The following is a 112067-nucleotide window of genomic DNA, read 5'->3' as shown; positions in this document are numbered from 1 at the left end:
ACTGACCGGGATCTCGGTGAGCGCGACGTCGCTGACGCGCTCCAGGTGGAAGGTGCGCATGCCCTGACGCATGTGGCACCACCCCTGCAGGTACCACTGACCGTCGGCGATGTGCACCTTGGCTGGGTCCACGGTGCGCGTGGTGGGCGCGGCATCCGGGGCCTGGTAGGTGAACGACACCGCGACACCCCGGCGCAGCGCCTCGGCGACCGTGACCCGCACGTCGTCGACGGGTCCGGGGGCGACGATCACGTCGGCGGGGGCGCTGGCTGCCCCGCGGGCGAGCTTGACGATGAGGTTCTGCACCGTGCCACTGTCACCCACTCCGGGAAGGGTCGCCGCCAGCTGCAGTCCCGCCAGCAGTGCCGCAGCCTCGCGCGCGGTCAGCCGCGGGGCGCGCTCGAGTCCGACGGAGTTGGTGATGACGATGAGGTCGCGCTCGTCCAGCAGATCCCAGTCGATGTCGAACAGATCGTTGGGCAGCTGCCAGAAGCCACCCTCGCCGGGTCGACCGATGACCGTCAGCTTCTGCACCATCTCACGCATCTGGTCGGGCGTGACCTCGAACTCGTCCGCGGCCTCCGCCACCGACACCTCGCCCTTGCCGATCAGGTACGGCACGAGCTGCAGCAGCAGGGCGGCCCGCTCGGTGGCATGCATGGGCCGCGCGCTCATGTGGCATCCTCCGCGCCGTCGGAGTGCAGGGCCAGGGTCGCCTGCAGTCTGCGGATCACTTCTTCGCGCAGCGCCGCCGGCTCCACGACCCGCACCTCCGGTCCGTACGAGGCCAGCTCGTCGGCGAGCACGTGCACGTCGACATACGGCACCAGCATGCCCTGTTCCGCATGCTGTGCGCGGCGGCGCAGCCGCAGTGATGCCTCGGTTCCGGGGTGCACCTCGAGCAGCGCCCGCTGACGGGCGGCGACGTCGTGAAGTCCCTGCACCGCCCGCTCCCCCGCACCGTCGCGCAGCGACGGGTCGAAACCCTCGCGGGTGATCGCGACATCGCCGACGATGCGTGAGAGCAGGAACGTGCGCTCGGCCTGCTGGTCGAGGTCGAAGCCGAAGACGTGCCAGCGCGCTTCGTAGTCGACCAGCGCCAGTGGGCGGATGCGGCGTGAGCGGGGACGCTCCTCCCCCGGCTTCAGATAGGGGAACGACACCACCCTGGCCTGCTCCATCGCCTTCTGCAGCGGCGCGAACGCGGGCGTCCGCACGCTCAGCCGGGGCGAGAAGCCGATGATGGGCTCATCGACCTCGTTGCCGAGCGCACGGATCTTGCGCAGCCCGCTGCGCGCCTCGGCCGACAGGGAGCTCTCGCTCCAGACGCCGCCGGCGACCGCGAGCACCGCCAACTCGGCGGGCGTGAAGGAGATGTCTTCGGGAAGTGCGTACTCGTCGTTCGGCACGCGGTAGCGGGCTTCACGCAGGTCGTCGGGATCGGCGTAGTCGCCGATCGTCTCGATCGGCACGCCGAGACCGCGAAGGCTCTCCTTGTCGCGCTCGAACATCTTCTCGAGGGCGTCCTTCGACGCACCCGACTGCGCCTGCTCCCGGTAACCCGCCACCGAGGAGAGGATCGTGTCCTTGGTCAGCCCCTGGTCGGTCGCCATGAGCGCGACGAGCAGGTTCACCAGACGCTCCTCCGGTGCGCTGCGGCTCGTCGCTGCGGCCACCTCCGGCTACTCCGCCGCCTCGTCGAGACCGAGAATGTCGATCACGAACACGAGCGTGGCCCCGGGCGGGACCGGCCCCTGCCCCGCGTCGCCGTATGCCAGGTCCGGCGGGATGACGGCGAGGATCTGCGAACCGACGGTCTGACCCTCCAGCGCCTCGGCGAAGCCGGGCACCACCTGATCGAGCGACAGCACTGCCGACGCCCCGGCCTCCCACGTGGAGTCGAAGACCTCTCCGTCGTCCCAGGTGACGCCGGTGTACTTGACCCGGACGGGGACGTCACCGGTGACGACCTCACCGTCGCCCTTCTTGAGCACCTCGACGGCGAGTTCGTCGGGCGCCTCGGCGTCGGGAACGATGATGCCGGGTGTGCCGTCGGGCGCCAGCACGACCGTGGGCATGCCCCGGCGCGCGTTGTACTGATCCTCGCCGTCCGCCCGGTCGGGGTAGACCTGCTGCAGATCGATGACGAAGATCGCAGTGTCATCCTCGGCCAAGCCCAGGCTCGCCGCAGCTTCAGGCAGCATGTCCTCCGGCGCGACCGCCCCGATGATGAGCGAGCCCTCCGTGGCGCAGTCCAGCATCTCGGCGATGCCTTCGTAGGCCTCGGCCCACTGCGACACCGGCACCACCTGGGTTCCCGACTGCAGCAGCGTGTCGCCCGTGCTGCCGTTGACGACGGTGACGTCGAACGCGACTTCCTGTGCGTCCGAGGTCACAACGGGGCCGTCGCCGACGGTGATGTCGCGGTACACGGTCTCGTCGACGTGGACGGGAGCCGCCACTCCGATGGTGTCGCCCGAGATCGTGATCAGGTCGAGCACCTGCGCGTCACCCCCGTCGCGCGTGCACGACGCAGCAGGGTCGGCGGATGAGCATCCGACCAGAGCGAGGGCGGAGAGGCCCATGACGGCGGTGATGGCGGGAATCCTGCGCACCGGTACAGCCTAATCGGTGGCGGGGTCGGGGTCCGCCGACCCCGCAGCGATCCGCGCGCCGTCCGCGGCACGCTGGGCCTCGCGCACACGCTTGCGCAGGTTCTTGTCGGTGATCTGGCGGTCGCCCACGGCGCCCGGGGTCCACAGCTCCACGTCCTCGTCGGCATAGCTGGGCTTCTTCAGCGCCCGCTTGCGCACATCGGGGGGCACAGCTCCCGGGGCGAGACGTCGAGCGGTGAGGAGGAACCCGGTGTGGGCGACCATGCGATGGTCGGGCCGCACGGCGAGTCCTTCGACGTGCCAGCCGCGCACCATCGTCTCGCTGGCCTCGGGATCGGTGTAGAGGCCGGTGCCGCGGATGTACTCGGCCACCCGGCTCAGCTGCGTCGCGGTGGCGACGTAGCAGAGCACCACGCCTCCGGGCGTGAGTGCCTCAGCCACGGCGTCGATGCACTCCCACGGCGCGAGCATGTCGAGCACGACGCGGTCGACGGACGCCGGTTCCATGGCGCCAGGCAGGGACTCGACGAGGTCGCCGACGACCACGTCCCAGTTCTGCGGCGTTCCGCCGAGGAACGTCTCGACATTGGCGCGGGCCACCTCGGCGAACTCCTCGCGGCGCTCGAACGACACCAGGCGCCCGGCAGGACCGATGGCCCGCAGCAGCCACAGCGACAGCGCGCCGGACCCCACACCCGCTTCGACCACCGTGGCGCCGGGGAAGATGTCGGCCTGCGCCAGGATCTGCGCGGCATCCTTCGGGTAGACGATGGCCGCTCCGCGGGGCATCGACATGACGAAGTCGCGCAGCAGCGGGCGGAGGGCCAGGTATTCGTGGCCGCCGCTGTTGGTGACGACCGATCCGTCGGGCAGGCCCACGAGCGCTTCGTGGCGCAGGACGCCGTGGTGGGTGTGCAGCTCGCCGCGCTCGCGCAGCGTGATGGTGTGCAGCCGCCCCTTCGGGCCGGTCAGCTGCACGCGGTCGCCGTAGCGGAAGGGACCGCTCGGTCGGGTGAGGTCCGCGGTCATCGGGACTCCTTTGCGCGGTGGTCGGCATGGAACTCGGCGACGTCGGCGGCGGTACGCCCCTCGAGCGTCGGCCACAGTGCGTGCGCGCCGGCGCCCGTCAGCGACACCATCAGCGGCACACCGATCGTCGCCGCGCCGGCGGCGACTGCCGAGCGCAGTCCGTTGGGCGAGTCCTCGATCGCGACCACCTCGGCGGGGGTCACTCCGAGCGCCTCGCAGGCCTGCAGGTAGGGATCGGGGAAGGGCTTGGGCCGAATCGCGTCGTCACCGGCGATGATGACGTCGAACGCCTCGAACGGGATCTGCGAGACCACCGTCTCGGCCATGCGCCGCAACGACATCGTGACCAGGCCCGTCTTCACACCCGCGTCGCGCAGGCTCGCCAGCAGCTCCTGCGCGCCGGGACGGAAGGGATTGCCGAGTTCCCGCAGCTGCCGCATCACCTCGTCGGTGAGGTGATCGACGATGGCATCCTCGTGCATGCGCACCCCCGCTTCCTGCAGGATGCGGGCGGAGTCGTGCAGCCCCAGGCCCACGAGCCCGAGTGCCTGCTCGTGCGACCAGGTGCCGCCGTGGCTCTCGATCAGCGGCGTCTCGGCCGCCATCCAATAGGGCTCGGTGTCGACGAGGGTGCCGTCCATGTCCCACAGGACAGCGCGCAGCGGGGCGGGGGAAAAGAGGGCTGTCACCTCCCCATGCTACCGACGGGCGTGGCGCCGCCCGCCCGCGTGGGCGGCGCCCGGCCTATCCTTGGTGAGACGAAGGGAGACACGTGGAGGGTCTGGGACGCCGCGTGCTCGTGGCCGCGTTCGACGGCTGGAACGATGCCGGCGAGGCCGCATCGGGAGCTGTCACGCTGTTGCGCGAGGAGGGTTCGTACGAACCCGTCTTCTCCGTCGACCCCGAGCTGTACTTCGATTACCAGTACACCCGGCCGCAGATCGCGCTCGACGCCGACGGCCGCCGCGTGCTCACCTGGCCGCAGGCCACGCTCTGGCGCCCGACCCGTCGCGCCCGCGGCACGCAGCTGTGGCTGCTGACCGGCGTCGAGCCGGCGCGGGCCTGGCAGGGGTTCGCCGCGGAGTTGATCGATGTCGCGCTCCGCGAAGACATCACCGGAATGGTCTCTCTCGGCTCGATGATGTCGGATGTGCCGCACACACGGCCGATCTCGGTCGTCGCCGGCAGCCACAACGAGGAGCTGCGCACCAGGCTCGACCTCGAGCGCTCGACGTACGAAGGCCCGGTCGGCATCCTCACCGTGCTCGACGAGGCGGCCGACGCCGCCGGCATCCCCTCGGCGTCGCTCTGGGCCAGCGTGCCGCACTACGTCGGCGGTCACACACCGTCGCCCAAGGCCACTCTGGCCCTGCTGGACAAGCTCGAGGACCTCACTGGCGCGCGGGTGCCGCGCGGCACCCTCGCGACCGAGGCGGCCGCGTGGGAGGCATCGATCGACGCCGCCGCAGCGGACGACGAGGAGATGACCGAGTACATCCACCAGCTCGAGCGCACCCGCGACACGTGGGACTCCCCCGAGGCGTCGGGCGACGCCATCGCGCAGGAGTTCGAGAAGTACCTGCGTCGGCGCGGCGACGGCCTGGGCCCCACCAAGCCCGGCCGCGACGACCCGCCGCGGCACTGACCCGCGTCCGCCTACGCGGCGACGACCGACCGGGGTCAGGGCTGGATGACGCCCATCGACAGCAGCACGATCAGCACCGTGCCCAGCGCCACGCGGTAGATCACGAACGGCAGGAAGCTGCGCTTGGAGATCCACTTCATGAAGAAGGCGATGACCGCCAGCGCGATCACGAACGCCACGACGGTGGCCACGAGGGTCTCCGGCAGCGTGAACGGCCCCTGCTCGTCCCAGCTCTTGAACAGCTGGTAGAAGCCGCTGCCGAAGACGGCGGGGATCGCCAGCAGGAACGCGTAGCGCGCGGCATCCGCCCGCTTGTAGCCGAGGAAGAGTCCCATGGTGATCGTGCCGCCCGAGCGCGAGACGCCGGGGACGAGCGCGAGCGCCTGCGCGAACCCGAAGGCCACGCCGTGTGGCACGGTGAGGTCGTTCAGCTCACGGCGCTTCGCGCCCACCGCGTCGGCGATGCCGAGCAGCAGACCGAAGGCGATCAGCATGATCGCGACGACCCACATCGAGCGGAACACCGTCTCGATCTGATCCTGGAACAGCAGCCCCAGCACGACGATCGGCATGCTGCCGATGATGATCAGCCAGCCCATGCGCGCGTCGGGGTCGGTGCGCGGCGCCTTGCCCGCGAGCGAGCGGCACCACTGCGTGATGATGCGGACGATGTCCTTCCAGAAGAACACCACCACCGCCGCCTCCGTGCCGATCTGCGTGATCGCGGTGAAGGCCGCGCCGGGGTCCTCGGCGCTGGGGAGGAACTCCCCCAGAATGCGCAGGTGCGCGCTGGAGGAGACGGGGAGGAATTCGGTGAGCCCCTGGACCAGGCCCAGGAGGATCGCTTCGAAGAAGCTCATGCGCGCCTTTCGGTGAACTGCTGTCAGTACGTGCGGAGCAGGTCGGTGAGAACCGCCTGTCCGAAGACGAGGGCATCCAGGGGGACGCGCTCGTCGACCCCGTGGAACATGCCGGTGAAATCGAGATCCGCGGGCAGCCGCAGCGGCGCGAAGCCGTAGCCGGCGATGCCGAGGTGCGCGAGCGCCTTGTTGTCAGTACCCCCGCCCATGAGGTACGGGATGACAGGGACGCCCGGGTCGTGCCGGCCGAGGGCCGCGACCATCTCGCGCACGAGGGCGCCCGCGAAGGGCACCTCGAGACCGATGTCGCGGTGGACGATCTCGATCTCGATGTCGGGCCCGACGATGGCGGCGATGTCCGCGAGGGCGGCATCCTCTCCCCCGGGCACCGTGCGCACGTCGATGAGCGCCTCGGCCGTGTCGGGGATGACGTTGTGCTTGTAGCCGGCGGTGAGGCCGGTGGGGTTCGTCGTGGTGCGGAACGTGGAGCGCAGGAACGCGGCGGCGGGGCCGAACTGCTCGGCGACGGCATCGGGATGCCGTGGGTCGCCGGACACGAGGGCGGCGAGGCCCTCGACGAGCTGCCGGGACGTGTCGGTCATCGCCAGCGGCCACTCGGTGCGACCGAGCGCGGCGACGGCCTCGGCGAGGCGCGTGACGGCGTTGTCGGGGTGGAACCGGCTGCCGTGGCCGGCGAGGCCGCGCGCGCGCAGGCGGATCCAGACGAGGCTCTTCTCCCCCGTCTGCAGCAGGTACGCCCGGCGGTCACCGGAGGCGATGGAGTAGCCGCCCACCTCGCTGATCGCCTCGGTCGCGCCGGCGAACCACTCCGGACGGTCGCGGACGACAAGGGCGGACCCCTCGACACCGCCGTTCTCCTCGTCGGCGAAGAAGGTCACGATCACGTCGCGGGCCGGCTGCTCGCCGGCGCGCAGCAGGTCTGCGACGGAGGTGAGGATCATGGCATCCATGTCCTTCATGTCCACCGCTCCGCGGCCCCACAGCATGCCGTCGCGGATCTCGCCGGCGAAGGGATCGACGCTCCAGTCGGCGGCCACGGCGGGGACGACGTCGAGGTGGCCGTGCAGCACCAGGGCGGGCTTGTCGCGGTCGCGCCCCGGGACGCGGGCGACCAGGTTCGTGCGGCGCGGGATCGGCTCGTAGTACTCGGGAGTGAGGCCGAGTGACTCGAGGTACGCGCCGGTGTATTCGGCGGCCTCGCGCTCGCCGCGGGCGTTGCCGCCGCCGAAGTTCGACGTGTCGAACCGGATGAGATCGCGGGCGACGCGCACGACCTCGGGAAGGTCGGCTTCGGTCTCGGGCATGCGCTCTACGCTACCGCTGTCGGCGAGGGCGCCCGGCGTGGCGCCGGTTCGAACATGCTCCGCGATCATGCTAGGCTCGACCCTCGGTTGCGAAAGCAATTTCACCCAATGCGCGGGTGGCGGAATAGGTAGACGCGCTAGCTTGAGGTGCTAGTGCCCTTTAACGGGCGTGGGGGTTCAAGTCCCCCCTCGCGCACAGATGAGAAGGCCCCCGAAAGGGGGCCTTCTTCTGTTTCTGGGCGCGCCGGATACCTCGCTGCCGCGCTCGCCTGTCGCGTTTCGTCGCTTCGGGCGCCCGGAAGCGACGATATGCGACAGGCGAAGCGCGCTGTCAGGCGACCGAGACGCCGAACACCAGCCCCAGCAGGTACGTGATCGCTGCGGCACCCATGCCGATCGCGAGCTGACGCAGTGCGCGGCGCAGCGGCGGGCCTCCGGAGAGCACCCCCACCATCGCACCGGTCGCCAGCAGCGCGATGCCGACGAGCACCAGAGCGAGCACCACGGCGACGACCCCTTCGAGGCCGAAGATCCAGGGCAGCACCGGGATGACCGCACCGGAGGCGAAGAACAGGAAGCTCGACGTCGCCGCGCCCCATGCTCCGCCCACGACGTCGTGCTCCTCGGCGTCGTCGACCGGGCGCCGGTAGGGCTGCGACCGGTCCGCCGCCTGCGCGGTCTCCACGAGGCGCCGGGCACGGGCCAGCGCTTCGTCGGCATCCAGTCCGCGGGCACGGTACACCAGCGCCACCTCGTTGGCGTCGAGGTCGAGATCGGGCAACGCCGCGTCGGCGAAGTCACTATGGCCGGTCGAGGCGAGCATCTCCCGCTGCGACCGCACCGAGACGAACTCGCCCGCGGCCATCGACAGCGCCCCGGCGAGCAGACCGGCCAGGCCGCTCAGCAGCACGAAAGGAGCTCCCACCCCCGCGGCGCCGATGCCCATCACGAGCGCGAGGTTCGACACCAGGCCGTCGTTCGCGCCGAACACCGCCGCACGGAACGTGCCCGACAGACGCCGCCTGCCGCGGGCGGCGAGGTTGCGCACCACCTCGTGGTGCACTTTCTCGTCGGCGACCATGGCCGCCGTGGCATACGGCTCGCTCTCGTACGGCGACCGCGCCTCGGCGTTCTGGGCAAGGGCCAGCACGAAGACCATGCCGAACCGGCGCGCCATCCAGCCCAGCATGCGGGTGTCCAGGCTCGGGCTGGGCAGGCGCTTGGGCTCCCCGTCGAGCAGGCCCAGCCAGTGCGACTCGTGTCGCCCCTCGGCATCGGCCAGCGCGAGCAGGATCTCGCGCTCTTCGCCCGTCCGCCGCTCGGCGAGCGTGCGGTACAGACGTGCCTCAGCGCGCTCGTCGACGAGGTACTGCGCCCACCGCCGGCGGTCCCGCGCGGTCGGTGCGGGGGGCGCGGGCGCGTTCATGAGACCTCCGGTCGGGAGCAGGAAGGGGGATGCCTTCTACGGTAATCAGCGCCGCGTGACCGTTACGGCCGAAAACCGTGATTGTCAGCATTTCGGGGTTCCGAAGCGCCAGCGGTGAGGGCTAGGAGTGCACGCGGCGACGGAGCAGGTCGATGCGGGCCTGCAGCTGCGCGACCGTGGCGTGCGAGACCGCCGGCCCGCCGCACAGGCGTCGCAGTTCGGCGTGCACCGCGCCGTGCGGCTCGCCGCTCTGCCGCGCGTACACGCCGACGAGGCTGTTGAGCAGCTGCCGCTGCTCCTTGAGCGTGCGGTGCAGCGCCGGCGGCAGCGTCGTGGCCGGCGGGGCTCCGGTGGCATCCGCCTGCTGCGCCTCGCTGGTCTCGCGCGCCTTGCGGTGCCGGCCCTGCCGCGCTTGCCGCTGCATGAGCAGCTCGTGCACATGCTCGGGCTCGAGCAGCCCCGGCAAGCCCAGGAACTCCTCCTCCTCGGGGGTTCCCGGCACGGCGAGCTGGCCGAACTCCTTGCCGTCGAAGAGCACGCGGTCGAAGTGGGCGACCGAGCCGAGCGCCTGGTAGCTGAACTCCTCGGTGAGCGAGTCGGATGCCTTGTCCTCGCGCTCCGCCTCGGCCAGCAGGGTGTCCTCGAGGCCGTCGTCATCGCCCGACTCGCGGTCCAGCGCGTGGTCGCGCTCGCGCTCCATCTCATTGGCGAGGGCCAGCAGCTGCGGCACGTGCGGCAGGAAGACGCTCGCCGACTCGCCCCGACGGCGAGCGCGCACGAAGCGGCCGATCGCCTGGGCGAAGAAGAGCGGGGTCGACGCGCTCGTGGCATAGACGCCGACCGACAGCCGGGGCACGTCGACGCCTTCCGACACCATGCGCACCGCGACCATCCAGCGCGACGTGCCCTTCGCGAACTCCTCGATGCGACCGGATGCCGCAGGGTCGTCCGAGAGCACGACGGTCGTGGGCTCCCCCGTGATGTCACGGAGGATCGCCGCGTACGCACGGGCGGCGGTCTGGTCGGTCGCGATGACGAGGCCACCGGCGTCGGGGACTTCCTGCCGCACCTCGGTGAGACGCCGGTCGGCGCTGCGCAGCACCGCGGGGATCCAGTCGCCCTGCGGGTCCAGCGCGGTGCGCCAGGCCTGCGAGTTGATGTCCTTCGTGTTGTCCTGACCGAGGTGCGCCTCGTACTCGTCGCCGGCCTTGGTTCGCCAGCGCATCTGCCCGGCGTAGACGAGGAAGAGCACCGGACGCACGACCCCATCGGCGAGGGCTCGCCCGTAGCCGTAGTTGTAGTCCGTGCGGGAGAGCCTGATGCCCTTCTCGTTCGGGTGGTACTCCACGAACGGGATCGGCGCGGTGTCACTGCGGAACGGGGTCCCCGACAGCAGCAGCCGACGGGTCGCCCGCTGGTAGGCCTCGCGCAGCGCGTCGCCCCAGCTGAGGGCATCACCGCCGTGGTGCACCTCGTCGAGGATCACCAGGGTGCGGGCATCCTCGGTGAGGCGCTGGTGGACGGATGCCTTGACCGCCACCTGCGCGTACGTCACGGCGACACCGTGGTAGTGCCGGGCGGGCGAGACGTGGCGGTTGCTGAAGTTCGGGTCGAGCCGGATGGACACGCGCGCCGCGGCATCCGCCCACTGCGTCTTCAGATGCTCGGTCGGGGCCACCACGACGATGCGGTCGATGATACGCCGGCGGAGGAGCTCGGTGGCCAGGCGCAGGGCGAAGGTCGTCTTGCCGGCGCCCGGCGTGGCGGCCGCGAGAAAGTCGCGGGGCCCTTTGCCGACCCCGTCGGGGCCGTCCATCGCGAAGTACTGGTCGAGCGCTTCGGCCTGCCAGGCACGCAGTCGCTGGGCCGTTCCCCAGGGGGCGCGCTGCGGGAACGACGGCGAGAGGTGCTCGGCAGCGAAGCTCCCGAAATGCTCCTGCTGCTGTTCATCCACAACGGTCCAGCCTAAACGAGGCAGCGCAAGCTAGCCTCGAAGCTGGTTCAGCCGAGGAGGCCCCATGCCCGACACCGACACCGACCCCGACTCCCCCTCCGACTCCGTGACCGACGCCCCAGATCGTCTCGCCGAGTACACCCCGAACCCGACAGAGCATCCCTGGCGACGCATGGTCGCGATCGGAGACTCGTTCACGGAGGGCATCGGCGACCCCGACCCCTCCTCCCCCGGCGGACACCGCGGCTGGGCGGACCGCGTCGCCGCCGTGCTCGGCGCCCAGGTCGACGACTTCGCCTACGCCAACCTCGCCGTGCGCGGCAAGCTGATCGGCCAGATCGTCGACACCCAGATCGAGCCGGCCCTCGCTCTGAAGCCCGACCTCATCACGTTCTCGGCCGGCGGCAACGACGTCATCCGCCCCGGCGGCGATCCCGACGCCGTCGCCGCGCAGTTCGAGGATGCCGTCGTGCGGCTGACCCCCAGCGGGGCAACGCTGCTGATCTTCACCGCCATCGACACGAACTTCACCCCGGTGTTCCGCGGCATCCGCGGGCGCGTCGCGATCTACAACGAGAACATCCGGGCCATCGCCGAGCGCTACGACTGCGTTGTGGCCGACCAGTGGGCGCTCAAAGAAGTGCAGGACATGCGGTTCTTCGACGACGACCGCCTGCACTACAACACCCTCGGCCACCACGAGGTGGCCCGCATGGTGCTGCGCGCGCTGAACGTGCCGAACGACCTGCAGCCGATGCAGCCCGAGCCGGTGCCGCCTCGCACATGGCGGGCCGCGCGGGCGAACGATCTCGTCTGGGCACGGGAGCACCTCGTGCCGTGGGTGCTGCGCCGGGTGCGCAACCAGTCCTCCGGCGACCACATCACGGCAAAGCGCCCCGAGGCGCTGCCGGTGCGGGCGGTCCCGCGCCTGGGAGACCTCGCCGGCGAGTAGGCGGTGGCTGGGGGCGCGGGGCGGGCCGGGCGCCCCGGACGCCGCAACTCCTCAAGAATCGCGACGTCGCGGCTCGCGGACCGGGTTCCGACCCGGAACGAGCCCGGTCTTGAGGAGTCAGGCACACGGCAGCGCCGCAACCGCCAGCGCAAGCGCCGCGACCCGCGTCAGCGCAGGGCCCAGAGGGCGACGGCGCTCGCCGCTGCGACGTTGAGCGAGTCGACTTCCCCGGCCATCGGGATCGTGACGACGGTGTCGGCGGCTTCGAGCGCGCGGCGGGACAGCCCGTCGCCCTCGGCACCGAGCATGAGGGCGACGCGCTCCGGCCGGGCGGCGGCGAAGTCGTCCAGCGTCACCGCGTCGTCGGCGAGCGCGAGCGCCGCCAGGTGGAAACCGTTGTCGTGAAGGATGCCGCCAGCCTCGGGCCACTTCGGCAGCCGCGTCCACGGCACCTGGAAGACCGTGCCCATACTCACCCGCACGCTGCGGCGGTAGAGCGGGTCGGCGCACCGGGGAGACACGAGCACGGCGTCGGCGCCGAGCGCGGCGGCGTTTCGGAAGGCGGCGCCCACGTTGGTGTGGTCGACGATGTCCTCGAGCACGACCACGAGACGCGCGCCGGCGATGACGTCCGCCACCGGCGGGGCGACGGGGCGGTGCATCGCGGCGAGCGCGCCGCGATGCACCTGGTAGCCGGTGAGCTGCTCGGCGACCTCTGTCGGCACGACGTACACGGGCGCGTCGCCGGCGAGGTCCCGGACGTCGTCGACCCACTTCTCCTGCACCAGGATCGACCGCGGCCGATGCCCCGCCGCGATGGCCCGGCCGATGACCTTCGCGGACTCCGCGATGTACAGGCCTCCGGCGGGCTCCAGCACGCGTCGCAGCGCCACGTCGGTGAGGTCCCGGTAGTCGGCCAGACGGGGATCGGCGGGGTCTGCGACGTGCTCGATGGGCATTGGTCCACTCTCCCACGCGGCGCGATGGCGGACCTGTACGCGACCCATGCCCGGCTGAGCGTAACCTCCCGGCAAACTGGCACGCCTAGAATCGGCCGGGTGACCCCGGTGCTCCAGCTCGACGCGCCGACCGAGCGACTGGTCGGCCAGGCCGCCGACGTGCTGCGCGGCCGCCAGATCGCGGTGCTCACCGGCGCCGGGGTGTCCACCGACTCGGGGATCCCCGACTACCGCGGCGAGGGCGCGCCGGTGCGCACCCCCATGACCGCGCAGCAGTTCCTCGCCAGCGAAGCCGCCCGCCGCCGGTACTGGGTGGGCAGCCACCTGGGATGGCGCGTTTTCGCCGCTGCCTCCCCCAACGCCGGCCACGCGGCCCTCGCGAGCCTCGAGAGCGCCGGCATCGCCACCGGCGTCATCACCCAGAACGTCGACGGTCTTCACGTGCGCGCCGGCAGCCGCCGCGTCGTGGAGCTGCACGGCACCATGCGCCGGGTCTTCTGCACCCACTGCGGCCAGGTCTTCGACCGACGCGACCTCGCGGTGCGGATCGAAGCCGACAACCCCTGGATCGACGTTCCCGCCGACGTGCTGCTCGGCCCCGACGGCGACGTGCTGCCCGAGACCGCCGACGGATTTCGCGTTCCCGACTGCAGCGTCTGCGGCGGCATGCTGAAGCCCGACGTCGTCTTCTTCGGCGAATTCGTGCCCGTCGAGCGGTTCGCCGAGGCCGAGCAGCTCGTGCACACGAGTCAGGCACTGCTCGTGGCCGGCTCGTCGCTCGTCGTCAACTCCGGGGTACGCCTGGTCGAGCGCGCGCGCCGGCGCCGGCTGCCGGTCGTCATCGTGAACCGGGGCGAGACGCGCGCGGATTCCAAGGCGACGGTGAAAATCGACGGCGGCACCAGCCCTGTGCTCGCAGCCCTCACCGACCTGCTCGCCGAGTCGCGCTGAGGGTCGTCGCGGCACCGCGCCGACGATCGCCGGATCCCCGAATCCCCGAATCGCACCAGCCGTCTCCGAGCCCTCTCCCGGATGCCGCGGTTAGGCTCGTCGGGTGACTCTGCTGACCCTCGTGCGCCACGGTGAGACCGACTGGAACCGCGCGCGCCGCATCCAGGGTTCCACCGACATCCCGCTCAACGACACCGGACGAGAGCAGGCCCGCGATGCCGCCCAGCGGCTGCAGGAGCGCCTGACCACCGGCTCACCCGTCATCGTCGTCAGCAGCGACCTTTCACGCGCGCGCGAGACCGCCGAGATCATCGCCGACACCCTCGGAGTCGATCCGCCCCGCACGTACCCGCAGCTGCGCGAGCGCGCCTATGGCGAGGCGGAGGGCGTGGATGCCGCGGAGTTCCTGGAACGCTGGGGCGACTGGCACAGCGCCGAGGTGCCCGGCGCCGAGCCCTGGCCGGCCCTGCGCGCCCGAGCCCTGGCGGCCCTGCAGCAGATCGCGCGGGACGTGCGGCACACGACGGCGCCGGCGTCGGCATCCGTCATCGCCGTCGCCCACGGTGCGCTGATCCGCGAGATCATCCGCCACGCCACCGGGGGCGAGCTGCCCCCCGTCGGCTTCCGGCTGCCGAACGGGTCGAGCTATGACCTGCTGCTCGAGCGCGACCGGCTTCGGCTGCTTTCGGGCGTCGGCCCCGTCGTGGCCGGCTAGCGTCCGGTGCGGTGCAGCAGTGTGCGCGCGTGGCGCAGCACCGGCTCGTCGACCATCCGCCCGCGGTAGGTGAAGACCCCGCCCTCGTCCTCGGCGGCGCGCAGCACATCCCGAGCCCACGCGCTGTCCTCCGCGGTGGGACGGTAGGCGGCGCGGATCACCGGCACCTGGCTGGGGTGGATGCAGGCGGTGGCGGCGAAGCCGCTCGCGGCGGCATCCTCCGCCTCGCGGGCGAGCCCTTTCGTGTCGGCGATGTCCACGTGCACGGCGTCGATCGCGGCCTTGCCGCGTGCGCCCGCCGACAGCAGCACGTGTGCCCGCGCGTGGCGGGCGACGTCACGGTATCGGCCGTTCGGCTTGCGGCTCGACGTGCCACCCAGCGAGGCGACGAGGTCTTCGGCGCCCCACATCAGCGCCGACACGTTGTCCAGCGCGGCGATGCGCTCGGCGGCGGTGACGCCCCGCGCCGTCTCGCACAGCGCGACGACGGTGTAGCGCGGGTCGATCCGGCCGATCCGCTTGGGTGACTCGGCCTTCGCGACCATGATCGTGCGTACGTCGGTCTGCGACAGCGTCGCCAGGTCCGCCTCGAAATCGGGCGTGCCGACCGGGTTCACCCGCACGATGACCCGCGCCGGGTCGAGGTCGGCGTCGATGAGTGCGCCGCGCGCGGCCGCCTTGTCCACCGGGGCCACGGCGTCCTCGAGGTCGATGATGGCGCCGTCGGCCCGCGCGAGCGCCGACGCGAACCGCTCGGGACGATCGGCGGGGCAGAAGAGCAGGGCGGGGCCCGCCGAGAAACCGGTCACGTCGTTTCCTCCTCGTGGTCACGGCTCCACATCAGGGCCGTGCGGGTCGCCGTCGCGACCACCTCGCCGTCTTGGTTGCGCCCGGTGTGGCGCATGGTGACGATGCCCTGCCCGGGACGCGAGGCCGACGGCCGGGCGCCGATGATCTCGGTGTCGGTGTAGAGCGTGTCGCCGGGGAAGAGCGGGGCGGGAAACGCGATGTCGGTGAGTCCGAGCTGAGCGACGAGGGTCCCCTGCGTGAGCTGGGCCACCGACGAGCCGATCATCGTCGCCAGCGTCCACATCGAGTTGATGAGGGGACGGCCGAACGGCTGCGTGGCAGCGTACGCCTCGTCGACGTGCAGCGCCTGCGCGTTCATCGTGAGGCCCGAGAACAGCACGTTGTCGGCCTGCGTGACCGTGCGCCCGGGGCGATGGCGGTAGCGCGCGCCGACCGTGAACTCCTCGAACCACAGTCCCCGCTGCACGATGTCGGGCGCGCCGGCGGGGCTGTCGGTCATGCCGTTCACGCTACCCCGAGCGCGCGGGCGATGACGAGCAGCTGCACCTCGGTGGTCCCCTCCCCGATCTCGAGGATCTTGCTGTCGCGGTAGTGGCGGGCCACGGGGTACTCGTTCATGAACCCGTTGCCGCCGAAGATCTGCGTGGCGTCGCGGGCGTTGTCCATCGCCGCCTCGCCCGAGACGAGCTTCGCGATGGCGGCCTCGGTCTTGAACGGCCGCCCCGCATCGCGCAGGTGCGCGGCTCGAACCCACGCCAGCCGCGCCGTGTGCACGCGGGCCTGCATGCGCGCGAGGGTGAACTGGATGCCCTGACGGGTCGACAGCGCCGCCCCGAACACCTGTCGCGTCGCGGCGTAGTCCAGCGCCGCCTCCAGGCATCCCTCCGCCGCTCCGGTCGCAAGAGCTGCGATCGCGATGCGCCCCTCATCGAGGATGTGGAGGAAGTTCGCGAATCCCCGCCCCTCCTCGCCCAGCAGATTCTCCTCGGGCACGCGGCACTCGGCGAAGGTCAGCGGATGCGTGTCGGACGCGCGCCAGCCGGCCTTGTCGTAGGCCGGCCCGACGGTGAACCCTGGCGTGCCGCTGGGCACCATGATCGTGGAGATCTCGGGGCGATCGCCGCGGCGTCCGGTGACGGCGGTGACGGTGACGAACCGGGTGATGGACGTGCCCGAGTTGGTGATGAACTGCTTGCTGCCGTCGATCACCCACTCACCGCCGTCGCGCCGGGCGGTGGTGCGGGTGGCGCCGGCATCCGACCCCGCCTCGGGCTCGGTGAGCCCGAAACCCGCCAACGCGCGGCCTGCCAAGAGGTCGGGCAGCAGCTCGGCTCGCTGCGCGTCGGTGCCGAAGCGGAACACCGGCATGGCGCCGAGGCTCACTCCCGCCTCGAGGGTGATCGCGAGCGACTGGTCCACGCGCGCGAGCGCCTCGATCGCCAGCCCGAGGGCGAGGTAGGTGCCGCCCTGGCCGCCCACCTCCTCGGGAAAGGGCAGCCCGAACAGGCCCATGTCGCCCATCTGGGCGACGACGTCCATGGGGAGGGTGTGCGTGCGGTCGGCCTCATACGCCACCGGGGCGACGACCTCGTCGGCGAAGGCGCGCACCATGCGTGCCAGCTCGATCTCGTCATCCTCCAGCGCGTACGAGCTCAGGTCGACGGGTCCGGTCATGGGGTCTCCTCCTGGGGGTCGTCGTGGTCCTCGGGGTCCTGATGCACCTCGGCGAGCACCTCGTCGCGGCGCACCTGCGCGCCGACGCCGACGAGCATCCGCAGAGCGCCGTCGTGGGGCGCCGTCACGGTGTGCTCCATCTTCATGGCCTCGATGGTGGCCAAGCGGGATCCGGATGCCACCCGGTCGCCGTCCTGAGCGTGCACGGCCACGACGGTCCCCGGCAGGGGCGCCCGCACGTGCGGCGCGGCCGCCGCGTCGACGCGGGTGCGGGCCGTGCGACTGCGCTCGGAGGCGTCGCGACGGGTCACGGACCGCAGCCGATGGGTCGCCCCGGCCAGGTGCACCCACACGTCGCCATCGCCGTCTCGCGCGACCGTCGCGCCGAGGGGAGCGTCGGCGTCGGACGCGTCGGGCACGGATGCCGCGACCACCGAACCGGACTCGGTCTCGAAGCGCGCGTGGCGGGGCGCCCGGCCGCCGCCGAGCCGCCAGCCGTCGGTGCGCCCCCATGGTGACTGCGGTGACTGCGGTGACTGCGGTGCGGCACCGCCCCCACTCGCGGCGGCCGCGGCGAGCGCGTCTGCCGACGGTTCGGGCGCCGACAGCGGAGGCAAGGCGTCGATGATGTGGGTGTCCAGGCGCCCGTCCTGCACGGCGGGTTCGGCGAGCAGGGCACGCAGGAAGGCGATGTTCGTGTCCACCCCCAGCACGACCGTGTCGGCGAGCGCCGCGTCCAAGAGCGCAAGCGCCTCTGGCCGATCGGCACCGTGGGCGATCACCTTGGCGATCATGGGGTCGTAGTGGCTCGTCACGACGCTGCCGGTCTCCACGGCGCCGTCAACACGCACGCCCTGCGGCACCCGCCAGGCGATCACCTCGCCGGTGGCGGGGAGGAATCCGCGGGCAGGGCTCTCGGCGTACACGCGTGCCTCGATCGCATGGCCCTCGATCCGCACATCCCGCTGCGCGAACCCCAGCGGCAGGCCCGCCGCCGCCCGCAGCTGCTCGGCCACCAGGTCTACGCCGGTGACGAGCTCCGTCACGGGGTGTTCCACTTGCAGCCGCGTGTTCATCTCGATGAAGAAGAACTCGTCCGGACGGTCGGCGGCCATGAGGAACTCCACCGTTCCCGCCCCGAGGTAGCCGACGCTCGCCGCCGCCCGGCAAGCCGCGTCGCCGAGCCGTCGACGGGTCGTTTCGTCGACCGCGGGCGAGGGAGCCTCTTCGATCACCTTCTGGTGGCGCCGCTGCAGCGAGCACTCGCGCTCGCCGAGGTGCACGACGGTGCCGTGCGCGTCGGCGAGCACCTGCACCTCGATGTGGCGAGGGCGCTCGACGAGCCGCTCGAGCAGCAGCGTGTCGTCGCCGAACGCGCTCGCCGCGACCCGACGCGCGGCGGCGAGCGCATCGGGAAGGTCCGCAGGCTCCCGCACGATCTGCATGCCCTTGCCCCCGCCGCCGGCGGAGGGCTTGACCAGCAGCGGGAATCCGTGGGTGTCGGCGGCCGCGAGGATGGCGGCATCCGTCATGCCTGCGGCACTGAACCCGGGCACGACCGGCACGCCGTGGGCGGCGACGTGCTCCTTGGAGCGGATCTTGTCGCCCATGACGTCGAGCGCGTGCGGTGCGGGCCCGACGAACACGATGCCGGCGGCCGCGCACGCGCGCGCGAACGCGGCGTTCTCGGAGAGGAACCCGTACCCCGGGTGCACCGCCTGCGCGCCGCTGTGGCGAGCGGCGGTGATCACGGCGTCGATGTCGAGGTAGGACTGCGAGGCCGGTGCGGGCCCGAGCCGCACGGCGACGTCGGCTTCGCGCACGTGCGGCGCTTCGGCATCGGCGTCGCTGTAGACGGCGACAGAGCGGATGCCGAGGCGTCGGAGCGTCCGGATGACGCGCCGGGCGATCTCGCCGCGGTTGGCGACGAGCACGGTGTCGAAGAGGGGCGCGGTCATGTCACATCCGGAAGAGGCCGAAGCCGGGGGCGGGGAGGGGTGCCCGGGAGACGACGTCCAGGGCGAGGCCGAGCACATCGCGGGTGTCGACCGGGTCGATCACCCCGTCGTCCCAGAGGCGCGCCGTGGCGTAGTAGGGGTCGCCCTGCGTCTCGAACTGGGCGCGCACGGGGGCTTCGAAGGCGGAGCGCTCTTCGGCCGACCAGTCCTCGCCGCGGGCCGCGAGCTGGTCGCCCTTCACCGTCGACAGCACCGACGCCGCCTGAGCACCGCCCATGACCGAGATGCGGCTGCCCGGCCAGCTCCACAGGAACCGGGGCGAATATGCCCGGCCGCACATCGAGTAGTTGCCGGCGCCGAACGATCCGCCGACCACGACGGTGAGCTTGGGCACCCGCGTCGTGGCGACGGCGGTGACCATCTTGGCACCGTCCTTGGCGATTCCGGCGGCCTCGGCGTCACGGCCGACCATGAACCCGGAGATGTTCTGCAGGAACAGCAGCGGGATGCCACGCTGATCGCACAGTTCCATGAAGTGAGCGCCCTTGAGGGCCGATTCGCCGAAGAGCACCCCGTTGTTGGCGAGGATGCCGACCGGATGACCGTGGATGCGGGCGAACGCGGTGACCAGCGTCGTGCCGTACTCCCGCTTGAACTCGTGCACGCTGCCGGCGTCGACGAGGCGGTCGATGACCGCGTGGGGGTCGTACGGCACGTTCACGTCCACGGGTACGAGGTCGTACAGCTCGTCGGCGGGGGCCGCGGCATCGGCCGGCTCGTGCACCTGCCACGCCGGCGGCGCGGGCTGCGGCAGTGTCAGCACGATGTCGCGCATGATCTCGAGTGCGTGCTCGTCGTCGTCGGCGAGGTGGTCGACGACCCCGGAGCGCCGGGCGTGCAGCTCGCCGCCGCCGAGCTCCTCGGCGGTGACGACCTCGCCGATCGCGGCTTTGACCAGCGGCGGACCGCCGAGGAAGATCGTGCCCTGCCCTCGCACGATCACCGTCTCGTCGCTCATCGCCGGCACATAGGCGCCGCCTGCCGTGCAGGAGCCCATCACTGCGGCCAGCTGCGGAATGCCCGCGGCCGAGAGCCGGGCCTGGTTGAAGAAGATCCGCCCGAAGTGGTCGCGGTCGGGGAAGACCTCGTCCTGCAGGGGAAGGAACGCTCCCCCGGAGTCGACGAGGTAGATGCAGGGCAACCGGTTCTCGAAGGCCACCTCCTGGGCGCGCAGGTGCTTCTTGACGGTGAGGGGAAAGTAGGTGCCGCCCTTGACCGTGGCGTCGTTGCACACCACCATGACGTGGCGCCCGTGCACGAGCCCGATACCCGCGATCACCCCGGCCGCCGGCGCCTGCCCGTCGTAGAGCCCTTCGGCGGCCAACGGCGCGAGCTCGAGGAAGGGACTGCCCTCGTCGAGCAGACGGTCGATGCGCTCTCGCGGGAGCATCTTGCCGCGGGCGAGGTGGCGCTCGCGGGCCGCTTCTCCTCCGCCTTCGGCCACCTTCGCCAGGCGCGCGCGCAGCGCGGCGGCGAGGTCGCGCTGCGTGTGCTCGACGGTCGAAACCGGGGCGGCTGCGCTCATGCTGTCTCCGTCGACGTCACGATCGCGTCACACAGATTGTCTACGGGCGACGCGCGTGGTTAGTTGTCACTAACCGGGGTTTCAGGTTAGCGAGGATTAACTGAGATGACAACGGGACTGACCGACCGAGAACGAGCCAAAGCCGACCGCCAGGCGGCACTGCTGCGAGAAGCCGCGCGCCTGTTCGCCGAGCGGGGCTTCGCGGGGGTGAGCCTGGAAGACCTCGGCACCGCCGTGGGCATCACCGGCCCCGCGGTGTACCGCCACTTCCCCAACAAGCAGGCCCTGCTCGGGGCGATCCTCGTGGGCGTCAGCCGCACCCTGCTCGACGGCGGCGGGGCGGTGGTGGCCGCCGGGCGCCCGTCTGACGACACGCTCGATGCGCTCATCGCGTTCCACGTCGACTTCGCCCTCACCTCGGCGGACGTCATCCGCGTGCAGGACCGCGAGCTTGCGAGCCTCTCCGACGCCGACCGGCGCACAGTGCGGCGGCTGCAGCGCGAGTACGTGGAGCTGTGGGTCATCGTGCTCGACGGCGTGCGCCACGCCGTCCCGGCGGCGGCCCTGCGCGTGCGCGCGCACGCGTGCTTCGGTCTCATCAACTCGACCCCGTACAGCCTGCATGCGGCTCGCGAGGGCATCGGCGATGCTCAACTCCGCAGCATCCTGACGACGATGGCGCGCGCGAGCCTCATGGCCTGACCGAGCATCGGCCGGTCTGCCGTCCGGTCACCGCAGCAGCATCGCCCGCCCCGGCTGCCGCAGCACCGCGCCGACGTCGGCGAGGAACCGCGCTCCCTGCTCGCCGTCGACGAGCCGGTGGTCGAACGACAGACTGAGGGTCAGCACCTCCCGCAGCGCCACCTGGCCGTCATGCTCCCACGGCATCCGTCGCACGCTGCCGAGCGCGAGAATTCCCGCCTCCCCCGGGTTCAGGATCGGCGTGCCGGCGTCGACGCCGAACACCCCCACGTTCGTGATCGAGAACGTCCCGCCCGACAGCGCCGACGGCTCGGTGCGACCGGCGCGCGCCGTCTCGGCGAGCCTCGCGATGGCGTCCGCGAGGTCGACGAGCGTGAGAGCGTCGGCATCCTTCACATTCGGAACGACCAGCCCTCGCTCGGTGGCCGCGGCGATGCCCAGATGCACACGTCGGAACTGCACGATCTCGTCGCCGTCCCACCGCGCGTTGAGCATGGGGTGGTGCGCGAGCGCCAGGCACGCGGCCTTGGCCGCCACAGCGAGAATGCCGATGCGGTGCCCCGCCAAGCGCCGGTCGTCCCGCAGCTCGTCGAGCAGCCGCATCGTCTCGGTGACGTCGACGCTCAGGAACACCGTCGCGTGCGGCGCTGTGAAGGCGCTTCGCACCATCGCCTGGGCGGTGAAGCGGCGGACGCCCCGCACGAGGATGCGGGTGATGTCGTCGTCGGGTGCGACGGCAGGCGCGGGCTGCGCCGCGGGCGCGGGCGCCGCGGCGAGGCGCTCGGCGTACTGCTCCACGTCGGCGCGGGTGATGAGGCCCTCGCTCCCCGTGGGTGTCACCAGCAGCAGGTCCACCCCGAGGTCCTTGGCGAGCTTGCGCACCGGCGGGGTCGACCGGGGGCGCTCGCCGAGCGATGGCTCCGGCTCGAGCGCCCGAACCTCGTCGTGCGGGGCGTCTGCGACGGCCTCCGTCTCGAGTGTCGCGCGTCCGCCGCCGGCACGTCTGCGGCGCTGGGGACGACCCGCGGATGCCGGGGCGGCGCCGTAGCCGACCAAGTGCGGCTGCGGCGCGTCGTCGGCCGGCGTGCCCGCGGGCGCGTCGAGCTCGAACGAGACGATGACGCTTCCCACTGCGATCACGTCGCCGGCCGCAGCATGCAGGGTGGTCACGCGGCCGGCGTGCGGCGACGGCAGCTCGACGACCGCCTTGGCCGTCTCGACCTCCGCCAGCACCTGGTTGAGCGCGACCTCGTCGCCCTCCGCCACGAGCCATTGCACGAGCTCCGCCTCGGGAAGACCCTCACCCAAGTCGGGAAGCCGGAACCCCGAGATCACTGCGCCGCCTCCGAGAGGCTGTGGGGTCGCTCTAGCACGCGGTCCACCGCGTCGAGGATGCGGTCGAGGTCGGGCAGGTGGTGCCGCTCCAGCTTCGCGGGCGGATACGGGATGTCGTGGCCGGTGACCCGCAGCGGCGGCGCCTCGAGGTGGTGGAAGCAGCGCTCGGTGATGCCTGCGGCGACCTCCGCCCCGACGCCCGCCTCTCCGGGGGCCTCGTGGGTGATCACGACCCGACCGGTGCGGCGGACGGATGCCGCGACCGTGTCATAGTCCACCGGCGACAGCGACCGCAGGTCGATGACTTCCAGCGACACCCCGTCGTCGGCGGCCGCCTCGGCCGCTTCCAGGGCCGTGGTCACCTGCGCGCCGTAGGTCACGACGGTCGCATCGCTGCCGGCGCGCACGACGCGCGCGAGCCCCATCGGCGGGGCATCGGCGAGCGCGGCATCGAGGTCGACCTCGCCCTTGACGTGGTAGAGCCGCTTGGGCTCGAAAAACACCACCGGGTCGTCGCACGCGATCGCCTGGCGCAGCATGAAGTAGGCGTCCGACGGGTTCGACACCGCGACGACCCGCAGGCCCGACGTGTGCACGAAGTACGCCTCCGGCGACTCGGAGTGGTGCTCGGCCGCTCCGACGCCGCCCGCCCAGGGAATGCGCACCGTCAGCGGCATCCGCACCGCGCCCCGCGTGCGGTAGTGCAGCTTCGCCACCTGGCAGACGATCTGGTCGAACGCGGGGTAGACGAAGCCGTCGAACTGGATCTCGACGACGGGTCGGAACCCGCGGTACGCCAGCCCCACGGCGGTTCCCACGATGCCGGATTCGGCCAGCGGGGTGTCGATCACCCGGCTCGCCCCGTGTGCCCCGAGCAGGCCGTCGGTGATGCGGAACACGCCACCCAGGGTGCCGACGTCCTCCCCCATGATGAGCACCGACGGGTCGTCCGCCAGCGCGCGTCCCAGCGCGGCGTTGAGCGCCTTGGCCATGGTGAGCGCGGTCATGACACCCCCTCCTCGAAGCCGTCGAGGTAGGCGGAATGGGCCTTGCGCTGAGCCTCGAGCCCGGCATGCGGCTCCGCATAGACCTCGTCGAAGACCGTCAGCGGGTCGCGCGTGCGGTACGACAGGCACGCGGCGCGCACCTCGGCGGCCAGGGTGTCGGCATCGGCCGCGATGTCTGCCTCACGCTGATCGTTCAGCGCCCCGCTCGCGCGCAGCAGCGCGTGCACCCGGGCGATCGGGTCGCGCCCGCGCCACCGCGAGAGCTCGGCGGGATCGCGGTAGCGCGTCGGGTCGTCCGCGGTGGTGTGGGGACCCATGCGGTAGGTGACCGCCTCGATGTAGGCCGGTCCCGACCCGCTGCGCGCGCGCTCCAGCGCCCAGCGCATCGCGCCGTAGCAGGCGAGCACGTCGTTGCCGTCCACACGCAGACTCGGGATGCCGAAGGCGGGCGCCCGCGCGGCCAGCGGCGTACGGGACTGCACGCGGACGGGCTCCGAGATCGCCCACTGGTTGTTGGAGCAGACGAAGACCACCGGGGCTCCGAAGGATGCGGCGAACACCATGGCCTCGTGCACGTCGCCCTGACTGGAGGCGCCGTCGCCGAAGTAGGTGACGGCCACGTCGTCGCTGGGGGCCTCTCCGAGCGCCTCCGCGCGCTGGATGCCCATCGCGTACCCCACGGCGTGCAGGGTCTGCGCCCCGATGATGATCTGCGGGCCGGCCGTGCGTCGGATGAAGGGGTCGCCCATCGACTGCTCCTCGCCGCGCCAGACCTGGATCAGCTCGGTCGGCGTCGCGCCGCGCACCAGCTGCACGCCCGACTCGCGGTAGCTCGGAAAGACGAAGTCGGCCGCCCGCAGGGCGCGCGCCGTGCCGACCTGCACAGCCTCCTGCCCTTCGCACGGCGCCCAGAGGCCCAGTTGGCCCTGCCGCTGCAGGGCGACGCCCTCCCCGTCCAGGCGCCGGGTGCGCACCATGTCGCGATAGAGGTCGACGAGCAGGTCGTCTGAGATGCCGTCCACCCACGGCTCCAGAGTCGGATCGACGATCCGCTCTCCGTCGGGGGTGATCACCTGCGCCACCGGCCCCATGTCGGTGTCGGGATCGGTCGTCGTGCTCGGGAGATACGTCATCGTCGCCTCCGTCCCGGCGCCCCTTGTGGGGGCTCCGTCGGTCCGCGTCGGCCTCGTCGCCGACTGCCGCGAGCGTACGTCGACACAGCACCTAGCTCAAGCACGCGCCGAGATATTGAGCATCTTGCGCGTGTCCGCCCGCGCGTCGCGTGCTAGCGTTTCGCACTATGACCACCCTGGACCACGTCGACCTGGCCCTGTTGGACGCCCTGGCGGACGACCCGCGCGAAACGGTCGTGGCGCTGTCCGAGCGACTGGGACTCTCGCGCAACACGGTGCAGGCGCGCATGGGAAAGCTCGACCGCGCCGGCGTCTTCCTGTCGTACGAGCGCGCGATGGCGCCCGCTGCCCTCGGTTACCCCCTCGAGGCGATGCTCAGCGTCGTGGTCCGGCAGGCCGATCTGCCGCGGATCACCGCCGAGATCGCCGAGATCCCCGAGGTCATCCAGGCGCACGGCATCAGCGGCGCGGTCGACCTGGTCGTGCGGGTGGCCGCCCGTGACACTCAGCACCTGTTCGACATCGACGCGCGCATCCTCGCGATCGAGGGCGTCGAGCGCTCGGAGACGTCGCTGGTGATGGAAGAGGTGATCGGCTACCGCGTCCGGCCGCTGATGGGGTTGGCCCGCGGCGCGGCCTGACGCCTCGTCAGCGCCTGCCCGGCGCTGCCGCCACCGTCACGCGGGGCGTGGCATCCATCCGCACCAGAACGACGCCGACGAGGATGAGCGCCCCACCGGCGAACTGCACGGGCGCCGGCGCCTCACCCAGGAAGATCCACGCCATCATCAGGGTGAACAGCACCTCCGACAGTCCGACGAAGGATGCTACGCGCGCGCCGATGCGCGGCACCGCCACCACGCCGAGCGCGTAGCCGAGACTCGTGCCGATCGCGCCCACCCACGCCAGCGGCATCCACCACGGCACCTCGACGCCGGCCAGCACCACGCTCACCTCAGGAGCGGCGAACGGCAGGATGCCGGTCAGGAGCAGCACGCCGATCAGCCCCGTTCCGATCAGCAGCCCGCCGGATGCCAGCGCCAGCGGCGGCAGTCGATCGCCGCTGCGCTCGGCGATCGCGAAGTAGACGGCGGTGCATGTGGCCGCACCCAGCGCGAACAGCGTGCCGAGCAGATCGAAGCGCGCACCGGTGAGGTCCACGACCAGCACGAGGCCGGCCATCGCGACGAGAGAGCCCGCGAGGACGAGCCTCGACGGTGCGCGGCGCGTGCGCGCCCACACCCAGAGCACGAGCAGCACCGGCGCGAAGTACTGGATGAGCAGGGCCACGGCCACCGGCATCCGCTGCATCGCCGCGAAGTAGAACAATTGACAGCCGGCCACGGCGGTCAGTCCGAAGGCGACGATGATGCCGCCGTGTCTGCGCAGGAACCCGCGCTCGCGGCGCAGCGCCCGCACGAGCGCCGGCGAGAGGACTAGGCCGGCGAGCCCCATCCGCACCAGCAACACAGCCCCGAGCGACCAGCCCGCTTCCAGCAGCGGCTTCAGGAACGGGCCGGAGAAGGAGAACGCCAGGGCCGAGGCCACCGCGATGACGAGTCCCGAGGTCGCCACGCGCGGAGGTCTGGCGACGGCGGAGGACGGCCGTAAGGTACGTGTGCTCATGCTCCGCCTGTCAGGAGTGTGATGTGATTCACTGGTGACGGTACGCTCACCGACGTCAGGGGTCAATGTGCTCTTCGCTCGTGACACGACGCAAGCTCTCGCGGCGGCCGTCGACCTCGTCAACACGCTGCCCGCGACGGCCACCGACGGCGTCGACCGCCTGGTGGACAGAGCGGATCTGCAGCGGTTCCTGGAGGTGCACCGCTACACCGGATCCTTCACGGGCGACCAGCGCGAACTCGAGGCCGTGCGCACCCTCCGCCCCCGCCTGCACGAACTCTGGCTGACCGACCGTTCCGGCGCCGTGCCGCTGGTCAACGGCATGCTGCGCGACGGTCACGCCCTGCCGCAGCTGGTGATCCACGAGGGCTACGACTGGCACATCCACGCCACCCGCGACGACGTCACGTTCGCCACGCGCATCCTGGTGGAGACGGCGATGGCGTTCGTCGACGTCATCCGCCTCGATGCCTACGAGCGAGTGCGCATCTGCTCCGCCGACGACTGCCTGTCGGTGTACATCGACTATTCCAAGAACGGCTCGAAGCGGTACTGCGACACCGGCAACTGCGGCAACAGGATGAACGTCAACGCGTACCGTCGGCGGAAGGCTGCAGAAACCGCCTGATCGCCTTCGCTGCCGGCCGCGGCGTCTCGTAGTGGATGAGGTGTCCCACGCCGTCGATCTCGACCAGCTGCGCGTCGGGGAACAGCGTCGCCAGGTGCCGCTCCGCCTCGATGGGCGTGATGTCGTCCTGCACCGCGGCCACCAGCAGGGTCGGCTGGTGGATCGCCGGAGCGTAGGCGCGGATGTCGTTGGACACCGAGGCGAGGAACGCGTCGTGCAGCACGTCGCGGTCGGCGAACCGCGAGAAGTACGTGTCGTGCTGGTCGTGCACGAAGCGTCGCAGGGCTCGGTCCCGGGTCTTGGTCATCGACATGCTCATGACCCGCACGATCAGGCCGCTGCGCAGCACGGCATCGCCGAGGCGGCGAGGCAGCCGCGCACCGGCCCAGTAGTAGAAGACCGCCAGCCGGGTGAGGATGCCACGGGGGCCTTCCAGCGCCGGCGCGCCGATCGGGTTCACGAGGATCACCCGCGGGGTGTCCAGTCCGCCGGCGACGGCCGCCGCGACCACGATGGAGCCGAAAGAGTGCCCGAGGATCACCGCTCCGGGTGCGGTCGCGGCGACGAAGTCTGCGAGCCACTCGGCGTAGGCGGCGAGGTCGTGGCGACGGCCGGGAAGGGGGGCGGTCTCGCCGAATCCGGGGAGGTCGGGCATGAGCACGCGGATGCCGTCGAGGTGCGCGACCACCGGCTCCAGGCCGTGGTGCTCGCCGCGGAAGCCGTGCACTGCCACGATGGTGTGCTCCGCCGCGGCGGGACCGTACTCCCAGTAGGCGGTCGTGCCACCCTGCACCGCCACCTCGTGTCGGCGCACCGGAATGCGCGCCAGCGAGTCGGCATAGGGGTGCGGGGCCGTCATCTTTCAAGTCTAAGAGGCGGCGCCGGTGTGCCTGCCCGCCGATGTCGGCGCCCGGCTTTAGCGTTGTCGACATGACGATGTGGCAGCCCGAGCCGCTTCTCGGCTTTCCCGAGCCTGCGCGCATTCCGGCGTGGACGCGACTCGTCGGCGTCTTCGACCTCGAGACGACCGGCGTCGACGTCGAGAGCGACCGCATCGTCACCGCCCACGTCGGCGTGATCGACGGCTCCGGCTCGGTCGTGCACGCCCGGGACTGGCTCGCCGACCCCGGCATCGACATCCCCGAGGGTGCGACGGCGGTGCACGGCATCACGACGGCGCGCGCCCGCGCCGAGGGGCGGGCCGCAGCCGAAGTCGTCGCCGACGTCGTGCAGATGCTGCGGGGGCTCTTCGCCTCCGGCATCCCGGTGGTCGCCTACAACGCCTGCTACGACTTCTCGCTGCTCAAGCACGAAGCCGCGCGACACGGCGTTCGCCCGCTTCGATCCCCCGGGCCCATCATCGATCCCCTCGTCCTCGACAAGGCGCACGACCGGTACCGCCGCGGCAAGCGCACGCTCGAGGCCGTCGCGGCGCACTACGCCGTTCCGCTGGAAGGCGCCCACGACGCGTGCGCCGACGCGGTCGCCGCCGGACGGGTCGCGCAGGCTCTCGCCGAGCGGTTCGGGCCGCAGCTGCCCCCCACGGCGCAGGAGCTGCACACGCAGCAGATCGCCTGGGCGCGGGCGCAGGCCGCAAGCCTCACGGAGTACTTCATCAAGGTCGGCCGGCTCGACCCCGACGACAGCCTCGACGGCAGCTGGCCGGTGCGCTGACTCCGCCGTGCAACGAAGAAGGCCCCGCCGAAGCGGGGCCTTCTTTCGCGGCGACTTACTTGGTGCCGAAGTTCTTGAAGCGCTGGTTGAACTTCTCGACGCGACCGGCCGAGTCCATGATGCGCTGCTTGCCCGTGTAGAACGGGTGCGAAGCCGACGAGATCTCGACATCGATGACGGGGTACTCGGTGCCCTCGAACTCAACGGTCTTGTCGCTGGTGACGGTCGAGCGCGTGAGGAACAGTTCTCCCGAACCCAGGTCGCGGAACACGATGGGGCGGTAGTCGGGGTGGATGTCAGTCTTCATGAGGTGTCCTTGAGGTGGTGCTCTGGATTTTGCCAGAACGGTCAAAGTCTGCGGTGCGAATGCACCAAGGAACGATTCTATCAGCCCTGCGGCACACCGCGTACCGCCGCCGGACGTGCGGTCAGGCGGAGGCCACCACGGCGCGGGCCGAGTAGCGCCCCGCTTCTTCGTGCAGTGCGATCTGCAGGCCGAACGCCTCGGTGAGGTTCTCGGCGGTGAGGGTCTCGGCGATCGGGCCGGCAGCCACCACCCTGCCCTCGCGCAGCAGCAGCACGTGGGTGAATCCCACCGGGATCTCCTCCACGTGGTGCGTCACCATGACCATGGCGGGCGTCGTCGGCGCCTGCGCGTAACCGCTCAGCAGCGCCAGCAGCTCCTCGCGCGCGCCGAGGTCCAGGCTCGCGGTGGGCTCGTCCAGCAGCAGCAGCTCGGGGTCGGTCATCACGGCGCGCGCGATCTGCACCCGCTTCTGCTCGCCGTCCGACAGCGTGCCGAACATGCGGTCGGCCAGGTGGTCGAGCTTCCACTCCGCCAAGACGCGCAGGGCGCGGCGCTCGTCGATGTCCTCGTACGCCTCGTTCCAGCGGCCCACGACCGCGAACGCAGCGGTCAGCACGACGTTGAGCACCGTCTCCTCCGGCGGCACGCGTCGGGCCATCGCCGACGAGGCGAAGCCGATGCGCGGGCGCAGCTCGAACACGTCGGTGCGGCCGAGCCGCTCCTCCAGGATCGTCACGAGTCCCGACGTCGGGTGCATGAGCGTCGCGGCCAGCTGCAGCAGGGTGGTCTTGCCCGCCCCGTTGGGCCCGAGGATCACCCACCGCTGGTCGTCGGTGACGGTCCAGTCGACATGATCGACGATGTCCCGGGCATTCCGGCGGACGACGACGTCGGAGAACTCGAGAACCTCAGCCATGCGCCCAGCCTATCGGCCGCCGCCGGTCACCTCGGCGTACAGCGCGGCCGTCGTGTCGGCGATCGCCTGCCAGCTGAAGGCCTCCGCGGCGCGGGCGCGGCCGGCGCGCCCGTATTCGGCGGCCCGCTCGGGGTCGGAGACGACCTCGGTGAGCACGGCGGCGAGGTCGGCGACGTACTGCTCCGGATCGGTCGGCGTTCCGGTGCCGTCCTGCACCTGGTCGATCGGCACGAGACGCCCGGTGACGCCGTCGACGACCACCTCGGGGATGCCACCGGTCGCGGTGCCGACGACGGCCGCACCGCACGCCATCGCCTCGAGGTTGACGATGCCGAGCGGCTCGTACACCGAGGGGCACACGAACGTCGTCGCGGCCGACAGCAGCGTGCACAGCTCGTGACGCGAGAGGTGACGGTCGATCCAGACCACACCCGAGCGGTTCTGCTGCAGACCGCGCACGAGCTCCTCGACCTCCGCCATGATCTGCGGGGTGTCGGGGGCTCCCGCGCACAGCACCAGCTGCACCTCCGGCGGCAGCAGGGCCGCGGCACGCAGCAGGTACGGCAGGCCCTTCTGACGCGTGATGCGGCCGACGAAGACGACACTCGGCCGCGCGGCATCCACCCCCAGCTCGGCGAGAAGCTCGGGATCCGACACGGGGTGCCAGGCGTCGACGTCGATGCCGTTGTAGATCACCCGCACCTTGTCGGGATCGAGCGTCGGGTAGCTTCGCAGGATGTCCTGGCGCATCCCTTCGCTCACGGCGACGATGGCTGCCGCGCCCTCGTAGGCGGTCTTCTCGACGTAGCTCGAGATGGCGTACCCGCCGCCGAGCTGCTCGGCCTTCCACGGCCGCAGCGGCTCGAGCGAGTGCGCCGTGACGATGTGCGGGATGCCGTGGAGGAGCGAGGCCAGGTGCCCGGCGAAATTGGCGTACCAGGTGTGGCTGTGCACCACGTCGGCGCCGGCGACATCGCCGACGATCTCGAGGTCGGTGCCGAGCGTCTGCACGGCACCGTTGGCCGATGCCAGCTCCGCCGGAACGCCGTACGACGTGGTCCCCTCTTCGTCGCGAGCGGCCCCGAACGCGCGCACCCGCACCTCCAGCTGGGACCGCAGCGCCTTCACCAGCTCGGTGACGTGGACGCCGGCCCCGCCGTAGATCTCCGGGGGGTATTCCTTGGTGACGATGTCTACGCGCATGCCACGAACGCTAGTACAGCGCAAGTGATCGCGCCTTGCTGGCAGGCCCCCATCGGTGGCCATAGTGTTGAGCCATGCCTACGACGCCGAAGGTCTTCGGAATCATCCTCGCCGGCGGCGAGGGAAAACGCCTCATGCCCTTGACCGCCGACCGCGCGAAACCCGCTGTTCCATTCGGCGGCCAGTACCGCCTCATCGATTTCGCCATCTCCAACCTCATCAACTCGGGGCTGCGGCAGCTCGTGGTGCTCACCCAGTACAAGTCCCACAGCCTCGACCGCCACATCTCGCAGACGTGGCGCATGTCGGCGCTGCTGGATTCGTACGTCGCCTCGGTGCCGGCGCAGCAGCGACTGGGCAAGCGGTGGTTCTCGGGTTCGGCCGATGCCATCCTGCAGAGCCTCAACCTGATCAACGACGAGAAACCCGACATCGTCGTCGTGGTCGGCGCCGACCACGTGTACCGCATGGACTTCCGGCAGATGCTCGACGCTCACATCGCCTCCGGCAACAAGGCGACCGTCGCCGCCATCCGCCAGCCGATCTCGATGGCGAACCAATTCGGCGTCATCGACGTGACCGCCGAAGACCCCACGAAGATCAAGGACTTCCTCGAGAAGCCGCAGGATCCGACCGGCCTCGCCGATGCACCGCACGAGGTGCTCGCGTCGATGGGCAACTACATCTTCGACGCCGACGCGCTCATCGAGGCGGTCGAGGCCGACGGAGAGGTGCCGACGTCGAACCACGACATGGGCGGTGACATCATCCCCTACTTCGTCGAGCGCGGCGAGGCGGGCGTGTACGACTTCAAGCGCAACGAGGTTCCGGGCTCCAACGACCGCGATCGCGACTACTGGCGAGACGTGGGGACGATCGACTCGTTCTTCGACGCCCACATGGATCTCATCTCGACGCTGCCGGTGTTCAACCTGTACAACACCGCGTGGCCCATCCACTCGCAGACTGTCAACTCGCCGCCGGCGAAGTTCGTGCGCGACTCGGTCGGCCGCATCGGCAACGCGATCGACTCGATCGTGTCGCTCGGCTCGGTGCTCTCGGGCACGCACCTCGAACGCAGCGTGGTCGGCCCCTGGGCGCTGACCGGCGGCGGCTCGACCATCACCGATTCGGTGCTGTTCGACCACGTCGACATCGGGGCGGGCGCACGGGTGCACCGGGCGATCCTCGACAAGAACGTGCGACTGCTCGAAGGTGCGACCGTTGGCGTCGACCGCGCACGGGACCTGTCCCGCGGCTTCACCGTGACCGACTCCGGCATCACGATCGTCGGCAAGAACGCGGTCGTCGAGCGCTGACACAGCGGCCCCGCGGCGCGCGATAGCGTGGAGGCGTGCTGCCTGCCCGGTTCCTCGTCGTGTTCGACGCCGATTCCACGCTCATCCGCAACGAGGTCATCGAGCTGATCGCCGACGAGGCGGGCCGCGGCGCCGAGGTGGCCGCGGCCACAGAGGCGGCGATGCGCGGCGAGGTGGAGTTCGCGGCGAGCCTGCGCTCCCGCGTCGCTCAGCTGCGGGGGGTGCCGGTGGCATCCTTCGCCCGCGTACTGTCCCGTGTGGAGCCGACCCCCGGCGTCCGGGAGCTGATCGCCGCCATCCACGAACGCGGCGGGATCGCCGCGGTGGTCTCCGGAGGGTTCCACGAGATCCTCGACACCGTCGCGCCGGACCTCGGCGTCGACCTGTGGCGGGCCAACCGCCTGCACGCCGCCGACGGAGCGCTCAGCGGCGCCGTCGACGGCGACATCGTGGATGCCGCGGGCAAGGCCGCGGCGCTGCGGGAATGGGCCGCGGCACACGGTGTGCCGATGTCTCGCACCATCGCCATCGGCGACGGCGCGAACGACCTGCAGATGATGGCGGCCGCGGGTCTCGGCCTGGCCTTCAACGCCAAGCCCGCTGTGCGCGCCCTGGCCGACCTCGTGATCGAGCGGGTCGACCTGCGCGAGGTCATCCCGCTGCTGCCCTGATCCTGGGGGCCGAGACGTGTCGGATGTCGGAGCCCCGGCGTAGCCTGCGGCCATGGACGTCATCCTCATCCCCGGACTCTGGCTCGACGCGTCGTCGTGGGACGACACGCTCCCCGCGCTGCGCGCGGCCGGTCACTCCCCCCGCCCGCTGACGCTTCCCGGCGTCGGCGCTCCGGCAGACGACAGTGCCGAGATCGGCATGGCCGACTGGGTCGACGCGGTCGTCGCCGAGATTGACGCGACGTCAGGCCCCGTCGTGCTCGTCGGCCACAGCGGCGGCGGCAACGTCGCCTGGGGCGCCGCCGACGCCCGGCCCGACCGTGTCGCCCGCGTGATCTTCGTCGACACCGTCCCGCCGCCCAGCGGCGGGACCATCTCGGAGTTCGACACCGTCGACGGGGTGGTGCCGTTCCCGGGCTGGGACTTCTTCGACGCCGACGACGTCGCCGATCTCGACGCCCCGACGCGGGCGGCGACGGCCGAGCGCACCCGCAGCGTCCCGGCGCGCGTGCCGACCGATCCGCTGGCGCTCAACGACGCGCGCCGACACGCGGTGCCGGTGACCATCCTCTCCGGGGCGTTCGACGCCGAGACGCTTCCGGCGATGATCGCCGAATGGGGCGCCTTCGCCGACGAGTTCGCGGCGATCCACGACGCGCAGGTGGTGCACCTCGGCAGCGGTCACTGGCCGCAGTTCTCACAGCCCCAGTCGTTCGCCGACGCTCTCGTACGCGCCATCTGACGTGTCGGCGCGGGGTCAGTGCCCCATGCCGAGACCGCCGTCGACGGGGATCACCGCGCCGGAGATGTAGGCCGCATCGTCCGAGGCGAGCCACGCGACCACTCCGGCGACCTCGGCGGCCGTCGCGAAGCGTCCCGCAGGGATGTTGCGCTTGTACTCCGCCTGGGTCTCTTCGGGCAGCGCCGCGGTCATGTCGGTCTCGATGAAGCCGGGGGCCACGACGTTGGCCGTGATCCCGCGACCGCCGAGCTCGCGCGTGAGGGACCGGGCGAAGCCGACCAGACCGCTCTTCGACGCGGCGTAATTGATCTGACCCGCCGAGCCGTAGAGTCCGACGACGCTGGAGATGAGGATGACCCGGCCCCATCGGGCGCGCAGCATGCCCTTCGACGCGCGCTTGACGGCGCGGAACGTGCCGCCCAGGTTCGTGGCGACCACGGAGTCGAAGTCCTCCTCGCTCATCCGCAGCAGCAACGTGTCCTTGGTGATGCCGGCGTTCGCGACGACCACCTCGACCGGGCCGAGCTCCCGCTCGACCTCGGCGTAGGCGGCATCCAGCGACGCGGAATCCGTCACGTCAGCGCGCACCGTGAGCGTCCCCTCCGGCCCCTCGCCCGAGCGGGCGGTGACGGCGACCCGGTGACCGTCGGCGACGAAACGCTCGGCGATCGCGCGGCCGATGCCACGGTTGCCTCCGGTGATGAGGACGACGCGTGCGGTGGTCATGAAGCTCCCTGGATGGTGCGGACGTGCGGCGGCCCCAGCCTAGTGCGGCCCCCGTTTGACACCCGCGGTGCGGCACTGGGACCCTGGGGACAACCCGCGAGGAAAGGCGAGACGTTGAGCACCCCCGACAACACACCCCCGGCCGGCGAGACCAACGAGCCGGCAGCGCCGACCCCTCCCCCGTACACCGCGCCGGCCTACACGCCGCCGCCCGCCTACAACCCTCCGCCCGCCGGGGCCCCCTACGCCGCTCCGCCGGCACAGCCGCCCTACGCGGCACCCGCCGCGCCGGCCCCCTACGGCCAGGCAGGCACCGAGCAGCCCTCGTACAGCGCTCCGGCGTACCCGCCGGCGCCGCCGGCGCCGTATGGCCAGGCACCGTACGGCCAGGCCCCCTACGCCGGCGCCTACGGGTACGCGCAGCCGAAGACCAACCTGCTGGCGATCTTGTCCCTCGTGAGCAGCATCCTCGGCATCATCGGCATCCTGCCGATCGTCGGCTCCATCGCCGGCGCGATCCTCGGCCACCTCGCGCTGCGCCAGATCCCGAAGTCGGGTGAGAAGGGCCGCGGCATGGCACTGGCCGGCACCATCGTCGGGTGGGTCGGCATCGGCCTGGTCGTGCTCCTCATCGTGCTCTTCGCGGTCATCTGGATCGTCGGCGTCGGCTCGCTCTCCAGCACGTACTGACCGGGGCTCCAGCCTGCGCCAGGCGGCGTAGGCTGGAGGGACCGTGAAGAAGTCGACCAGAGCGCAGACTGCGACCTCGCTTCCCGCCGCGCCGCGCGACGAAGCAGCGTCGCGGATGACGAACTACTTCATCACGATGGGCGTGCGCGTCGCGTGCTTCGTGCTGATGGTCGTCGTCACCCCGTACGGCTGGTACACCGCGGTGTTCGCGGTCGGTGCGATCGTGCTTCCGTACATCGCCGTGGTGCTCGCGAACGTCGGCAAGGACACCCGCCCGACGGCGCCGGAGAACCCCGGTCGCGCCCTGACCAGCACCGCGCCGACGCCCCCACCGTCGCCATCCCGACCGACGGTGATCCGCCTGGACGAACAGCGTCCGCCTGCCCCCGGAGAACCGACGTGAACGAGACCATCTGCTCGCGCGCAGGCTGCCATGCCGACGCACAGTGGCTGGTGGTGTGGCGCAATCCGCGCATCCATCCCGAGGACCGACGCAAGCGCTGGGCCGCGTGCGATGAGCACGTGGCCTACCTGCGCGACTACCTTGTCGCGCGGGACTTCCCTGTGGCGGTCGAGCCGCTGACCGCGGCGGCTGCGCCGTGAGTCGGCGTCCGGTGCCGGCCGCCGTCCGGTGGTCGGGTTACGTGGCCGTGGCCGTCGTCTTCGCGATCGCCTGCGCCTACCTGTCGCACTGGCAGTTCGCACGCGGCGAGGAACGCTCGACGCAGCTCGAGCTGGTGGAGCGCAATTACGATGCCGCGCCGGTACCGCTGGCGCAGCTGATCCCCGAATCAGGCGAGATGGATCCCGGCGACCAGTGGCACCCGGTCACCCTCGTCGGCGAGTACGACGCCGATGACCAGCTGCTCGTCCGCAACCGGCCGCACGGAGGCACCGCCGCCTTCGAGGTGCTCGTGCCGTTCCGCACCGACGACGGGCGCGTTCTGCTCGTGGACCGCGGATGGGTGCGCCCGGGAGCAGATCAGCCAGAACCCGACCACGTCCCCGCCGCGCCCGAAGGGCCGGCGACGGTGGTCGTGCGACTGAAGGCCGGCGAGATGCTGCCGTCGTCAGGCCGATCGGCACCCGAGGGTCAGGTCGCCACGATCCACCTTCCGCTGATCGCCGAGCTGGTCGACGGCGGCGACGCCCTCATCGAGAGCGCGTACGGGCTGATGGTCAGCGAGGACCCGGCGCCCGCGGAGGCTCCGAACGCGATCGCGTCGCCCTCGGAGGACCCCGGGCCGCACCTGTCGTACGCGATCCAGTGGATCCTCTTCGCCGTCATGGGCTTCATCTTCATCGGCTACATGATCCGCACCGAGCTGCGCGTCCGCCGCGAGGATGCGGCCGACCGTGCCGAAGCCGCCGCGCGCGCCGGCGAGGATGCCACGGGAGCCCGTCCCGTGCGCCGGCCGCGCCCCGAGAAGCGTCGCCGGGATCGCGACGCCGAGGCCGAGGACGCACTGATGGACCGCGCGGGCGGCTGACCCCCTCCGGGACCGTCGGAGCCGTGCGTCAGCCCGTATCGAGGCTGGACCGAGGCGACAGGGCTGCCGTGGGCGGCGGGCTCAGGCGAGCGTGATGAGGTCGGCGTAGTCCCGACCCCAGATGTCCTCGACGCCGTCCGGCAGGATGAGCACGCGCTCCGGGTTGAGCGCGTGCACGGCGCCCTCGTCGTGCGAGACGAGCACGACGGCCCCCTCGTAGTGCGACAGGGCGTCGAGGATCTCCAGCCGTGACGCGGGGTCGAGGTTGTTGGTCGGCTCGTCCAGCAGCAGCATGTTGGCGCTGGAGACCACGAGCGTGGCGAGCGACAGTCGCGTCTTCTCGCCGCCTGAGAGCACCGCGGCGGGCTTGAGCACGTCGTCGCCGGTGAACAGGAAGGAACCCAGCACCTTGCGCGCCTCGGTCGCGGTGATGTCGGGGGCGGCGGACATCATGTTCTCCAGCACCGACCGCGTGACGTCGAGGTTCTCGTGTTCCTGGGCGTAATAGCCGATCTTCAGGCCGTGCCCGGGCTCGAGCTGCCCCGTGTCGGGCTTGTCGACGCCGGCGAGGATGCGCAGCAGGGTCGTCTTGCCGGCACCGTTCAGGCCCAGCACGACCACCTTCGATCCGCGGTCGATGGCGAGGTCGACGTCGGTGAAGATCTCCAGCGACCCGTAGGACTTCGACAGTCCGGATGCCATGAGCGGCGTCTTGCCGCAGGGTGCGGGCTTGGGAAAGCGCAGCTTGGCGACGCGGTCCTCCTGGCGCACGTCGTCAAGGCCCGCGAGCATCTTCTCGGCGCGGGCGACCATCTGGTGCGCGGCGGCGGCCTTGGAAGCCTTGGCACCGAACCGGGCGGCCTGCTGCTGCAGCACGGTGGCCTTCTTCTCGACGTTGGCGCGCTCCTTCTTGCGGCGCTCCTCGTCGGCCACCCGCTGGCGCAGGTAGTTCTTCCAGTTCATGTTGTAGACGTCGATGACCTGGCGGTTGGCGTCGAGGTAGAACACGCGGTTGACCGTCTCGCCGACGAGCTCCACGTCGTGGGAGATGACGATGAGACCGCCCTTGTAATTCTTGAGGAACTCCCGCAGCCACACGACGCTGTCGGCGTCGAGGTGGTTGGTCGGTTCGTCGAGGATCATCGTCTGCGCGTCGGAGAAGAGGATGCGCGCCAGCTCGATGCGGCGACGCTGTCCTCCCGAAAGCGTCTTCAGCGGCTGGTCGAGGATGCGGTCGGGCAGCGACAGGTTGTGGGCGATCGTCGCGGCTTCCGCCTCGGCCGTGTAACCGCCGAGAGCCTCGAAGCGCTCGGTGAGGTTGCCGTACCGCTTCATGGCCTTGGCCGCGGCATCCCCGTCATCCGAACCCATCGCCAGCGACGCCTCATGCATGCCGATCGCCAGCGAACCGAGTCCCCGCGCGTCGAGGATGCGAGTACGGGCGAGCATCTCGGGGTCGCCCGATCGCGGATCCTGCGGCAGGTAGCCGAGTTCCCCGGAGCGCTCGACCCGGCCGTCGGCGGGCAGCAGATCGCCGGCGAGCACCTTGGTGAGCGTGGTCTTTCCGGCGCCGTTGCGGCCGACGAGGCCGACCTTGTCGCCGTCGGAGACGCGGAAAGAGACGTCGGACATCAGCACGCGGGCGCCTACGCGGATCTCGAGGTCGTGCACGGCGAGCACAGCGAACGTCCGTTCTTCGTGGGGTGGTGGGGGTCGGCACAGGGCCAGCCCCCCAGTATACGTCGCGTGGCGGGCCTCGCCGTCCGACGGCCAAGACACCCCCACAGGATGACCGCCGTGCGACTCCCGACGGACGCCCCCGGCTCACCGGCTCCGTAGCGTCGCCGATGTGGAGATCATCAATGAGCTCATCCTGCAGGCCGTCGCCTCGCCGTGGCTCTATCCCGTCATGTTCGCCGTCGCCGCCTTGGACGGGTTCTTCCCGCCTGTGCCCAGCGAGACGCTGCTCGTGGCGGCTGCGGCCGTCGCGGCATCCGCCGGCGGACCCGACGTCGTGCTGCTGTGCGCCGCCGCCGCAGCGGGCGCGGTGGTCGGCGACAACCTCGCGTACCTGCTGGGCCGCACCGTCGGCACCCGCCGGTGGCGGTGGCTGCAGCGCCCCAGGGTCGCCGCCGCCTTCGCGTGGGCGCGCGGAACGCTCGAGAGACGTGGGGCGCTGCTCATCATCGGCGCGCGCTACATCCCCATCGGCAGGGTCGCGGTCAACATGTCCGCGGGCGCCGTGCGCTATCCCTGGCGTCGCTTTCTTCCGCTGAGCATCGTGGCGGCGGTGAGCTGGACCCTCTACAGCGCCGGGATCGGCCTGGTCGCCGGCCACTGGCTGGCCGACCAGCCCTTGCTGAGCGCGATCGCCGGGGTGCTCGTCGCGCTCCTCATCGGCCTCGTGGTGGACCGCGTCGCGGCGCGGCGACGCGCGGGTGCCGTGACGCCCGATATGGATGCTCAGGAGGAAAGAGGTAAAGTAAGCCTGTCCTAACAACGGGACTCCCGTACACCGGAGGTTTCAGTGCCCCGCACCCGTCTCGCCGTCGCCGCCCTCGCCGCGTCCGCGCTGCTCCTCTCGGGCTGCGCCGACACCGGCGCCGCCCCCGCCGAGGGCGCAGCGCCCAGCAGATCGGACGGCGCGTTCCCCGTCACCATCTCCCACGCACTGGGCGAGACCACGATCACCGAGAAGCCCGAGCGCGTCGCGACCGTCGCCTGGGCCAACCACGAGGTGCCGCTCGCCCTCGGCGTCGTGCCGGTGGGCATGAGCAAGGCGACGTGGGGCGACGACGACGGCGACGGCGTGCTGCCGTGGGTCGAGGAGCGCCTCGAGGAGCTCGACGCCGAGACCCCGGTGCTGTTCGACGAGACCGACGGCATCGACTTCGAGGCCGTCGCCGACACGCAGCCGGACGTCATCCTCGCCGCATACTCCGGACTCACCCAGGAGGAGTACGAGACGCTCTCGAAGATCGCGCCGGTCGTCGCCTACCCCGACGTGGAGTGGGCCACCTCCTACGAGGACATGATCCGCCTGAACTCCGCCGCCCTGGGCATGGCGGACGAAGGCGAGCAGCTCGTCACCGACCTCGAAGCCCAGACGCAGGAGGCGCTGGCCGCCCACCCGCAGCTGGCCGACGCGAAGGTGCTGTTCTCCTACCTCGACCCGTCCGACTTCAGCAGCATCGGGTTCTACACCAGCCACGACACCCGGCCCGGGTTCCTCGAAGGACTGGGCCTTCCGACGCCCGACGTCGTGGCCGAGGAGTCCGAGGGCACCGAGGCCTTCTACCTGACCGTCAGCTCCGAGCAGGCGGACCGCTTCGCCGACGTCGACGTCTTCGTCACCTACGGCTCGGCCGACGGCGCGATCATCGAGCAGCTGCAGTCCGACCCGCTGCTGTCGCAGATCCCGGCGGTGGCCGAGGGTCGCATCGCCATCCTCGAGGATGGCACTCCGCTCGCGGCATCCGCCAACCCGTCCCCCCTGTCGATCGGCTGGGGCATCGACGAGTACTTCGCCGTGCTCGCAGCTCCCCTGCAATAGCGAGCGTGAACGCCCTCCGCGCGCAGACACCTCTGCCGGATGCCGCCGTCGTGCGGCGTCCGGCGGTGGTGCGTCTGGCGTGGGTGGGCGCAGGCGTGGCGCTGCTGGTCCTGTTGTCGGCGGCCTCGGTCGCCTTCGGCGTGCGTGACGTCTCGCCCCTCGAGGTCTTCCAGGGGCTGACGGGCCAGACCGACGGGATCGCGCAGGCGGCCGTCGTCGCCCGCATCCCCCGCACGGTGCTGGCGCTCATCGTCGGCGCGGCGCTGGCGATGAGCGGTGCGACGATGCAGGCGGTCACGCGCAATCCTCTGGCCGACCCCGGGATCCTGGGGGTCTCCGGCGGCGCGAGCCTGGCGGTGGTGGTCGGCATCGCGTTCTTCGGCCTGTCGGCGCCGTACAGCGTCATGGCCGTCGCGATAGCCGGGGCCGCGGGAGCGGCGGTGTTCGTCTACGCCGTCGGCTCGCTCGGCCGCGGCGGTGCCACTCCCCTGAAGCTCACCCTCGCCGGGGCGGCGACCTCCGCCGCCTTCACCTCTCTCGTGAGCGCCGTGCTGCTGCCGCGACTGGACGTGATGGAGACGTTCCGCTTCTGGCAGATCGGCGGCGTGGGCGGTGCCACCTGGGATCGCATCATCGCGCTGTCGCCCGTGCTCGCCCTGGGGGCCGCCGTCTGCCTGATCAGTGCCCGCGGCATGAACTCCCTCGCGCTCGGCGACGAGCTGGCCGCCGGTCTCGGCGAGAACGTCGCCCGCACGCGGCTGATCGCCGCCGCGGGCGCGATCGTGCTCTGCGGCGCGGCGACGGCCATCGCCGGTCCCATCGCCTTCGTGGGGCTCGTGATCCCCCACCTCTGCCGCTTGCTCGTGGGCACCGACCACCGCTGGCTGCTGCCCGTCTCCGCCCTCGCGGGCGCGTCGCTGCTGGTGGCCGCCGACGTTGTGGGACGGGTCATCGCCCGGCCCTCCGAGCTCGAAGTCGGCATCCTCACCGCCGTCATCGGCGCCCCCGTCTTCATCTGGATCGTGCGACGCCAGCGGGTGAGAGAACTGTGAGCACCGCGACCATCACGGGATCAGCGATCACGCCGGCCGCAGAGGTTGCCGCCGGTCGGCGCGCGCGGCAGCGGCGGCGAGCGCTGCTCACCGCCGTGCTCGCCCTCGCCGTCGTGCTCGTGTACGCCCTCAGCCTGATGATCGGAAAGACCTTCTACTCCCCCGTCGAGGTGCTGCGCGTCATCGCGGGCGAGACGGTACCGGGTGCGTCGTTCACCGTCGGCGAGCTGCGGCTGCCGCGAGCGACGCTGGGGCTCGTCGCCGGCTTCGCGTTCGGGCTCGCCGGCGTCACCTTCCAGACGATCCTGCGCAACCCGCTCGCCTCGCCCGACATCATCGGCATCACCTCCGGCGCGAGTGCCGCCGCCGTGGTCGGCATCATCGTGCTGTCGCTGGACGGGACGGCCGTCTCGCTCCTCGCGCTCGGCGGCGCTCTGCTGACCGCCGCCGCCATCTATCTGCTCTCCAACCGAGGGGGCTTCGCCGGCACCCGGCTGATCCTCATCGGCATCGGCGTCGCGGCGATGCTCGACAGCGTCGTGACGTACGTGCTGTCGCGGGCCGCCGCCTGGGACCTGCAGACCGCCATGCAGTGGCTGACCGGAAGCCTCAACGGCGCGACGTGGTCCACCGTCCTGCCGCTGGTCGTGGCGTCCGCCGTGGTCGCACCGATCATGCTCGCCCAGGGCCGCAACCTCGGCGTCCTGCGCCTCGGTGACGACACCGCCGCCGCCCTGGGGGTGCACGTCGGCCGCACCCGGGTGATGCTCATCGTCGGCGCCGTCGTGCTGCTCGCCTTCGCCACCGCCGCCGCGGGGCCCATCGCGTTCGTGGCGTTCATGGCCGGCCCGATCGCGGCTCGGCTCGTCGGATCGGGCGGATCGCTGCTGGTGCCGGCGGCGCTCATCGGTGCGCTGCTGGTGCTCGTGGCCGACCTCATCGGCCAGTTCGCCTTCGACAACCGCTACCCCGTGGGCGTCGTCACCGGCGTCCTCGGTGCCCCGTACCTCATCTACCTCCTCATCAGGACCAACCGCTCGGGAGGCGCGCTGTGAGCACCGCCCACACCCTCACCACCGAATCGCTGACGCTCGGGTACGGCGACCGCACCGTCATCGAGGGCCTCGACCTCGAAGTTCCGCCCGGACGCATCACGGCGATCGTCGGAGCCAACGGGTGCGGCAAGTCGACGCTCCTGCGCGCTCTCGCCCGCCTCGTCGCCCCGCAGGCGGGTCAGGTGCTGCTCGACGGCCGGTCGCTGCGCAGCAGGCCGACCAGGGAGGTCGCCCGCACCCTGGGCCTGCTCCCCCAGAGCCCCGTCGCACCCGAGGGCATCGCGGTCGCGGACCTCGTCGGTCGCGGCCGCCACCCGCACCAGAAGCTGCTCGCGCGGTGGAGCGAGCGGGACTACGCCGTCGTGGCGCAGGCCCTGCACGACACCGGCACGACGGAACTGGCCGATCGCCCGGTCGACGAGCTCTCCGGTGGACAGCGTCAGCGGGTGTGGATCGCGATGGCCCTGGCCCAGGAGACCGATGTGCTGCTGCTGGACGAGCCGACGACGTTCCTCGACGTGTCGCACCAGATCGAGGTGCTCGACCTGCTCACCGATCTCAACCGCAACAACGGCACGACCATCGTGATGGTGCTGCACGACATCAACCTCGCCGCGCGCTATGCCGACCATGTCTTCGCCGTGCGCAGCGGCCAGGTCGTCGCCAGCGGCGCCCCCGCCGACGTCATCACCGCCGACCTCATCCGCGACGTCTTCGCCCTCGAAGCCCTCGTCGTCCCCGACCCCGTGTCCGGTTCGCCCCTCGTGCTGCCCCGCGGCCGCCACCACGTGCAATCTGCGCCGGGGCCGCGCGTCCCCCCGACCTCGTCCGGAGAACCCGATGGCACCCGCTGAGACTTCCCGCTTCTTCCGCGCACATGTCACGGCGATCACCGATCTGACGCCGAGCTTCCGCCGCTTCACGTTCGCCGGTGATGACCTCGCCGACTTCGGCGACCCCGGATACGACCAGCGCATCAAGATCGTGTTCCCCGCCGCCGAGGCCGGCCTCGACGCCATGCCCACCGACGACCAGTGGTACCTGCGATGGCGCGAGCTGCCGGAGGACGCCCGCCCGCCGTTTCGCACCTACACCACCCGCGCGGTGCGCAACGAGGCGGCCGAGGTCGATGTCGACATGGTCGCCCACGACGTGATCGGCCCCGCGTCGGAGTGGATCGCCCGCGCCGCCGTCGGCGACGAGGTGCTCATCTTCGCCCCCACCACCGCGCACCGGGGCGTGAGCTACGGCATCGACTTCGTGCCGCCCGCCCGCACCGACCACCTGCTGCTCGCGGGCGACGAGACCGCCGCTCCGGCGATCGCGACGATCCTGGAGCATCTTCCCCCCGACGCGCGCGGTGTCGTCGTCGTGGAGCTGCCTTGTGCGGCGGATGCCGCCTACCTCCCCCGCCACCCCGGGTTCGAATACCGCGTAGCCGGCCGGGACGACGCGCCGCGCAGCGCGCACCTGCTGGCCGAGGCCACCGACGCCGCCACGCACCTGGTCCCCGCCGGGCGGGGCGGCGACGTCGAGGAGGTCGACATCGACCACGGCATCCTGTGGGAGGTGCCCCGCACCGCCAAGGGCGGCGCCGCGCTCAAGAGCGCACCGCTGTACGCGTGGCTCGCCGGCGAGTCGGGGGCCATCAAGACGCTGCGCCGACGCCTGGTCGCCGAGCACGGCGTGGACCGCCGGGCGGTGGCGTTCATGGGCTACTGGCGGCTCGGGCGCGCCGAGAACTGACCCGCCCGTCGGCCCGTCAGACCCGGGTCTCCTCGTGGGCGTGCCCGAGCCGCAGACCCGGCACGAGGCTCGCCAGCGCCACCGCGACCCCCAGAGCGAACACGGCCGCGAACCCCGCGCCGGTCACGGCGAGCGCCGTGAAGACGAGCCCCATCGTCGCGATCACGACGGCGGATCCCACGGCATCCGAGATCGACAGGGCCGAAGAGTTGAACCCCTGGTTCTGCGGCGTCGAGTAGGCGAGCGTCAGCACGGTCAGGCGCGGGTACATCAACCCCATGCCGGCTCCCGCCAGGGACCAGATGGCGATGAGCAGGGCCGGATGCAGCTCCCACACCGCGGTGGCGAAGCCGGAGGCGATCGCGATGGCCAGCAGCGCGGTGCCGATCACGGTGATGCGCGCATTGCCGAGACGATCGCCCCACCGCCCCTGCACCGCTGCGGCGAGGGCCCACATCAGGGCTGCGGCGGTGAGACCGAGTCCTGCCCACACCGGTGAGAAGCCGTACTCGTCGATGAGGAGCTTCGGCACGTACACCTCCGCGCCGAAGAGGGCGCCGGCGATGAGGCCGCGCATCAGCACGACGCTGGGGAGCCCGCGGGCCGCGCGCAGGGTGCCAGCGGGCACCAGCGGGCGCACGGTGAGCACGAGCACGGCGATGGATGCCACGACGACCGCCGGCATCCACACGCCCGCGCTGCCGGCGAGGGTCAGCGCCAGCGCCCCTCCCGCGACGAACACCGCCCACAACAGCCGTGTGCCCACAGGCGTGCGATCTGGCTGCGATGTGCCCAGGTCTGTGCCCCTCAGCCGCAGCGACACCAGCGCGAAGGCGGCGAGGGTGAGGGCGGCGACGCCGAGGAACACCCATCGCCAGTGGAGGAACTCCGCCACGGCCCCCGCGAGCACCGGACCGACGAGGGAGGGGATCACCCACGCGGCGGAGAACGCCGCGAACACCCGGCCGTGCAGCCGGCCTGGGAAGACCCGCGCCACCACGACGTACAGCGCCACCGTCTGACCGCCGGTGCCGAGCCCTTGCAGCAGCCGGCCCGCGACGAGCACCTCCATGCTCGGGGCGAGCCCCGCCACCACGAGGCCGGCGGCGAACAGCACGACGGCGGCGGTGAGCGGACCCAGCGGGCTCGAGCGGTCGCACCAGGCGCCGGCGACCACCATGCCGATGACGCTCGTCGCGACCGTCGCCGAGAAGGCCGCCGCGTACAGTGCCTCACCGTCGAGGTCGGCGCTGACGACCGGCATGACCGTCGTCACGGCCAGAGCCTGGGTGGCGGCGAGGAAGATCATCGCGACGGCGCCGAGGGTCACCCACACGTAGCCTGCGGACCAGATGCCTGCCGCCGTCCGGGTGTCGCTCATGCGCGCGCGAGGGCGCCGATGCGTCCGATCGCCTCGCGCAGCACCTCCGGTGCGCAGCCGAAGTTGATGCGCACGTGGCCCGCGCCCTCTGCGCCGAACGCGGGGCCGTAGTGCAGGGCCACCTTCGCCTCGCGCAGGATGGTCGCCGCGGGGTTGTCCCCCCAGCCGAGATCGGTCAGATCGACCCATGCCAGGAACCCGGCGTCCGGCATCCGGTAGCGCGCAGCAGGCAGCTGCTCGGCGAGCAGGTCTGCCAGCAGTCGCCGGTTGTCGTCGAGGGCCGCCAGCAGCGAGGCGAGCCAGTCGTCGCTCTCCGGGGAGAAGGCCGCGACGTTCGCCAGCGCGCCGAAGATCCCGGTGCGCCATTCCACCTCGGCGGGCAGACCCGTCAGCACGGCGGCGGTCTCGTCGGACCCGGCGACCATCACGGCGCACTTCAGGCCCGCGAGGTTGTAGGTCTTGCTGGCGCTGGTGACGGCGAAGCCGCTGCGCGCCGCCGCCAATGAGGCGTCGAGGTACGGGGTGAAGGTCACCCCGGGCTGGGTGAGCGGGGCGTGGATCTCATCGCTGATGACGGTGACCCCGTAGCGCTCGGCGAGCTCGGCCAGCGCCGCGAGGTCGTCGCGGGCGTGGACGGTGCCGGTGGGATTGTGCGGATTGCACAGCAGCATCGCCGATGCCCCCGCGGCGAACGCCCTCTGCAGCCCGGAGAAGTCCAGTCGCCACGCGTCGCCGGTGTCGTGCAGCGGGACGCGGCGCACGACGCCGCCCGCCTCTTCGATGCAGTCGCCGAAGGGCGGGTACACCGGCGGCGTGATCACGACCCCGTCGCCCGGGGCGATGACGCGCCGCAGCAGTTCGACGACGCCCATCATGACGTCGCCCGTCGAACGCACCCGCTCCGGCGCCACATCCCAGCCCCACCGTCGCCGCGCGTACCCGGCGAACGCGTCGCGGATGCCGGGGTCGGGCGGCGTGTAGCCGGTATCCCCCGCTAGCACGGCGCGCTGCAGCACCTCGGTGATCGCCGGAGCCAGATCGAAGTCCAGCTCCGCCACGAACAGCGGCAGGACGTCATCGGGATAGGTGCGCCACTTCGTGCTGCTGCGTCGCCGCAGCTGCTCCAGCGGCGGAGCCTGGAGGGGGGTGGGTGTCACCGTTCCAGCTTGGCATGCCGCCGGCGCCCCCGGCGCGCGCGCCGGTCGTTGAGCGAGGACGCGCAGCGCCCGAGACGAAACGCGCAGGCATGCAAAGGGCCCGATGCCGTCTCACGGCATCGGGCCCTCACGTCAAATGGCGAAGCCGAGGGCGCGCATCATGTCGCGCCCATCGTCGGTGATGCGCTCGGGCCCCCACGGCGGCATCCACACCCAGTTGATGCGGAATCGATCGACGACCTGGTCGAGCGACTGTGCGGTCTGCTCTTCCAGCACGTCGGTGAGCGGGCAGCCCGCCGAGGTGAGCGTCATGTGGATCACGAGAGCGTCGTTCTCGTCATCCCACGCGAGGTCGTAGATGAGGCCGAGGTCGACGACGTTGATCCCGAGCTCCGGGTCCATGACGTCCTTGAGCGCCTCGATGACCTCTTCGTACTTCTCTGTGGTGAGCGTCGCGGTCATGACGCGATCCTACGCGCCCGCGTCGGCGACGGGCTCGAGGTAGCGGTCGTAGCCTTCGCTCTCGAGACGGTCGGCGAGCTCGGGGCCGCCCTCCTCCGCGATGCGTCCCGCGACCATGACGTGCACGAAGTCGGGGCGGATGTAGCGGAGGATGCGCGTGTAGTGGGTGATGAGCAGCACGCCGAGGCCGGTGTTCTCTTTGGCGCGGTTGACGCCCTCGGAGACGATCTTCAGCGCGTCGACGTCGAGGCCGGAGTCGGTCTCATCGAGCACCGCGAGCTTCGGCTTCAGCAGCTCGAGCTGCAGGATCTCGTGGCGCTTCTTCTCGCCGCCGGAGAAGCCCTCGTTGACGTTGCGCTGCGCGAACTTGGGGTCCATGCGCAGGTTCTTCATCGACTCCTTGACGTCCTTGGTCCAGGTGCGCAGGGCCGGCGCCTCGCCGTCGATGGCGGTCTTGGCCGTGCGCAGGAAGTTCGTCACGGTGACGCCGGGGATCTCGACCGGGTACTGCATCGCGAGGAACAGGCCGGCGCGTGCGCGCTCGTCCACGGACATCTCCAGCACGTCCTCGCCGTCCAGGGTGATGGAGCCGCCCGTGACGGTGTACTTCGGGTGGCCGGCGATCGTGTACGCGAGCGTGGACTTGCCCGAGCCGTTGGGGCCCATGATGGCGTGCGTCTCACCCGTGCGGATGGTCAGCGTCACGCCGTTGAGGATGGGGGTCGTTCCCTCATCGGTCTCGACCGTCACGTGCAGGTCGCGGATCTCGAGGACAGACATGTCAGACTTCCTTCTTCAGGTTCGGGTCGATGAGCACGTCGTCGCCGTCGATCTGGACGACGTAGACGGGGACGGGCTCGTAAGCGGGGAGGTTCAGGGGACGGCCGGTGAGCAGCGAGAAAGCCGAGCCGTGGGCCCAGCACTCCAGGGTCTCCCCCTCGACGAATCCCTCGGAGAGCGAGATGTCGCCGTGCGTGCAGGTGTCGCCGATGGCATGCACCTCGCCGTTGGAGTCCAGCACGAGGGCGATCGGCACGCCGTCGACCTCGACCCGGCGGGCGGAGTCCTGCTCCAGCTCGCTCAGCGCGCAGACGCGGGTGGCGGTCACTCCTGCGCCCCTGCGTCGAGCTCGGCGAGGATCGCCGCGGTGAGCTCCTCTTCGAGCGAGGGGATGCCGGTCTTCTGGATGATCTCGCCGAGGAATCCCACCACGACCAGGCGCCGTGCTTCGGCCTCGGCGATGCCGCGGGCCTGCAGGTAGAACAGCTGCTCGTCGTCGAAGCGGCCGGTGGCGCTGGCGTGGCCGGCGCCCTGGATGTCGCCCGTCTCGATCTCGAGGTTCGGGATGGACTCGGCGCGGGCGCCGTCGGTGAGCACCAGGTTGCGGTTGGCCTCGTACGAGTCGGTGCCGCTGGCATCCGCCCCGATGAGCACATCGCCGATCCAGACGCTGCGTGCGCTCTCGCCCTGCAGCGCGCCCTTGTAGAGCACGTCGCCCTTGGTGTGCGGGCCCTTGTGGTGCATGTACACCTGGCTCTCGAGGTGCTGCCCTGCGTCCGAGAACGAGACGCCGTAGAGCTTGCATTCGGAGCCTGCTCCGGCGAGCTCGACCGACGGGTTCACGCGCACGACGCCGCCGCCGAGGCTGACCACGACGTGGGTGAGGGTCGCGTCGCGGTCCACGCGCGCCTGGTGGGATGCCACGTGCACGGCATCGCCGTCCCAGCGCTGCACCGTCACGAGGTTCAGCCGGGCGCCGTCGCGCACGATGATCTCGACGTTCTGCGCGTACTGCGCGGACCCGGAGTGGTAGAGCAGCACAGTGGCAGCCGAGTTCGGCATGGCCTCGACGATGATGTGGGCGTTGCCGTGGGCGCGCGCGTCGCGGCCGACGAGGTCCACGCGCAGCAGCCCCTCGTGCTCCTCGTTCGCCGGAATGCGCAGGTGCAGCGCGTCGGGGCTCTGCTTCCATGCGATGGCGGCGGCGACGTCCTCGGGGCGGAACACCTCGCCGCGGACGGCCGCGTCGTGGCCGAGCGACGGGACGCGCAGGGTCTCGGGCACGTCGAAGCGGTACTCGACGGCCTCAGAGGCGCTGGTGTCCTCGTCGACGAGCACCGCGCCGAGGCGGGCGATCGGGGTGTGCTTCCAGTTGACCTCACGGCCGGTGGGAGCGCCGAAGTCGGCAGGGTCGAACGAGGTGGGTCGCTCGGAGCGGGTCTGCACCGGAACGAACGCGGCGGCAGGGTCGATGTGACCCTCCGCGGCGGCAGCGGGGGCCTGGGTGACAGTGGTCATCAGCCGACGGATCCTTCCATGCCCATCTCGATGAGCTTGTTCAGCTCGAGGGCGTACTCCATGGGCAGCTCGCGGGCGATGGGCTCGATGAACCCACGGACGATCATCGCCATCGCCTCGTCCTCGGGCATGCCGCGTGACTGCAGATAGAACAGCTGCTCTTCGCTGACCTTCGACACCGTCGCCTCGTGGCCCAGCTGCACGTCGTCCACGCGGATGTCGATCGCGGGATACGTGTCGGACCGCGACTTGGTGTCCACGAGCAGGGCGTCGCAGCGCACGGTGTTGGCGGAGTGATGCGCGTTGGCATCCACCCGCACCTCGCCGCGGTAGCCGGCACGACCGCCACCGCGGGCGATCGACTTCGAGATGATCGACGACTGCGTGTACGGCGCCATGTGGATCATCTTCGCGCCGGCGTCCTGGTGCTGACCGGGACCGGCGAAGGCGACCGACAGGGTCTCGCCCTTGGCGTGCTCGCCGACCAGGAAGATCGAGGGGTACTTCATCGTCACCTTGGAGCCGATGTTGCCGTCGACCCACTCCATGGTCGCGCCCTCGTGGGCCACGGCGCGCTTGGTGACGAGGTTGTAGACGTTCGTCGACCAGTTCTGGATCGTGGTGTAGCGCACGCGTGCGTTCTTCTTCACGATGATCTCGACCACCGCGGAGTGCAGCGAGTCGGACTGGTAGATCGGGGCGGTGCAACCCTCGATGTAGTGCACGTAGGAGCCCTCGTCCGCGATGATCAGCGTGCGCTCGAACTGGCCCATGTTCTCGGTGTTGATGCGGAAGTACGCCTGCAGCGGGATGTCCACGTGCACGCCCTTGGGGACGTAGACGAACGAGCCTCCCGACCAGACGGCCGTGTTCAGCGCAGCGAACTTGTTGTCCCCGGAGGGGATGACGCTGCCGAAGTACTCCTCGAAGAACTCGGGGTGCTCGCGCAGGGCGGTGTCGGTGTCCATGAAGATGACGCCCTGGTCCTCCAGCTCCTTCTGGATCTGGTGGTAGACGACCTCGGACTCGTACTGCGCGGCGACGCCCGAGACCAGGCGCGCACGCTCCGCCTCGGGGATGCCGAGTCGCTCGTACGTGTTCTTGATGTCCTCCGGCAGGTCTTCCCAGGTCTGGGCCTGCTTCTCGGTGGAGCGCACGAAGTACTTGATGTTGTCGAAGTCGATGTCGCTGAGATCGGCGCCCCAGGTGGGCATCGGCTTGCGCTCGAACAGCTGCAGCGCCTTCAGGCGGGTCTTGAGCATCCACTCGGGCTCGGCCTTGAGCGCCGAGATGTCGCGGACGACGGCTTCGCTGAGGCCTCGCTTCGCGGTGGCGCCGGCGGCATCGGGGTCGTGCCAGCCGAACTCGTACACCCCCAGCGATTCAAGCTCGGGACGGTCGATGAGCACATCCGACATGACGATTCCTCCTCTGGGCCGCAAACGGTGTCATCCGTCCCGGCATTCCCGTCCCCCCGTGGAGTTCCGAGGGGGTGATGCCGCTTCCGGGCCCGCTTAATCGGCGCGCAATCGCGCCTAGACTGTGAGGGATGGCCGGCGCTCACGCGCGGCATCCCACCCCATGAGTCTACAGGTTGCGCCGGTATCCCGGCGTGGCTCCGCGCACCGCCCATCCCGATGCGGTGCGCATTCCCAGGAGGCTACGACATGTCCCAGGCGGTCGCGACGCGCACCCCTTCCCGCTTCCTCGAATGGCTTCCCACCACGGTGGACCGGCGCATCCGCGTCTTCGCCTGGCTGTCCTTCGCCGCCGAGGTGCTGATCATCGCCACCGGGGGCGCCGTGCGCCTCACCGGTTCGGGTCTGGGCTGCCCCACGTGGCCGACGTGCACGCCGGAGTCGCTGGTCAACACGCCGGAGATGGGCATCCACGGGGTCATCGAGTTCGGCAACCGCACCCTGACGGGACTCGTCGGCATCCTCGCCCTCATCGTGGTCGCGCTGGTGTGGCGCATGCGCCGGGAGCGGCGCGATCTGTTCCTGCTCGCGCTCGTCGTCGTCGGCGGCGTGATCGCCCAGGCGATTGTCGGCGGCATCACGGTGCTCACCGGGCTGAACCCCTTCATCGTCGGTTTTCACTACGTCGCCTCATTGCTGCTGGTGTGCGTCTGCGCCGCCTTCCTCGTGCGCATGAACACCGAGCCCGGACCACGCGCTCGAGTGGTGCCGCTGTGGTACGCCCGCACCGCGTTTGCGACCCTGGTGCCGTTGGCGCTCACCATCGTCTTCGGCGTGCTCACCACCGGGGCGGGACCCCACTCCGGTGACATCGAAGCCGGGCGCAACGGCTTCAACGCCGAAGTGCTCGAGCACGTGCACGCGTGGCCGGGCTATGTGCTGCTGGCGTGCCTCCTCGTGCTCGTCGGGGCCGCGTGGGCGCAGCGTCTCGCCGCCCGCCGCTGGGCGACGACCCTCCTGGGCGTCGTCCTCGTGCAGATCGGCGTCGGGATCTACCAGGCGCGCAACGGTCTGCCGGAGCTCGCCGTCGGCGTGCACATGGTGCTCGCTGCGCTCTCCGCGGCAGCGATGACGGTGCTGCTGCTGAACCTCACGCGGCGCGCGCACCCGCGGGGCTGACCCCGCGCGGGACTCTGGTGTGAGCGGACGCCGCCGACCATAGTGGGGGCATGGCGACGCCCTCTCCGAGCTCTGGGCTGGTCGGCACGATCGCCGAGTCCGTTCGCGCCGGCATCTGCGTCGTGCTCGTGGGCCTTCCCGGCTCGGGACGCCGCGACGTGCTGCGAGCGCTGCGCGGCCTCTTCGAACAGGAGGAGTGGGCGGTGCGCACCGTCACGGGACACGGCGTCTCGGGAAGACCCCTCGAATCGCTAGCCCTCTCCGGTGTGCACGGGCCTGGCGGCGCCGGCGGACTGACCACGCTGAGCTCCGCGCAGGCCCTGGCGCCGTCGGGAGCCGTGCCGACGCTGCTGCTCGTCGAGGACGGCGACCGCCTGGACGACACGTCGGCGACGGCGCTCGCCGCCGCGGCCGACGACCCCGCTGTCACCGTCGTCATCGCCATGCGCCCGCCCTACCCCGGGTCGACCGTCGTCGACAGGCTCTTGGCCCGCCAGGAGGCGACGGCACTGTGGATGCCGCCTGCATCGTTCGAGGCGATCCATCGTCTCGTTTCGGACACCCTCGGCGGCGATGTCGACGCCGATGCCGCGGGGCGTGTGTACGCCCTGTCGGGAGGATTGCCCGGCATCGCCCGCGCCATCACCGTCACCGCCCGGCAGGCCGGGCGGCTGGTGCAGCGCGGGGAGCGCTGGTCGGCGGAGCGCGACCTCTGGAGCAGAGCGCTCGCCGCCACACTCGTGAAGCTCGTCGAAGGGCTCTCCGACACCGAGCGTGAGGGATGCTGGCTGCTCGCCGAGCTGGGACCCGCCGAGCTCGCGACGGTGCTGCGCCTGCTGCCGTGGTCGACCCTGACCTCCCTGGACGACCGCGGCCTGCTCCGCTTCGTCGACGACGACCGCGGGCCGGTGGTCGCGCTGTTCCCTCCGGTCCTGGAGGACCATCTGCGACACCGCGCGCCCGCCGCGCGCGGCCGCGCGGCGGCCGCCCGCATCGCCGAGGCGCGACCGCAGACCCGTGACGCCGCCGCGCTGCCTGGTGAGACCGTGCGGCCGCCCCTGCACGCGCCGAATCGCTGGTCGTCGTCGCCCGAGGCCGCCGCGATCCTCGGTCGCGTACTGGGGGAGGAATCCGCCCGGCGCGTCACCGAGACGCGTGCACAATGGCGCGCGCAGCGCACGGCGGTCACGGCGGTGGCCTACGTCCAGGCGCTCGTCGACGACGGCGCGGACAACCACGAGATCGACGCCGTGCTCGCGGCTGCGAGCACCGCGCAGCTCCCCGCGGACCGGGACGCCCTCCGGCTGCGCCTGTGGGAGGTGGTGTACCGCGCGACGAGTCGTCGCGAGCCGCACCGCGCGATGGCGCTGCTGGCGGAGACGACCCGAGAGATCCCCGGTTCGGGCGCCGCGGTCTCGGCGGTCGAGCAGCACCTGCGCCTGATGATCCCAGGGCTCGGAACCGCCGAATTGCCCGCCTCCCCGCAGCCGGCCGAGATCGAGGAGGTGCGCCGACTGTCCCGGCCGATGCAGACGACAGGGCTGCCGCGCTGGCACGCCGTGGACATCGTGCGTCTCGTGCGCGGCGAGGTGCTGCTCAGCGGCGGGCGCACGAGCGACGCGGTGGCCGATTTCGCCGACCTCTCCCCCGCCGATCCGCTCCGCCGCGACCCTTACTCGGTCATCCCGCTCGCCCAGCTCTGCGACGGTGACATCGCCGGCGCCGTGCAGCGGTCGCAGCGCCAACTCGACCTCGCCCGCGGCACCCTCGATCGCACCAGTGTCGAGCCCCACGCGTATGTCGTGGCGCTCGGGCTGTTCCTGCAGGGTCGGATGGCCACGCTGCGCGACCACCTGACGAGCGTGTTCGCGGTCAACGCGCCCGCCGTGCTCGCTCCAGACTCCCGGGCCGGTCTGCTCTCCATCAGCGCGGGCCTCTCCCTGTGGGAGGGAGCGTTCGACAGCGCGCACGACATGATCGTCCAGCTCGACGCGCTCGGCCTGAGCGGCGGTCCGTTCCCGTACATGAGCTCCGCGGCGTCGGCAGCTGCGCTCGCCCTCGCACGGGGCGTGCCTGCCGCCGAGGCGACGACCGCCGCCTGGCAGGAGGTCACCACGCTCATCGACGAGGGATACCTTCTCGCCGCCGTGTTCGAAGGAGTGCGTCTGCTCGAGCTGCACGTCGACGGCGAGCGCTCGGCGCGCACCGCCCAGGTGGCCTTCGCGAGCCAGGGCTCGGTGATGCCGGCGCTGGGTGCGTTCCTCGAGGGCGCCTGCGCCCATTCGCCCGAGAGGCTGCTCGCCGCCGCGGACACCCTCCGCGACACGGAACTGGTGCTGTTCGGCACCCGCGCGCACGCGATGGCGGTGCGCTATCTGCGTCAGGAGGGTCGAGCGGAGGACGCGTCGCGCGAATCGCTTCGGCTGCGCCGGGCCGTGCACGCGGCGGGCGATGACCTGTCGCTCGTGCTGTCGGCACGGCTCGACCCGGCATCCGTGCTGACACCGCGCGAGCGGGAGGTGGCCCACCTCATCGCCGCCGGCAGCACCAATCGGGAGGTCGCCGAGCGGCTGGTCGTCAGCGAGCGGACGATCGACAACCACCTCTACCGGGTCTTCCGCAAGCTCGGCGTGAACACCCGCGAAGACCTCGTCGGCCTCGTCTGACCGGCAGCATCCTCGCCCGCGCGACTCACGCCTGATACTCACGCGCGCAGCCGGCGTGCTCAGACGGGCCTGCCCGCGTGCTGGACCGCGCCCGGCGCGATGCTCAAGTCGCTTGCGCGGTCGTCTGTGCACCCCGCCGCGGGAGTGGACTGAGTGACCGCGGGACCGCACCGGTGCCGCCGCGTGGCCGCCCGCTCCGACGGCCGGGTCGAGCGCCGTCCCACCGGCGAGAAAGGGTGGTCCGCCATGAGCGCGACCGTACGGTCCAGCCTGCCTTCGCGGCGCGTCGTGCGCGCGAGGGAACTCGCGGTGATCATCCCCGCGCACAACGAAGCCGACGCCATCGCCGAGACGCTCGACGCCCTGTCACGGCAGACGGCGGTACCGCGACGTGTGATCGTCGTCGCCGACAACTGCACGGATGCCACCGGGTACGTCGCCGCCGCCCACGGGGCCGACGTCATGGTGACCCGTGACAACACCGACCGCAAGGCCGGTGCGCTCAATCAGGCGCTCGCAGCGCTGGGCGGCGACGCACCGCCCTTCGTCCTCGTCGTCGATGCCGACACGCGCCTGGACCCGCAGTTCATCGAGGTGGCCATGGCCGCGCTGACCGCTGACGCCGCACTCGGCGCAGTGAGCGGGATCTTCGTCGGCGAGCGCCCACTGAGCGTGCTGCAGCAGTTCCAGGCGAACGAGTACGTCCGCTACGGCACCCAGATCCGCGCCACCGGACGGGTGAGCGTCGTCACCGGCACCGCGTCGATGTTCCGCACCGCCGCGCTGCGCGATGTCGCCGCCGCACGAGGTGATCTTCTGCCAGGTACCCGCGGGGACGTCTACGACCGCGGTGCCATCACCGAGGATTCCGAGCTGACCCTGGCCCTCAAGACGTGCGGCTGGCGGATGGTCGCACCCGACGAATGCGTCTGCGACATCGCCCTGCAGGCGGCGTTCGTGCACGCCGTCGCGCTGGCGCTGCTGCGCCATGACACCGACTGGAACCACGTCGCCGCGCACGAGACCCCCCTCTTCGTCCCCTCGAGCTGAGCGGGACCCCCGCTCTTGCGGAAGGACCTCTCCATGTACCAGCTCAACAGCAGCGCCGCCGGTGTGCTCGCCACGTCCGGCGCCGCCGTCGCCCACACCTGGGTGGCGGGCTGGACCCTGTTCGTCGCCGGGCTCGCCACGCTCTCGATCGGCCGTGTCCTGCGGATGCGCCGCGAAGCGCGAACGGAGCCCTGACACGTCCCGCGGGCAGTGCCCGCGGGCTGACCCCACCCATCACGACAGAAAGGAGTTGCGGTGAGAAAGCAGGTCGCGAGCGCCATTGCGGCGCTCGCCATCGCTGCGAGCCCGCTGATGCTCGGCGCGTCCGCAGCGCAGGCCGCAGACGCCACGTGCGTTCCGCGGGCTGCCTGGACCGAGACGGTCCTCGTGACCCCCGCGGTGCCCGCCGTCGCCGAGATCCCCGGTGTAGCCGAGGTCCCCGAGGTGAGCCACACGGAGACCCGCGTCGTCCAGGAGGCCTGGACCGAAACCGTCGTCGACAAGGAGGCCTGGACCGAAACCGTCGTCGACAAGGAGGCCTGGACCGAAACCGTCGTCGACAAGGAGGCCTGGACCGAAACCGTCGTCGACAAGGAAGCCTGGGACGAGGAGGTGTTCGACCACTGGCAGCGCTACTCGTGGACCGGCGGCCCGCACGCCTCCGATGACCCGCCGGCATTCCCGGGCGCTGACTGGCAGCCGAATGTGCAGGGCGACCCGCACGGCGTGGGCCACGAGGGGGCGTACTACCGCTCCCACGGCGGCTCAGGCAACGGCGACTGGTTCTACCTCGAAGCCGTCACCACGACGGTGCACCACCCGGCCGAGACCCACACCGTGGAGCACCCCGCCGAGACCCACACCGTGGAGCACCCGGCCGAGACCCACACCGTGGAGCACCCCGCCGAGACCCACACCGTGGAGCACCCGGCCGTGACCGAGGAGGTCAAGGTCATCACGCAGGAATACCGGCCCGCCGTTCCCGGCGTCCCCGGTACCCCCGCGACCCCGGCCGTGACCAGGGAGGTGCACCACCCCGCCGTCGAGTGCGCCGCGCCGGCCACGCTGGCGTACACGGGTGGTTCCGGCACCGCAGTGCCCGTCGCGCTCGCCGGTGCAGGCGCGCTCGGCCTCGGGCTGACGCTCGTCGCCCGGCGGCGCGCCGCCCGCGTCGGCGACGGCCACAGCGGCTGAACAGCCCGCGCCCGCGGCTGGGCCGGCTGCCCTGGCGATGGCAGGCGGCACAGACCGGACGAGAAGGCCCCGAGGAGTCGAAGCGCTCCTCGGGGCCTTCGCCGCCGCCGGTCGCATAGCGCACGCATAGCGCACTCCCCGGTTCTGTCCGGGTAAGGGGCGCAGGCTGGGCACCCCTTCGCGGCATCAGCCGCGCCCCCAGCAAGGAGCACCATGACCTCTCGCCCCCGCCTCGTCCGCAGCATCCCGTTCTGGATCCTGGTCATCGGATCGCTCGCCACTGCCGTCGCCGGTGCGGTCTTGCTGTTCGACCGCCTCACCGTCATGGCCACCGCGCTGACCGCCGGGACCGCGACCGGCGTCGAGGTCTACGTCGGCCAGGTCGAGGCCGTGGTCGGCGGCATCCTGGTGGCAACCGGACTCCTTGGCCTGGCGCTCGCGCTCACCGTCGCGTCGATGCGGGCGATCGTACCCGCGTCGGATGCCGCCTCCGTCGCAGCATCCATCTCCGAGCCGGGCGACGCGGACGACGAGTCCGCCACGCGCGGTGCATTCACGCCGGTTCAGACGACGAGTCGGCTGCCGGAGACGACCCGTACGACGGCGGGTACCGCCGACGAGGCACCCGCCATCACGAAGCCGCAGGCCGCCGGCTCCGCCGACATCGCCGGGCCGCGCCCGTGAGCAGGGCCGACCGACCGACGCTCAGAAGGGCAACAGCGGGTCGACGGCGATCGCGAGGAACAGCAGCGTCAGATAAGTGATCGACGCGTGGAACACGCGCATCGGCTTGGGCTCGGTCCCGCGCACCGCACGGTTGTAGAGCACGTGCGATTCGTACACGAACCAGCCGCCGAAGACGAGGGCGGACACGGTGTAGAGCAGGCCCATGCCGGCGACCGGCACCAGCAGCAGCGAGCACGCGACGGTGGCCCAGGCGTAGAGGATGACCTGCAGGCCGACCTGCGAGCCGTTGCGCGTGGCGCCCAGCATGGGCACGTCGACCTCGGCGTAATCGCCCTTGTACTTCATCGACAGGGGCCAGTAGTGCGGCGGCGTCCACAGGAACACCAGCGCGAAGAGGATGAACGCGCTCCACGACAGCGAACCGGTGACGGCGGACCAGCCGATGAGCACCGGGAAGCAACCGGCGATACCGCCCCACACGATGTTCTGCTCGGTGCGGCGCTTGAGGATCATCGTGTAGATCACGACGTAGAAGAAGATGGCCCCCACCGACAGCGCGGCCGCGACCCAATTGGTCGTCGCGAGCAGCCAGAGGGTGGATGCCACGGCCAGCACCCACGAGAAGATGAGCGCCCCACGGGGCGACACCTCGCCGGTGACGATGGGACGACCGGCGGTGCGCTTCATGTGCGCGTCGATGTCGCGGTCGAGATACATGTTGAACGCCGCCGCGGACCCGGCGCTCATCGAGCCGCCGACAACGGTGGCGAGCACCAGCCAGACGTTGGGGAACCCGCCCTGCGCGAGGATCATCACCGGCACGGTGGTCACCAGAAGCAGCTCGAGCACGCGGGGCTTCGTCAGCGCAACGTAGGCGCGGACGGTGCGTCCGAAGGAGGGGGCCGCCGCCTGCACACTGCCCGACGTCGTCGTGATGTCCATTTTCCCCGCTATCGCCGCGCCCATTGCTTCCTCAGTCTAGGCCATGACCTTCGCCGGGCGAGCCGGGCCGGCATCGTCACACAGCCACAACCCCGCCCTCCCAGGTACCCCGCTTCGCTATGCTGAACCCACACGCGCGCCGGTGTCCACGGGCCCCCGTCACCCCTTGCGAACGAGGGCTGCGGACCGCCCCGACACGGCGCACTCCCTCGAGAAAGGCGACCTAGTGTCGGAGTTGCAGTGGGAAGAGATCGACCGGCGCGCGGTGGACACCGCTCGAGTGCTGGCAGCCGATGCCGTCGAGAAGGTCGGCAACGGCCACCCCGGCACCGCGATGAGTCTCGCACCGGCGGCATACCTGCTGTACCAGAAGGTCATGCGGCACGACCCGACCGACACTCACTGGCTCGGCCGCGACCGCTTCATCCTCTCGGCCGGACACTCGTCGCTCACCCAGTACGTGCAGCTGTACCTCGGCGGCTTCGGGCTCGAGCTCGATGACCTCAAGGCGCTGCGCACGTGGGGCTCGAAGACCCCAGGCCACCCCGAGTACGGTCACACCGACGGCGTGGAGATCACCACCGGGCCTCTCGGCCAGGGGCTGGCATCCGCCGTCGGCTTCGCCTATGCCGCCCGCTACGAGCGCGGCCTGTTCGACCCGGAGACCCCGGCAGGGCAGTCCCCGTTCGACCACGACATCTACGTCATCGCCGGTGACGGCGACCTGCAGGAGGGCGTCACCAGCGAGGCGTCTTCGCTCGCCGGTCACCAGCAGCTGGGCAACCTGATCGCCATCTACGATTCCAACCAGATCTCGATCGAGGACGACACCAACGTCGCCTTCACCGAAGACGTCGCCGCACGCTACGAGGCCTACGGCTGGCACGTGCAGACGGTGGACTGGAAGCGCACCGGCGAGTATGTCGAGGACGTCGCCGAGCTGTTCGCCGCCATCGAGGCGGCCAAGGGCGAGACCGACAAGCCGTCGCTCATCATCCTCAAGACCATCATCGGCTGGCCCTCCCCCGGCAAGCAGAACTCCGGCAAGATCCACGGCTCCGCCCTCGGCGCCGACGAGCTGGCCGCGACGAAGAAGGTGCTCGGCTTCGACCCCGAGAAGACGTTCGAGGTCGCCGACGACGTCATCGCGCACACCCGCGCGCTGGCCGAGCGCGCCGCGCCCGCCCGCGCCGAGTGGCAGCAGGCCTTCGACGCCTGGGCCGAAGCCAACCCCGAGCGCAAGGCGCTGCTCGACCGGCTCGAAGCCGGTGAGCTGCCGGCGGACATCGCCGACGCGCTGCCGTCGTTCGAGGCGGGCAAGGAAGTCTCGACCCGCGCAGCCTCAGGTGTCGTCATCAACGCCCTCGCCGAGCAGCTTCCCGAGCTGTGGGGCGGCTCCGCCGACCTCGCCGAGTCGAACCTGACCACCATCAAGAACGCCAAGAGCTTCATCCCGGCACAGTGGTCAACGCACGAGTGGTCGGGCTCCCCCTACGGCCGGGTGCTGCACTTCGGCATCCGCGAGCACGCCATGGGCGCGATCGTCAACGGCATCAAGCTGCACGGTCCCACCCGCCCGTTCGGCGGCACCTTCCTCATCTTCAGCGACTACATGCGTCCTGCGGTGCGCCTGGCGGCACTGATGAACATCCCGTCGGTCTTCGTCTGGACGCACGACTCCGTCGCCCTCGGCGAGGACGGCCCCACCCACCAGCCGATCGAGCAGCTGGCGACGCTGCGCGCCATCCCGAACTTCACCGTGGTGCGCCCCGCCGACGCCAACGAGACGGCGGCCGCGTGGCTCGAGATCCTCCGCCGCCAGGACGGCCCCACTGGCATCGCGCTGACCCGCCAGAACATCCCCGTCTTCGAACGCGGCACGGGTGAGGCCGACGGCGATGTGCTCGCCTCGGCCGACAACGTCGCCAAGGGCGCCTACATCCTGGCCGAGGCGCCCGGGGGCACGCCCGACGTCATCCTCATCGCCACCGGCTCCGAGGTGCAGCTGGCCGTCGCCGCCCGCGAGACGCTCGCGGCGGAGGGCGTCAACGCCCGCGTGGTGTCGGCGCCGTCGCTGGAGTGGTTCGCCGAGCAGGATGCCGCCTACCGCGAGCAGGTCCTCCCTGCCGCCGTGAAGGCGCGGGTGTCGGTCGAGGCCGGCTCCCCGCTGACGTGGCACGGCATCGTCGGCGACGCCGGCCGCTCCGTCGCGATCGACCACTTCGGCGCATCGGCCGACTACAAGACCCTGTTCCAGAAGTTCGGCATCACCGCCGACGCGGTCGTGGAAGCGGCACGCGAGACTCTCAAGGAGGCCAACGCATGACCACTCCCAGCCCCACCCAGGCCCTGTCCGACGCCGGAGTCAGCATCTGGCTCGACGACCTCTCCCGCCAGCGCATCACGACCGGCAACCTGCAGCAGCTGATCGACACCCGCAACGTCGTCGGGGTGACCACCAACCCCACGATCTTCCAGGGCGCGATCTCTGCGGGCATCGGCTACGAAGAGGCCATCGCCGCCCAGGCGGCGAAGGGTGCGTCGACGGACGACACGATCTTCTCGCTGACCACCACCGATGTGCAGAGCGCGTGCGACATCTTCCGCCCCATCTACGACGCCACCAAGGGTGTCGACGGCCGGGTGTCGATCGAGGTCTCCCCCGACCTCGCACATGACACCGCGGCGACCGTCGCCCAGGCGAAGGAGCTCGCGGCCGCGGTCGACCGGCCCAACGTGCTGATCAAGATCCCCGCCACCAAGGCCGGCCTTCCCGCGATCACCGAGGTCATCGCCGCGGGCATCTCGGTCAACGTCACGCTGATCTTCTCGCTGGAGCGGTACGCCGAGGTCATCGACGCGTACCTCGAAGGCTTGGAGCGGGCGCACGCCGGCGACTTCGACCTGTCGCACATCCACTCCGTCGCATCGTTCTTCGTCTCGCGGGTCGACACCGAGATCAACAAGCGTCTCGAGGCCGTGGGCACCGGCGAGGCCGAGGGGCTCATGTCGCTCGCGGGCGTCGCCAACGCACGCCTCGCGTACGAGCTCTTCGAGCAGAAGTTCGCGGAGAAGCGCGCGGCCGACCTCGTCAAGATCGGCGCCAATGTGCAGCGGCCGCTCTGGGCATCCACGGGCGTCAAGGACCCGAAGCTGCCCGACACGCTCTACGTCACGGAGCTCGTCGCGCCCGGCACCGTCAACACGATGCCGGAGAAGACACTCGAGGCCACCTTCGACCACGGTCAGATCATCGGCGACAGCATCAGCGGCACCTACGCGGCCGCGCGCAAGGTCTTCGCCGACCTCGACCGGCTCGGCATCGACCTCGTCGAGGTCACGCAGCTGCTCGAGGACGAGGGCGTCGACAAGTTCATCGCCTCGTGGCACGACCTGCAGGGCACCGTCACCGAGGCTCTCGAAGGGGCCAAGGCCAACGCATGACCTTCGACATCCGGGTCACCGGGCACGCGAAGGCCGCGGTGGAGCGCACCCTCCCTGGGCTCATCGCCGATCTCGTCGCCAGCGGCGTCACCGCCGGCGACGGGAGCCTGTGGGGCCCCGAGGCCGAGGCCGAGGCCTCGCGTCGGCTGGGATGGGTGCAGGCCGTGAGCGTGTCCCGCCCGCTCGTGTCCGAGATCGCCGCCCTGCGCGACGAATTCGCCGAACGCGGCATGACGCGCATCGTGCTGGCCGGAATGGGCGGGTCATCGCTTGCGCCCGAGGTCATCGCGCAGACGGCCGGCCGGCCCCTCGTGATCCTGGATTCCACCGCCCCCGGGCAGGTGCTCGACGCCATCGACGGTGACGCCGAGACCGGCGGCCTGGCCGAGACCGTGCTGGTCGTCTCGTCGAAGTCGGGCTCCACTGTCGAGACCGACTCGGCCCTGCGCGCCTTCGAGGCCGCATGGCTGGATGTGGGGATGGACCCCGCAGAGCACGTCGTGGTCGTCACCGACCCGGGCTCGCCTCTCGACGAGCGCTCGCAGGCCGCCGGGTACCGCGTGTTCCACGCCGACCCGACGGTCGGTGGACGCTACTCGGCGCTCACCGCGTTCGGCCTGGTTCCCACGGGCCTCGCAGGCGTCGACATCTCCGAGCTGCTCGACGAGGCCGAGGCCACCCTGCTCGAGGTCGCGATCGACAGTCCCGACAACCCGGCGCTCGTGCTGGCGGCGGCCATCGCCGGCGGAGAACCGCGTCGCGACAAGCTCGGCCTCGTGAGCGACGGCACGCACATCGCGGGCCTTCCGGACTGGATCGAGCAGCTCGTGGCGGAGTCCACCGGCAAGGACGGCACCGGCATCCTTCCGGTGGTCCTGCTTCCGGTCTCGCCCGAGCTCGACTCCCGTCCGGCGGACCTGCAGATCCTCCGCCTCGTCGACGAGGCCCGCGAGTTCCACCTGTTCGAGCAGCACGAGGGCGAGATCCTCGTCAGCGGATCGCTCGGCGCGCAGCTGGTGGTGTGGGAGTACGCGACCGCGATCGCCTGCCGCCTGCTCGGCGTGAACCCCTTCGACCAGCCCGACGTGGAAGCCGCCAAGGTCGCCGCGCGCGGCATGCTCGAGGTCCGCCCTGCTCCGTCGGCACCGGCCTTCGTCCAGCAGGGCGTGGAGGTGCGCGTCTCGGATCCGGCACTCGCCCTGTCGGGCACCGTTGCCGGCGTTCTGGAGTCGCTCTGGGCGCGCGTTCCTTCCGACGGCTACGTGTCGCTGCAGGCCTATGTCGACCGGGTCGACCTTTCGCAGCTGGCGGGTCTGCGCGAGATGGTCGCGGCCGACAGCGGGCGCCCCACGACGTTCGGCTGGGGTCCGCGCTTCCTGCACTCCACCGGGCAGTACCACAAGGGCGGCCCCGCCAACGGCGTCTTCGTGCAGATCCTCGACGCCGGAGAAGTCGACCTGGAGATCCCGGGTCGCCCCTTCACCTTCGGCGAGCTCATCCGGGCACAAGCCGCCGGAGACGCCACCGTGCTCGCCGGGACCCACGGACGTCCCGTCGTCACCCTCACCCTCACCGAACCGCAGGCCGAAGTGCTGACGCTGTTCGAAGCCGTCCTGGAGGACTGAAACAACGTATGACCGTCGAGATCTCGCGTGGCCACAACCCGCTGCGCGATCCGGACGACCGACGCCTGAACCGCATCGCCGGTCCGAGCGCGCTCGTCATCTTCGGCGTGACGGGTGACCTGTCACGCAAGAAGCTCATGCCCGCCGTGTACGACCTCGCCAACCGCGGGCTGCTTCCGCCGGGATTCGCCCTCGTCGGATTCGCCCGCCGCGACTGGGCCGACGAGGACTTCGCCCGCGTGGTGTACGACGCCGTCAAGCAGCACGCGCGCACCCCGTTCCGCGAGGAGACGTGGAAGCAGCTCCTGCAGGGCATCCGCTTCGTCTCCGGCGAGTTCGACGACGCCGACGCCTTCAACCGGCTGCGCGAGACCGTGCACACGCTCGACCGCGAACGCGGCACGATGGGCAACCACGCGTTCTACCTGTCGATCCCGCCGAAGGACTTCCCGCTCGTCGCGAAGCAGCTGAAGGCGTCGGGCCTGGTGGACGACACGTCCGCCGGCGACACCAGCTGGCGCCGCGTCGTGATCGAGAAGCCGTTCGGCAGCGACCTGCAGAGCGCGCGCTCCCTCAACGAAGCCCTCGAAGTGGCCTTCCCCGCCGACTCGATCTTCCGCATCGACCACTACCTCGGCAAGGAGACGGTGCAGAACATCCTTGCGCTGCGCTTCGCCAACGAGCTGTTCGAGCCGCTGTGGAACCGCAACTACGTCGACCACGTGCAGATCACCATGGCCGAGGACATCGGCGTGGGCGGCCGTGCCGGATACTACGACGGCATCGGCGCGGCCCGCGACGTCATCCAGAACCACCTGCTGCAGCTGCTGGCCCTCACCGCCATGGAGGAGCCGATCTCGCTGGATGCCACACATCTGCGTGCCGAGAAGGAGAAGGTGCTCGCGGCGGTGCGGCTGCCCGAGGATCTTTCCACCGCGACCGCACGCGGCCAGTACGCCGGTGGATGGCAGGGCGGCGAGAAGGTGACCGGCTTCCTCGACGAGGACGGCATGGACCCGGCATCCACGACCGAGACCTACGCCGCGATCAAGCTCGAGATCGCCACGCGGCGATGGGCGGGCGTGCCCTTCTACCTGCGCACGGGAAAGCGACTGGGGCGACGGGTCACCGAGATCGCCGTCGTCTTCAACCGCGCACCGCAGCACCTGTTCCTGCGCAACCAGACCACCGAGCAAGGGCAGAACGCCCTGGTGATCCGCGTGCAGCCCGACGAGGGCGTCACCATCCGCTTCGGCTCGAAGGTTCCGGGGGCCGCCACCGAGGTGCGCGACGTCACGATGGACTTCGGCTACGGCCACGCTTTCACCGAGTCGAGCCCCGAGGCCTACGAGCGCCTCATCCTCGACGTGCTGCTGGGCGACCCGCCCCTGTTCCCCCGCCACGAAGAGGTCGAGCTGAGCTGGCGCATCCTCGACCCCGTCGAGGAGTTCTGGGCCGCACAGCGCGGACCCCTCGAACAGTACTCCCCAGGTTCTTGGGGGCCGCCGTCGGCGGATGAACTGCTGGCCCGCGACGGCCGCGTCTGGAGGCGTCCATGATCGTCGATCTGCCCGACACCACGGTGTCCCAGGTCGCCCGCTCGCTGGTGAAGGTGCGCGAGGAGGGCGGCGCGGTCGCCCTCGGACGCGTGCTGACGCTCGTGATCGCCACGTCGCACGGCCTCGAAGAGGACGCGATCGACGCCGCCAACGACGCCTCGCGGGAGCACCCCATGCGGGTGATCGTGCTGATGACCCACCCTGACGGCGACGCGCGCCTCGACGCGCAGATCCGCGTCGGCGGCGATGCCGGTGCCAGTGAGGTCATCGTGCTGCATGCGCACGGCGACGCCGCGAGCAACCCCGACAGCCTCATCACGGGACTGCTGCTGCCCGATGCGCCAGTCGTGGCCTGGTGGCCCGACCATCCGCCGGCGGTTCCCGCCGAGTCCGGCATCGGCCGCATCGCCCAGCGCCGCATCACCGACGCGTCGACGAGGCCTTTCGCCGACGACCGGCTCACGACGCTCTCGCGAACGTACGCCCCCGGCGACACCGACCTGGCATGGACGCGCCTCACGCACTGGCGCGAGCAGCTCGCCGCGGTGCTCGACCAGCCGCCCTACGAGCCGGTCACGGACGTCGAGGTCGTCGGCAGCGGCAGTTCGCCGTCGACGGCGCTCCTGGCCGCGTGGCTGCGGCTGAAGCTCGAAGTCCCCGTCACCTGGCGGTACGCCTCCCCCGAGGAGTGGGACCACGGAATCCGCTCGGTGCGTCTGACGCGCTCCTCCGGCGACATCGTGCTCGAGCGCGCCAACCACACCGACGCCCACCTCTCCCAGCCGCAGCAGCCGGGACACGACATCGTCCTGCCACGCCGCACGCTGCGCGAATGCCTGGCCGAGGAGCTGCGCAGGCTCGATCCGGACGTCCTGTATGGTCGGGTCATCACCCAGGGCTGGGAGTTGCTCGGTCCCGCCGCGACCGGGGAGAAGCATGTCTGAGTTCTTCGCCGAGAAGCGCGTCGTCGTGCGCCCCGACCCCGAGCACGTTGCCCGCTCCGTGGCCTCGCGATTCCTCTCGCGGCTCGCCAAGCGCACCCGCGACGGTCGGGTCACCCACGTCTCGCTGACCGGCGGCGTCATGGGCACCTCGGTGCTGCGCGCCCTGGGTGGCCATCGCAAGCTCGACAGCGTCGACTGGTCTCTCGTGCACTTCTGGTGGACGGACGAGAGGTTCGTCCCGCGAGACAGCGACGAGCGCAACGAGAAGACCGCGCACACCGAGCTGTTCTCCCGCATCGACGTCCCCGCCGAGAACATCCACCCGATCCCCGCGTCCGACGCCGGCGTCGATCTCGATGCCGCGGCCGAAGCCTACGCGCGCGAGCTCGCGCGCTTCGCCGACGACGAAGCCGGAAACGCTTGGCCCACGTTCCAGATCATCTTCCTCGGGGTGGGAGCCGACGGCCACATCGCATCGCTCTTCCCGGACCGCCCGGAGATCCAGATCACCGACCGCGCTGTGGTCGCCGTGCGCGACTCCCCCAAGCCGCCGCCGGAGCGGGTGACGATGACCCGTCCGGTGATCAACTCCGCCGCTCGCGTGTGGATGGTGCTGGCCGGGGCCGACAAGGCCGCAGCCCTCGGACTCGCCCTCGCGGGTGCAAGCTACGACAGCGTGCCTGCCGCCGGGGCCAAGGGTCGCAAGCGCACGGTGCTCTTCGTCGACGAGGCCGCTGCCGCGCAGGTGCCGCCCGAGCTCATCGACGGCGAATACTGAGGCGAGCCGGCGGATCCGGACACGAAGAAGGGGATGCCGCGAGGCATCCCCTTCTTCCGCTCTCGTGAGCGGTCGTCACATACCGCGGCGCTCACGCAGCTGCTTCAGAGCGTCGTCGAGGAGCGTCACGGCCTCTTCGTCGGTGCGGCGCTCCTTCACGTAGGCCAGGTGCGTCTTGTAGGGCTCCGGCTTGGCCAGCGCGGGCGGGTTCTGCTGATCGCGACCGGCAGGCAGGCCGGAGTGCGGGGAGTCGATCGTGTCGGGGATCTCCTCGTCGGAGATGCCGGCGGCGAAATGGCGCACCGTCTCATTGCCGAGGGCGTCCCAATACGACACCGCCACGCGGTCCGCGTGGAACCCGTGGTCCTGCTCGCCCATCGGGCCTGCGCCCACCCGCGTGCCGCGGATGGCGTTTCCACCTGTAGCCATGTCAGATTCCCTGGAACTTGGTGATCAGGCCGAGGGCCACGATCGAGACGAACCACGCCAGCGCGAGGATGACGGTGAAGCGGTTGAGGTTGCGTTCGGCCAGGCCGGACGAGCCCATCGCCGAGGTCATCCCCCCGCCGAACATGTCGGACAGGCCGCCGCCACGACCCTTGTGGAGCAGGATGAGAAGGGTCAGCAGCAAGCTGGTGATGCCCAGCATCACCTGCAGGACGAACTCGAGAACTGGCACAGTCGTAGAAGCCTTTCGCTGTGGTCCCTGCGGACCACACAAGGGTCGAGTATAGCGGGCGGTGGCGCGGCGACGGGTTCAGCGGCCGGAGTGGCCGCTGAACCCGTCGTCGATCACACTCCGACGTGCTTCTGGAACCGGATGATCGCCGCGAACTCGTCCACCAGCAGGCTCGCCCCGCCCACCAGTGCACCGTCGACGTCGGGCTCGCGCATGAAGCTCGCGATGTTGCTCGACTTCACCGACCCGCCGTAGAGCACACGCGTGCGCTCCGCAGCCTCGGCGCCGAGCTTGGCCGCGACGACCTCGCGCAGCTTGGCGCACACGTCCTGCGCCTGCTCCGCAGTGGCGGCTTTGCCCGAGCCGATGGCCCAGACCGGCTCGTAGGCCACGACGATGTCGGCATCCGCCGGCACGCCGTCCAATGCCTCCTTGAGCTGAGACACGGGCACGGCGCTGGCGCCGTGGGTCTCGAGGTCGTCCGCGGTCTCACCGACGCAGATCACGGGAACGAGCCCGTGACGCAACGCCGCCTGGACCTTGGATGCCACGACCTCGTCGCTCTCGGCGTGGTACTGCCGACGCTCGGAGTGGCCGATGATGACGTACCGGCAGTCGAGCTTCGACAGGAACGCACCCGAGATCTCTCCCGTGTACGCACCGGAATCGTGCGCCGACAGATCCTGCGCGCCGAGCGCGAACTCGATCTTGTCGGCATCCAGCAGCGTCTGCACCGCCCGCAGGTCGGTGTACGGCGGGAAGACCGCCACCTCGACACTGCCGTTCTCGTGCTTGGCGTCCTTCAGCGTCCACGCGAGCTTCTGGACGAACGCGATCGCCTGCAGGTGATCGAGGTTCATCTTCCAGTTGCCCGCGATGAGCGGGGTACGGTTCACTGCCATCCGAGGACCTCCAGTCCGGGCAGACGCTTGCCTTCGAGGAACTCCAGGCTTGCGCCGCCGCCGGTGGAGATGTGACCGAACTGGTCGTCGGAGAATCCGAGCTGACGCACCGCCGCGGCGGAGTCGCCACCGCCGACGACGGACAGGCCGTCGACCTCGGTGAGCGCCTGAGCGACCGCCTTGGTGCCCGCAGCGAAGGCATCCATCTCGAACACGCCCATGGGGCCGTTCCAGAACACCGTCTTGCTGCTGCGGATCGCGTCGGCGAAGAGCCCTGCGGTCTTGGGTCCGATATCCAGACCCATTCCCGAGGCGCCGAAGGGGGTGTCCTCCAGCGCGTCTGCCTCTGCCACCACGTGGTCGGCGTCTGCGGAGAAGGATGCCGCCATGACGGCATCCACAGGAAGGACGATCTCCACGCCTCGTTCCGTCGCGTCGGCGAGGTAGCCCCGCACCGTCTCGAGCTGGTCCTCTTCCAGCAGGCTCTTGCCCACCTTGTGGCCCTGCGCAGCGAGGAAGGTGTACATCATCCCGCCACCGATGCAGAGCTTCTGCACACGCGGCAGCAGGTGCTCGATGACGCCCAGCTTGTCGCTGACCTTCGAGCCGCCCAGGACGACCGTGTAGGGCCGCTCCGGCTTCTCGGTGAGGCGGTCGAGGACGTCGACCTCCTTCTCGATCAGGTACCCGGCCGCAGACGGCAGGATCTGCGCGAGGTCGTAGACAGAGGCCTGCTTGCGGTGCACGACGCCGAAGCCATCGGACACCAGCACGTCTCCGAGCGAGGCGAGCTGCTCGGCGAAGGCGCGGCGCTCGGCCTCGTCCTTCGCCGTCTCCCCTGCGTTGAACCGCAGGTTCTCGATCACCGCGACGTCGCCGTCCTCCAGCGCCGCCACGGCCTCGCGGGCCGACTCGCCCACGGTGTCGCGGGCGAAGGCGACGGGCTTCCCCAGCAGCTCGGAGAGCCGCTGTGCAACGGGGGCGAGGGTGTACTTCTCATCGGGGGCACCGGCGGGCCGGCCGAGGTGCGAGCACGCGATGACGCGCGCGCCCTGGTTGATCAGTTCGTTCAGCGTGGGAAGCGCTGCCCGCACGCGGCCATCGTCCGTGATGACGCCGTCCTTGAGGGGGACGTTGAAATCAGCACGGACGATGACACGCTTGCCGGCCAGCGAACCCAGCGAGTCGAGGGTGCGCAGGGCCATGGCCGTCAGAGCTTGCTTGCGACGAGCTCGGTGAGGTCGACGAGGCGGTTGGAGTAGCCCCACTCGTTGTCGTACCAGCCGACGATCTTGACCTGGTTGCCCATCACGCGGATGAGGCCGGCGTCGAAGATGCACGAGTGCGGGTCGGTGACGATGTCGCTCGAGACGATGTCGTCCTCGGTGTACTTCAGGATGCCCTTGAGCGGGCCCTCTGCGGCAGCCTTGTACGCGGCCTTAATCTCGTCGACCGTGACACCGTCACGCGTCTGGATGGTGAGGTCCGTGGCCGAGCCGGTGGGCACCGGCACGCGCAGCGCGAAGCCGTCGAGCTTGCCCTTGAGCTCGGGCAGCACCAGGCCGATGGCCTTGGCGGCACCGGTCGAAGTGGGAACGATGTTGAGGGCCGCGGCGCGGGCGCGACGCAGGTCCTTGTGCGGGCCGTCCTGCAGGTTCTGGTCTGCGGTGTAGGCGTGCACCGTGGTCATGAGGCCACGCTCGATGCCGAAGTGGTCGTTGAACACCTTGGCCATGGGGGCCAGGCAGTTCGTCGTGCACGACGCGTTCGAGATGATGTGGTGCTTCTCGGGGTCGTAGTCGCCCTCGTTCACGCCGATGACGAACGTTGCGTCCTCGCCCGAGGCCGGTGCCGAGATGAGCACCTTCTTCGCGCCGCCGGCGATGTGCTTGCGGGCGTCGTCGGCCTTGGTGAAGCGGCCGGTCGACTCGATGACGATGTCGACGCCCAGCTCGCCCCAGGGGAGGTTCGCGGGGTCGCGCTCCTCGAACACCCGGATCTTCTTGTCACCGACGGTGATCGAGTCCGCGTCGTACGTCACGTCGGCGTCGAGGCGGCCGAGGATCGAGTCGTACTTCAGCAGATGCGCCAAAGTCTTGTTGTCGGTGAGGTCATTCACCGCCACGATGTCGAGGTCCGCACCCTGCGCGAGCGCGGCTCGAAGGTAGTTGCGTCCAATGCGGCCGAAGCCGTTGATGCCGATCTTGACAGACACGATGTCTCCCGGTTTCCGTCGCGCCGGCGACGCCTGCTCGGCGCTCCAGACACGCGATCTCTTTGACAGAAGAGGATGCCGGAACCCGCCCGTTTCCGGGGAGGATTCAGGCATCCTCACCTGCCTTCGACACTACAGCAGACCGGCGGTCTTCTCACGGGCGGTGGCGAACCGATCCGCGACATTCGCCCAGTTGGCGATGTTCCAGAACGCCTTCACGTAGTCGGCGCGCACGTTGCTGTAGTCGAGGTAGTAGGCGTGCTCCCAGACATCCAGCAGCAGCAGGGGCACGGTGCCGGCGGCGAGCTGGTTCTGCTGGTCGAAGAACTGCTGGATGATGAGGTTCTGCCCCAGCGAGTCCCAGAACAGTCCCGCCCAGCCGGACCCCTGCACGCCGAGCGCTGCGGCGGAGAAGTGCGCCTGGAACTTGTCGAACGAGCCGAAGTGGTCGTCGATCGCGGATGCGAGGTCGCCGACGGGCTTGTCGCCGCCGTCCGGCGACATGTTCGTCCAGAAGATCGAGTGGTTGACGTGACCGCCGAGGTTGAACGAGAGGTCCTTCTCGAGCTTGTTGACGTTCGCGAAGTTTCCGGTCTCGCGGGCCTCCGCGAGCTGCTCCAGCGCCGTGTTCGCGCCGGTCACATAGGCCTGGTGGTGCTTGTCGTGGTGCAGCTGCATGATCTTCGCGCTGACGTGCGGCTCCAGCGCCGCGTAGTCGTAGGGCAGCTCGGGCAGGGTGTATGTCGCCATGTTCGCTTCTTCCTGTCGGCGCCGCGCCGAAATCCTCGGAGCGGCGAGGGGACGTGCTTCATCCTAGTGAGCGACAACACCCGGGGCACGAGGTTGCTTCCCGATGGCCGAGCCGGTATCCGGCGGGGTCGCTTGGGCGCACCCCGGGCGCGTCGCGCCCCCGTCCCGCCCTGCCTCCCGGGCGCGTCGCGCCCCCGTCCCGCCCTGCCTCCCGGGCGCGTCGCGCCCCCGATCGCTGAAACGACATCTGACGGCCGAGACCATGGGAAATACCCGATGTCTCGGCCGTCAGATGTCGTCTCACGGTGCGGTGCGCCGCGTGCGGCGCGGCGCGCGCGGTGCGGCGCGCGCGGTGCGGCGTCGTCAGTCGTCGTCGCCGGCCGGGACGGCCGATTCGGTGTCGGGAATGCCCTCGGCTTCGGCCTTCTTGTCGGCCATCGCCAGCAGGCGGCGGATGCGGCCGGCGACGGCATCCTTCGTCAGCGGCGGGTCGGCGTGATGGCCGAGCTCGTCCAGGCTCGCGTCGCGGTGGGCCAGGCGAAGCTCGCCGGCCTGCTTCAGGTGTGGCGGAACCTCGTCACCGAGGATCTCCATCGCCCGCTCCACGCGCGCGCACGCGGCCACGGCCGCCTGAGCGGACCGGCGCAGGTTGGCGTCGTCGAAGTTGACCAGGCGGTTGACTCCCGCACGCACCTCGCGGCGCTGGCGCAGCTGCTCCCACTCCGCCGCAGTACGGACCGCGCCCATCTCGGCCAGCGCGGCACGGATGGCCTCGCCGTCGCGGACGACGACGCGGGGCACCCCGCGCACTTCGCGCGCCTTGGCCGTGATCCCAAGGCGATGGGCGGCGCCGACGAGCGCCATGGCCGCCTCGCCCGAGGGGCACGAGATCTCCAGCGCCGCCGAGCGCCCGGGGTCGCTGAGCGTGCCGGCCGCGAGGAACGCTCCACGCCAGACGGCCGCCAGATCGGGGCGCGCGCCGGTGGTGAGCTTGTTCGGCAGTCCCCGTACCGGGCGGCGTCGCTGATCGAGCAGCCCGGTCTGACGCGCCAGGGTCTCGCCGCCGTCGATGACACGCACGGCGAAGTGGCCGCCGACACGGCCGCCCGACGCCTGCACGTGGGCGAGTTCCGGCCGCACGCCGTAGATCTCCATGAGGTCACGGGCAACCCGACGAGCCAGGCCGTCGGACTCGAGTTCGGCCTCGACGGCGACGCGGCCGGCGATCGAGTGCAGTCCGCCGGAGAACCGCAGCAGGGCTGTCAGTTCGGCGACGCGCGCGGTGGGTCGCGGGTCGCGAATGGCGGCCAACTCGGCCTTCACGTCGGCGGTCAGGGGCACGGGATTCCTTCCGAGAGGCGCAGGGGGACGATCGTCCAGTTTACTCCCGACCCAGGTCCCGATGCTTCACGCGCACGGCTACGCCGGGCAGCGCCGCCAGTCGTCGCGCGAGTTCTTCTGCCGTGGCCACCGATCGGTGCTTGCCGCCGGTGCATCCCACGGCGACGGTGGAATGGGGCTTGTTCTCGCGCTGATAGCCGGCCAGCACCGGCTGCAGCGCCGCGACGTACGCGTCGAGGAACTCCTCCGCCCCCTCCTGGTCGAAGACGTAGTCGCGCACGGCATCGTCCTTGCCGGTGAGCGACTTCAGATCCTCGACCCAGAACGGGTTGGGCAGAAAGCGCATGTCCGCCACGAGATCGGCATCCGACGGCAGCCCGTACTTGAAGCCGAAGCTCATGACTGTGAGCGTGTGCCGGGCTGACCCTTCGGCGGCGAAGAGGTCGACGATGCGGGTGGCGAGCTGGTGGATGTTGTTGTTCGAGGTGTCGACGATGAGGTCGGCGCTCTCGCGCACCCGCGCCAGTCGCGCCCGCTCCCGGTGGATGCCGTCGAGGAGCGTCCCCTCGCCCTGCAGCGGATGCGGCCGGCGCACCGATTCGAATCGCCGCACCAGCACGTCGTCGGACGCGTCCAGGAAGAGCACGCGCAGGTGCCGACCGTGGCGCAGCGCCTGGGTGATGCGGGGAAGCTCGGCGAACAGGTCACGGCCGCGCACATCGACCACCGCGGCCACCTTCGGCAGCGAGCCGCCCGCCAGTTCGCTCAGGTCCAGCAGCGGACGCAGCATCTGCGGGGGAAGGTTGTCGACGACGTACCAGCCGAGGTCTTCGAGGGCGTTGGCGGCGGTGGTGCGGCCGGCGCCGGACATGCCCGTGACGATGAGGACCTCACCCGCGTCCTGTGCCGTCATCAAGCGCCCCCGTCTTTCCCTTCACCCTACCGGCGCGCGAGGTGCTCGTGGACCGTGGCGGCGAGCTTCGGTCCGATGCCGGGCAGCTCCGCGATCTGTTCGGGAGTGGCCTCGGTCAGGGCGGCCACCGAGCCGAAGTGGCGCAGCAGCGCTTTGATGCGGGTGGCACCGAGCCCGGGAACCTCGCTGAGCACGCTGTTGATGTCGCGACGACGACGCTTGCGCTGATGCGTGATGGCGAAGCGGTGGGCTTCGTCGCGCAGCCGCTGCAGCAGGTAGAGCGCCTCGGAGGTGCGCGGCAGGATCACCGGGTACTCCTCCCCCGGCAGCCACACCTCTTCGAGCCTCTTGGCGATTCCGCACAGCGCGATCTCCTCGTGGCCGGCGTCGGCCAGCGCGCGCGCCGCCGCCTCAACCTGCGGCTTGCCGCCGTCGACGACCAGCAGCTGCGGGCGGTAGGCGAACCGCGGCTTCTTGCGCGCCGGGGCGACCACCTCGCCGTCGTCGGTGGGCTGCGGCTCGGGCTCGTCCGCTTCCTCGGGGCGGTTCAGATACGCCAGCCTGCGGGTGAGCACCTGATGGATCGAGTCGGTGTCGTCGGTCGTCTCGGGCACGCCGAAGGTTCGGTACTGGTCCTTGCGGGGCAGGCCGTCCTCGAAGACCACCATGGATGCCACGACGTTGGTGCCCCCCAGATGCGAGACGTCGTAGCACTCGATGCGCAGCGGCGCTTCGGTCAGATCCAGCGCCTCCTGCAGGTCGGTCAGAGCCTGGGTGCGAGCGACGTAGTCGCTCGTGCGCCGCGTCTTGTGCAGCATGAGGGCCTGTTGGGCGTTGAGGTTCGCGGTCTTCATGAGCTCCGCTTTGCGGCCCCGCTGGGCGACCCGGATCGACACCCGCTTGCCGCGCCGCGCGCTCAGCCACTCCTCGAGGTCCGCCGCTTCTTCGGGGAGAGCGGGCACGAGCACCTGACGCGGGATGTCCGCCGCCGCGGCATCGCCGTAGCTGCGCTGCAGCACCTGGTCCACCAGGTCCGCCCCCGAGATGTCGATCTCCTTCTCGATGGTGCTGGCCCGCACACCCCGCACGCGCCCGCCGCGCACCACGAAGTGCTGCACCGTGGCTGCGAGCTCGTCCTCGGCGATACCGAAGAGATCGGCGTCGGTGTCGTCCGACAGCACGAGAGCGCTCTTGTTCAGCACCGCGTCGATCGCCTGCAGCTTGTCGCGGTACACCGCCGCGCTCTCGTAGTCCATCGCCGCCGCCGCTTCCTTCATGCGGGCGGTGAGTTCGCGCGCGAAGCGCTGGTCGCCGCCGGACATGAAGGCGACGAAATCGTCGACCATGGCGCGGTGCTCTTCGATCGACACCTTCATCGAGCAGGGTCCGCCGCAACGTCCGATCTGCCCAGGAAAGCACGGTCGGCCGCTGGCCATCGCCTTCTTGTAGGACGAGTCCGAGCAGGTGCGGATCGGGAAGACCCGGATCATGAGATCGATCGTGTCGTGCACCGCCCACACCTTCGGGTACGGGCCGAAATACTTGGCGCCCGGAATGCGGCGATTGCGCGTCACGACCACCCGCGGTGCCTCATCGGCGAGCGTGACCGCCATGAACGGATAGGACTTGTCGTCCCGGTAACGCACGTTGAAGGGCGGATCGAACTCCTTGATCCACATGTACTCCAGCTGCAGGGAGTCCACGTCGCTCGCGACCACGGTCCACTCCACGGATGCCGCGGTGGTGACCATGCGCCGTGTGCGCTCGTGCAGGGTGTGCAGCGGAGCGAAGTAGTTCGACAGCCGGGCGCGCAGGTTCTTCGCCTTGCCGACGTAGAGCACGCGGCCGTCGGCGTCGCGGAAGCGGTACACCCCCGGGTTGGTCGGGATCTCGCCCGGTTTCGGCTTGTACGGGAGCGTGGGAGCTGAGCGCGGCATCCGCTCAGCCCGCCTTGCGGACCGCCTGCGCGTCGCCGAGCACTTCGGCCAGGAACGCGCCGGTGTGGCTGCCCGCGGTGCGGGCCACCTTCTCGGGCGTGCCGGTGGCGACGATCTGTCCGCCGCCGGAGCCGCCCTCAGGCCCCAGGTCGATGACCCAGTCCGCCGACTTGATCACGTCGAGGTTGTGCTCGATGACGATGACGGTGTTGCCCTTGTCCACAAGGCCGCCCAGAACCTCGAGCAGGCGCGCCACGTCCTCGAAGTGCAGGCCGGTGGTCGGCTCGTCGAGCACGTAGATGCTGCGCCCGTTGGAGCGCCGCTGCAGCTCGGTGGCCAGCTTCACGCGCTGCGCCTCGCCGCCCGAGAGCGTGGTGGCCGACTGCCCGAGACGCACGTATCCGAGGCCGACGTCGACGAGTGTCTTGAGGTAGCGGTGGATCGCCTGGATCGGCTCGAAGAACTCGGCCGCCTCGGAGATGGGCATCTCCAGCACCTCGGCGATGTTCTTGCCCTTGTAGTGCACCGCCAGGGTGTCGCGGTTGTACCGCTTGCCGTGACAGACCTCGCAGTCGACGTAGACGTCGGGAAGGAAGTTCATCTCGATCTTGATCGTGCCGTCACCCGAGCACGCCTCGCAACGCCCGCCCTTGACGTTGAAGCTGAAGCGACCGGGCTGATAGCCGCGCACCTTCGCCTCGGGCGTCTCGCTGAACAGGGTGCGGATACGGTCGAACACACCGGTGTATGTGGCGGGGTTCGAGCGCGGCGTACGGCCGATCGGCGCCTGGTCGACGTGCACCACCTTGTCGAGGTTGTCGAGCCCGGTCACGCGCGTGTGCTTGCCCGCGAGACGGCGTGCGCCGTTGAGCCTGGTGGCGAGCACTTCGTAGAGGATGCCGTTGACGAGCGTTGACTTGCCCGAGCCGCTCACGCCGGTGACCGCGGTGAGCACGCCGAGGGGGAATTCCGCCGTGACGTTCTTGAGGTTGTTCTCGCGCGCGCCGACCACCGTCAGCATGCGCTTCTTGTCGATGGGGCGCCGCTTGGCCGGGGTGGGGATGGAGCGGCGTCCCGACAGGTACTCCCCGGTGAGGGAGTTGCGGTCCTCCAGCAGCGATGCCAGCGGCCCGGAGTGCACGACATGGCCGCCGTCGACGCCGGCGCGGGGGCCGATGTCGACGACCCAGTCGGCGGCGTGGATGGTCTCCTCGTCGTGCTCCACGACGATGAGCGTGTTGCCGAGGGCCTTCAACTTCAGCAGGGTCTCGATGAGCCGCCGGTTGTCGCGCTGGTGCAGCCCGATGGACGGCTCGTCGAGCACGTAGAGCACACCGGTCAGGCCGGAGCCGATCTGCGTCGCCAGTCGGATGCGCTGGGCCTCTCCGCCCGAGAGCGACCCGGCGGCGCGGCTGAGCGTGAGGTAGTTGAGTCCCACCTGCACGAGGAAGTCCAGGCGCGCGCGGATCTCGCGCAGCACTGCCGCGGCGATCTGTGCCTCACGGTCGGTGAGCTCGAGCTGCGCGAAGTACTCCTGCGCCTCGGCCAGGCTCAGCCGGGAGGCGTCGGCGATCGAGTGGCCGTGCACGAGGACGGCGAGCACCTCGGGCTTCAGCCGGTCGCCGTTGCAGACCTGGCAGGGCACCTCTCGCAGGTATTCCGACCAGCGCTGACGCTGACTGTCTGATTCGGCCTGGGCGTACTGCCGTTCGATGTACGGCACGACCCCCTCGAAGCCCGACGCGTAGCGCATCTCGCGCCCGTAGCGGTTCTTCCACTTGACAGTGACCTTGTAGTTCTCGCCGCGCAGCACCGCATCCTTGATGTCCTGCGGGAGTTTTCGCCATGGCGTGTCGAGCGAGAACTTGAGGTCCCGCGCCAGGCCTTCGAGCAGCCGCTCGTAGTACTGGTACAGACCCTTGCCCTGGGTCGTCCAGGGGATGATCACGCCCTCGCTGATGGAGAGATCCTCGTCGGCGATCATCAGGTCGACGTCGACCGACATCTTCGTGCCGAGTCCCGAGCAGGCGGGGCAGGCACCGAAGGGCGCGTTGAACGAGAAGGTGCGGGGCTCGATCTCGGTGAGCTGGATCGCGTGGCCGTTCGGGCAGGCGAGCTTCTCGGAGAACGACTGCCAGGCGTCGTCGCCCTCTTCATCGACGAAGTTGACCTGCATGATGCCGCCGGCGAGCCCCAGCGCGGTCTCGACCGAGTCGGTGACGCGGCTCAGGATGTCGGGCCCGGCCACCAGGCGGTCGACCACGACGGCGATGTCGTGCTTGTAGCTCTTCTTGAGCTTGGGGGCCTCCGCGAGCTGCACGAGGTCGCCGTCCACGACAGCGCGCGCGTAACCCTTCGCGCTGAGCTCCTTGAAGAGGTCCGCGAACTCGCCCTTCTTCTGCGAGACGACGGGAGCCACCACCTGGTACCGCGTGCCGTCGGGCAGCTCCATGAGCTGGTCGGCGATCTGCTGCACCGTCTGACGCTGGATGCGCTCGCCGCACTCCGGGCAGTGCGGCACCCCGATGCGCGCCCAGAGCAGTCGCATGTAGTCGTGGATCTCGGTGATCGTGCCCACCGTCGAGCGCGGGTTGCGGTTGGTCGACTTCTGATCGATCGAGACGGCCGGGCTCAGGCCTTCGATGAAGTCCACGTCGGGCCGGTCGACCTGCCCGAGGAACTGGCGGGCATACGAACTCAGCGACTCGACGTAGCGCCGCTGCCCCTCGGCGAAGATGGTGTCGAACGCCAGACTCGACTTTCCTGAGCCCGAGAGACCGGTGAACACGACGAGCGCGTCGCGCGGAATGTCGAGGTCGACGTTCTTCAGATTGTGTACGCGGGCACCGCGGACGCTGAGCGTTCCGCGGGAGTTTCCGGGCGCAGGGACAGAGACGATGGGCACTGATCAAGTCTAGGCGGGGCCTCGGACACCGGCTCGGAAAACCCTGCGAGGCGCGCGCGTTAGGGCACCGTCCGCCAGGCGTCAACCAGCGGAAAGCGGTCGCGCCGCCACGTAGCGTGCCGTGCAGTCCACCCCCCGCGACGATGGAGGATCCATTGCACAAGGACCGCAAGCCCACCCGCGACGACATCGTGATCCCCGGCGCCCCCGCGCCGGCTCCGGCCGAGCCCACCGAGCCGACCGAGCCGCTGCCTCCCAAGCCCGACCAGGCGGCTCCGAAGACGGTGACCCCCACGGGTGCCGAGACGGGGCTCCCCCCGAGCAGCACCGCACAGCAGGGCAACGGGCTCACCACGGCCCAAGGCGCCCGTGTGCGCGACACCGACCACTCCCTCAAGGCGGGGGCGCGGGGGCCGGTGCTCCTGCAGGACCACCACCTGCGGGAGAAGATCACCCACTTCGACCACGAGCGCATCCCCGAGCGGGTCGTGCACGCCCGCGGCGCCGCCGCCCACGGCACCTTCCGCGCCAACGGCGCCGCCTCGTCGGTCACCCACGCCCAGTTCCTGCAGAAGGGCGCGACCACCCGGGTGTTCACCCGGTTCTCGACCGTGCTCGGCTCGCGCGGCTCGGCGGACACCGTGCGCGACACGAGAGGGTTCTCCACGAAGTTCTACACCGAGGAGGGCGTCTACGACCTCGTCGCGAACAACATCCCCGTGTTCTTCATCCAGGACGCCATCAAGTTCCCCGACGTCATCCACGCCGGAAAGCCCCACCCCGACCGCGAGATCCCGCAGGCGCAGTCCGCCCATGACACGTTCTGGGACTTCGTCTCCCTGCACACCGAGGCGCAGGCCCACGCCATGTGGAACATGTCCGACCGCGGCATCCCCCGCTCCTATCGGATGATGGAAGGCTTCGGGGTGCACACCTTCCGCATGGTGAACGCGGAGGGCGCCACGTCGCTGGTGAAGTTCCATTGGCGTCCCAAGCTCGGCACGCACGCCCTCACGTGGGAGGAGGCGCAGCTGGCGGCGGGCAAGGACCCCGACTTCCACCGCCGCGACCTCGCCGACGCGATCGAGGCCGGCGCCTTCCCGCAGTGGGACCTGGCCCTGCAGGTCATGCCCGACACCGAGGACGAGACCTTCCAAGGCATCGACCTGCTCGATCCCACGAAGTTCATTCCCGAGGAACTCGCGCCGCTGCAGGTGGTGGGCACCCTGACGCTGGATGCCAATCCGACGAACTTCTTCGCCGAGACGGAGCAGGTCGCCTTCCACCCGGGCCATCTCGTGCCGGGCATCGACGTGACGAACGACCCGCTGCTGCAGGGCCGGCTCTTCTCCTACCTCGACACGCAGATCAGCCGGCTGGGCGGGCCGAACTTCGCCCAGCTGCCGATCAACCGCCCCCACGCCGACGTCAACGACATGCTGCGCGACGGCATGCACCAGACGGCCGTGCACCGTGGCGTCGCCCCGTACCAGCCGAACTCGCTCGACGGCGGCTGCCCTTTCCACGCCGGGGCGGACGAGTCGGCGTTCACCGACTTGCCGGTTCGGGTCGCCGAGTCGGCGAAGGAGCGCGCCCAGCCGGCGAGCTTCGACGACCACTACTCGCAGGCACGGCTGTTCTACCGCTCGCTCACGCCGATCGAGCAGCAGCATGTCGCCGAGGCCTACGCGTTCGAACTGGGCAAGTGCTACGAGCAGGCCATCAAGGAACGTCAGCTGCAGGCCCTCGCCAACATCGACGCCGGCCTCTGCGCCTCGGTCGCCGACGCGCTGGGACTGCCCGCCCCCGAGGCCACCGTTGCGGTGACCGACGCGCCGCCGAGCCCGGCGCTGTCGTTGATCGGCCGGCGGTGGCCGATCGAGGGCCGCACCGTGGGCATCATCGCGGATGAGCACACCGAGCAGGGCGAGCTCGGCCGCGCCCGGGCGGCGATCCACGCCACGGGCGCCGTGCCGCTGGTGGTGGCCCCGCGCGGCGGCATGCTCGGCGCGGTGCCTGTGCAGCGCACGGCCCACACCGCCGCGAGCATCGAGTTCGACGCGCTCATCGCGCTGTCCGGGTCGCCCGACCCGCGTACCGCGCGGCTCTTCGACGAGGCCTTCCGCCACGGCAAGGCGATCGGCGTGACGGATGCCGCGAGCGCGCTGCTGCGCGACGCGCGCATCCCCGTCGACGCCCCGGGCGTCGTCGCGGGAACGGCCGAGCAGGTCGTGGCCGGCGTGCTCGACCTCATGCCCGAGCACCGCGTCTGGGACCGCTGGCAGGCGCCCCTGCGCTGACGGTCAGGCTCGCCCCGTTCCCACGAACGGGGCGAGCCCGTCCCGCAGGGCCGCGAGCGCCGCGGCATCCACCCCCACGCGCTGCATGATCTGCTCCGGCACACGACGGGCCTCCTGGCGCAAGGCGGCTCCCGCCTCGGTGAGGCCGATGTCGAGCACGCGCTCGTCGTCGTGTCGACGGGTGCGGGTGACCCGGCCCTGCGCTTCGAGCCGCTTGACCAGCGGCGACAGGGTGGCCGGCTCCATCGCCAGCTCGTCGGCGAGGTTCCGCAGCGACCGCGGGGTGCTCTCCCAGAGCGCGAGCATCACGAGGTACTGCGGGTGCGTCAACCCGAGGGGCTCCAGCACCGGGCGATAGATCGCGACGACGTTGCGGGCGGCGGTGACGATGGCGAAACAGACCTGGTTCTCGAGCTTCAGCAGGTCGTCGGCACCGTCCACGCCCCCGAGTCTAGCCATTCGTTAGTACACTAATGATCATGACGCGCAGCGACCCGGACCGCCCTCCCCTTCGCGAACGCGTCCGCGAAGCCGGCGGCTGGTACGCCTACCTCAATTCGCGGCTGATCAAGGTCGCCGGCCCCGCGTCGGTGGGGCCGTACGACGCCGAGCCCGAGCCCACGCGCACCGAACGGGCGTGCCCGCTGTGCGGCAAGCCGATGTCGCAGCACACGTTCGACCGCTCGGGGCCGAAACCCCTCATGACCTGCCCCTGACTCAGCGCAGGCGCACGGACCCGTCGGCTTCGAGTGGCCAGCCCGGATTGACTGCCACCTCCCACGGATGCCCGTCGGGATCCACGAACACTCCGGAATAGCCGCCCCACTCGGTCTCAGCCGCCGGTCGCGCAACGCGGGCGCCGGCCTGCTGGGCTGTGCTCAGGACAGCGTCGACGTCGGCACGCGACTCCACATTGTGGGCGAAGGTCACTCCGCCCCAGCCGCCGTGGTCCGCCATGCCGGAATCCGCCGCCAGGGCGGCCCGTTACCACAGTGCCACGACCATGCCCCCGGCCTGGAAGAAGGCGATGTCGCCGGGAACCGAGCGGGGGTGCGGTTCCCAGCCGAGCGCGCGGTAGAACGCGATCGACCGCTCCAGGTCCGCCACTCCCAGGGTGACGAGGGAGAGCCGCTGCTGCATGGTCGCTCCGATCAGGCGTGGCCGGCGCGCTCCATGGCGCGCAGTTCCTTCTTGAGGTCCTGCACCTCGTCGCGCAGCCGCGCGGCGAGCTCGAACTTCAGCTCGCCGGCGGCGGCGAGCATCTGGTTCGACAGGTCCTCGATCGTCGACTCCAGCTGGGTGGCGCCCTCGGCCGCGATGCCCACACGACGCAGCTGCGGCGTGGGGCTCTTGCCCTTGCCGCTCTTGAGCGGGCCGGAGCGCTTCTTCGACAGCAGCTCCTGCGTGTCCGAAGCCTCGCGGTTGAGCGCGTCGGTGATGTCGGCGATGCGCTTGCGCAGCGGCTGCGGGTCGACGCCGTGGGCGACGTTGTACGCGATCTGCTTCTCGCGGCGGCGCTCGGTCTCGTCGATGGCCTTGCGCATCGAGTCGGTCATGTTGTCTGCGTACATGTGCACCTCGCCCGAAACGTTGCGGGCGGCGCGGCCGATCGTCTGGATGAGAGAGGTGCCCGAGCGCAGGAAGCCCTCCTTGTCGGCATCCAGGATCGCCACCAGCGACACCTCGGGGAGGTCGAGGCCCTCGCGCAGCAGGTTGATGCCGACGAGCACGTCGTAGACGCCCGCGCGCAGCTCGCTGAGCAGCTCGACGCGCCGGAGGGTGTCGACGTCGGAGTGGAGGTAGCGCACGCGCACGCCGTGCTCGCCGAGGAAGTCGGTGAGCTCCTCGGACATCTTCTTCGTCAGGGTCGTCACCAGCACGCGCTCGTCGCGGCCCACCCGCACCCGGATCTGCTCGAGGAGATCGTCGATCTGCCCCTTCGACGGCTTGACGACGATCTGCGGGTCGACGAGCCCGGTCGGACGGATGATCTGCTCGACCACACCGTCGGCGATGCCCATCTCGTACCGCCCGGGCGTCGCCGAGAGGTAGACGGTCTGGCCGACACGCTGCTTGAACTCATCGAAGCGCAGCGGCCGGTTGTCCAGGGCGCTGGGCAGCCGGAAGCCGTGGTCGACGAGCGTGCGCTTGCGGGAGGCATCGCCCTCATACATCGCACCGATCTGCGGCACCGTGACGTGCGACTCGTCGATGACCATGAGGAAGTCGTCGGGGAAGAAGTCCAGCAGCGTGTGCGGCGGCTCCCCCGGCATGCGCCCGTCGAGGTGACGGGAGTAGTTCTCGATGCCGGAGCAGAAGCCGAGCTGCTGCAGCATCTCGATGTCGAACGTCGTGCGCATGCGCAGTCGTTGCGCCTCGAGCAGCTTGCCCTGACCTTCGAGTTCCTTGAGGCGCTCGGCGAGCTCGTGCTCGATGGTGCCGATGGCCCGCTGCACGGTGTCGGTGCCGGCGACGTAGTGGGAGGCCGGGAAGATCGGCACGCTGTCCATGCGGTTGATGACGTCACCGGTGAGCGGGTGCAGCATGTACAGCGCCTCGATCTCGTCACCGAACATCTCGATGCGGATCGCGAACTCCTCGTAAACGGGGATGATCTCGATCGTGTCGCCGCGGACGCGGAAGTTGCCGCGCGAGAAGTCGACGTCGTTGCGGTTGTACTGCATCGCGATCAGCTTGCGGATGAGGGCATCGCGGTCGTACCGCTCCCCCACCTGCAGAGCCACCATGGCGCGCAGGTACTCCTCGGGCGAGCCGAGGCCGTAGATGCACGAGACCGTCGAGACCACCACGACGTCGCGCCGGCTCAGCAGCGAGTTGGTCGTCGAGTGCCGCAGCCGCTCGACCTCGGCGTTGATGGACGAATCCTTCTCTATGAAGGTGTCCGTCTGCGGGACGTAGGCCTCGGGCTGGTAGTAGTCGTAGTAGCTGACGAAGTACTCCACCGCGTTGTTCGGCATGAGTTCGCGGAACTCGTTGGCCAGCTGGGCGGCGAGGGTCTTGTTGTGGGCGAGCACCAGCGTCGGCCGCTGCACCTGCTCGATGAGCCACGCGGTCGTCGCCGACTTGCCGGTGCCCGTGGCGCCGAGCAGCACGACGTCGGTCTCGCCGGCATTGATACGGGCGGCGAGCTGCTCGATGGCCTGGGGCTGGTCGCCGCTGGGCGTGTATTCGCTGACGACCTCGAAGGGCCGGACGGCACGGGTGGTCTGCATCCTTCCAGCGTAGGCCGCCCTTCCGACAACGGGCCGGGCGTTCGCCGCCGGCAGAGCGGGCAGGCCGGCGGCGCGGGCCCCGACTGCGGGCGTCAGCGGCGCACCGGTCCGTTCGCGTACTATGGCGGCGAGAGCGAGGCGACACAGTGCAGCGAACGGCCGTGGTCCTGGAGGACGAAGAGGACATCCGCGCGCTCATCACAACGGTGCTCACCGGTGCCGGCTACGAGGTGTTCGAGACCGCGAACGGTCTGGACGCCGTGGAACTGGTCGCCCGCCACAATCCGATGCTGACGACGCTTGACGCGAACGTCCCGGGCATCGACGGCTTCGAGGCGGCCCGTCGCATCCGCGAAGTCAGCAACACATACGTGATCATGATCTCGGCGTTCGTCGAGGACGCCGACGCCGAGCGCGGCCGGCTGGCCGGCGCCGACGAGTACCTCGGCAAGCCCTTCCGTCCGCGCGAGCTGCGCGCGCGGCTGGAGATGGTGCCCGACCGGCGTCGGGACCACGGGCAGAGCTAAGCGCTCGGCTCGGCGACGAGCACGGCGGATGCCACACTCGAGGCCGCCCGCTCCGCCGCCGCACGTGCGTCGGCGAGGAGCGTGGGGGCATCCTGCCCCCTGGCCGACCCCACGGCGATGCCGACACCCAGCGACGGCAGCACTCCCCCGCTTGCGGCGTTGAAGGCGTCGAACAGCTCGCGGTACATCGCCATGCCCAGCCGCCGCGCTTCTGCCGACGAGCGCACCGTGGTCATGATCGCGAGCAGGTCGTCGTCCTGCTCGCCGACCACGGCGAGGGCCGGCGTGCTGCGCAGCACCGCCGCCCGCCCCTCGGCGATCAGCTCATCGGCCAGTTCGATGCCGAATGCGGTGGCGATGTAGTCCAACTCCTCCAGCCGCACCACGAAGACGGCGATCTGCTCGCCGTGACGCCGCGCGTCCTGCACCGCCTGCGCGAGGTCGGCGTCGAACTCTCTACGGGAGCGGATGCCGGACGTGGCGCGCGCGCCCTCACGCGTGGCCTGGCCGCGCAAGCCGGTGCGTGCGGCGCGCAGCACCGATGTCCCGACGACCGTGGTGATGGTGAGGACGACGGTGAGGACCGATGCCGCCTCCGTTCCGAACCATGTCCGGAACAGCTCGCTCTCCGGGCCCGCTGTCACGAACGCTGCCGTGCGACCCGCGTAGAACGCCGCCTCCCCCGCGAACGCGCAGGTCAGCGCCGCGGCGGTGGGGGCGTGCCGGAGCGCGTGTTGACGGGTCGCGAGGGCTGCGAGGGCGGCGAACACGCAGAGCGGCACGAACATCCACAGCGCCCCGGCCCAGTCGCCCCCGTCGGGGCCTTCGAGCAGCGCGGCTACGGCCGCGGCGACGGCAGCCGCCGCGACGACGACCGCCGGCACCGTCATCGATTTCTCGTTGTAACGGCGGCATCCCAGCCACAGCAGTCCGGTCGACGCGACGAACATGGCGTTGCCGCCGGCGACCGCCCACCAGGATTCGGGCTGTGTCGCCCAGACCAGGTAGAACAGCGTCGTGACCAAGCCGCTGAGAAAGCCCAGTGCCCAGAGCCGGCCCGCCTGGTCGTCGCGACGGAGAAAGGTCTCGACGATGTACAGCACGGCGCTGACCACGACGACGAGCGCGGTGACGGCGGCGAGGGAGTCCTGCTCCATCACTTGACTCCTGCTTCCTGGGCATCCGAGCGGTTGACGGATGCCTCGACATCCGCCCCGGGCCGCACGGACGGAACCGAGACGGTGAAGGTCGACCCGACGCCGAGCGTGCTGTTGACGTAGATGTCACCGCCCAGACGACGGACGATGTCGCGGCTGATCGAGAGACCCAATCCGCTTCCTTCCACATCCGTGCGACGCACGGCCGCCCCGCGGTAATACCTCTGGAAGATGTTCGCCAGATCGTCCTCATCGAGTCCGACCCCGGTGTCCTCGACGAGGATCAGCGTCTTGCGTCCGCGGGTGGCGGTCACCACCGACACCCGGCCACCCTCGCGGTTGTACTTGATCGCGTTGGACACCAGGTTGTCGACGACCTGGCGCAGCCGCAGCGGATCCACGAAGCCGCGCGCCGGCAGCGCACGAGACAGGTCGATCGTGACGTTGCGACTGCTCTCGCCTGTGACGAAGGACTGAGCCGAGGCCTTCACGATCTCGAGCACGTCGACGTCGCGCGGGTGCATCGGAAGCGCCGCGCCATCCGAGGTGCTGGAGGCCTTAAGCACGTCTCCGACCAGTGTCAGCAGCCGGTCGGCGTTGCGGTCGGCGATCTCCAGGCTCGATGCCGCGGCCGCCGGGAGGCCGGGTTCGTCCATGGCGAGCTCGATGTGGCCGATGATCGAGGTGAGCGGGGTGCGCAGCTCGTGCGAGACCGACGACACGAGCATGTCGCGGGCCTGCAACGCCCGCATCTCGGCGGTGACGTCGCGGGAGACCATGACCGCCCCGGCATCGTCGTTGCCCGCCGCGCCAGGCAGTCGGCGCACGGTGATGCTCAGGGCACGCCTCTCGCCGGGCACCGGCTCGAACCACACCCGCAGATCGGAGAACTCCTCGCCCCGCAGCGCGCGCGCCAGGGGCTGCTCCTCCGGCGGCAGGGGCGTGGTGCCGTCGGCCTGGTAGACGACGGGCCCGACACCGTCGCGATCGGGCATGAGCTGGTTCAGGTGCGCATGTGCGTCGCTGGTGACCGTCGTGAGCACGCCACGCTCGATGCGGACCACCTCGAAATCGACCGTGTCGAACACCTCGGACAGCATCTGCTCCTGGTGCCGCGAGCGTTCGAGGGCCTGCGCGAGGATCTCCGCCTGCCGACGCAGCAGCCGTCGCTGGGCGGCAGCCCGACGTGCGCTGCTGTAGGACGTCGCGCCGATCGCGGTGAGGACGACCGGCAGCAGCAGCGTCCCGAAATTGAACGACTCCTGCGGTACCAGCGTCAGCGTGACCGCGTACAGCACGACGCTGAGGCCCACGCCGCCGACGAACCCGGCCAGGGCGAACGACGATGCCAGCCAGAGCACCGGAAAGGTCCAGAGCAGGGCCGTACCCGCGGTGGCATCCGCCAGGCGCATCAATCCGATCCCGATGATGTCACCCAGCGGGATGAGTGCCGTCCACCAGAGCGGCACGCGCGCCCACGGCACCACGATGGCCACGGCGGTGAGCGCGACCACCAGCAGCACTCCCGAGAAGAACAGCGCCGTGTCGCCGGTGAAGCCGGTGCCGAACTTGAGGAAAGCGAGCACCGAGACCACCGCGGCCAGGAGCAGCTGGTTCAGGGCGGCCGTGCGAGCGAGGGTGTGGTCGGCCGCACGCGGCCAACCCCTTGCACCCCGGCTGGACGCCTCGGGCTGCTCTCTCTGGCGGTCGGAGGCGAGAGAGGGCATATGACGACGTTATCGCGAGTGAGCGCCAGTGCCGGAACGGCCGTCGGCGCCGTCACCCTCGGCGCGCCCCACCCGCGCCCACAGGTCGTCAGCCTGCGCCAGCGTTTCGGCGAGGGTGCCCGTGGTATCGATGACAACATCCGCGATCGCCAGGCGGCGGTCGTCGCCCACCTGTGAGGCGATCCGCGCGCGTGCATCCGCCTCGGACATGCCCCGCAGCTCCACGAGACGTCGAGCGCGCATCTCAGCCGGAGCGTGCGCGACGACGATCAGGTCCCACGGGTCGTCGACACGCGCCTCGACCAGCAGGGGGACGTCGTAGACCACGACCGCGCCGGGGTCCGCCGCAGCCGCCTCGCCGAATCGGCGGACGGATTCCGCCCGCACGGCGGGATGCACGATGGCATTCAGCCGCGAAACCGCATCGTCGTCTCCGAAGACACGGGATGCCAGTCGCGCACGGTTGAGCGAGCCGTCGGATGCCAGCACGTCGGAGCCGAACGCCTCGGCGATGGCCTCGAGCACCGGCGAGCCGGGCGCCTGGACGTCGCGGACGATGCGATCGGCATCCACCACGATCGCTCCATGGTCGGCCAGGCGTCGGGCGATCGTTGACTTGCCCGAGGCGATTCCCCCGGTGAGTGCGATGAGCGGCATGTCACGAGCATGCCAGACACCGACCTGGTGGCGCCGTGGAACGACGAAGGGCCGCCACTGAGAACAGTGACGGCCCTTCGTGATGGATCAACGACCCGAGAGCTTCTCCCGCAGGGCGGCGAGAGCCTCGTCGTCGGCCAGCGTGCCGGCAGAACCGCTGTCGGACGAGTACGTTCCCGCACCCGCGTCGACACCGGCGGCAGCCTCGGCCTCGAGGGCCTTGGCGACGGCGGCCTTGTGAGCCTCCCAGCGACCCTGAGCGGCGGCGTACTCGGCCTCCCAGGCCAGACGCTGCTCGTCGAAGCCTTCCTTCCACTGGTTGGTCTCAGCGTCGAAGCCCTCGGGGTACTTGTACTCCCCGTTCTCGTCGTACTCCGTGACCATGCCGTAGAGGGCGGGGTCGAACTCGGTGCCGTTGGGGTCGACCGACTCGTTGGCCTGCTTGAGCGACAGCGAGATGCGACGACGCTCGAGGTCGATGTCGATGATCTTCACGAAGACCTCTTCACCGACCGACACGACCTGCTCGGCCAGCTCGACGTGCTTGCCGGACAGCTCCGAGATGTGCACGAGGCCCTCGATGCCGTCGGCGACGCGGACGAACGCACCGAAGGGGACCAGCTTGGTGACCTTGCCCGGAGCGACCTGACCGATCGCGTGGGTACGGGCGAAGACCTGCCACGGGTCCTCCTGCGTCGCCTTGAGCGACAGCGAGACGCGCTCGCGGTCCAGGTCCACCTCGAGGATCTCGACGGTGACTTCCTGGCCGACCTCGACGACCTCGGAGGCGTGCTCGATGTGCTTCCACGAGAGCTCGGAGACGTGCACGAGGCCGTCCACGCCGCCCAGGTCGACGAACGCACCGAAGTTGACGATCGACGAGACCGTGCCCTTGCGGACCTGGCCCTTGTGCAGGTTGTTGAGGAACGTGGTGCGCGACTCGGACTGCGTCTGCTCGAGCAGGGCGCGGCGCGACAGCACGACGTTGTTGCGGTTCTTGTCGAGCTCGAGGATCTTCGCCTCGATCTCCTGACCCAGGTACGGCGTCAGGTCACGGACACGACGCAGCTCGATCAGCGAGGCCGGCAGGAAGCCGCGCAGCCCGATGTCGACGATGAGACCGCCCTTGACGACCTCGATCACCTGACCGGTGACGACACCGTCGGTGTCCTTGATCTTCTCCACATCGCCCCAGGCGCGCTCGTACTGCGCACGCTTCTTGGACAGGATGAGGCGGCCTTCCTTGTCCTCCTTCTGGAGAACCAGGGCTTCAACCTCGTCGCCGACCTTGACGACCTCGTTGGGGTCGACGTCGTGCTTGATGGAGAGCTCGCGCGAGGGGATGACGCCCTCGGTCTTGTACCCGACGTCGAGGAGCACCTCGTCGCGGTCGATCTTCACCACGGTGCCTTCGATGAGGTCGCCGTCGTTGAAGAACTTCAGAGTCTTCTCGACCGCGGCCAGGAAGTCCTCGGCAGATCCGATGTCGTTGATCGCGACCTGCTTGGTGGCCGGGGCGGTCGTTGCGGTAGTCATGTAGTGGGTTGTCCTTGTTGGGTTGGGGTATCGGGCCTCGAACAGGGCCGCGCACGCCAGGGCGAACGGAACCTCGGTAAGAGGCGAAGCGGATTGTGTGATGCGATGCCACGTGCAGCCACCGATACGGCGGCCACACGAATGACACTTCAGGATACCAGAGAACGGCGTCGAACCGCGAGGTTCCCGGGCCCCGTCAGCCCTGCGCGGCTGCCGCGCAGACCACGCAGCGGTCTGCGGCCGGCCGGGCTTGCAGCCGCGCCACCGGGATCTCCGCCCCGCACGTCACGCATACGCCGTACGTGCCCTGCGCCACGCGCTCGCGCGCGGCCTCGAGCTCGGCCCGCTCCGCCAGCGCGGCCCGGCGCAGCGCCTGCACCTGCGTCCACTCCCCGCTGAGCGTCGAGCCTTCCGGGTCATGCTCATCGTCGGCGGTGCCGTCCGCGCGGTCGCGGCGCAGCGACGCGTCGTCCTGGTCGAACCGCGCGATGCGCAGATCGACCTCCCGTCGACGGCGCTCGAGCTCGCCGGCCAGCGAGCGCAGCGCCGCGGCGCGGTCGGTCACAGTCCCCGCAGCGCGTCGGCTATCGGCACGTCGCCGTTGCCGAAGCGCACGGTGCGCCCGACGGTGGCCGGTTCGAGGAGGGATGCCGCGATGACCGCGGCGACGTCGGCGCGCGACACCGCGCCGTCGCCTTCGGGATCGAGGGAGATGCGGCCGGTGGGCGGGTCCTGCGTGAGGGTGCCTGGGGCGACGATCGTCCAGTCCAGACCGCTGGCCTGCAAGTGCTCGTCGGCGGCCCACTTCGCGTCGGCGTAGGCGAAGAAGGCGTCGTCGGGAGAGACACCGTGGTCGGCGCGTGAGCCGATCCACGAGACCATCACGAAGCGGGGCACTCCGGCCGCCGCGGCGGCGTCGATCGCACGGATCGCGGCATCGCGGTCGACGGCGTAGGTGCGCTCGGGCGAGCCGCCGCCCGCACCCGCCGCCCACACCACGACGTCGTTGCCGGAGACGAGGTTGGTGAGCTGGTCGCGGTCGAGCGACGTCACGTCGGTCACAACCGCCTGCGCGCCGGTGGCGGCGACGTCGGCTTCGTGGTCGGGATTGCGGATGACCGCGGTCACGGTGTCGCCGCGCTCGGCGAGGATCGGCTCGAGCTGCAGGGCGACCTTGCCGTGTCCGCCGATGATCAGGGTGCGTGCCATGGGGAACTCCTTGTGGGAAGCGAGCTCTCCACGCTAGCGCGCCACGCCCCTCATGGGGCCGGAACGTCCTGCGATTCCGGCGTCGCGGCGGCATCGGCAGCGGGCACGGCCAACACGCTGTGATGTCTGCTCCACAGCAGGTAGAACGCCAGCACGACCGCGACCCACGCGGCGAACCAGATGTACGTCGACCATCCGAGGCCGGCGATGAGGTACAGGCACGCGAGGATCGAGAGCACCGGCGTGACGGGGTATCCGGGCACCCGGAACGCTCGCGGCAGGTCGGGCCGGGTGCGACGCAGCACCATGACGCCGACCGAGACCACGATGAAGGCGACCAGAGTCCCCATCGAGACCAGGTCCCACAGGCTCGTGAGCGGCACGAGACCCGCGAGCACCGCCACTGCCGCCGACACCACGACCGTGGAGAAGACGGGGGTGCGCGTGCGCGGGTCCACCCGCGCGAACGCCTTCGGGATGAGCCCGTCGCGGCCGATCGTGTAGAGGATGCGGGTCTGGCCGAAGAGGATCACCAGCGTGACGGAGAAGATCGACACGACGGCGCCGGCCGCCAGCAGCGTCGCCGGCCACGATGCGCCCAGCACGTCGGCGAGGATGACCGCCAGCCCGGCGCTCTGCTGGGCGGGATCGCTGAAGTCGCCCCACGTCTGTGCGCCGACGGCGGCCACCGCGACGAGCAGATAGACCGAGACGACCACGGCGAGCGCGATGAGGATCGCACGCGGCAGCGAGCGCTGCGGGTCGCGGACCTCGTCGCCCGCCGTCGACACGGCATCCAGCCCGATGAAGGTGAAGAAGATGGTGCCGGCCGCCGCAGTCACCCCCGCCGCCCCGTGCGGGGCGAACTCGGCGAAGTTGTCCACGCGGAAGGCGGTGATGGCGATCGCGGCGAACATCAGCAGCACCGCCACCTTGATGACGACCATGATCGTGTTGACGACGGCGGATTCGCGCGTGCCCCGCACGAGCAGGACCGCGCACATGGCCACGAGCACGACGGCCGGCAGGTTCACGATGCCGCCCTCGAGCGGTCCCGCCATGAGTTCGGGCGGCAGGTGCCAGCCGAACACCGCGGCCAGCAGGTGGTCCAGGTACCCGCTCCAGCCCGACGACACCGCCGCGGCCGAGACGCCGTACTCGAGCATGAGGCAGGCGGCGACCCCCATCGCGACGATCTCGCCGAGGGTCACATAGGCATAGGAGTACGTCGATCCCGAAATCGGCACGGCGGAGGCCATCTCGGCGTAGCAGACGGCCGACAGGCCAGCGGCGATCGCGGCGATGACGAACGAGAGCAGCACGGCGGGGCCGGCCAGCGGCACCGACTCGTGCATGACGAAGAAGACGCCCGTGCCGATCGTGGCGCCGACACCGAGCATGGCCAGCTGGAAGGTGCCCAGGCGTCGGACGAGCCCGGTGCCGGAGTCGTCCTCGTTCTGCGGGGTGATCGGCTTGCGGCGGAACAGCGCATGCATCGCGCTCTGACGGGCCGGCATCCGATCTCCTTCTGTGTGTTGGACAACCATCGATTGTAAACCGCGCCACTATGACATCCCGCGCGAGGGGCGGGGAGAGGCTGTCAGTGCCGCCTCGCGGGAATGCCGCGGGCGTCGAGGCGGTTTGACCGGCTGACCCGACCCTCAACCCCCCACTGCAGGAGATCCCATGAGCACGGCAACACACGACCGGGTGCTGCACCCCGATGCGGCAATGGGCGCGGTGACCCTGCGCGTCGCGGACCTCGAGGCGATGAGCGGGTATTACACCCATGCCTTCGCGATGGAGCCCCTCGAGGAGAAGGCGCGCGGGCGCGAGGTGCACCGGGTGCTCGGCCGCGGATCCACCCCGCTCGTGCGGCTCGTCCACACCCCGGATCTGCCGCAGGCGGCCGCGCGCGAGGCGGGCCTGTATCACACCGCATTCCTCTTCGATGAGGCCGAAGCGCTGGCGGCGACGGTGTACCGCGCCGCGCAGCACCCCCTCAGTCGCTTCAGCGGCTCGGCGGACCATCTGGTGAGCGAGGCGTTCTACTTCACCGACCCCGAGGGCAACGGCGTCGAGCTGTACACCGACCGGGACCGCGCCGAATGGGTGCACGTGGCCGGTCAGATCCAGATGGACGTACTCGCCCTCGATCCGAACGAGTACCTCCGCCGCCACCTCACGCAGGAGGCGCTGGATGCCGGTCCCTCCCGTGCCGGCGCCGTCGGCCACGTGCACCTGCAGGTCGGGGACATCCCCACGGCCCGCGCCTTCTACCTCGACGCGCTCGGGTTCGAGGCCACCCAGAGCGCCTATCCCGGGGCGCTCTTCGCCGCCGCCGGCGGGTACCACCACCACATCGCGATGAACACGTGGAACAGCCGCGGCGCCGGTCCTCGCGCCGCGGCGCTGGGCCTGGGCGATATCTCGATCACCGTGCCCCGCCGCGAGGAGCTCGATGCCCTGGGTGCGCGCCTGCGCGACCACGGCATCGCCTACGACGGCGACGGCCGGTCGGTGCGCGCCGTGGATCCGTGGGGCACGCAGGTCACGGTCGCCCTCCCCGACCTCTCCCTTGACGAAGTGCTGCAGCGCTGACGGCTTTGCCCGGCCCGAGCACTGACGCGGCGTGGGGGCACGGCCTAGCGTTGATCACATGGCCCTGACCGCCGCCATCCGCGCCGATCGCCGACTCCCCCTGCTGCAGGTGGCCAAGTCGGCGCTGGCCACCGTGCTCGCGTGGGTGGTCGCCGGCGCCTTGCTCGGAGGTCCGCCTCCGGTGTTCGCGGCGATCGCGGCGCTGCTGGTGGTGCAGCCGAGCCCGAACCAGTCCGCGGCCAAGGCGATCGAGCGTACGGTCGGGGTCATCGCGGGCGTCGCGATCGGTTCGGCCCTGGGGCTGGCGTTCGGCACCCAGGCCTGGGTCGTGCCGGCGGCCGTCGTGACCTCGCTCGTGTTCGGCTGGGTGCTGCGCATGACGCCGGGGGTCAGCAACCAGACCGTCATCAGCTCGGTGCTGGTCCTCGCGCTGGGGGTCTCGACGCCCGGCTACGCGGGAGCGCGGGTCGTCGAGACGATCATCGGCGCGGCTCTGGGTCTGGCGGTGAGCGTGCTGCTGGCGCCGCCGGTGCACGCCACCCAGGCGCTCGACCGCGTGGACGCCCTGGGGCTTGAGACCGCCGCGACACTGGACCGTCTCGCGGACGCTTTCACGTCACCGCGCACCACGGCCGAGCTGGAGGAGATGCTGCTGACGGCGCGGCTGCTGCGCCCCATGCGGGATGCCGCGGAGAGCGCTCTGTCCACCTCGACCGACGCGCTCGCCCTCAACCCGCGCGCGCCCCACTTCCGTCCGCAGATCGACCATCTGCGCGAGCTGCTCGAGCGCTTCTCCGGCATCGTCACGCAGGTGATCGGCATCACCCGCGCGGTGCGCGAGTACGGCGGCAGCGGGCTCGTCGATGAGCCGTCCGCGCCCGCGATCGCAGAGCAGCTGCACCGAGCGGCACACGACCTGCGGCTGCTGACGAGCACGCCGGGTGAGCTCGCCGAAGACGAGGAGCCGGCCCTCACCCGCCCCCTTCGGATCCAGACGCCGTCGTCGACGAACTGGATGCTGATCGGATCGATCCTGGTGGACCTGCGCCGCGTACACGAAGCAATCACGGCTCCGCTGTGACCGGTGGGTCGATCACGCCGTCGAGATACCACCAGCGCCCGCTCTGCCGGACGAAGCGGCTGCGCTCGTGCAGCACCCCGCGGCTCGGGCCCTCGCTCCAGTGCGCACGGAACTCCACGTAGCCGCGCTTCTCGCCGGTCTCCGCGGTGACGACCTCCAGGCCCCGCCAGCGCAGGTCGGGGTCGAGGTCCAGGTGCTCCGGCCGGGTGCCGGGGTGCCAGGTCTGCTCGAGGTACGCGGTGTCGCCCACGACGAAGGCCGTGTACCGCGAGCGCATGAGTGCCTCGGGAGTCGGCGCCGGCACTCCGGCGAGGTGGCGTCCGCAGCACTCCCCGAAGGTGGCCTCGCTTCCGCACGGGCAGGGGTCGTGGTCACGCATGGTGCTGTCAGTCTCGCACCGCTTTGACACCGCGACGGCTGCCGCCTAGCGTTCAGGCGCACGATCGTGGCAGGCAGACGAGAGGAACACCGTGACCGCAGCGCCCCGTGCACGCTCCTGGGGCACCGCACAGCTCTGGTGGCGCGTCGCGATCGTCGCGGTGTGCCTGCTGGGGCTGTCCAGCGGCAACCACCGGCTCGTCTACTTCACGGTGCAGAGCAACGTCATCGTCTTCGCCTACTACGCCGGCGCGCTGTACTGGATGGTGCGCCGCGGCATCCCGGACGCTCCCGCACCCCGGCTGAGAGGCGCCGTGACGACATGGATCCTCACGACCGCCCTCGTCTCCCACGTGCTGCTCAACGAGGGAGCGAGTCCGCTGCCCGGGCTCATGGACGCAGATCCCGCGCAGGCGCTGGCGAACCAGTCACTGTTCCTCTTGCACTACGTCGTTCCGGGCATGGTGCTGGTGGACTGGCTGCTGTTCGGCCCCCGCCGGGCGGTGCGGTGGCGCGATGGCCTGCTCTGGCTGATCTACCCCGCCGCATACGCCGTCGTCACACTCTCCCGCGCGATCGCCTTTCCGACGATCGCGGACCGCTTTCCCTACCCCTTCCTCAACATCGACGTGCTCGGGCTGGGCGGGGCCGTGCTCGGCATGGCCCAGGTCGTCGCAGCGATCGCGGTCATCGCGGCCGGCGTCATCGGCCTGGACCGGTTGTCGGCCGTGATCGGCGACGGGCTGCGCGGGGTGGTCGCGCGCGGGTGATCCGCGGCGTCTGCTCGTCGCTGTCGCGTCACTGTGGCGCCGCTGTGGATAACCGGATGCCGTGCGAGCGCTGCGCGGTAGCGTGTGCGCATGAAGGCACATGGCGCGGTCGGGGCAGTCGCCTCGGTCCTGCTCGTGCTGGCTCTGACCGGCTGCGTCGCGGAGCCCGAACCGGCTCCCACCCCCACAGCGACCGGGTTCGCCTCGGAGGCGGAGGCCTTCGCCGCGGCCGAGGAAACCTACCGCGCCTACGTCGATGCGCTGAACCAGGTGGACCTCAGCGACCCCGACACATTCGAGGCGGTCTACGCGTGGACCACGGGGGAGCTGAATGCGAGCGATCGCACCTCGTTCAGTGAGTGGCATGCAGAGGGGTACGAGATCAGGGGAACAGCCTCGGTCGCTCAAGTCGTGCTTGCAGAGTTCGCGGATGGCCCCTCCGCGCAGACCGTAATCGAAGCCTGCTACGTGATCAGCGATGTCGACGTTCTGAACCCTGCTGGAGATTCCGTAGTTGCACGGGATCGGCCTCCGGTTCAGTCACTACGAGTGACGCTCAGCCCCAGCGAGTCCACAAGGACGATGCTGGCGCTAGAGGCCATCGAAGCGGCGGTGACGTTATCGTGCTAGCCGCAATACTGCTCGCCGGCTTCCTCGCTGCCGGGCCCTCCCCTGCCGGCGTCTGTGACAGCGCTAGCAATCTGATCGACGCCTGCACGCGCAACACCGGATCGTCGGTCGAAATCGGCGCCGACTACACGGCGGGCGGCGGCGGAGGTGGTGGCGGCGGCGGGAACCAGGGCGGCGCGGTCCGTCCCGAGGTTCCGGCGCCGGGACCCGCCCCGGTGTGCAACACGGTCGTCGGGTGCCGCGGCGGCTACCAGGTGTGGACTCCCCCGGAGGTCACGATCAGCGACCTCGCGGCGTTCACGCCGGCGCGCCCGTCGTTCACGGCGGAACCCGACGGCGTCGCAGTGCGCGGCATGCCGGCCAACTTCGTCGCCGCGGCGACGGAGCAGCACATCGCGGGCGAGCTGTTCGACTACCCGGTGGTCGTGCGCTTCGTGCCCGCCGCGTTCGTGTTCCACTACGGCGACGGCTCCAGCCGCACCTCCTCGACCGGTGGCGCCAGCTGGCCGACGCTCGGGCAGGCGCAGTTCACCCCCACCGCCACCAGTCACGCCTACGGCGAGCGGGGCGACTACGCCGCCTCGGTCACCGTGCGCTACGCGGCATCCGTCGATTTCGGCACCGGCTCGTGGCGCGAGGTGCCCGGGTTCGTCGACGCGACGGCGGGCGGATACGCCGTGCGAGTCGTCGAGGTGCACACGGCGCTCGTGGACCGCACCTGCCTCGAGGACCCGAGAGGTCCCGGGTGCTGAGGGTCACCGCGTGACCGACCGCCTCATGCTGCCCGACACGGCGTCGGCGTACCGCAGCACGTCTCGTGCTACGGCGTCGCCGCCGGTACCGACCCGACCTGGCTCGCCGCTCCTCGCCGCATCCGCAGCGCGTTCCGCCCTGATGCGACGGCGAGGGCACCGAACGCGATGAGCACCCCAGCCCCCGCGAGGATCCCGAAACTGCCATCGCCCTTGACGACCTGCATGATCAGGATCGTCGCACCAGCGGCGGCAGCGAACACGTAGAGAACCGTCAAGCCGAGCGCGCCACGGATGCTGGTCGATGTCGCAGACATTCCGCAACTGTATCGAGGGCGACGCGGCCGACAGTAGCCTGTCGACGTGTCCTCCCGCTCAGAAAAGCTGCTTCTCCTCGACACCGCATCCCTGTACTTCCGGGCGTTCTACGGGGTGCCCGACAAGGTGCGCGCCCCCGACGGCACGCCCGTCAACGCCGTCCGCGGGCTGCTCGACATGATCGCGAAGCTGACGACGACCTACGAGCCGACCGACATGGTCGCCTGCTGGGACGACGACTGGCGCCCGCAGTGGCGCGTCGACCTCATTCCGACGTACAAGACGCACCGCGTCGCGGAGGTCGTGCCGGGCGCGCCCGACGTCGAGCAGGTCCCCGACCCGCTCGAGGCGCAGATCCCGGTGATCCGCGAGGCCCTCGCGCTGCTCGGCATCCCGGTGGTCGGGCGTGCCGACCACGAGGCCGACGACGTCATCGGCACCCTCGCGACCCGCGCGACCATGCCCGTCGACATCGTCACCGGCGACCGCGACCTCTTCCAGCTCGTCGATGACGCCCGCGACGTGCGGGTGATCTACACCGCCCGCGGCATGAGCAACCTCGAGGTCGTCACTGACGCCACCGTCGTGTCGAAGTACCGCATCCTGCCCACGCAGTACGCCGACTACGCCACGCTGCGCGGTGACGCGTCCGACGGATTGCCGGGGGTCGCCGGGATCGGCGACAAGACGGCGGCGACCCTGCTCGCGGCCCACGGTGACCTCGACGGCATCCGTGCCGCCGCCGCGTCCGGCGACGGGATGTCCGCCACGGTCGCCAGCCGCATCCTCGGCGCCGCCGACTACCTCGACGTCGCCCCGACGGTGGTGGGGGTGGTCACCGACCTCGACATCGCCGCGCCGGAGTCCCGGCTGCACGCACCGGATGCCGCCACCCGCGACGCCGCCGAGGCGTTCGCCGAGCACTGGGGACTCGGCACCTCGATGAAGCGGGCGCTGGACGCGCTGGCCACCCGCGACTGAGAAACCACTTTCCGACCGAGACCCACCGCCACGCGTGGTGTCTCGGCGGGCGAATGGTGTCTCGCCGGAAAAGTGTTTCCCCCGTGACGCCGCTGGCGGCCGGCTCAGCGCCGGCGGCCCGTCCACTCGCGCAGACGGTCGAGGGGCCAGGTGGTCACGATCCGGTCGGCGGGCACGCCGGCACGCTCGGCACGCGCGGCCCCGTGGTCGATGAGCGACAGCTGCCCCGGGGCGTGAGCGTCGGAGTCGATCGAGAAGAGGCATCCCGCCTCCAACGCGATGGCGATGAGCTCGTCGGGCGGGTCCTGCCGCTCGGGGCGCGAGTTGATCTCGACGGCGACCTGGTTCTCCGCGCACGCGGCGAAGACCGTCGCTGCGTCGAACAGTGACGGCGGACGCGTCCCCCGCGACCCCTCGACGAGTCGGCCGGTCACGTGCCCGAGCACGTCGACGTGCGGGTTGCCGACCGCCGCCACGAGGCGCCGGGTCATCGGGCCGCGCTCCATGCGCAGCTTCGAGTGCGCCGACGCGACCACGACGTCGAGCTCGGCCAGCAGGTCCTCCTGCTGGTCCAGCCCGCCCTGATCGAGGATGTCGACCTCGATCCCGCTCAGCAGCGTGAACCCGTCGCCGCTGAACTGCGGAAGCAGCGCCAGCTGCTCGCGCAGCCGCTCGGGTGAGAGCCCGTTGGCGACACGCAGCCGGGGTGAGTGGTCGGTGAGGGCGAGGTACTCGTGACCGAGCGCGCGGGCAGCCTGCACGATGAGGTCGATCGAGGTGAGGCCGTCGGACCAGTCGGAGTGGCTGTGCAGGTCTCCCCGCAGGCGTGCGCGCAGGTCGGAGCCGACCGGCGCGACCCCGGCGCTCTCCCGCAGCTCGACGAGGTAGGTCGGCACCTCGCCCGCCAGCGCCTGCTGGATGACGGCGAAGGTCGAGTCCCCGATCCCCTTGCGTCGCCGCAATGCGGCGGAATCCCGCAGTGCCGCCTCATCGAGACCCTCGATCGCGGCGGCCGCCGCGCGAAACGCCTTGGACCGATAGCGCGAGGCCCGCTCTCGTTCGAGCAGGCCGGCGATCTCGCTGAGTGCCTCGTGGGGATGCATGGCGACAGAGTACGGGCCCGCACCGAGGCGGTGCGGGCCCGTATGGTCCGAGAAGTCAGGAGGTGGTGAGCGTTGACCGCTTCACGACGACCGGGATCGAGGCGAGGCGATGGATCGCCCAGCCGAAGATGATCGACAGCACACCCATGCCCATGGCGAAGGCAGCGACGCCGAACGACACGACCGAGGTGAACAGCGATGCCCGCAGGAACGACGCGTTCATCATCGTGGCCCGCACCGGGTCTTCCTTGTCGAGCTCGGCGTACGTCTTGCCGTCCGAGGAGTGCAGGGCGTGCTGCTGGATGATGTCCGCCTGCACGAATGCGGTGAAGGGACCGGCGACCGTCTGACCCTGGAAGGCCATCGCGTCATCGGGGACGGTGATGTTCTCGGCGCGCAGCTGCGAGGAGACCATGACCCAGACGACGATGCCGACGATGATCAGTGCCACACCGCCCAGGATGCCGATGATGCCGGCGGCCTTGATCAGGCCGACCTTGCGGGTGGGCGATTCGATGGTGTCGGCCGTGGTGGCCGGTGCTTCCGACATGCGGGGGTGCTCCTTGTGATCGGGGTGTTCCCTCAACCTAGCGGGGGCAGCGCCCGGCCCGACACACCAACGCCGTGAATAAGAAACGCCTCAGTGCTCAGCCGCCGAGCTGCTGGGTCGTCTCCACCCACGAAACCAGTGTGGCGGCGGCGGAGCCGTCGTCGATCGCGGCTGCCGCGGCATCCTTCCCTTCGGCCAGTCGCTCGAGGATCGGACGCTGCGACTGGGCGGGGTCCAGCGAGAGCCGGTAGGACACGATGCCGGCGGCGGTGTTCAGCAGCACGATGTCGCGCACCGGCCCCGGCTCACCGTCGAGCACCCTGCGCACCACAGCGGCGTTGTGGTCGGGCTCCCCACCCAGCAGGTCGTCGATGTCTGCCAGCGGGATGCCGAGATCGCGCGGGTCCAGGTCGTGCTCGTGGACGTCGCCCAGGCTGATCTCCCAGAGCCGGCTGTGACCGGTGGTGGTCAGCTCGTCGAGCCCGTCGTCGCCGCGGAAGACCAGGGCGGTCGCGCCGCGGGTGCGGAACACTCCGGTGATGAGCGGGACGCGATCGAGCTGTGCCACGCCCACGGCATTCGCCTCCGCTCGGGCCGGGTTGCAGAGGGGGCCGAGGAAATTGAAGACGGTCGGCACGCCGAGCTCGCCGCGTGTGGCGCCGGCGTGCCGGAAACCGGGGTGGAACGCCGACGCGAAGGCGAACGTGATGCCCGTCCGCGCCAGCGTCTGCGCGACGGCATCGGGTGACAGCGACAGATCCACGCCGAGCGCGCGCAGCACGTCCGAAGAGCCGGACTTCGAGCTGGCCGCCTTGTTCCCGTGCTTGACGACCGGAACACCCGATGCCGCGGCGACGATCGCGGACATCGTCGACACGTTGACCGTGCCGAAGCGGTCACCGCCGGTCCCGACGATGTCGAGCACCTGCGACGGCACGGGCAGCGGAACGGCCGCTTCGAGGATCGCGTCGCGGAACCCGACGATCTCGTCGATCGTCTCTCCCTTCGCCCGGAGGGCGACGAGGAATCCGGCCAACTGCGAAGGCGTGGCGGCGCCCGTCATCACCTGCCGCATCGCCCAGGTCGACTCCGACACGCTGAGATCACGCGCATCGAGAAGAGTGGTGAGGATTTCGGGCCACGAGTAGAGCTCCGCCATGGGGATCGATCCTATCGGGGGCCGATCAGCGAATTCTCAGCGCGCTCTGAGGGCGGACTCACTTCACCCAGCCGATCACCAGCCGTCCGATGGGAAACTTAGGGCCGACTTTCAGCCATAATGAATGTGTGACGAGCTCTCCAACGACCTATCCCCAGGCCATGCGGTCGGTCAAGCGACCCGACCCGGTCGCCGTCGGCACCATTGTCTGGCTCGGCAGCGAGGTCATGTTCTTCGCGGGCCTTTTCGCGATCTTCTTCACGCTGCGCAGCACCTCCCCGGAGCTGTTCGCGGCGCGGTCGGAGATCTTGAACGTGCCGTTCGCTGCGATCAACACCTTCATCCTCGTGCTGTCGTCCTTCACCTGCCAGGCCGGCGTCTTCGCCGCCGAGCGCTTCCAGTCCTACCGCACCGGCAGCTTCTGGAACGTCCGCAAGTGGGGCATGACCGAGTGGTTCTTCCTCACCTTCATCATGGGTGCGGTGTTCGTCTCCGGCCAGATCTGGGAGTACGCGACCCTCGTCGCCGAAGGCCTGCCGATCTCCGCAGACGCGTACGCGTCGGCCTTCTACATCACGACCGGCTTCCACGCGCTGCACGTCACCGGCGGCCTGATCGCCTTCCTGATGGTCATCGGCCGCGCCTACGCGGTCAAGAACTTCGGGCGCAAGGAGATGACCACCGCGATCGTCGTGTCCTACTACTGGCACTTCGTCGACGTCGTGTGGATCGTCCTGTTCGCCGTCATCTACCTGCTGCCCTTCGCGAGCTGAGAGCGAGCTGAAAAAGCCCATGGCACGACACACCCCTCGCCGCTCGAACGGCCGCCGCAGCCCCTGGGCCGCCGCCGCCCTCATCGGCATCGGCCTTCTCGTCACCGGCGGCGTCTACGCGGGAGCATCCGCTGCCGTGGCCGCCTCTGAGCCGCAGACGGTTTCCTCTGCACTCACGGTCGAAGACGGCAAGAAGCTGTTCCAGGCCAACTGCGCCACCTGTCACGGACTGGACCTCCAGGGCTCCGCGAACGGCCCGTCGCTGTACGGCGTCGGCGAACTCTCGGTCGAGTTCCAGATGGCCACGGGCCGCATGCCGCTGCAGATGCAGGGCCCGCAGGCTCCGCAGAAGCCGGTGCAGTTCACGCAGGAGCAGATCGAGGCGATCGCGGCGTTCACGCAGTCCGTCGCCCCCGGCCCGAGCTACCCCGACGCGCGCGTCCTCGACGGCGAAGGCGATGTCTCGGCGGGCGCGGAGCTCTTCCGCATCAACTGCGCGATGTGCCACAACGTCGCTGCGGCCGGTGGCGCCCTCACCGAGGGCAAGTACGCGCCCCCCATCACGGACACCAGCGCGCTGCACATCTACGCCGCGATGGTGACCGGCCCGCAGAACATGCCCGTCTTCAACGACCTGACGCTCACCACGGACGAGAAGCGCGACATCATCTCGTCGCTGCTGTACATGCAGGAGAACCCGTCTCCCGGCGGTTTCACCCTCGGCTCGCTCGGCCCCGTGTCGGAGGGTCTCTTCATCTGGATCTTCGGTATCGGCGGTTTGATCGCACTCACCGTGTGGATCACGGCGAAGTCGAACTGATCGATCACTGACACAGCATCACGGAACGCACGAGGAGCACCATGACACACGAGGACGACGCGCTCGAGCACGAGAGGGCTTCCTGGAAGCCTTCCCCGGGGCTCGCGGTCGCGGTATCCGACCCCGTGCACAACCCCGGCCTGCCGCCGCACCGCGCACGCATCACCGACAAGGATCCCGCCGCGATGAAGCGGGCCGAGCGCACGGTGTACACCCTGTTCTACCTTTCCCTCGCCGGGAGCATCTGGGCGGTCGCCGCCTACATGATCTTCCCGATCGAGAGCGGGTCGCTCATCGACATCCGCAACAACAACCTCTTCATCGGACTCGGCATCGGGCTCGCGCTGCTGGCCATCGGCATCGGTGCGATCCACTGGTCCAAGGCGATCATGTCCGACAAGGAGTTCACCGAGCCGCGTCACGCCACCCGCGGCCGCGACACGACGCGCGAAGCCGCCGTCGATGTCTTCCGTGAGGCCAACGAGGAGTCCGGTTTCGGTCGTCGCACGATGATCCGCAACTCGCTGATCGCCGCCGTCGTGGCATCCGTCGTCCCCGGCATCACGCTCTTCCGCGGCCTGGCGCCCGAGAACACTCCCGAGCACCCCCACGCCGGCGACCCGGTGTACCTGCTCAGCCACACCATGTGGAAGGAAGGCGAGCGTCTGGCGCACGACCCCAGCGGTCTGCCGATCCGTGCCGCCGACCTGACGCTGGGATCGGTCGTGCAGGTGATCCCCGAGTCGCTCGCGTCCCTGAGCCACCATGACGGCTACCTCGAAGAGAAGGCCAAGGCGATCGTCCTTGCCGTGCGCATGCTCCCCGAGCAGCTCAAAGAGACCGAGGAGCGCAAGGACTGGTCGTACGACGGCATCGTCGCGTACTCCAAGGTCTGCACGCACGTCGGCTGCCCCGTCGCCCTGTACGAGCAGCAGACCCACCACCTGCTGTGCCCCTGTCACCAGTCGCAGTTCGACGTCACCGACGGCGCGGCCGTCATCTTCGGCCCCGCCGCGCGCCCGCTGCCGCAGCTGCCGATCACCGTCGACGATGAGGGCTACCTCATCGCACGCAGCGACTTCACCGAGCCGGTCGGCCCGAGCTTCTGGGAGCGTCATTGAGCACCGCAACTGTCACTGAGGAAACGACCGAGAGGTCGAAGAACTCCGACGAGAAGCCGCTCGGCGGCCGTTTCGTCGCGGGTGCGGCGAACTACCTCGACGAGCGCACGAGCATCTCGGGCCTCGTCAAGGAGCTCGGTCGCAAGATCTTCCCCGACCACTGGTCGTTCATGCTCGGCGAGATCGCCCTGTGGAGCTTCGTCGTCGTGCTCCTGTCCGGCACGTTCCTGACGTTCTTCTTCCAGGCGTCGATGGTCGAGACGCACTACTACGGCGCCTACGAGGCGATGCGCGGCATCCCGATGTCGGCGGCCATGGAATCCACACTGCGGATCTCGTTCGACATCCGCGGTGGTCTGCTGGTGCGCCAGATCCACCACTGGGCAGCGCTCGTGTTCGTCGCCGGCATCGGCGTGCACATGCTGCGCGTCTTCTTCACCGGCGCGTTCCGCAAGCCGCGCGAGCTCAACTGGGTGATCGGCTTCGTGCTGTTCGTCCTCGCGATGGGTGAGGGCTTCACCGGCTACTCGCTCCCCGACGACCTGCTCTCGGGCAACGGTCTGCGCATCATCGACGGCATGGTCAAGGGCATTCCGCTGATCGGCACCTGGACGTCATTCCTGCTCTTCGGCGGCGAGTTCCCGGGAGTCGACATCGTCGGCCGCCTGTACACGCTGCACATCCTGCTGCTGCCGGCGATCCTCGTGGCGCTCCTGGCGCTTCACCTCATGCTCATGATCGTGAACAAGCACACGCAGTTCGCCGGCCCCGGCCGCACGAACAGCAACGTCGTGGGATACCCGATGGTGCCGGTCTACATGTCGAAGATGGGCGGCTTCTTCTTCATCACGTTCGGTGTGATCGTGCTGATCGCGTCGCTGTTCACCATCAACCCGGTGTGGAACTACGGCCCGTACGACCCGTCCCCCGTCTCGGCCGGTACTCAGCCTGACTGGTACATCGGCTTCGCCGACGGCGCTCTGCGTCTGGTGCCCCCGCACCTGGAGTCGGTCTTCCTCGACCGCACCTGGTCGTGGAACATCCTGCTGCCGCTGGGCGTGCTGGTCATCTTCATCCTGCTCGTCGCCATCTACCCCTTCATCGAGGCGTGGATCACCGGCGACAAGCGCGAGCACCACATCGCCCAGCGTCCCCGCAACGCCGCCACCCGCACCGCCATCGGCGCCGCAGGTGTCACCTTCTACGCGGTGCTGTGGGCTGCGGCTTCGTCCGACCTCATCGCCACGCACTTCCATCTGACGATGGAGGGCGTCATCCACGCCCTGCAGGCACTGCTCATCGTCGGGCCGATCCTCGCCTACTTCGTCGCCAAGCGCATCGCTCTCGCGCTGCAGAAGAAGGACCGCGAGATCGTGCTGCACGGCTACGAATCCGGCCGCATCGTCCGCCTCCCCGGCGGCGAGTACATCGAGGTGCACCAGCCGGTCGACGAGTACGAGCGCGTCAAGCTGGTCGATGTCGAGACGAACGCCCCGCTGGTTGTGCGCCCCAATGCCAAGGGACGCATCCCGTGGCACGAGAACATGCGCTCCGCACTGTCGCGCTGGTTCTTCGAGGACCGCCTCACGCCGCTCACGCAGACCGAGCTCGACGCGGCGCTGGAGCACCAGCACCACTCGCTCGAGCACATGCAGGAAGAGGAAGCCGCTGAACTGCAGGGCGCCCACGAGCGCGCCGGCGTCCCCGACGCTCCCCTGCACCCGATCGACGACGGTCACAACAGCGAGACGGCCGTGCGTCCGTCGAACGTGATCATCCCCGACGAGGGCGACAAGAAGGACAAGAAGGACTCCTGAGTCCCGATACGAGAAAGGCCCCGGCGTTCCGCGCCGGGGCCTTTCTCGTCTCCCGTGGAGGGTATGGCAGGATTCCTCCCCACTGCGACCGCCCGCCGATGTGACCGCCACGAGGGCCGCGCTACGGTGGCGGCATGACGGATGCCGAGACCTACTTCGCCGCGAAGCTGCGCCACGAGACCGACGCGAGCGACGTGTACGAGGCTCAGCGCGCGGGGACCGCCCTGACCATCGTCGATGTGCGCAGCGACGCGGCGTGGGCACAGGGACGCGTCGCGGGCGCGGTGCACCTGCCCTACCGCGAGATCCCGGCGCGCGCGACGGCAGAGATCGACCGGGCGACACCGGTCGTCGTGTACTGCTGGGGACCCGGATGCAACGCGGGCGCCAAAGCGGCCCTGGCCTTCGCCGCGGCGGGGTACTCCGTGCGGGAGATGATCGGCGGCTACGAGTACTGGGTGCGCGAGGGGCTGCCGACGCAGGACGACGACGGGCCGCTGGCGCGCCGGTTCGATCCGCTCACCATGGTGGTGCGCTAAGGCACGCCGAGCGAACTCAGGCGCTGTCGAGGCCCTCGAGAAAGCGGGCCGCCGCCGCGCCGGCGAACACCGGGGCGTCGGGTGACACCCGGTCGGTTGCCGCGACGATGTCGCACACGACGGCTGTCGCGTTGTCGCGGGTGCCGGCATCCAAGGCGACTCGCACGACCCAGTCCGCCGCGCGTTCGGGGGTCGGGGCTAGCGCGAGAAGCCGCTCCAGCTCGTCATGTGGAACATAGTCGCTCACCCCGTCGCTGCACAGCAGCCATCGATCCCCGAGCACCGCGTCCACGCTTGCGACGCTGACGGTGTCTTCGTCGTCTCCGCTGAGCGACGCCGTGATGACATTGCGGCGCGGGTGCACAGCGGCTTCCTCCGGGCTGAGGAGACCCTGGTCGACCAGAGCCTGCACGAGCGAGTCGTCGCGCGTCTGGCGCGTGAGCAGACCGTCCCGCAGCAGGTAGGCGCGGGAGTCGCCGGTGTGGGCGAGCAGCAGTTCACCGGTGCCCGCGAACCACAGCCCGGTGAGTGTCGTGGCCATGCCCGCGAGGGCGGGGTTTCGTCGCGTGTGCGCGCCGATGTCCCAGTTCGCCCAGCGGATGCGCGATACCAGGTTCTCTGCATCCCGCATCTCGGGAGCGCCGGCCGCCAGGCGGTGAAGGAGCGCCGCGGATGCGAGATCGCCCGCCGGTCCCCCGCCGACTCCGTCGGCGACGCCCGCCCCCCAGGATGCCGCGAACGCGGCATCCTGGTTGACGGTGCGGAACTCGCCGACGTCCGAGACGGCGGCGGCTCTCAGTCGAGCCGACATGGCGTGGCGCTCAGCGAGCGAAGTACCCGCGGTAGTACTCGAACACCCAGCCCACGATGGCGATGACGAAGACGGCGACGCCGATCGGGATCATGAAGGTGCCGACGGCGAAGCCGATCATGGCCAGTGCAGCCGAGAAGGCCAGGACGATCGGCCACCACGACCACGGGCTGAACTCACCCATCTCGGGGTCGCCGTCGTCGATGTCCGCCGTGAGGATGTCCTCGGGCAGCTCACCGCCCTGGGCCTTGTGCACGCGGCCGACATAGAACCCGATCAGCGCGGACATGAAGACCGAGAAGAACAGAGCAACCGTGCCGACCCACTCGATCGCCTGGTACCAGGCGAGCTCGGGGTAGGCGATGATGTTCCACCAGGTGTAGACGATTGCGACCAGCAAGAAGAAGCCGGCGAGGAGCCACCAGAGGTTGACATTGGTCTTCATCGCTACTTCACCTCTCCCTCGGCGACATCGACAACGGGGGCATCGGGCGCGTCCTTGGCGGGACCCACACCGACCGGCACGGCCGCTTCCGGGTGGTTGACGTCGAACGCGGGACGTTCGCTGCGGATGCGCGGGATCGAGGTGAAGTTGTGCCGCGGCGGCGGGCAGCTGGTCGCCCACTCCAGCGAACCCCCGTAACCCCACGGGTCGTTGACGGTCACCTTCGGAGCCTTGCGCGCCGTGATCCAGACGTTGAGGAAGAACGGCAGCATCGAGGCGCCGAGGATCATCGCACCGACTGTGGAGATCTGGTTCTCCCAGGTCCAGCCGTCAGCGGCCGAGTAGTCGGCGTAGCGGCGGACCATGCCGTCCACGCCCAGCCAGTGCTGCACGAGGAAGGTCATGTGGAAGCCGATGAACAGCATCCAGAAGTGCACGTAGCCGAGGCGCTCGTTGAGCATGCGGCCGGTCCACTTCGGCCACCAGAAGTAGAACCCGGCGAACATCGCGAACACGACCGTGCCGAACACCACGTAGTGGAAGTGCGCCACCACGAAGTACGAGTCAGACAGGTGGAAGTCCAGCGGCGGCGACGCCAGGATCACGCCGGTCAGCCCACCGAACACGAACGACACCAGGAACCCGAGAGCGAACACCATAGGAGTCTCGAAGGTGATTGACCCTCGCCACATGGTGCCGATCCAGTTGAAGATCTTCACCCCTGTCGGCACCGCGATCAGCATCGTCATCAGAGCGAAGAACGGCAGCAGCACCGCCCCGGTGACATACATGTGGTGCGCCCACACCGCCACCGACAAAGCCGCGATCGCGATCGTGGCGTACACCAGCGTCTTGTACCCGAAGATCGGCTTACGGCTGAACACCGGGAAGATCTCCGACACGATGCCGAAGAACGGCAGCGCGATGATGTACACCTCAGGGTGACCGAAGAACCAGAACAGGTGCTGCCAGAGGAGCACCCCGCCGTTCTGCGGGTCGAAGATGTGCGAGCCGAGGATGCGGTCCGACGCCGCCGACAGGATCGCCGCGGCCAGCACCGGGAACGCCATCAGGATCAGGATGCTCGTGATGAGCGTGTTCCACGTGAAGATCGGCATGCGCCACATCGTCATGCCCGGAGCGCGCATCGTGACGATGGTGGTGATGAAGTTCACCGCACCGAGGATCGTGCCGAACCCGCTCATGCCCAGGCCCAGCATCCACAGGTTGCCGCCGGCGCCGGGCGAGAAGCTCGCGTTGGCCAGGGGCTGGTAGGCGAACCAGCCGAACGATGCCGCACCCTGCGGGGTGAGGAAGCCGGAGATCGCGATGATCGAGCCGAAGAGGAAGAGCCAGAACGCGAACGCGTTCAGACGCGGGAACGCGACGTCGGGAGCGCCGATCTGCAGCGGCAGGATCGCGTTGGCGAAACCGGCGAACAGCGGGGTCGCGAACATCAGCAGCATGATCGTGCCGTGCATCGTGAACAGCTGGTTGTACTGCTCCATGGTCGGCACGACCTGCATGCCCGGCTCGAACAGCTCGGCGCGGATGATGAGCGCCATCACGCCGCCGAGCAGGAAGAACAGCACCGACGAGATCAGGTACATGTACCCGATGGTCTTGTGGTCAGTGGAGGTGATCCACTTGACGATCAGGTTGCCCTTCTGCTCCACGCGCGACGAGCTCATCAGAGCCGCCTGACGCGGGGGAAGGGTGGTGGGTCGGGCCTGTCCCGTGCCCTCGAGTGTCGTCGCCATCTCAGTGGTCTCCCTCGGCCTCGCCGGCCGTGTTGCCCGGCAGGTTCTGCAGGCGATCGTAAGCGTCGTTGATGTCACCGGTCTGGCCGGCGGCGCGCAGCGTCTCGAGGTATTCCTCGTACTCGGCCTCGCTGACCACCTCGACGTTGAAGAGCATCATCGAGTGGTACTCGCCGCAGAGCTCGGCACACTTGCCGGCGTAGGTTCCTTCGCGGGTCGGCGTGAAGGACCAGTAGTTGTCCTTGCCGATGTACATGTCCTTCTTGTACAGGAAGTCGATGATCCAGAACGAGTGGATGACATCGCGCGACTGCAGCTGGATCTTGACGGTCTTGTCGACCGGCAGGTACAGCGTCGGAAGCGCGGCCTGGTCGATGTCGCCCACCGCGTCCGCGTTCGCCTGCACGCCCATCGTCCAGACGGACTCGTCGGTGTCGCCGTCGTCGGGGTTGTACTGGAAGTCCCACGACCACTGCTTGCCGATCGCGGTGATCGAAACGTCGGGGTCCTCGTACTGCGTTTCGAGGATCGTCTGGTCACGCGCGGTGAAGGCGAAGAACCCCACGACGAGGATCAGCGGGATCACGGTGTACAGGATCTCGATCGGCATGTTGTAGCGCATCTGCACCGGCAGGCCGGTCTGCCCGCGACGGCGGCGATACGCGATGGCGGCCCACCCCATGAGGCCCCACGTGACGAGGCCGACGGCCAGGAGGACGATCCAGGAAGTGGTCCACAGTCCGGAGACCATCTCCACACGGTCGGTCGCCGGAGCGCCGCCGTCCTCGAAGCCGGGCAGATAGCCGTTCAGCTCCGTCGGGGAGCACGCAGCCAGCGTGACTGCAGTGGCTGCTCCCAACGGGATGGCGGCCCAGCGTAGGCGGCGTTTTGATCGCACGGTGCACCTTTCCGGACGCGGGTATGACCAGCTAAGTCTAGGGCAACGTCACACCGGATTCAGGCCAACCACCCAGGTCCACATACGCGTCGTCCGGCGGTTTTCCCGCGCTGATCAGCGCAGGAACCGCCGGACGATGGGGCCGGAAACCTTCAGATCAGTGGAAGCTGTCTCCGCATGCGCAGCTGCCTGCAGCGTTGGGGTTGTCGATCGTGAAGCCCTGCTCCGAGATGGTGTCCTTGAAGTCGATCATGGCGCCGTCGAGGTACGGCACGCTCATGTCGTCGACGATCACCTCGACGCCGTCGAAGTCGACGGTCTTGTCGCCGTCGAGGTAACGCTCGTCGAAGTAGAGCTGGTAGATGAGGCCCGAGCAGCCGCCGGGCTGCACGGCAACCCGCAGACGCAGATCGTCACGGCCCTCCTGGTCGAGCAGGCTCTTGACCTTGGCGGCGGCGGCGTCGGTGAGCGAGACGCCGTGGTCGCGGACGACCTCGGCGACAGGCTGTGCGGTGTCGGTCATGGGGTCTCCCCTGGGTCGGGCCGCCGGGGGCGGCTGGATGCCACGATTCTACGCGCGTCCCCCGAGAGCCGGCCCGGGTCAGAGGCTTTTGGCGTCGAGACGCTCCAGCAGGAGCGCCTCGGAGACCAGCGCATTGCGGAAGGTTTCCAGGTGCAGCGACTCGTTCGGGCTGTGGGCCCGCGCGTGCGGGTCCTCGACTCCGGTGACGAGGATCTGCGCCTCGGGGAACTCGCGCACGAGATCGGCGATGAACGGGATCGATCCCCCGACCCCGATATCCACCGGCGGCACGCCGTAGCCCGCCTCGAGGGCTGCGCGGGCGTCTTCGACGGCCCATCCCGCCGTGTCTACGAGAAACCCGTCGCCGAAGTCCACGTCCGAGAAGGTGAGCTGTGCCCCGAACGGCGCATGCGCCCGAAGGTGCGCCTCGAGCGCCTCGTATGCATCGCGCGCCGATTGGCCGGGCGCCACGCGGGCGCTGATCACGACGGACACCTCCGGGCTGAGGGTGTTCGACGCGTTCACGACGCTCGGCGCGTCGATGCCGGTCACCGTCACGGAGGGCTTGTTCCAGATGCGGCTGAGAATGGTGCCGTCGCCGATCGGCGACACACCCTCGGGGAGCCCGGCCTCTTCGCGGAGCGTCTGCTCGCCGTACTCGGGAGTCTCGGCATCCCGGTGGCTGAGACCTGCGACCGCGACGCCGCCCTCGGCGTCCCACAGTGTCGAGAGCAGCTTGATCGTGGCCATCATCGCGTCCGGCACCGCTCCCCCGAACATTCCGGAGTGGGAGGCGTGGTCGAGGGTGCGGACGGTCAGCGTGAAGCGCGCGTTGCCGCGAAGCGAGACGGTGACCGCGGGCGTGCGCGAATCCCAGTTGCCGGAGTCGGCCACGACGATCACGTCAGAACGCAATGCGTCGGCGTTGTCTTCGAGGAAGGCGGCGAACGAGCGGGAGCCCGCCTCTTCCTCGCCTTCGATGAAGAGCGCCACCCCGAGGTCGAAGTCGGGGCCGAGCGCCTCGGTGAGCGCACGGAGCGCGCCGATGTGCGCCATCACCCCGGCCTTGTCGTCGGCGGCGCCGCGGGCGTAGAGGCGGCCGTCGCGGACGGTGGGCTCGAAGGGCGGCGTCTCCCACAGCGCTTCGTCGCCGACCGGCTGCACGTCGTGGTGAGCGTAGAGGAGGATCGTCGGGCGGCCGTTGCGGGCGGCACGGGTCGCAAGCACTGCCGGCATCCCGCGCTCGTCCGTGCCGGGAATCGCGGCGTCGCGCACCTCGACACGCTCGAAGATCCCGAGCCCTTCCGCGAGCTGCTTGACGGACTCCGCGCTGCGACGCACCTCGGCGGGGTCGAAACCGGGGAAGGCGATGGAGGGGATGCGCACCAGCGCGCCCAGGTCGGCGAGGGCGGCGGGCACGGCGGCGGTGGCC

112 protein-coding genes and 1 tRNA gene (2 of these 113 cut by a window edge) are annotated in these 112067 nt (G+C 70.2%); 48 read left to right on the top strand and 65 right to left on the bottom strand.

What is annotated here, in order from left to right:
- The 5 genes in view from QNO21_RS05480 to QNO21_RS05460 are tightly spaced (at most 9 nt apart) and all read right to left on the bottom strand, a layout consistent with a single transcriptional unit that may run on beyond the window.
- Positions 1-675, bottom strand: the 5' portion of a protein-coding gene (locus tag QNO21_RS05480) for a helix-turn-helix transcriptional regulator (protein ID WP_257514856.1). 285 nt of this gene lie to the left of the window's left edge; 675 of the gene's 960 nt are visible here — the first part of the coding sequence; the start codon lies at positions 673-675; its stop codon lies off the left edge, out of view.
- Positions 672-1676 (bottom strand): helix-turn-helix transcriptional regulator, encoded by a 1005-nt coding sequence (locus tag QNO21_RS05475; RefSeq protein ID WP_257518821.1) that lies wholly within the window; start codon positions 1674-1676, stop codon positions 672-674. Before QNO21_RS05475 ends, QNO21_RS05480 begins: the two co-directional genes overlap by 4 nt.
- Before the next feature lie 6 nt (positions 1677-1682).
- Positions 1683-2615: an FKBP-type peptidyl-prolyl cis-trans isomerase gene (locus tag QNO21_RS05470; protein WP_257514855.1), complete on the bottom strand. Its 933-nt coding sequence runs from the start codon at positions 2613-2615 to the stop codon at positions 1683-1685.
- A 9-nt stretch (positions 2616-2624) separates the two neighbouring features.
- Entirely contained in the window at positions 2625-3644 is a 1020-nt protein-coding gene (locus QNO21_RS05465) for a tRNA (adenine-N1)-methyltransferase (RefSeq protein WP_257518820.1), read from the bottom strand.
- Entirely contained in the window at positions 3641-4285 is a 645-nt protein-coding gene (locus QNO21_RS05460) for an HAD family hydrolase (protein WP_374113642.1), read from the bottom strand. The genes QNO21_RS05465 and QNO21_RS05460 overlap by 4 nt, the downstream gene beginning before the upstream one ends.
- A gap of 131 nt (positions 4286-4416) precedes the next feature.
- On the opposite strand from QNO21_RS05460, the gene QNO21_RS05455 reads away from it, so the two are divergent.
- Entirely contained in the window at positions 4417-5289 is an 873-nt protein-coding gene (locus QNO21_RS05455) for a PAC2 family protein (RefSeq protein ID WP_257514852.1), read from the top strand.
- Positions 5290-5324: 35 nt separating this feature from the next.
- On the opposite strand, the gene QNO21_RS05450 is transcribed toward QNO21_RS05455, so the two are convergent.
- Together QNO21_RS05450 and QNO21_RS05445 are read right to left on the bottom strand one after the other, a co-directional pair.
- Positions 5325-6149 (bottom strand): undecaprenyl-diphosphate phosphatase, encoded by an 825-nt coding sequence (locus QNO21_RS05450; RefSeq protein ID WP_257518819.1) that lies wholly within the window; start codon positions 6147-6149, stop codon positions 5325-5327.
- 23 nt (positions 6150-6172) lie between these two features.
- Positions 6173-7474, bottom strand: a complete 1302-nt coding sequence (locus tag QNO21_RS05445) for a M20/M25/M40 family metallo-hydrolase (protein ID WP_257518818.1) — start codon at positions 7472-7474, stop codon at positions 6173-6175.
- 110 nt (positions 7475-7584) lie between these two features.
- Between QNO21_RS05445 and QNO21_RS05440 the strand changes: the two genes are divergently transcribed.
- Positions 7585-7670: transfer RNA gene (locus QNO21_RS05440), tRNA-Leu, on the top strand.
- A gap of 135 nt (positions 7671-7805) precedes the next feature.
- On the opposite strand, the gene QNO21_RS05435 is transcribed toward QNO21_RS05440, so the two are convergent.
- Positions 7806-8900 (bottom strand): VIT1/CCC1 transporter family protein, encoded by a 1095-nt coding sequence (locus QNO21_RS05435; RefSeq protein ID WP_257518817.1) that lies wholly within the window; start codon positions 8898-8900, stop codon positions 7806-7808.
- Between the two features lie 121 nt (positions 8901-9021).
- A complete protein-coding gene (locus QNO21_RS05430) occupies positions 9022-10854 on the bottom strand; it encodes a DEAD/DEAH box helicase (RefSeq protein WP_257518816.1) in 1833 nt (610 codons plus the stop codon).
- A gap of 172 nt (positions 10855-11026) precedes the next feature.
- Here QNO21_RS05430 and QNO21_RS05425 point away from each other — a divergent pair, with 172 nt between their 5' ends.
- Positions 11027-11806: an SGNH/GDSL hydrolase family protein gene (locus QNO21_RS05425; protein WP_257518944.1), complete on the top strand. Its 780-nt coding sequence runs from the start codon at positions 11027-11029 to the stop codon at positions 11804-11806.
- Positions 11807-11973: 167 nt separating this feature from the next.
- On the opposite strand, the gene QNO21_RS05420 is transcribed toward QNO21_RS05425, so the two are convergent.
- On the bottom strand, positions 11974-12765 hold the full coding sequence (locus QNO21_RS05420; RefSeq protein ID WP_257518815.1) for a TrmH family RNA methyltransferase: 792 nt from the start codon (positions 12763-12765) through the stop codon (positions 11974-11976).
- Positions 12766-12864: 99 nt separating this feature from the next.
- On the opposite strand from QNO21_RS05420, the gene QNO21_RS05415 reads away from it, so the two are divergent.
- Both QNO21_RS05415 and QNO21_RS05410 read left to right on the top strand, forming a co-directional pair.
- A complete protein-coding gene (locus QNO21_RS05415; RefSeq protein WP_374211405.1) occupies positions 12865-13716 on the top strand; it encodes a Sir2 family NAD-dependent protein deacetylase in 852 nt (283 codons plus the stop codon).
- A 103-nt stretch (positions 13717-13819) separates the two neighbouring features.
- Entirely contained in the window at positions 13820-14431 is a 612-nt protein-coding gene (locus QNO21_RS05410) for a histidine phosphatase family protein (protein ID WP_257518814.1), read from the top strand.
- Here the strand turns inward: QNO21_RS05410 and QNO21_RS05405 are convergent.
- From QNO21_RS05405 to QNO21_RS05385, 5 genes are read right to left on the bottom strand one after another with little or no spacing between them, the layout of a single operon-like run.
- Positions 14428-15240 carry an HpcH/HpaI aldolase/citrate lyase family protein gene (locus QNO21_RS05405; protein WP_257518813.1) on the bottom strand — a complete coding sequence of 271 codons (813 nt, stop codon included), beginning with the start codon at positions 15238-15240 and terminating at the stop codon, positions 14428-14430. The two genes, QNO21_RS05410 and QNO21_RS05405, sit on opposite strands and share 4 nt — an antisense overlap.
- A complete protein-coding gene (locus QNO21_RS05400) occupies positions 15237-15740 on the bottom strand; it encodes a MaoC family dehydratase (protein ID WP_257518812.1) in 504 nt (167 codons plus the stop codon). The genes QNO21_RS05405 and QNO21_RS05400 overlap by 4 nt, the downstream gene beginning before the upstream one ends.
- Positions 15741-15745: 5 nt before the next feature.
- Complete coding sequence (locus QNO21_RS05395) at positions 15746-16915, bottom strand: acyl-CoA dehydrogenase family protein (RefSeq protein ID WP_257518811.1); 1170 nt, start codon at positions 16913-16915, stop codon at positions 15746-15748.
- Positions 16912-18873, bottom strand: a complete 1962-nt coding sequence (locus tag QNO21_RS05390; protein ID WP_257518810.1) for an ATP-binding protein — start codon at positions 18871-18873, stop codon at positions 16912-16914. The genes QNO21_RS05395 and QNO21_RS05390 overlap by 4 nt, the downstream gene beginning before the upstream one ends.
- 1 nt (position 18874) lies before the next feature.
- The gene (locus QNO21_RS05385) at positions 18875-20458 is read right to left on the bottom strand and encodes a carboxyl transferase domain-containing protein (RefSeq protein WP_257518809.1); all 1584 of its coding nucleotides are present in this window, start codon (positions 20456-20458) and stop codon (positions 18875-18877) included.
- A gap of 105 nt (positions 20459-20563) precedes the next feature.
- On the opposite strand from QNO21_RS05385, the gene QNO21_RS05380 reads away from it, so the two are divergent.
- Positions 20564-21160 carry a TetR/AcrR family transcriptional regulator gene (locus tag QNO21_RS05380; protein ID WP_257518808.1) on the top strand — a complete coding sequence of 199 codons (597 nt, stop codon included), beginning with the start codon at positions 20564-20566 and terminating at the stop codon, positions 21158-21160.
- Positions 21161-21187: 27 nt separating this feature from the next.
- On the opposite strand, the gene QNO21_RS05375 is transcribed toward QNO21_RS05380, so the two are convergent.
- Genes QNO21_RS05375 through pdhA form a run of 3 tightly spaced genes read right to left on the bottom strand, consistent with a single transcriptional unit; the run spans position 21188 to position 24635 of the window.
- A complete protein-coding gene (locus QNO21_RS05375; RefSeq protein ID WP_257518807.1) occupies positions 21188-22495 on the bottom strand; it encodes a dihydrolipoamide acetyltransferase family protein in 1308 nt (435 codons plus the stop codon).
- Positions 22492-23502 carry an alpha-ketoacid dehydrogenase subunit beta gene (locus QNO21_RS05370; protein ID WP_257518806.1) on the bottom strand — a complete coding sequence of 337 codons (1011 nt, stop codon included), beginning with the start codon at positions 23500-23502 and terminating at the stop codon, positions 22492-22494. The genes QNO21_RS05375 and QNO21_RS05370 overlap by 4 nt, the downstream gene beginning before the upstream one ends.
- Complete coding sequence (gene pdhA / locus QNO21_RS05365; protein ID WP_257518805.1) at positions 23499-24635, bottom strand: pyruvate dehydrogenase (acetyl-transferring) E1 component subunit alpha; 1137 nt, start codon at positions 24633-24635, stop codon at positions 23499-23501. The genes QNO21_RS05370 and pdhA overlap by 4 nt, the downstream gene beginning before the upstream one ends.
- 167 nt (positions 24636-24802) lie before the next feature.
- Here pdhA and QNO21_RS05360 point away from each other — a divergent pair, with 167 nt between their 5' ends.
- Positions 24803-25276, top strand: coding sequence for an Lrp/AsnC family transcriptional regulator (locus QNO21_RS05360; protein ID WP_257518804.1), 474 nt, complete (start codon positions 24803-24805; stop codon positions 25274-25276).
- 7 nt (positions 25277-25283) lie between these two features.
- Here the strand turns inward: QNO21_RS05360 and QNO21_RS05355 are convergent, their stop codons facing one another.
- Entirely contained in the window at positions 25284-26210 is a 927-nt protein-coding gene (locus QNO21_RS05355; RefSeq protein WP_257518803.1) for an EamA family transporter, read from the bottom strand.
- Positions 26211-26328: 118 nt separating this feature from the next.
- Between QNO21_RS05355 and QNO21_RS05350 the strand changes: the two genes are divergently transcribed.
- Positions 26329-26889: a CGNR zinc finger domain-containing protein gene (locus QNO21_RS05350; RefSeq protein ID WP_257518802.1), complete on the top strand. Its 561-nt coding sequence runs from the start codon at positions 26329-26331 to the stop codon at positions 26887-26889.
- Here QNO21_RS05350 and QNO21_RS05345 read toward each other — a convergent pair.
- On the bottom strand, positions 26849-27748 hold the full coding sequence (locus QNO21_RS05345) for an alpha/beta fold hydrolase (protein ID WP_257518801.1): 900 nt from the start codon (positions 27746-27748) through the stop codon (positions 26849-26851). The two genes, QNO21_RS05350 and QNO21_RS05345, sit on opposite strands and share 41 nt — an antisense overlap.
- Before the next feature lie 71 nt (positions 27749-27819).
- Between QNO21_RS05345 and QNO21_RS05340 the strand changes: the two genes are divergently transcribed.
- Positions 27820-28563, top strand: coding sequence for an exonuclease domain-containing protein (locus tag QNO21_RS05340; RefSeq protein ID WP_257515747.1), 744 nt, complete (start codon positions 27820-27822; stop codon positions 28561-28563).
- A gap of 55 nt (positions 28564-28618) precedes the next feature.
- Here the strand turns inward: QNO21_RS05340 and QNO21_RS05335 are convergent, their stop codons facing one another.
- From QNO21_RS05335 to glgA, 3 genes are all read right to left on the bottom strand, one after another.
- Positions 28619-28870 carry a type B 50S ribosomal protein L31 gene (locus QNO21_RS05335; protein WP_191719139.1) on the bottom strand — a complete coding sequence of 84 codons (252 nt, stop codon included), beginning with the start codon at positions 28868-28870 and terminating at the stop codon, positions 28619-28621.
- 121 nt (positions 28871-28991) lie between these two features.
- A complete protein-coding gene (locus tag QNO21_RS05330) occupies positions 28992-29786 on the bottom strand; it encodes an ABC transporter ATP-binding protein (RefSeq protein ID WP_257518800.1) in 795 nt (264 codons plus the stop codon).
- A gap of 9 nt (positions 29787-29795) precedes the next feature.
- Positions 29796-30989, bottom strand: coding sequence for a glycogen synthase (gene glgA, locus QNO21_RS05325; protein WP_257518799.1), 1194 nt, complete (start codon positions 30987-30989; stop codon positions 29796-29798).
- 74 nt (positions 30990-31063) lie between these two features.
- Here glgA and glgC point away from each other — a divergent pair, with 74 nt between their 5' ends.
- The 3 genes from glgC to QNO21_RS05310 are packed head-to-tail and all read left to right on the top strand — an operon-like array spanning position 31064 to position 33721.
- Complete coding sequence (gene glgC / locus QNO21_RS05320; protein WP_257515750.1) at positions 31064-32308, top strand: glucose-1-phosphate adenylyltransferase; 1245 nt, start codon at positions 31064-31066, stop codon at positions 32306-32308.
- A gap of 35 nt (positions 32309-32343) precedes the next feature.
- The gene (gene serB, locus QNO21_RS05315; RefSeq protein WP_374211404.1) at positions 32344-32979 is read left to right on the top strand and encodes a phosphoserine phosphatase SerB; all 636 of its coding nucleotides are present in this window, start codon (positions 32344-32346) and stop codon (positions 32977-32979) included.
- A gap of 52 nt (positions 32980-33031) precedes the next feature.
- On the top strand, positions 33032-33721 hold the full coding sequence (locus tag QNO21_RS05310; RefSeq protein ID WP_257518798.1) for an alpha/beta fold hydrolase: 690 nt from the start codon (positions 33032-33034) through the stop codon (positions 33719-33721).
- 15 nt (positions 33722-33736) lie between these two features.
- On the opposite strand, the gene QNO21_RS05305 is transcribed toward QNO21_RS05310, so the two are convergent.
- On the bottom strand, positions 33737-34447 hold the full coding sequence (locus QNO21_RS05305) for a beta-ketoacyl-ACP reductase (RefSeq protein ID WP_257515752.1): 711 nt from the start codon (positions 34445-34447) through the stop codon (positions 33737-33739).
- 114 nt (positions 34448-34561) lie between these two features.
- Here QNO21_RS05305 and QNO21_RS05300 point away from each other — a divergent pair, with 114 nt between their 5' ends.
- From QNO21_RS05300 to QNO21_RS05285, 4 genes are read left to right on the top strand one after another with little or no spacing between them, the layout of a single operon-like run.
- A complete protein-coding gene (locus QNO21_RS05300; protein ID WP_257518797.1) occupies positions 34562-35137 on the top strand; it encodes a DUF4190 domain-containing protein in 576 nt (191 codons plus the stop codon).
- 43 nt (positions 35138-35180) lie between these two features.
- Positions 35181-35540 (top strand): DUF3099 domain-containing protein, encoded by a 360-nt coding sequence (locus QNO21_RS05295; protein ID WP_257516993.1) that lies wholly within the window; start codon positions 35181-35183, stop codon positions 35538-35540.
- Positions 35537-35740, top strand: a complete 204-nt coding sequence (locus tag QNO21_RS05290; RefSeq protein WP_257515189.1) for a hypothetical protein — start codon at positions 35537-35539, stop codon at positions 35738-35740. The genes QNO21_RS05295 and QNO21_RS05290 overlap by 4 nt, the downstream gene beginning before the upstream one ends.
- Complete coding sequence (locus QNO21_RS05285) at positions 35737-36627, top strand: SURF1 family cytochrome oxidase biogenesis protein (protein WP_257518796.1); 891 nt, start codon at positions 35737-35739, stop codon at positions 36625-36627. The genes QNO21_RS05290 and QNO21_RS05285 overlap by 4 nt, the downstream gene beginning before the upstream one ends.
- A gap of 81 nt (positions 36628-36708) precedes the next feature.
- Here the strand turns inward: QNO21_RS05285 and QNO21_RS05280 are convergent, their stop codons facing one another.
- A complete protein-coding gene (locus QNO21_RS05280) occupies positions 36709-38307 on the bottom strand; it encodes an ABC-F family ATP-binding cassette domain-containing protein (RefSeq protein ID WP_257518795.1) in 1599 nt (532 codons plus the stop codon).
- Positions 38308-38476: 169 nt separating this feature from the next.
- On the opposite strand from QNO21_RS05280, the gene QNO21_RS05275 reads away from it, so the two are divergent.
- The 6 genes from QNO21_RS05275 to QNO21_RS05250 are packed head-to-tail and all read left to right on the top strand — an operon-like array spanning position 38477 to position 44033.
- On the top strand, positions 38477-39124 hold the full coding sequence (locus tag QNO21_RS05275) for a DedA family protein (protein ID WP_257518794.1): 648 nt from the start codon (positions 38477-38479) through the stop codon (positions 39122-39124).
- 30 nt (positions 39125-39154) lie between these two features.
- Positions 39155-40180 (top strand): iron-siderophore ABC transporter substrate-binding protein, encoded by a 1026-nt coding sequence (locus QNO21_RS05270; protein WP_257518793.1) that lies wholly within the window; start codon positions 39155-39157, stop codon positions 40178-40180.
- Positions 40181-40185: 5 nt separating this feature from the next.
- The gene (locus QNO21_RS05265; protein WP_257518792.1) at positions 40186-41232 is read left to right on the top strand and encodes a FecCD family ABC transporter permease; all 1047 of its coding nucleotides are present in this window, start codon (positions 40186-40188) and stop codon (positions 41230-41232) included.
- Positions 41229-42287, top strand: coding sequence for a FecCD family ABC transporter permease (locus tag QNO21_RS05260; RefSeq protein ID WP_257518791.1), 1059 nt, complete (start codon positions 41229-41231; stop codon positions 42285-42287). The genes QNO21_RS05265 and QNO21_RS05260 overlap by 4 nt, the downstream gene beginning before the upstream one ends.
- A complete protein-coding gene (locus QNO21_RS05255; RefSeq protein WP_257515184.1) occupies positions 42284-43141 on the top strand; it encodes an ABC transporter ATP-binding protein in 858 nt (285 codons plus the stop codon). Before QNO21_RS05260 ends, QNO21_RS05255 begins: the two co-directional genes overlap by 4 nt.
- Positions 43128-44033, top strand: coding sequence for a siderophore-interacting protein (locus QNO21_RS05250; protein ID WP_257518790.1), 906 nt, complete (start codon positions 43128-43130; stop codon positions 44031-44033). Before QNO21_RS05255 ends, QNO21_RS05250 begins: the two co-directional genes overlap by 14 nt.
- 16 nt (positions 44034-44049) lie before the next feature.
- Here the strand turns inward: QNO21_RS05250 and QNO21_RS05245 are convergent, their stop codons facing one another.
- From QNO21_RS05245 to sufB, 7 genes are all read right to left on the bottom strand, one after another.
- The gene (locus QNO21_RS05245) at positions 44050-45414 is read right to left on the bottom strand and encodes an MFS transporter (RefSeq protein ID WP_257518789.1); all 1365 of its coding nucleotides are present in this window, start codon (positions 45412-45414) and stop codon (positions 44050-44052) included.
- Positions 45411-46571, bottom strand: coding sequence for a MalY/PatB family protein (locus QNO21_RS05240; RefSeq protein WP_257518788.1), 1161 nt, complete (start codon positions 46569-46571; stop codon positions 45411-45413). Before QNO21_RS05240 ends, QNO21_RS05245 begins: the two co-directional genes overlap by 4 nt.
- Positions 46572-46703: 132 nt before the next feature.
- On the bottom strand, positions 46704-47033 hold the full coding sequence (locus QNO21_RS05235) for a metal-sulfur cluster assembly factor (protein WP_257515188.1): 330 nt from the start codon (positions 47031-47033) through the stop codon (positions 46704-46706).
- A 9-nt stretch (positions 47034-47042) separates the two neighbouring features.
- Entirely contained in the window at positions 47043-47813 is a 771-nt protein-coding gene (gene sufC, locus QNO21_RS05230; RefSeq protein WP_257515885.1) for a Fe-S cluster assembly ATPase SufC, read from the bottom strand.
- A 1-nt stretch (position 47814) separates the two neighbouring features.
- Complete coding sequence (locus QNO21_RS05225; protein ID WP_257515886.1) at positions 47815-48141, bottom strand: non-heme iron oxygenase ferredoxin subunit; 327 nt, start codon at positions 48139-48141, stop codon at positions 47815-47817.
- On the bottom strand, positions 48138-49331 hold the full coding sequence (sufD, locus tag QNO21_RS05220; protein ID WP_257518787.1) for a Fe-S cluster assembly protein SufD: 1194 nt from the start codon (positions 49329-49331) through the stop codon (positions 48138-48140). The genes QNO21_RS05225 and sufD overlap by 4 nt, the downstream gene beginning before the upstream one ends.
- Complete coding sequence (gene sufB, locus QNO21_RS05215; protein ID WP_257518786.1) at positions 49331-50749, bottom strand: Fe-S cluster assembly protein SufB; 1419 nt, start codon at positions 50747-50749, stop codon at positions 49331-49333. The genes sufD and sufB overlap by 1 nt, the downstream gene beginning before the upstream one ends.
- 249 nt (positions 50750-50998) lie before the next feature.
- On the opposite strand from sufB, the gene QNO21_RS05210 reads away from it, so the two are divergent.
- The 6 genes from QNO21_RS05210 to QNO21_RS05185 all read left to right on the top strand — a co-directional run bounded on the left by QNO21_RS05210 (position 50999) and on the right by QNO21_RS05185 (position 57522).
- Positions 50999-51928, top strand: coding sequence for a COX15/CtaA family protein (locus QNO21_RS05210; RefSeq protein ID WP_257518785.1), 930 nt, complete (start codon positions 50999-51001; stop codon positions 51926-51928).
- Between the two features lie 50 nt (positions 51929-51978).
- Positions 51979-54594: a helix-turn-helix transcriptional regulator gene (locus QNO21_RS05205; RefSeq protein WP_257518784.1), complete on the top strand. Its 2616-nt coding sequence runs from the start codon at positions 51979-51981 to the stop codon at positions 54592-54594.
- A gap of 246 nt (positions 54595-54840) precedes the next feature.
- Complete coding sequence (locus tag QNO21_RS05200; RefSeq protein ID WP_257518783.1) at positions 54841-55644, top strand: glycosyltransferase family 2 protein; 804 nt, start codon at positions 54841-54843, stop codon at positions 55642-55644.
- Positions 55645-55677: 33 nt separating this feature from the next.
- A complete protein-coding gene (locus tag QNO21_RS05195; protein WP_257518782.1) occupies positions 55678-55839 on the top strand; it encodes a hypothetical protein in 162 nt (53 codons plus the stop codon).
- 60 nt (positions 55840-55899) lie between these two features.
- Positions 55900-56838 (top strand): hypothetical protein, encoded by a 939-nt coding sequence (locus tag QNO21_RS05190; protein ID WP_257518781.1) that lies wholly within the window; start codon positions 55900-55902, stop codon positions 56836-56838.
- 213 nt (positions 56839-57051) lie between these two features.
- The gene (locus QNO21_RS05185; RefSeq protein WP_257518780.1) at positions 57052-57522 is read left to right on the top strand and encodes a dinucleotide-utilizing enzyme; all 471 of its coding nucleotides are present in this window, start codon (positions 57052-57054) and stop codon (positions 57520-57522) included.
- Positions 57523-57543: 21 nt separating this feature from the next.
- On the opposite strand, the gene QNO21_RS05180 is transcribed toward QNO21_RS05185, so the two are convergent.
- Positions 57544-58467 carry a heme o synthase gene (locus tag QNO21_RS05180; RefSeq protein WP_257518779.1) on the bottom strand — a complete coding sequence of 308 codons (924 nt, stop codon included), beginning with the start codon at positions 58465-58467 and terminating at the stop codon, positions 57544-57546.
- Positions 58468-58693: 226 nt separating this feature from the next.
- Between QNO21_RS05180 and tkt the strand changes: the two genes are divergently transcribed.
- From tkt to pgl, 6 genes are read left to right on the top strand one after another with little or no spacing between them, the layout of a single operon-like run.
- Positions 58694-60793 carry a transketolase gene (gene tkt, locus QNO21_RS05175; protein ID WP_257518778.1) on the top strand — a complete coding sequence of 700 codons (2100 nt, stop codon included), beginning with the start codon at positions 58694-58696 and terminating at the stop codon, positions 60791-60793.
- Positions 60790-61911, top strand: coding sequence for a transaldolase (gene tal, locus QNO21_RS05170; protein ID WP_257518777.1), 1122 nt, complete (start codon positions 60790-60792; stop codon positions 61909-61911). The genes tkt and tal overlap by 4 nt, the downstream gene beginning before the upstream one ends.
- Positions 61908-63536, top strand: a complete 1629-nt coding sequence (locus QNO21_RS05165) for a glucose-6-phosphate isomerase (protein ID WP_257518776.1) — start codon at positions 61908-61910, stop codon at positions 63534-63536. The genes tal and QNO21_RS05165 overlap by 4 nt, the downstream gene beginning before the upstream one ends.
- An 8-nt stretch (positions 63537-63544) precedes the next feature.
- Positions 63545-65095: a glucose-6-phosphate dehydrogenase gene (zwf, locus tag QNO21_RS05160; protein ID WP_257518775.1), complete on the top strand. Its 1551-nt coding sequence runs from the start codon at positions 63545-63547 to the stop codon at positions 65093-65095.
- Positions 65092-66039 carry a glucose-6-phosphate dehydrogenase assembly protein OpcA gene (locus QNO21_RS05155; RefSeq protein WP_257518774.1) on the top strand — a complete coding sequence of 316 codons (948 nt, stop codon included), beginning with the start codon at positions 65092-65094 and terminating at the stop codon, positions 66037-66039. Before zwf ends, QNO21_RS05155 begins: the two co-directional genes overlap by 4 nt.
- A complete protein-coding gene (gene pgl, locus QNO21_RS05150; RefSeq protein ID WP_257517365.1) occupies positions 66032-66817 on the top strand; it encodes a 6-phosphogluconolactonase in 786 nt (261 codons plus the stop codon). Before QNO21_RS05155 ends, pgl begins: the two co-directional genes overlap by 8 nt.
- Before the next feature lie 75 nt (positions 66818-66892).
- Here pgl and QNO21_RS05145 read toward each other — a convergent pair whose 3' ends face one another.
- The 10 genes from QNO21_RS05145 to uvrA all read right to left on the bottom strand — a co-directional run bounded on the left by QNO21_RS05145 (position 66893) and on the right by uvrA (position 78459).
- Complete coding sequence (locus QNO21_RS05145; protein WP_257517364.1) at positions 66893-67246, bottom strand: RNA polymerase-binding protein RbpA; 354 nt, start codon at positions 67244-67246, stop codon at positions 66893-66895.
- Between the two features lies 1 nt (position 67247).
- Complete coding sequence (secG, locus tag QNO21_RS05140; protein ID WP_306813406.1) at positions 67248-67466, bottom strand: preprotein translocase subunit SecG; 219 nt, start codon at positions 67464-67466, stop codon at positions 67248-67250.
- Positions 67467-67609: 143 nt separating this feature from the next.
- Positions 67610-68398 (bottom strand): triose-phosphate isomerase, encoded by a 789-nt coding sequence (tpiA, locus tag QNO21_RS05135; RefSeq protein ID WP_257516867.1) that lies wholly within the window; start codon positions 68396-68398, stop codon positions 67610-67612.
- Complete coding sequence (locus tag QNO21_RS05130) at positions 68389-69603, bottom strand: phosphoglycerate kinase (protein ID WP_257516866.1); 1215 nt, start codon at positions 69601-69603, stop codon at positions 68389-68391. Before QNO21_RS05130 ends, tpiA begins: the two co-directional genes overlap by 10 nt.
- 5 nt (positions 69604-69608) lie before the next feature.
- On the bottom strand, positions 69609-70613 hold the full coding sequence (gene gap / locus QNO21_RS05125; RefSeq protein WP_257516865.1) for a type I glyceraldehyde-3-phosphate dehydrogenase: 1005 nt from the start codon (positions 70611-70613) through the stop codon (positions 69609-69611).
- Positions 70614-70745: 132 nt separating this feature from the next.
- Entirely contained in the window at positions 70746-71363 is a 618-nt protein-coding gene (locus tag QNO21_RS05120) for a superoxide dismutase (RefSeq protein ID WP_257518773.1), read from the bottom strand.
- Positions 71364-71726: 363 nt separating this feature from the next.
- Positions 71727-72704 carry a DNA-binding protein WhiA gene (gene whiA / locus QNO21_RS05115; RefSeq protein WP_257518771.1) on the bottom strand — a complete coding sequence of 326 codons (978 nt, stop codon included), beginning with the start codon at positions 72702-72704 and terminating at the stop codon, positions 71727-71729.
- 40 nt (positions 72705-72744) lie between these two features.
- Entirely contained in the window at positions 72745-73617 is an 873-nt protein-coding gene (rapZ, locus tag QNO21_RS05110; RefSeq protein ID WP_257516223.1) for an RNase adapter RapZ, read from the bottom strand.
- A 26-nt stretch (positions 73618-73643) separates the two neighbouring features.
- Complete coding sequence (gene uvrC, locus QNO21_RS05105) at positions 73644-75554, bottom strand: excinuclease ABC subunit UvrC (RefSeq protein ID WP_257518770.1); 1911 nt, start codon at positions 75552-75554, stop codon at positions 73644-73646.
- Between the two features lie 4 nt (positions 75555-75558).
- Positions 75559-78459: an excinuclease ABC subunit UvrA gene (gene uvrA / locus QNO21_RS05100; protein WP_257518769.1), complete on the bottom strand. Its 2901-nt coding sequence runs from the start codon at positions 78457-78459 to the stop codon at positions 75559-75561.
- A gap of 143 nt (positions 78460-78602) precedes the next feature.
- On the opposite strand from uvrA, the gene QNO21_RS05095 reads away from it, so the two are divergent.
- Positions 78603-80759: a catalase gene (locus QNO21_RS05095; protein ID WP_257518768.1), complete on the top strand. Its 2157-nt coding sequence runs from the start codon at positions 78603-78605 to the stop codon at positions 80757-80759.
- Between the two features lie 3 nt (positions 80760-80762).
- Here QNO21_RS05095 and QNO21_RS05090 read toward each other — a convergent pair whose 3' ends face one another.
- Complete coding sequence (locus QNO21_RS05090) at positions 80763-81200, bottom strand: MarR family winged helix-turn-helix transcriptional regulator (RefSeq protein ID WP_257518767.1); 438 nt, start codon at positions 81198-81200, stop codon at positions 80763-80765.
- 32 nt (positions 81201-81232) lie between these two features.
- Between QNO21_RS05090 and QNO21_RS05085 the strand changes: the two genes are divergently transcribed.
- On the top strand, positions 81233-81475 hold the full coding sequence (locus tag QNO21_RS05085; protein ID WP_257493721.1) for a hypothetical protein: 243 nt from the start codon (positions 81233-81235) through the stop codon (positions 81473-81475).
- A 1-nt stretch (position 81476) separates the two neighbouring features.
- On the opposite strand, the gene QNO21_RS05080 is transcribed toward QNO21_RS05085, so the two are convergent.
- Genes QNO21_RS05080 through uvrB form a run of 3 tightly spaced genes read right to left on the bottom strand, consistent with a single transcriptional unit; the run spans position 81477 to position 83992 of the window.
- Entirely contained in the window at positions 81477-81716 is a 240-nt protein-coding gene (locus QNO21_RS05080) for a VOC family protein (protein WP_257518766.1), read from the bottom strand.
- A 27-nt stretch (positions 81717-81743) separates the two neighbouring features.
- The gene (locus tag QNO21_RS05075) at positions 81744-81899 is read right to left on the bottom strand and encodes a VOC family protein (protein ID WP_257518765.1); all 156 of its coding nucleotides are present in this window, start codon (positions 81897-81899) and stop codon (positions 81744-81746) included.
- Positions 81900-81910: 11 nt separating this feature from the next.
- Positions 81911-83992, bottom strand: coding sequence for an excinuclease ABC subunit UvrB (gene uvrB, locus QNO21_RS05070; protein ID WP_257518764.1), 2082 nt, complete (start codon positions 83990-83992; stop codon positions 81911-81913).
- A gap of 161 nt (positions 83993-84153) precedes the next feature.
- Here uvrB and QNO21_RS05065 point away from each other — a divergent pair, with 161 nt between their 5' ends.
- Complete coding sequence (locus tag QNO21_RS05065; protein WP_257518763.1) at positions 84154-84519, top strand: response regulator transcription factor; 366 nt, start codon at positions 84154-84156, stop codon at positions 84517-84519.
- Here the strand turns inward: QNO21_RS05065 and QNO21_RS05060 are convergent.
- The 7 genes from QNO21_RS05060 to QNO21_RS05030 form a co-directional block, all read right to left on the bottom strand.
- On the bottom strand, positions 84516-85676 hold the full coding sequence (locus tag QNO21_RS05060; RefSeq protein WP_257518762.1) for a diguanylate cyclase domain-containing protein: 1161 nt from the start codon (positions 85674-85676) through the stop codon (positions 84516-84518). The two genes, QNO21_RS05065 and QNO21_RS05060, sit on opposite strands and share 4 nt — an antisense overlap.
- Entirely contained in the window at positions 85676-87403 is a 1728-nt protein-coding gene (locus QNO21_RS05055; protein WP_257518761.1) for a sensor histidine kinase, read from the bottom strand. Before QNO21_RS05055 ends, QNO21_RS05060 begins: the two co-directional genes overlap by 1 nt.
- Positions 87404-87412: 9 nt before the next feature.
- Positions 87413-88060 (bottom strand): dephospho-CoA kinase, encoded by a 648-nt coding sequence (gene coaE / locus QNO21_RS05050; protein WP_257518760.1) that lies wholly within the window; start codon positions 88058-88060, stop codon positions 87413-87415.
- A gap of 87 nt (positions 88061-88147) precedes the next feature.
- Positions 88148-89596: a 30S ribosomal protein S1 gene (rpsA, locus tag QNO21_RS05045; RefSeq protein ID WP_257517408.1), complete on the bottom strand. Its 1449-nt coding sequence runs from the start codon at positions 89594-89596 to the stop codon at positions 88148-88150.
- Positions 89597-89792: 196 nt separating this feature from the next.
- Positions 89793-90161: a TraR/DksA family transcriptional regulator gene (locus QNO21_RS05040; protein WP_257518759.1), complete on the bottom strand. Its 369-nt coding sequence runs from the start codon at positions 90159-90161 to the stop codon at positions 89793-89795.
- Positions 90158-90805, bottom strand: a complete 648-nt coding sequence (locus tag QNO21_RS05035) for an SDR family oxidoreductase (RefSeq protein ID WP_257518758.1) — start codon at positions 90803-90805, stop codon at positions 90158-90160. The genes QNO21_RS05040 and QNO21_RS05035 overlap by 4 nt, the downstream gene beginning before the upstream one ends.
- A gap of 50 nt (positions 90806-90855) precedes the next feature.
- The gene (locus tag QNO21_RS05030; RefSeq protein WP_257518757.1) at positions 90856-92322 is read right to left on the bottom strand and encodes an APC family permease; all 1467 of its coding nucleotides are present in this window, start codon (positions 92320-92322) and stop codon (positions 90856-90858) included.
- Positions 92323-92491: 169 nt separating this feature from the next.
- Between QNO21_RS05030 and QNO21_RS05025 the strand changes: the two genes are divergently transcribed.
- Together QNO21_RS05025 and QNO21_RS05020 are read left to right on the top strand one after the other, a co-directional pair.
- Complete coding sequence (locus QNO21_RS05025; RefSeq protein ID WP_257518756.1) at positions 92492-93406, top strand: VOC family protein; 915 nt, start codon at positions 92492-92494, stop codon at positions 93404-93406.
- 58 nt (positions 93407-93464) lie between these two features.
- Positions 93465-94487: an FUSC family protein gene (locus QNO21_RS05020; protein ID WP_257518755.1), complete on the top strand. Its 1023-nt coding sequence runs from the start codon at positions 93465-93467 to the stop codon at positions 94485-94487.
- On the opposite strand, the gene QNO21_RS05015 is transcribed toward QNO21_RS05020, so the two are convergent.
- Positions 94471-94866, bottom strand: coding sequence for a YchJ family protein (locus QNO21_RS05015; protein ID WP_257515433.1), 396 nt, complete (start codon positions 94864-94866; stop codon positions 94471-94473). The two genes, QNO21_RS05020 and QNO21_RS05015, sit on opposite strands and share 17 nt — an antisense overlap.
- 91 nt (positions 94867-94957) lie before the next feature.
- On the opposite strand from QNO21_RS05015, the gene QNO21_RS05010 reads away from it, so the two are divergent.
- From QNO21_RS05010 to QNO21_RS05000, 3 genes are all read left to right on the top strand, one after another.
- Positions 94958-95635 (top strand): Pr6Pr family membrane protein, encoded by a 678-nt coding sequence (locus QNO21_RS05010; RefSeq protein ID WP_257518754.1) that lies wholly within the window; start codon positions 94958-94960, stop codon positions 95633-95635.
- Positions 95636-95725: 90 nt separating this feature from the next.
- Positions 95726-96265: a hypothetical protein gene (locus QNO21_RS05005; protein WP_257518752.1), complete on the top strand. Its 540-nt coding sequence runs from the start codon at positions 95726-95728 to the stop codon at positions 96263-96265.
- Positions 96259-97017, top strand: a complete 759-nt coding sequence (locus QNO21_RS05000) for a hypothetical protein (protein ID WP_257518751.1) — start codon at positions 96259-96261, stop codon at positions 97015-97017. The genes QNO21_RS05005 and QNO21_RS05000 overlap by 7 nt, the downstream gene beginning before the upstream one ends.
- Positions 97018-97085: 68 nt before the next feature.
- Here the strand turns inward: QNO21_RS05000 and QNO21_RS04995 are convergent, their stop codons facing one another.
- The gene (locus QNO21_RS04995) at positions 97086-97334 is read right to left on the bottom strand and encodes a hypothetical protein (RefSeq protein WP_257518750.1); all 249 of its coding nucleotides are present in this window, start codon (positions 97332-97334) and stop codon (positions 97086-97088) included.
- 46 nt (positions 97335-97380) lie between these two features.
- Here QNO21_RS04995 and QNO21_RS04990 point away from each other — a divergent pair, with 46 nt between their 5' ends.
- Positions 97381-98316, top strand: coding sequence for a 5'-3' exonuclease (locus QNO21_RS04990; protein WP_257518749.1), 936 nt, complete (start codon positions 97381-97383; stop codon positions 98314-98316).
- A 104-nt stretch (positions 98317-98420) separates the two neighbouring features.
- Here the strand turns inward: QNO21_RS04990 and QNO21_RS04985 are convergent, their stop codons facing one another.
- The 3 genes from QNO21_RS04985 to trpD form a co-directional block, all read right to left on the bottom strand.
- On the bottom strand, positions 98421-99419 hold the full coding sequence (locus QNO21_RS04985) for a PHP domain-containing protein (RefSeq protein ID WP_257518748.1): 999 nt from the start codon (positions 99417-99419) through the stop codon (positions 98421-98423).
- Between the two features lie 55 nt (positions 99420-99474).
- Positions 99475-99969 (bottom strand): aromatic ring-opening dioxygenase LigA, encoded by a 495-nt coding sequence (locus QNO21_RS04980; RefSeq protein WP_257515440.1) that lies wholly within the window; start codon positions 99967-99969, stop codon positions 99475-99477.
- 97 nt (positions 99970-100066) lie between these two features.
- Positions 100067-101128: an anthranilate phosphoribosyltransferase gene (gene trpD / locus QNO21_RS04975; protein WP_257515441.1), complete on the bottom strand. Its 1062-nt coding sequence runs from the start codon at positions 101126-101128 to the stop codon at positions 100067-100069.
- A gap of 161 nt (positions 101129-101289) precedes the next feature.
- Here trpD and ctaE point away from each other — a divergent pair, with 161 nt between their 5' ends.
- The 5 genes from ctaE (at position 101290) to QNO21_RS04950 (ending at position 106198) form a co-directional block, all read left to right on the top strand.
- Complete coding sequence (ctaE, locus tag QNO21_RS04970) at positions 101290-101901, top strand: aa3-type cytochrome oxidase subunit III (RefSeq protein WP_257515442.1); 612 nt, start codon at positions 101290-101292, stop codon at positions 101899-101901.
- Positions 101902-101920: 19 nt separating this feature from the next.
- On the top strand, positions 101921-102721 hold the full coding sequence (gene qcrC, locus QNO21_RS04965) for a cytochrome bc1 complex diheme cytochrome c subunit (RefSeq protein WP_257517215.1): 801 nt from the start codon (positions 101921-101923) through the stop codon (positions 102719-102721).
- Positions 102722-102762: 41 nt separating this feature from the next.
- Entirely contained in the window at positions 102763-103842 is a 1080-nt protein-coding gene (gene qcrA, locus QNO21_RS04960; protein WP_257517216.1) for a cytochrome bc1 complex Rieske iron-sulfur subunit, read from the top strand.
- The gene (gene qcrB / locus QNO21_RS04955) at positions 103839-105659 is read left to right on the top strand and encodes a cytochrome bc1 complex cytochrome b subunit (protein ID WP_257518747.1); all 1821 of its coding nucleotides are present in this window, start codon (positions 103839-103841) and stop codon (positions 105657-105659) included. Before qcrA ends, qcrB begins: the two co-directional genes overlap by 4 nt.
- 134 nt (positions 105660-105793) lie before the next feature.
- On the top strand, positions 105794-106198 hold the full coding sequence (locus tag QNO21_RS04950; protein WP_257517112.1) for a rhodanese-like domain-containing protein: 405 nt from the start codon (positions 105794-105796) through the stop codon (positions 106196-106198).
- 16 nt (positions 106199-106214) lie between these two features.
- On the opposite strand, the gene QNO21_RS04945 is transcribed toward QNO21_RS04950, so the two are convergent.
- The 6 genes from QNO21_RS04945 to QNO21_RS04920 form a co-directional block, all read right to left on the bottom strand.
- Positions 106215-107009 (bottom strand): PP2C family protein-serine/threonine phosphatase, encoded by a 795-nt coding sequence (locus QNO21_RS04945; protein WP_257518746.1) that lies wholly within the window; start codon positions 107007-107009, stop codon positions 106215-106217.
- Positions 107010-107019: 10 nt separating this feature from the next.
- Positions 107020-107454, bottom strand: coding sequence for a cytochrome c oxidase subunit 4 (locus tag QNO21_RS04940; RefSeq protein WP_257517114.1), 435 nt, complete (start codon positions 107452-107454; stop codon positions 107020-107022).
- A 2-nt stretch (positions 107455-107456) separates the two neighbouring features.
- The gene (gene ctaD / locus QNO21_RS04935; protein WP_257518745.1) at positions 107457-109214 is read right to left on the bottom strand and encodes an aa3-type cytochrome oxidase subunit I; all 1758 of its coding nucleotides are present in this window, start codon (positions 109212-109214) and stop codon (positions 107457-107459) included.
- A 1-nt stretch (position 109215) separates the two neighbouring features.
- Positions 109216-110112 (bottom strand): aa3-type cytochrome oxidase subunit II, encoded by an 897-nt coding sequence (gene ctaC / locus QNO21_RS04930; RefSeq protein ID WP_257518744.1) that lies wholly within the window; start codon positions 110110-110112, stop codon positions 109216-109218.
- 157 nt (positions 110113-110269) lie between these two features.
- Positions 110270-110635 carry an iron-sulfur cluster insertion protein ErpA gene (gene erpA, locus QNO21_RS04925; protein WP_257515938.1) on the bottom strand — a complete coding sequence of 122 codons (366 nt, stop codon included), beginning with the start codon at positions 110633-110635 and terminating at the stop codon, positions 110270-110272.
- A 78-nt stretch (positions 110636-110713) separates the two neighbouring features.
- Positions 110714-112067 carry the 3' portion of a dipeptidase gene (locus tag QNO21_RS04920; RefSeq protein ID WP_257515937.1) on the bottom strand. Its footprint extends 41 nt past the window's final position, so only the last 1354 of its 1395 coding nucleotides appear in the window; the start codon falls outside the window, past its right edge; it ends in the stop codon at positions 110714-110716.

Source organism: Microbacterium sp. zg-Y818 (assembly GCF_030246905.1).
Classification (GTDB): Bacteria; Actinomycetota; Actinomycetes; order Actinomycetales; family Microbacteriaceae; genus Microbacterium.
This window is presented reverse-complemented; position numbering and strand designations above follow the sequence as displayed.

Coding starts and splice junctions, on each gene's coding strand:
- QNO21_RS05465 (WP_257518820.1), bottom strand. CDS start 3,644: ATGACCGCGGACCTCACCCGACCGAGCGGTCCCTTCCGCTACGGCGAC.
- QNO21_RS05460 (WP_374113642.1), bottom strand. CDS start 4,285: ATGGACGGCACCCTCGTCGACACCGAGCCCTATTGGATGGCGGCCGAG.
- QNO21_RS05450 (WP_257518819.1), bottom strand. CDS start 6,149: ATGAGCTTCTTCGAAGCGATCCTCCTGGGCCTGGTCCAGGGGCTCACC.
- QNO21_RS05445 (WP_257518818.1), bottom strand. CDS start 7,474: ATGCCCGAGACCGAAGCCGACCTTCCCGAGGTCGTGCGCGTCGCCCGC.
- QNO21_RS05435 (WP_257518817.1), bottom strand. CDS start 8,900: ATGAACGCGCCCGCGCCCCCCGCACCGACCGCGCGGGACCGCCGGCGG.
- QNO21_RS05425 (WP_257518944.1), top strand. CDS start 11,027: ATGGTCGCGATCGGAGACTCGTTCACGGAGGGCATCGGCGACCCCGAC.
- QNO21_RS05420 (WP_257518815.1), bottom strand. CDS start 12,765: ATGCCCATCGAGCACGTCGCAGACCCCGCCGATCCCCGTCTGGCCGAC.
- QNO21_RS05400 (WP_257518812.1), bottom strand. CDS start 15,740: ATGACCGACAGCCCCGCCGGCGCGCCCGACATCGTGCAGCGGGGACTG.
- QNO21_RS05395 (WP_257518811.1), bottom strand. CDS start 16,915: ATGACCGGACCCGTCGACCTGAGCTCGTACGCGCTGGAGGATGACGAG.
- QNO21_RS05390 (WP_257518810.1), bottom strand. CDS start 18,873: ATGACCGCGCCCCTCTTCGACACCGTGCTCGTCGCCAACCGCGGCGAG.
- QNO21_RS05385 (WP_257518809.1), bottom strand. CDS start 20,458: ATGAGCGCAGCCGCCCCGGTTTCGACCGTCGAGCACACGCAGCGCGAC.
- QNO21_RS05380 (WP_257518808.1), top strand. CDS start 20,564: ATGACAACGGGACTGACCGACCGAGAACGAGCCAAAGCCGACCGCCAG.
- QNO21_RS05370 (WP_257518806.1), bottom strand. CDS start 23,502: ATGACCGCGCTCACCATGGCCAAGGCGCTCAACGCCGCGCTGGGACGC.
- pdhA (WP_257518805.1), bottom strand. CDS start 24,635: ATGACGTATCTCCCGAGCACGACGACCGATCCCGACACCGACATGGGG.
- QNO21_RS05360 (WP_257518804.1), top strand. CDS start 24,803: ATGACCACCCTGGACCACGTCGACCTGGCCCTGTTGGACGCCCTGGCG.
- QNO21_RS05345 (WP_257518801.1), bottom strand. CDS start 27,748: ATGACGGCCCCGCACCCCTATGCCGACTCGCTGGCGCGCATTCCGGTG.
- QNO21_RS05340 (WP_257515747.1), top strand. CDS start 27,820: ATGACGATGTGGCAGCCCGAGCCGCTTCTCGGCTTTCCCGAGCCTGCG.
- QNO21_RS05335 (WP_191719139.1), bottom strand. CDS start 28,870: ATGAAGACTGACATCCACCCCGACTACCGCCCCATCGTGTTCCGCGAC.
- QNO21_RS05330 (WP_257518800.1), bottom strand. CDS start 29,786: ATGGCTGAGGTTCTCGAGTTCTCCGACGTCGTCGTCCGCCGGAATGCC.
- glgA (WP_257518799.1), bottom strand. CDS start 30,989: ATGCGCGTAGACATCGTCACCAAGGAATACCCCCCGGAGATCTACGGC.
- glgC (WP_257515750.1), top strand. CDS start 31,064: ATGCCTACGACGCCGAAGGTCTTCGGAATCATCCTCGCCGGCGGCGAG.
- QNO21_RS05310 (WP_257518798.1), top strand. CDS start 33,032: ATGGACGTCATCCTCATCCCCGGACTCTGGCTCGACGCGTCGTCGTGG.
- QNO21_RS05305 (WP_257515752.1), bottom strand. CDS start 34,447: ATGACCACCGCACGCGTCGTCCTCATCACCGGAGGCAACCGTGGCATC.
- QNO21_RS05250 (WP_257518790.1), top strand. CDS start 43,128: ATGGCACCCGCTGAGACTTCCCGCTTCTTCCGCGCACATGTCACGGCG.
- QNO21_RS05245 (WP_257518789.1), bottom strand. CDS start 45,414: ATGAGCGACACCCGGACGGCGGCAGGCATCTGGTCCGCAGGCTACGTG.
- QNO21_RS05235 (WP_257515188.1), bottom strand. CDS start 47,033: ATGACCGCGACGCTCACCACAGAGAAGTACGAAGAGGTCATCGAGGCG.
- sufC (WP_257515885.1), bottom strand. CDS start 47,813: ATGTCTGTCCTCGAGATCCGCGACCTGCACGTGACGGTCGAGACCGAT.
- sufD (WP_257518787.1), bottom strand. CDS start 49,331: ATGACCACTGTCACCCAGGCCCCCGCTGCCGCCGCGGAGGGTCACATC.
- sufB (WP_257518786.1), bottom strand. CDS start 50,749: ATGTCGGATGTGCTCATCGACCGTCCCGAGCTTGAATCGCTGGGGGTG.
- QNO21_RS05210 (WP_257518785.1), top strand. CDS start 50,999: ATGTCCCAGGCGGTCGCGACGCGCACCCCTTCCCGCTTCCTCGAATGG.
- QNO21_RS05205 (WP_257518784.1), top strand. CDS start 51,979: ATGGCGACGCCCTCTCCGAGCTCTGGGCTGGTCGGCACGATCGCCGAG.
- QNO21_RS05200 (WP_257518783.1), top strand. CDS start 54,841: ATGAGCGCGACCGTACGGTCCAGCCTGCCTTCGCGGCGCGTCGTGCGC.
- QNO21_RS05195 (WP_257518782.1), top strand. CDS start 55,678: ATGTACCAGCTCAACAGCAGCGCCGCCGGTGTGCTCGCCACGTCCGGC.
- QNO21_RS05185 (WP_257518780.1), top strand. CDS start 57,052: ATGACCTCTCGCCCCCGCCTCGTCCGCAGCATCCCGTTCTGGATCCTG.
- QNO21_RS05180 (WP_257518779.1), bottom strand. CDS start 58,467: ATGGACATCACGACGACGTCGGGCAGTGTGCAGGCGGCGGCCCCCTCC.
- tal (WP_257518777.1), top strand. CDS start 60,790: ATGACCACTCCCAGCCCCACCCAGGCCCTGTCCGACGCCGGAGTCAGC.
- QNO21_RS05165 (WP_257518776.1), top strand. CDS start 61,908: ATGACCTTCGACATCCGGGTCACCGGGCACGCGAAGGCCGCGGTGGAG.
- zwf (WP_257518775.1), top strand. CDS start 63,545: ATGACCGTCGAGATCTCGCGTGGCCACAACCCGCTGCGCGATCCGGAC.
- QNO21_RS05155 (WP_257518774.1), top strand. CDS start 65,092: ATGATCGTCGATCTGCCCGACACCACGGTGTCCCAGGTCGCCCGCTCG.
- pgl (WP_257517365.1), top strand. CDS start 66,032: ATGTCTGAGTTCTTCGCCGAGAAGCGCGTCGTCGTGCGCCCCGACCCC.
- QNO21_RS05145 (WP_257517364.1), bottom strand. CDS start 67,246: ATGGCTACAGGTGGAAACGCCATCCGCGGCACGCGGGTGGGCGCAGGC.
- secG (WP_306813406.1), bottom strand. CDS start 67,466: ATGCTGGGCATCACCAGCTTGCTGCTGACCCTTCTCATCCTGCTCCAC.
- tpiA (WP_257516867.1), bottom strand. CDS start 68,398: ATGGCAGTGAACCGTACCCCGCTCATCGCGGGCAACTGGAAGATGAAC.
- QNO21_RS05130 (WP_257516866.1), bottom strand. CDS start 69,603: ATGGCCCTGCGCACCCTCGACTCGCTGGGTTCGCTGGCCGGCAAGCGT.
- QNO21_RS05120 (WP_257518773.1), bottom strand. CDS start 71,363: ATGGCGACATACACCCTGCCCGAGCTGCCCTACGACTACGCGGCGCTG.
- rapZ (WP_257516223.1), bottom strand. CDS start 73,617: ATGACGGCACAGGACGCGGGTGAGGTCCTCATCGTCACGGGCATGTCC.
- uvrC (WP_257518770.1), bottom strand. CDS start 75,554: ATGCCGCGCTCAGCTCCCACGCTCCCGTACAAGCCGAAACCGGGCGAG.
- QNO21_RS05095 (WP_257518768.1), top strand. CDS start 78,603: ATGGAGGATCCATTGCACAAGGACCGCAAGCCCACCCGCGACGACATC.
- QNO21_RS05085 (WP_257493721.1), top strand. CDS start 81,233: ATGATCATGACGCGCAGCGACCCGGACCGCCCTCCCCTTCGCGAACGC.
- QNO21_RS05080 (WP_257518766.1), bottom strand. CDS start 81,716: ATGGCGGACCACGGCGGCTGGGGCGGAGTGACCTTCGCCCACAATGTG.
- QNO21_RS05075 (WP_257518765.1), bottom strand. CDS start 81,899: ATGCAGCAGCGGCTCTCCCTCGTCACCCTGGGAGTGGCGGACCTGGAG.
- uvrB (WP_257518764.1), bottom strand. CDS start 83,992: ATGCAGACCACCCGTGCCGTCCGGCCCTTCGAGGTCGTCAGCGAATAC.
- QNO21_RS05060 (WP_257518762.1), bottom strand. CDS start 85,676: ATGGAGCAGGACTCCCTCGCCGCCGTCACCGCGCTCGTCGTCGTGGTC.
- QNO21_RS05055 (WP_257518761.1), bottom strand. CDS start 87,403: ATGCCCTCTCTCGCCTCCGACCGCCAGAGAGAGCAGCCCGAGGCGTCC.
- coaE (WP_257518760.1), bottom strand. CDS start 88,060: ATGCCGCTCATCGCACTCACCGGGGGAATCGCCTCGGGCAAGTCAACG.
- rpsA (WP_257517408.1), bottom strand. CDS start 89,596: ATGACTACCGCAACGACCGCCCCGGCCACCAAGCAGGTCGCGATCAAC.
- QNO21_RS05035 (WP_257518758.1), bottom strand. CDS start 90,805: ATGGCACGCACCCTGATCATCGGCGGACACGGCAAGGTCGCCCTGCAG.
- QNO21_RS05030 (WP_257518757.1), bottom strand. CDS start 92,322: ATGCCGGCCCGTCAGAGCGCGATGCATGCGCTGTTCCGCCGCAAGCCG.
- QNO21_RS05025 (WP_257518756.1), top strand. CDS start 92,492: ATGAGCACGGCAACACACGACCGGGTGCTGCACCCCGATGCGGCAATG.
- QNO21_RS05020 (WP_257518755.1), top strand. CDS start 93,465: ATGGCCCTGACCGCCGCCATCCGCGCCGATCGCCGACTCCCCCTGCTG.
- QNO21_RS05015 (WP_257515433.1), bottom strand. CDS start 94,866: ATGCGTGACCACGACCCCTGCCCGTGCGGAAGCGAGGCCACCTTCGGG.
- QNO21_RS05005 (WP_257518752.1), top strand. CDS start 95,726: ATGAAGGCACATGGCGCGGTCGGGGCAGTCGCCTCGGTCCTGCTCGTG.
- QNO21_RS04995 (WP_257518750.1), bottom strand. CDS start 97,334: ATGTCTGCGACATCGACCAGCATCCGTGGCGCGCTCGGCTTGACGGTT.
- QNO21_RS04985 (WP_257518748.1), bottom strand. CDS start 99,419: ATGCATCCCCACGAGGCACTCAGCGAGATCGCCGGCCTGCTCGAACGA.
- QNO21_RS04980 (WP_257515440.1), bottom strand. CDS start 99,969: ATGTCGGAAGCACCGGCCACCACGGCCGACACCATCGAATCGCCCACC.
- trpD (WP_257515441.1), bottom strand. CDS start 101,128: ATGGCGGAGCTCTACTCGTGGCCCGAAATCCTCACCACTCTTCTCGAT.
- ctaE (WP_257515442.1), top strand. CDS start 101,290: ATGCGGTCGGTCAAGCGACCCGACCCGGTCGCCGTCGGCACCATTGTC.
- qcrC (WP_257517215.1), top strand. CDS start 101,921: ATGGCACGACACACCCCTCGCCGCTCGAACGGCCGCCGCAGCCCCTGG.
- qcrA (WP_257517216.1), top strand. CDS start 102,763: ATGACACACGAGGACGACGCGCTCGAGCACGAGAGGGCTTCCTGGAAG.
- QNO21_RS04950 (WP_257517112.1), top strand. CDS start 105,794: ATGACGGATGCCGAGACCTACTTCGCCGCGAAGCTGCGCCACGAGACC.
- QNO21_RS04945 (WP_257518746.1), bottom strand. CDS start 107,009: ATGTCGGCTCGACTGAGAGCCGCCGCCGTCTCGGACGTCGGCGAGTTC.
- QNO21_RS04940 (WP_257517114.1), bottom strand. CDS start 107,454: ATGAAGACCAATGTCAACCTCTGGTGGCTCCTCGCCGGCTTCTTCTTG.
- ctaD (WP_257518745.1), bottom strand. CDS start 109,214: ATGGCGACGACACTCGAGGGCACGGGACAGGCCCGACCCACCACCCTT.
- erpA (WP_257515938.1), bottom strand. CDS start 110,635: ATGACCGACACCGCACAGCCTGTCGCCGAGGTCGTCCGCGACCACGGC.